This window comes from Streptomyces sp. NBC_01304, from assembly GCF_035975855.1.
Classification (GTDB): Bacteria; Actinomycetota; Actinomycetes; order Streptomycetales; family Streptomycetaceae; genus Streptomyces.
Genome location: NZ_CP109055.1, coordinates 6,242,986 through 6,357,226, shown reverse-complemented (window position 1 = coordinate 6,357,226; position 114,241 = coordinate 6,242,986). Strand labels below are relative to the sequence as shown.

The window sequence follows — 114,241 nt, the reverse complement described above, 5'->3', positions numbered from 1 at the left end:
TGATGGTGGTCGCTCCGCCGTGGATCGCCACGTCGCGGTCGCCGGCCGCCTCGCGGGCCCGGCGCAGGGCGGATGTGATGCCGTCGGTGACGAAGTGGAACGTGGTGCCGCCGGCCATCGGCTGTGGGTCGCGCGGGTGATGGGTGAGGACGAAGACCGGTGCGTGGTAGGGCGGGTTGTCGCCCCACCAGCCGTTCCACTGCCGGTCCCACGTACCGCGTACGGGGCCGAACATGTTGCGCCCCATGATGAAGGCGCCGAACGCCGTCAGCCGGTCGAGCTCGGTCTTTCGCTGTTCCGGGGTTTCGAACATCCAGCCGTGCAGCCTGTCGCCCCAGCCGTCGCCCGCGTCGTCCCCGAACGGGCGCTGCTCGGTCTGGTTGAGCCCTGCCGAGTAGCCGTCGGCGGAGATGGACAGGTCGCACCTCACCCTGCCCAAGGGCTTCGAGGGCTTCGAGGGCTTCGAGGGCTCCAAAGGTTCCAAGTGTCCCGATTTTCCCGTGTGTTCGGTCATTGTGACGTCCTCCCGAGGGAATGCGTGCCGTACGGGGTGGACCGAGCCCAGGCCGCGAACTCATCGCGAGTGTCGCTTCGGTCACCAAGCGGCGATGACCGGCGCCTCCGGTTCGCGCCGGCGCCAGGCCACATTGAGGCGCCCGAGCCGGTCCGCGGCCGCGATGCCGCGCAGGGACGCGACCTTGCCGTCGCTGATCTCGAAGGCCACGGCGCCCACCACCCGGCCGTCGACCACGGCGACGACGGCCGGGGAGCCGTTGAGCAGCGCGATGTGCATCGCGGGCGAGCCGCCGGCCATCCGCCGCTTGGCCGGTGTGGGCTTGAAGCCGGCCCGCACGTAGGCGGCGACCCGCTCGCGCGTGTCGTACCGCAACAGCCGTTTGGCCAGTCCGGCGCCGTCCGAGAACGCCGTCACGTCGTCGGTCAGCAGCGCCACAAGGCGTTCGGTGCGCCCCGACGTGGCGGCGGCCAGGAACTCCTCGACCACCCGGCGCGCGGACACCGGGTCGGCCTCGCGGCCGCGGCGGCGCTCGGCGGTGACGCGGATCCGGGCCCGGTGGGCGTGCTGCTGGCTCGCGGACTCGGAGATGCCGAGGATTCCGGCGATCTCGGCATGGCCGTACGAGAAGGCCTCCCGCAGGACGTAGACGGCCCGCTCGACCGGCGAGAGGCGCTCCAAGAGGGTCAGTACGGCCAGGGACACCGATTCGCGCTGCTCGAAGGTGTCGGCCGGGCCGAGCATCGGATCGCCCTCCAGGAGCGGCTCCGGCAACCAGGCACCGGCCGCCCGCTCATGGCGTACCCGCGCCGAACGCAGCCGGTCGAGGCAGAGGTTGGTGACGACCTTGGTCAGCCACGCCTCCGGCACCTCGACCTGTTCGCGGTCCGCGGCCTGCCAGCGCAGGAACGTGTCCTGCACCGCGTCCTCGGCGTCGGCCGCCGAGCCGAGCAGTCGGTACGCCAACGAGGCCAGCCGGCCCCGGCCGGCCTCGAAGCGGTCAACTGCTGCCATGTCCATGCGGACCAGCCTATGCGGCGACCCGCACCCCGGCTCGCTCCGGTGCAGCGGCCAGGCGGCGCCTGCGCTTCGGCATGCCGAACGTCGGGTGGGCGATGCTCAGGGCGGAACCCTTGAGGATGACCGCCTTGAAGCGCGTGGCGGCCCAGCCGCCCAGGTACCAGGACTTCGACCGGGCCTCGTCGTCCACCGCCTGGAAGATCGCGTCCCGTCGGCCGAGGCTGATGTGGTTGCCGACGTACTTCATCCCGACGGTCGGGACCTCACCGCCCGTGAGGCGCGCGATGATCGCGCCGAACGCCTGCATGTTGGTGTTGCCGGCCGAGGCGCACGACATCGGCAGCTGCCGGCCGTTGTCGCCGATCGCGTGGACGGCGTCACCGGCGGCGTAGACGTCCGGGTGCGAGACCGAGCGCATGGTGCGGTCCACGACGATCTGGCCGGTCCCGGTGACCTCCAGACCGCTGGAGGCCGCGATGGGGTGCACCGCGAACCCGGCAGTCCACACGGTCACTTCGGCCGGTATGGACGTACCGTCTGCGGCGATCGCCCGGGTCGGCTCGACGGCTTCGATGCCGGTGTGCTCGTGGACGGTGATGCCGAGCCGGTCGAAGGCCCGGCGCAGATGGCGGCGGGCCTTCGGGGAGAGCCAGGCGCCCAACTCGCCGCGCGCGGCGAGCGCGACTGAGAGGTCGGGCCGCGTCTCGGCGAACTCGGCGGCGGTCTCGATGCCGGTCAGCCCCTCGCCGACGACAAGCACGGTCGCGCCCGCGCCCAGACCGGCCAGGCGCTCGCGCAGCCGCAGCGCCGAGGGCCGGCCGGTCACGTCGAAGGCGTGCTCGGCCGCACCGGGGACACCGTGGTCGGCCGCCGAGCTGCCGAGCGCGTAGAGAAGCGTGTCGTACGCGATCTCGCCGTCGCCGTCCTCGCCGGTCACGGCGACGGCCTTGCGCTCGGGGTCGATGCCGGTGACGCGCGCCAGGCGCAGCCGCACCCCGGTGCCCGCGAAGACGTCGGCGAGCCCCCGGAACGGGATGTCCTGGCCGCTCGCGAGCTGGTGCAGCCGCATCCGCTCGACGAAGTCGGGCACGGCGTTCACGACGGTGATCTCGGTGTCGGCCGGGGAGAGCCGACGGGCCAGGTTCCCGGCGGCGAAGGCCCCGGCGTATCCGGCACCGAGGACGACGATGCGGTGCTTCATGGCGTTGCTCCTGTCTCGTTCGCGTGCCCCTTGAACGGGACGGCGGGCGGATTGCTGACAGGAGTCGCGTGTGACGAGGGTCACCCGCGTACACCGTCACAAGGACCGGGCCACGGACGCCTTGTGGGCAACAAGCGACGAGATACCGCCGCGGGGGACGAGCTACCGCGGCCAGAAGGAGCACACCATGAACACCGCCCTGTGGATCGTCACCGGACTCCTGGCCACCGTCTTCCTGGTCGCCGGCGCCAACAAGCTGTTCCTCTCGCACGAGAAGCTGGCCAAGGCGCCCGGCGGGGGCTGGGTCCTGGATTTCAGTGCCGACTTCCTCAAGGGGCTCGGAGCAGTGGAGGTCCTGGGCGCCGTCGGCCTGGTCCTGCCCGCTCTGGTCGACGTGGCGCCGGTGCTTGTGCCGGTGGCGGCCGTCGGCCTCGCACTGATCATGGCGGGCGCGGCGGTCACGACCCTGCGCCGTCACGAGCCCCTGCACGCCCTGTTGAACCTGGTCTATCTCGCCCTCGCCGTCTTCGTGGCGTGGGGGCGCTTCGGCCCCGAGTCGTTCACCGGCTGATCGACGCCCGAAGATCGACGCCCGAAGATCGGCACCCGAAGATCGACACCGGCTGTTTGACCTTGCCCCTGGGGCAGACCCCATCGTCCGGAGCTCAGGGAGGATGAACGCGTGGATACGGGACTGCTCAGCATCGGTACGTTCGCCGCTCGCGCCCGCCTTTCGGCCAAGGCGCTGCGGCTGTACGACCGGCTCGGGCTGCTCGCTCCGGCGTACGTCGACGAGGTCAGCGGATATCGCTTCTACCGGGGCGACCAGGTGGAGCGGGCCCGGCTCGTGGCGCTGCTGCGGCAGCTCGACATGCCGCTCGCGCAGATCAGCGAGGTGCTGGCGCTGCCCGGTGACTCGGCCGCCGATGCGGTGGTCGCGTACTGGGCGGGCGTCGAGGAGCGCGTGGCCGGGCAGCGGACGCTCGTGGACTACCTCCGTGGACGACTGAGTGGGAGGAAATCCGACATGAGCCAGAAGTTCGAGATCAAGACCGTGGACGTGCCCGAGCAGTATGTGATCACCGAGTCCAGGCACACCCTGGTCGACGAGTTGCCGGCCTTCATCGGCGCCTCGCTCGGGCGCCTCGAGCAGGCTGCCGGGAGTTGCGGGGGCATCGCCGGGGCGCCGTTCGTCGCGTACTACTCGGAGATCAGCCAGGAGAGCGACGGGCCCGCGGAGTCGTGTGTGCCGGTCGTCGACCGGGCGGCGGCCGAGGCGTGGGCGGCGGCAGCGCGGCCGGGTGGCACGGTGAAGGCCCGGCTGGAGCCCGCCGCCCGGCTCGCGTACACCCGGGTCACCAAGGCTCAGGTCGCGTATCCGCAGATCAACGCGGCGTACGAGGCCGTGGAGAGGTGGATCGAGGGGCAGGGGCTGACCATCGCGGGCCCGTGCCGGGAGATCTACTTCGCCGACTGGGACGCGGCGAAGCCCGAGGACGACGTGTGCGACATCGCGTTCCCCGTCGAGACGGCCGAGTAGCCGAGTAGCCGAGTAGCGGTCAGCAGCGGCCGGGGCGGGCGTACACCGTGACGCGTGCCCCGGTCACTTCCTTGGCGCTGCACTGCTCGAAGTGGTCTTCCAGGGTGGTGCGCTTGGCCCTCTCCTGCGCGGTCTCGTCCAGCGGCTTGCCGTCCGGGTCGCCGAGGACGACGAGGCGGTCGGCCGCCAGCATCCGCGCGCGTATCCGGTCCGGGGATATCTCCTCGCCGTACAGCGACTGCGAGGCGTCGACCTTCTGCGCGAGCGCCAAGTCCGGGTAGGCGCGGAACTGTTCGGGGTCGGCCAGCGTCCACACCCGGCGCCGGGCCGGTGTGAAGACGAGACCGTCGCCCGGCCTGGCCGCCTCCCGCACCGCCTCCGTCACCGCCGTCGCGTCGTCGACCCGGCTGTCCGGGCTGCGCAGATGCACCGCCACCGGGAGCAGCGTGCCGAGCACCGCCATGGCCGAGAACAGCCACACCCACTTGCGCCGCTGGATCTCCGCGACCTTCCGGAACGCGCGGTCCAGGGCCGCGCCCGCGAGCAGCGCGAACCCTATGACGTAGTAGAGGACATAGCGGTCCACGTACATCGGCTTGAGGTTGGAGACGAGGAGCAGCACGGCCGTCGGCAGGATCAGGAGCGGTACGGCGAGGGTGCGCAGCGGGATCGGGCCCTTGGAGCGCATCGGGATGCGGGCGCAGCGCAGGCCGATGGCCGCGAGGATCACGAAGCTCACCAGCTGGATGGGGTCGGGCCACATGATCCAGCGGACTTGGTCGGACTGCCCCATGCTGAACACGGCGAGCGGCGCGAGCCCGGCGACCACGCAAGAGGCCGAGATCGCCCAGGACTTCCGCACCGTACGGGGCACGTCGGCGGCAAGCACCACCGTCGCCCCGTGGGCCGTCAGCATCAGGACGGCGAACTCGTGCAGGAGACAGGCCAGCAGGGCCACCAGCGTGTACGCGACCCAGCGGCGCCTGCTGGACTCGCTCGCGGCCCGCACCAGCAGATACGTGGCCCAGGTGACCATCGCGCAGACGACCGCGTACGACCGTCCCTCCTGCGCGTACTGCTGCACCGCCGGCACCATCGGGAAGACAAGACCGGCGAGCAGCCCCGCGCGCGGCCCCGCGAACCGGTAGCCGAGCAGCCCTATCCCGGCGGCCGCGGCGGCCATCGCGAGCACCGACGGCAGCCGCAGCGTGGTCACATCGCCGCCGAACACGGCGAACAGGCCGTGCATGAGGAAGTAGTAGAGCCCGTGCACCATGTCGTTGTTCTGCAGGGTCTCCCACAACTCGGGCAGGGTGCGGTGCGCCATGTCGTACGTCACCACCTCGTCCCGCCAGAGGCTGCCCCCTCGGCGGATGCCCCACAGGCCGAGCGCGAGCGTCAGCGTGAGCGGCAGGAGAGCGGCGGCGGTCCGCGAGGACAGCACCCGGCGGCCGGCACCCGCCGTGGGAGCGGCGGCGTTCACTGCTGTGATGCTGATGAGGACTCCCGGGACGGCAGGGACTGTTGAGGTAGTTGGGCCTGGTGGGACTCGCGGGTCGAGCGGCGGTCAAGCGTATGGGATCGGCCGGAAAGTGTCCCCGGCCGATCCCCCGGCTGTTCCGCGGTCGTGACAAAGGGCGCGCCCACCGAAGTAGACGCGCCCCGCTGCCTGCGGCTATGCCGGTCGGCCGATAGGTCTCGGCATCAGCCGATACGCGTCAGCTTGTCGCCGAAGCCCGGTTCGACCATGTCTTGCTGCAGCGCGACCGGGACCTGCACCGCGCCCACCGCGCCCGACTTGCCGTCTCCGACACTCAGTACGCCGACGGTGGTGCCCGCCTTCGCGGAGTGCGGGATCGTCTTGCCCTTGGCCGCGTCGAGCTTGAGCTGCACCGTCAGGCCGGGCCAGCCGACCGCCTTGACGTCCTTGGTGGCCACGACCGGCGTCGTACCGCCGAGTCCGTCGTCCACGTGGCCGACGACATCGCCCTTCTTGACTATCGTCTTCGAGGTCAGAGCGGCCTCGGCGGCCTCCATCAGCTTGCGGCTGTTGGCCGTGACCTCGTCGATGTTCGCCTGCGTGTGCTTCGCGAACTGCGCGAGCGCCGCGCCGATCACGATCTGCTCCTGGCCGTCGACCGTCTTCTTCGAGGCGAAGAGGAGGTTGCCGCCGGCCGCCGTGGTGGTGCCGGTCTTGATGCCGACGGCGACGGTCGGGACGAGGCTGTTGAAGTTGCACCACTTGCTGCCGCCCTGGCAGTTCGGGTCGCCGCGCCCGTTGCTGGGCGTGTAGTAGGGCTGCCCGACGATCTCCTTGAACACCGGGATCTCCATCGCGGCCCGGCCCAGCTTCACCAGGTCCTCGGCCGTCGAGACGGTGGTCTTGTCCAGGCCGGAGGCATCGGTGTACGTGGTGTTCTTCATGCCGAGCTTCTTGGCGGCGTCGTTCATCTTCTGCACGAACGCCTTCTCGTCGCCGTCGGAGTCCCAGCGCGCGAGCAGCTTTGCGACGTTGTTCGCCGACGGCAACATGAGCGCCTGGATCGCCTCGTACTCGGAGAGCTTCTCGCCCTCCTTGACGTCAACGACGGACTCGTTGTCCTTCTTGCCGGAGACGTAATGCTCCTCGGCCTGCTTGTCGACGGGGATCGTCGCGCCCTTGCGGTCCTCACCCTTGAGCGGGTGCCCCTTCAGGATCACGTATGCCGTCATGACCTTGGCGATCGACGCGATCGGCACCGGCTTCTGCTCACCGTACGTACCGAAGGAGCCGATGCCCTCGACGTCGAGCGCGGCCTGGCCCTGGTCCGGCCAGGGGATCTGCGGCTTGCCGCCCTCGAACGAGACCTTCTCCTGTGCGGTGAGGCTCAGGGTCGGGGTCGGCAGCGGGCGTACGACCTGCGCGATCGCAAACGCGACCAGGAGGAGCAGGACCAGCGGGGTCCAGATCTTGACCCGCCGCACCGTGGTGCGGATGGCGGTCTCCGCCGGCGGAGGCGTGTTCGTCAGCTCGGCCAGGAGGTCGAGCGGCGGCTTGGGCGGCAGCGGCTGCTGCCGGGTCCGCTCGGGGCCGACGTGGTCGGGCCCGGCCTTCGGCTGCTCGGCCGGCTTCGCTTCCTCGGCCGGCGTGGGGGCCGGCGGCTTCGGGGCCCTGGGGGCGGCCGGCTCGTCGAGCGGCTTGAGCGCGACGAACTTGCTGGTGCGCTCCGCGGGGGACTCGCTCTTGGGCTCGGCCTCGCTCTTGCTCTCGGCCTTGTTCCCGGCCTTGCCCTCGGCCTTCTCGTCCGCCTTTTCCGCGTCGGGCTTCGGCAGCTTGAGCATGGCCGTGGGCTGGTCGACGGTCGGCTTCGCGGCCGCGGGCGGCTCTGCGGGCGACTCTGCGGGCGACTTGGGGGCGAGGGTCTTGAAGACGGCGGTGGCCTGGTCGACGGGTTTGTCGGTGGGCTCGTCCGCGGGCTCGTCGGTGGACTTGCCTGCGGCAGGCTCTTCCGCGCCCTTGGGAAGGGTCTTGAAGACGGCGGTGGCCCGGTCTATGGGCTTGCCCTCGGCGGGCTTGCCCTCGCCCCTGGCGTCGTCACCTTCATCCTCGGACTTGCCCTCGGGCGCCCCAGAGGCCGAACCGGCAGGCGCCGATTCGGTGTTGGAATCGTCCGCATCGTTCGCTTCGGGCTTCGCAACTGCATCGTCCGACGCTGCGGCCTCCGCCTCGCCGGGCTCGTCGGCCTCGGCCGGGGACTCGGTGTCCGCCGCCGGCTCGCCCTCGTCCTCGCCGGAGGACTCCGCCTCGCCGGAGCTGTCGGGCTCCTCTGTGGCCTCGGGCTCACTGCTCTCGTCGGCCTCGTCGGCCTCGTCGCTCGCGTCGGACTCACTGGACTCGCCGGGCTCACCGGACTCGTCCGAAGCCGGAGCCGGAGCCGGAGCCGCAGCCTCCGAGTCCTCGCCCTCCGGGCCCTCCCCCGCGACCCAAGCCGCAACCGCGGCCCGCAGCCGTGCGTCCTTGCCCGCGTCGGCCTCGGCGGGTTCCGCGGGCGCGGCGGGCTCCACGGCGTCCGCCGAACCCTCCGCCGCGGCCGGCTCGGCCGCGTCCTCGTCGTCCGCCCCGGACGACGCAGCCGAGGCCGAAGCCTCCTCGCCCCGCCCCTGCGCGGCACCCGCCACGCTGAACACGGCCGTCGGCTGATCAACCCGGACCGGCCGGTCCTTGGCCACCGCAAGCCGCGGATCGGCCGCCGTCTCCGCCGCCGCCTCCCCAGGGGACCGCTGCTCCGACCTGTCGGGGGTCTCGCCCGCCACCAATGCCTCCTCGATGCTGCCTTTACGCCGTACTGCCCCGTACGTCCCACGCCCGCAGGCCCGTCCCCACCGTCCGGGTCCGCCCGGACCCGGTGTCCGAACCATGTACCAGTGTCCTGTGTGGGGGCTTAACCCCCGTGGTAGACGAGAACGACATACCTACTGGTTCCCGTACATAGCGGTCACGCACTCTCGACAGATGAATGTGAGAGGGGTCACCCTGTCATTCATCCACGCGGGGAGGCATGGATGGGCAAGAGCCGCAGAACGATTCCGGAGGAGCTTCTGCTTCTCGCTTTGGACCCGGCCACGGGTACCACAGCGCAGCCGCAGTCGCTCGACCTCGGTCTGGCCGGAGCACAGCTAGTGGAGCTGGCACTGGCCGGACGGATAGCCCCTGACGGGGATCGTATCGCCGTGGTAGTACCACGGCCGACCGGAGATCCGACTCTGGACTGTGCACTGGAGCTGTTGCGCCGCCGCGGCGCACCGGTCCGGGCAGTCCACTGGATCGGCGGGCCCCGACTGGGGCTCCGCCAGACGTATCTCTCGCATCTCGAACGGTGCGGCATGGTCCATGCCGTGGCGGGACAGATGTGCGGGGTGCTGCCGACGACTCGCTACCAAGCGACGGACACGGACATCAGCCGGGAGATCCGAGCCCGGCTGGACAGCGCGATCCGCACCGGCGTACCGCCGGACCCGCGGACCGCGGCGCTCGCCGCACTGGCCCACGCGGTCGGACTCGGCAAGCACCTCTATCCCGGGAACGAGGGGCGTTCATCGCGCTCCAGGCTCCGGGATCTGATCAGGCACGACCCCATGGGCGGCCTCGTGGCACACGCCGTGATGGACGTTCAGAACGGTGTGGCGGCACAGCCACGTCGTTCGCCGGCCCCGGGCGGCCGTCCGCCGGCCAGGGCCACCGCGGACGCCGTTCCCATGCAGCCGCACCGCGGCTCCATGGCGCGGGCCGTGGCGCACTGAGTCAACCGGCATTCCCGTACCAGCAGTCCAGCACGCGCAGTTCAGCAAGTCCCAGCACCACCGCACCACCCGCACCACGCGTCAAGCCGCACCGCAGTCCCCAAGACCCGGTTCGGGAGCCGCTGGACCGCGCGGGGCGGTGACCGGACGTCCTGGACGCCGCGATGTCGCAAGGCATCGCCGTCGTCGAAGACATCGCCGGTCACCGCCCCGCGCGTCCGCATGTGGAGCCCCGTGCGCATCGAGCGCCCTCAACCGGCCCCGGAACGCATGGCATCCGCTGTTTCCCAGCGGTATAAGGCCTCTTGGTGGCAATCTGCTGAACAGCAGATACGCAAAGTAGAGGCACGTAGCCGGAGGTGCACGTCCCGTGGCGTCCAGTGTCAATCCCACCGTCAGGCGACGCCGATTGGGCCAGGAGCTCCGTCGGCTCCGCGAGCTCAAAGGCATGACGGCCGAGGAGGTGGCGGACAAGCTCCTGGTCTCCCAGTCGAAGATCAGCCGCCTCGAGAACGGCCGGCGCAGCATCAGCCAGCGCGATGTCCGCGACCTGTGCGGCGTCTACGAGGTCGAGGACCAGCGCGTCATCGACGGGCTGATGCAGATGGCCAAGGACAGCCGCCAGCAAGGTTGGTGGCACGCCTTCGGCGACATTCCGTACAGCGTCTACATCGGACTCGAGACCGACGCCGCCTCGCTGCGGGTGTACGAGCCGCAGGTCGTGCCCGGCCTGCTGCAGACCCGCGCCTACGCCGAGGCAATGATCACCGGAGCGCTTCCGGAGACGGCGCAGAGCGACATCGACAAGCGCGTCCAGGTGCGGATGCGCCGCCAGGAGCGCATCAATTCCAGCGAAGCGCCGCTGCGTCTGTGGGCCGTTCTCGACGAGGCGGCGCTGAAACGCGTGGTGGGCGGCCGACAATTGATGATCGAGCAGCTCGAGTACCTCGTGGAAATGTCGCAACTGCCGCATGTCACGGTGCAGGTGATGCCGTTCAGCATGGGCGCGCATCCCGGGGTGAACGGCCAGTACGCGGTTCTCGAGTTCCCCGACGCCGCCGATTCGAGCGTGGTCTACATCGAGGGTGTGACCAGCGACCTGTATCTGGAAAAAGCGAATGACGTCCAGAAATACAGCGTTATGTACGAACACCTGCGGGCCCAGGCCCTGAATGTGGATCAGACGCGGCAGTTCATTTCGGACATCGCAAAAGAGTACGCCCGCTGACCGGGCCCACGGCATAAATCGGGCCCTCACGGGAAGGCGCCGCACGGTACACCTTCGCCGCGTCGGCGCGGAAGACCCATCCGGTATATGCCATCCGGTCGAGTGAATGACCTCTTCGCGCACCGATGTTGGCGAGTAGCGTCGATCACGCCAACACCTCAGTTGGCACGGCAACTCACCGACAACTGCCAAGCGGAGCGAACATGGCAATTCAGCAGGGCGTGACAAGCACGTGGACCAAGTCCTCCTACTCCACCGGAAACGGCGCCTGTGTAGAGGTCAAGTCCCCCGAGATGCACGAGATCGCCGTACGTGACTCAAAGGTCCCCACGGGCCCGTCCCTCGCGTTCGAGAGCAACTCCTGGAACGCATTCGTCGGCCAGGTCAGCCGTGGGGCTTTCGACCTCGGCTGATTACGGTGATACCGGCGAGACCGGTGATACCTGAGATACCGGACAATTCAATAAGCACCACCGATAGAGCCCTCTCGACTGGCCCGCCGTCCCGGCCGAGGGGGCTCGGCTCTGCCCGCAGCCCGGAGGCTCTGCCCGCAGCCCGCCGAACCCCCTGCCGCCCCGCTACCTGAGCTGGTCGACGTACGTGTCCGTGCCCGGCACCGTCGGAATGAAGGGCGCCACCAACTCGACGCGCCCAAGCCCCGACTCGGCCACTTCCTCCACCCGCGAGCCGAACTGCCCCTCCCAGCGCTCCCGGGGGTCGACCCCCAGGAACCACAGCAGGGTGAGCCGGGTGTCGACGCCCTCGACCTGCTTCACATACGTCATCCGGTCCCCCGGCAGCGGCGTCGGCTTGAAGATCACCACCATCGCGCCCGGCGACCCGGCGAGCTTGCCCGGCAGATGCCGGGACCGCAGCCACTCCAGCAACTCCTCGCGCTGCTCGGGCCCTTCGGCATCGATGACCTCGACGATCAGCCCCTGATAGGGGTGGTCGAGCGCGTGGAAGTCGCGCGGCCCCGCCGCCCCGTCCCGGTAGACGGTGGCCGCGTGGTCCTGGAAGGAGGTGAAGACGTGCGTACGGTCCTGGTAGACGCGGCCGTCGCGGTTGAGCCTCTTGTTGATGCCGACGGTCCACTTCATGTGGTCGTCGTAACGCCCCTCGGTCACCCAGTACGTCGAGATGTAGCAGCCCGCGGTAACCGGCTGGGCGACCGCCGACTTCTCGGGATAGCGCAGGAGTTGGAGCTCGCGCGTGGCGACCCAGCGGCGCCCGGCGTACATCCAGGGCATGGCCATCGCACCGGCGTAGTAGTGGTCGTCCTCGTACCAGCGGTTGTACGCGTGCTCGTGCCCGGCGTGCGGCTCGACCATCGTGATCAGCGCATGCCCGGGATGCACACCGTACGGACCGACGCTCGCCAGTTCGGCGTACACCTCGCTGCGGGTCTCTTCACCCATGACGCTCCCCTTCCTTCCTCCGCTGGACGGACCTACTCTGACGCCCCGTCAGCAAATTCACCAGACTGCTCACAGCCCGCGGCGACAGCCGCTCGATGTCACTCCGGAGGGGCCCGTGCTGCTCGAGGGAAAGACCGTGATCGTCTCCGGGGTCGGCGCCGGACTCGGCCATGAGGTGGCCGCGGCCGTGGTGCGCGACGGGGGCAACGCCGTGCTCGGGGCGCGTACGGAGGCGAACCTCGCCAAGTCCGCCGCCGAGATCGACCCCGACGGCAAGCACACCGCGTACCGGTCGACCGACATCACCGACGAGCGGCAGTGCGAGGCGCTCGCCGCGCTCGCCCTGGAGAAGTTCGGGCGGATCGACGCGGTGGTCCATGTCGCCGCCTGGGACAGCTACTTCGGCGGGCTCGCGGACGCGGACTTCGACACCTGGAAGGGCGTCGTCGACGTCAATCTGCTCGGCACGCTGCGGATGACCCGGGCCTGCCTGCCGGCCCTGAAGGAGCGCGGCGGTTCGGTCGTCATCGTCGGTACGCAGTCGTCGGTGGCCGCGCCGAGCGAGGTGCACCAGGCGGCGTACGCGGCCTCCAAGGGGGCGCTCACCTCGGCCATGTACTCCCTCGCCCGGGAGCTCGGCCGGGACCGGATCCGGGTCAACACCGTGCTGCCGGGCTGGATGTGGGGTCCGCCGGTCGAGGCCTTCGTCCAGTTCACCGCGCACACCGAGGGCGTACCGGAGGAGGAGGTCCTGGCCCGGCTGACCAACCGGATGGCGCTGCCCGAGCTGGCGACGGACGGGGACGTGGCGGACGCGTGCGCCTTCCTGTCCTCGGACCGGGCGCGGGCCATCACGGGGCAGTCGCTCCTGGTGAACGCGGGCGAGCTGATGCGCTAGCGAACCTCGGGAGCTCACAGACTCCGAAATACGTGAACGGCCGTACGGGACCTGTCCCGTACGGCCGTTTTTGTGCGCCTCAGTGAGTCACGTACATGAACAGAGGTCATCAAGTAGAACGATTTTACTGTCCCTTGACCTCACTAGCGGTTGTCGTCCCTGTGTGACCGAACCCACCATGAGCGGGCGTTCACAAGGCGGACCACGTACCCCTGGAGGGGGACATGAACAGTCTCGACTGGGCCGTGCTCATCGGCTACTTCGGCGTGATGGTCGCGATCGGTGTGTGGTCCCACAAGCGCGTGGACAACGTCAGCGACTTCTTCACGGCCGGCGGCAAGATGCCGTGGTGGCTGTCCGGGATCTCGCACCACATGTCCGGCTACAGCGCGGTGATGTTCACCGGGTACGCGGGCATCGCGTACACCTACGGGGTCACGTCCTTCGTCACCTGGTCCTTCCCCATCGCACTCGGCATCGCGATCGGCGCCAAGCTGTTCGCGCCGCGCATCAACCGGCTGCGCTCCCGCCTCCATGTGGCCTCGCCGCTCGAGTACTTGAAGAACCGCTACAACCTCAAGACGCAGCAGGCGCTGGCCTGGTCCGGGATGCTCCTGAAGATCGTCGACGTGGGCGCCAAGTGGGCCGCGATCGCCACGCTGCTCTCCGTCTTCACCGGGATCTCGCTCAACCAGGGCATCCTCATCACCGGCGTCATCACCGGCATCTACTGCACGATCGGCGGCCTGTGGGCCGACGCGCTCACCGAGCTCGGCCAGTTCGTGATCCAACTGCTCGCCGGTGTGGCCATGTTCATCGCCGTGGTCGCCAAGCTCGGCGACTACGGCGGCTTCTTCGGGGTCTGGGACGAGCCGGCCCTGCAGGGACACGGAAAGCCCCTGGTCGGCCCGTACGGAACGGTCTTCCTGCTCGCCTTCCTCTTCATCAAGCTCTTCGAGTACAACGGCGGCATGCTCAACCAGGCCCAGCGCTACATGGCGACGGCCAACGCCAAGGAGGCCACCCGCTCGGCCCGCCTCTCCGCGATCCTCTGGCTGGTCTGGCCGGTGGTCCTGTTCTTCCCGATGTGGATGTCGCCGCTGCTCGTCGACGCGCAGAAGCCGGACGGTTCGGACTCGTACGCCCTGATGACGGAACAGCTGCTGCCGCACGGCCTGTTGGGCCTGGTCATCGTGGGCTTCTTCTCTCACACCATGGCAATGTGCTCCTCCGACGCCAACGCCATCGCCGCCGTCTTCACCCGCGATGTGGCCCCGGTGATCTCCAAGGCGGCCCGCGGCTGGAACGACCGGGCCGGGCTGCTCGCGGCACGCCTGACGACGGTGGCGTTCCTCGGCCTGTCCATGGCGGTGGCCACGCAGGTCAACTCCCCCACCTTCAAGGACATCATCACGGTCGTCATCAAGTGGGTGGCGGGCCTGATGGGCCCGATCGCGATCCCGATGATGCTGGGGCTCCTGAAGACGTTCCGCCGCTCGGGCCCGACCGCGGCGCTCACCAGCTGGGCCATGGGGCTGCTCGCCTTCTGGCTGGTCAACTTCCCGATCAGCTGGAACGTCGAGGGCGGCGTACCGCTGCAGTACCAGGTGTCGATCCCGCTCGCGGTGTCGCTGGTCCTCTACATCGTCATCGGCTTCGTGAAGCCCGAGGACACCCCCGAGCGCGATGCGCTCCTCGCGAAGATCAACGGCGATGACGAGGGGCCGGACGCGGCGGCCGCGGCGGTGCCCGCGCCCGCTCAGTCGCAGGACGCGAAGGTGGTGGGGCGGGAGGGCTGAGCCCTCCCTGACTGTCCACGCACGTCGAAGGGCCCGTCTCCGTGGAGGAGACGGGCCCTTCGGTCGTGCGTCTTGCGTCGTACGTTGCCGGGGTCGGTCAGCCGCCGAAGAGGGAGGTCTCGACGTCGGCGTTCTGCGCGACCAGGCCGGACGCGTCGGCCGGGGCGCCCATCTCGCCGGGCGGGCAGTGGCCCGGGGCGTTGCGGAGCGAGGGGTACGCGGTCCAGGCGGCCTCTTCCGACTCCTGGTGCGCCTGGGCGCGGGCGAAGAAGTCCTCGTGGAAGGCGTCGCCCTGGAAGGGGGCGCCGAAGGGGACGGCCGAGCCCGAGGGGGCGCCGGGGAACGGGTCCGCGGTGGCGAGCGGGGCGGTGGCGCCGAGGAGGGCGAGGGCGAGGAGGGGGGCGGCGATGAGCTTGTTCATGGGGTCGACCCTGGCGGGCGGGGCGTTGGCGAGCGAGGGGACACGGCGGGGCGGGGCCGGATGGCGGGTAGTTTTGCCCCTCCCCGCCCCTTCCCTGAAGTCTTCGACGACTGGGGCTTCGCCCCTGGCCCCCAGATCGGCCTTCGGCCTCTGTCCTCAAACGCCGGACGGGCTGACTTTGTCAGGCCCGCGGATACCGAGCCAGCCACCCCGGGCTGGACCCCCCGGGCCCGTGGAGCGCCGGCCCCTGGGTCATCTCCATCGCGAAGTCGTCTGCGAGCTCCAGCACCGAGGCTCGGCCCTCCAACTCGGCCACCCACCCTGGCGGAAGTGCCGTTTCGCCGTGCAGGGCGCCGAGGATCGCGCCCGTGAGCGCGCCCACCGCCGGGGACGGGCCGCCGTGGTTGACCGCGAGGCGCAGGCCGTGGCGGATGTCCTCGCAGACCGTGGCGCAGTACACGGCCGCGCCGAGCGTCGCCTCCGCCGTGCCCTCCTCGGCGAGGAGTTCGACCCGGGCGGGGGTCGGCATGCCCTGCCGTACCGCGCCGAGCGCCTCCTTGAGCGCCTGGGTCACCGGCTGGTGGCCAGGCCGCTCGCCCAGCAGGGCCAGGGTGCGCTGGACGGCGCCGTCCAGTGATTCGCCGCGGGCGAGGCCGTGCACGATGAGCGCGACGGCGCCCGCCGACAGCGAGGCCGCCGGGTGGCCGTGCGTCTGCACGGCGCACTCCACCGCCAGCTGCAGCACCAACTGGGGCTCCCAGCCGACCAGAAGCCCGAACGGCGCCGACCGCGTGGCCGCCGCCGACCCGCGCTCGCCGGTGTTCTTCGGCGCTTCCAGCGTGCCCATCTGCTCGTCCCCGAGCCCCACCAGGCAGGCCCGGGCGGGGTCGCGGCGGGCGTACAGCCACTCCTCGCGGGCCAGCCAGCCGTCGTCCTTGCGGCGCTCGTCGGGGCCCCACTCGTGCTGGGTCACCGCCCAGCGCAGATGGGCCCGGTGGACATCGGTGGGCGGGTGCCAGGCGCCGGTGTCGCGGCGCACCTGGGCGCGGATGAGGCCGTCGACCGTGAACAGGACGAGCTGGGTCGCCGCCGTGACCGCGCCCCGTCTGCCGTACGCCGGAGCGAGGTCTTCCAGCCCCTCGACCCCGTGTGCCGCGCGTATCTCGGCCAGCGTGAGCCCCGTCAGGGGCGCACCGAGTGCGTCGCCGACAGCGGACCCGAGCAGGGTGCCCCGCACCCGGCTGCGGAAGTCCTGCTGCTCGGCCCGGCCCCACACGGCCGTCACTCCTGCGCTCACCGCGCCCCCTCCCATCGGAAGTTCTCGGAGGCGCTCAAAAAGCACGTCCGGCGCAGCACTGTAATCGACCGGGAACGATCAGTTGTGGGCCCGAGCGCTATGTGAACAGTCGCCCTTCAGGCCACTTTTGACCGCCGTTCACCCGCGGTTTCCCGCCACCCCGAACGATCCCAGCCATGAAGAAGCTCTCGTACGCCGCCTCCGCAGCCGCGGCCGCCCTCCTGCTCGGCCTGTCCGTCGCCCCTGCCGCCTCGGCCCATCCCCAGCACGGCCACGCGCGCGCCATCCCGTTCACCCATGCCGAGGTGACCGCCGCCGACGACGGTTCGTACGAGATCACCTGGAACGCCCCCGGCACCCGCCACGTGCAGATCCGCGCGAACGGCAAGGTCGTTGCGGAGGGTGCCGGCCAGGGCAAGGCCACCGTGCGCGGTCTGCCCACCGCCGACCGGCAGTGGTTCGACCTGGTGCCGAGCCGCGGCGGCTCCCTCCGCCTCGCCGACCGCCTGGTCAAGCTGTCCGGCACGGTCAACTTCCGTGACGCGGGCGGCTATCGCACCACGTCCGGCCAGTGGGTGAGGATGGGCGAGATCTACCGCTCCGACGCCCTGGACAAGCTGACCGCCGACGACCTGGCCGAGCTGCGCCGCCTCGGCATCCGCACGGTCTTCGACCTGCGCATGGAGAAGGAGCGCACGGACGCCCCGGACCGGGTGCCGGCGGGCGCGCAGCACGTCGTCGCCGATGTCTTCGCGGGCTCCCCCGCCTTCACCACCCTGCCGAAGACCGCGGCGGAGGCCGAACAGGCCATGATCGACGCGGAGCAGGTGATGGTGTCGGGCACCGGCGCCAAGTCCGCGTACAGCAAGGTCTTCCAGGGCTTCGGCGACAACGGCCGCGGCTCCGCCGTCCTCTTCCACTGCACCGCAGGCAAGGACCGCACGGGCTGGTCGAACGCGGCCCTGCTCACCGCGCTCGGCGTACCCCGCGAGACGGTCATGGCGGACTACCTGGCCAGCAACGACTACCGCAAGGCGGCCAACGAGGCGACCCTCGCCCACCTCCCGGCCGACCAGGCCAAGGTGTACAAGCCGCTGCTCGACGTGCGGGCCGAGTACCTCAACTCGGGCTTCGAGGAAGTCCGGGACAGTTATGGATCATTCCGTACGTATCTGAACAAGGGCATAGGTGTCGACGGGCGGGAGCTGCGGGAGCTGAAGCGGGAGTTGCTCGTCGGCTGAGAACCGGCCTCGGCGGTCGGCGGCCGAGAACCGACCCTGCGGTCGGCGTGGCGCAACCATCCGGCAACCTCACGTGTCCCCCTGGGTGCAGCAACGTTCACCTTTACCTGCCCCACACCGGAGGACTCGTGCGCCGCCCCTTGCTCATCGCGCTCTCGCTGACGACCGCGCTCACCGCCTCGCTCGCCGTCGCCGGCCCGTCCTCGGCCGCGGCGGCGGAGCGGCCCGTGATCGACTTCAACGGGGACGGCTTCGCCGACCTCGCCGTGTCCGCCCCCGGCGGCACCGTGGCCGGGACGGCGGAAGCCGGATACATCTCCGTGTCCTACGGAGGCTCCGGCGGAGTCGGGGCGGGCGGCCGGGTGCTGCTCACCCAGGACTCCCCGGGCGTACCCGGAGACGTCACCGAGAACGGCTCATTCGGGTTCGACACCACGGTGGCCGACTTCGACGGTGACGGGTACACCGACCTGGCCGCGGCCGGTCAGCTCGGCAGCGTGATCCTGTGGGGTTCCGCGGACGGCCTGGGGGCCGGCGTCGCCCTGGCGGGCAGCCCCGACACCCTCGAAAGCGGGGACTTCAACGGCGACGGCCACGCCGACCTCGTCACCGACGTGTTCCCGGAGAACGAGGAGGGCACGATCGGCATGACCATCCAGTACGGGCCGCTCAGCCGTGCGGGCGTCCCCAGCCGCAGCGACGTGATCGCGACCTCGGACGCCGACGGCTCCGGGACGTACGACTTCGTGGTCGGCGACATCAACGGGGACGGCGCCGACGAGATCATCACCAGCCACGGCTTCGAGGAGATGGCGCACAACGGCAAGCTCTGGACGGGCGGCGCGAACGGCACGAGCCACACCTCGAAGAAGGTGACCTCGTTCCAGAACGGCGTGATCGGGGACGTGAACGGCGACGGCTTCGGCGACTTCGTCTTCCGCGACACCGGCGACGTGTGGGAGGGCGACGACTACGGTGCCGGCAACGTCACCGTCACCTACGGCTCGGCAGCAGGCCTTTCCACCCGTACGAAGGTGATCACCCAGGACAGCCCCGGGGTGCCCGGAGTGGGCGAGTCCGAGGACGGCTCCACGAACTTCGGCGGCGACCAGTTCGGCTACGACCTCGCCGCCGGCGACATGACCGGCGACGGCATCGACGACATCGCCGTGGGCGTGCCCGGCGAGGACATCGGCTCGGGTTCCGCCGCGAAGAAGGACGCCGGAAGCGTCGTCCTGCTCAAGGGCGCCGCGTCCGGTCTGAGCGGCACGGGCGCTACGGCCTTCAACCAGTCCACGGCCGACGTGCCGGGGGCCTCCGAGACGGAGGACTACTTCGGGGCCCGGGTGCTGCTGCTCGACGTGAACAACAACAACCGCGCGGACCTGGCGGTAGCGGCCATCAATGAGGACGGGGCGCAGCAGGACTCGGGCGCGTTCTGGCTCTTCCGGGGCAGCAAGAACGGCCCGGTGACGACCAACATCGCCTCGTTCGGACCCGCCGCCCTCGGCGCCACGGAGTCCAAGTACGGCCGGCTCGGGTACGAGCTCGGCGGCCGCTAGGGTCTGTCCCGGCGGAGACCGCTAGGACCTGTCCGGCGGAGGCCGCCAGGTCCTCCGGCGGATCACGACCGGCCGTCAGGTCAGCCACAGCTCCCGGCCCGGGGGCTGCCGGATCCGCTCCGGCAGCCCCCGGGCCGCTGTGTCAGCCGTGCCAGCCGTGCCAGCCGTGCCAGCCGTGTCAGTCCAACACCGGCAGCAGTTCCGGCAGATGGCCGTCCGAAGCGACAGCGGCCTGCTGCCGCTCCTCGGGCACCTCCCCGTACAAGGTCGTACGCGGCTTCGCCGGGCGCCCCGCCGCCTCCGCGATGGCGACCAGGTCCTTGACCGACCGATAGGACCCGTAACTGGAGCCCGCCATCCGGGAGATGGTCTCCTCCATCAGGGTGCCGCCCAGGTCGTTCGCCCCCGAGCGCAGCATCTCCGCCGCCCCCTCCGTGCCCAGCTTCACCCAGCTGGTCTGGATGTTGGGGATGTGCGGGTGCAGCAGCAGCCGGGCCATCGCCATCACCGCGCGGTTGTCGCGGTCCGTCGGCCCCGGCCGAGCGATGCCCGCCAGATACACCGGCGCGTTGGTGTGGATGAACGGCAGCGTCACGAACTCCGTGAAACCACCGGTCTCCTGCTGAATGCCGGCCAGCGTCCGGAAGTGGCCGAGCCAGTGCCGCGGCTGGTCGACATGCCCGTACATCATCGTGGAGCTCGACCTGAGCCCCACCTCGTGCGCGGTCTTGATGACCTCGATCCAGGTCGCGGTCGGCAGCTTGCCCTTCGTCAGGACCCAGCGCACCTCGTCGTCGAGGATCTCGGCGGCCGTCCCCGGGATCGAGTCGAGGCCCGCCTCCTTGGCCTGCTGCAGCCACTCGCGGATCGAAAGCCCGGTCCGGGTCGCGCCGTTGACGACCTCCATCGGCGAGAAGGCGTGCACATGCATGCCGGGGACGCGTTCCTTCACGGCCTTCGCGATGTCGAAGTAGGCCGTGCCGGGCAGGTCGGGATGAATGCCGCCCTGCATGCAGACTTCAACTGCCCCTACTGCCCAGGCCTGTTGGGCCCGGTCGGCCACCTGGTCCAGCGACAGGGTGTACGCATCCGCATCCGTCCTCCGCTGCGCGAAGGCGCAGAAGCGGCAGCCGGTGTAGCAGACGTTGGTGAAGTTGATGTTCCGCGTGACGATGTACGTCACGTCGTCACCGACCACCGACTTCCTTACGTCGTCGGCGACTTGGCAGAGCGCGTCGAGCGCCGGGCCGTCCGCGTGCAGCAGGGCGAGCGCCTCGTCGTCGGTGAGCTTCGTCGGGTCGTCGGCCGCCGTGGCGAGGGCGGCGCGTACGTCGCCGTCGATGCGGGACGGCACCATGCCGGGCGCGGCCGCCTCGCGCAGCGCCTCCCAGTCGCCGTAGACCTCGTCGAAGTCGTCGCGGCGGTCGGAGGTGCGGCCGGTGGTGTCGATGGTGCGGTGCAGGTCGGTGCGGCCGGAGGAGGCGGTGAATCCTTCGTCGGGCTCCTGCCAGGGGTGGCCCTCGACCACCGCGTCGGGGATCGCGAGACCCGTCTCCGGGTCGGCGAGGGCACGTACGTGCGGAAGGAGGCGGGGGTCGAGCCAGGGCTCGCCGCGCGTCACGAACTCCGGGTAGACGCAGAGCCGTTCGCGCAGCTCGAACCCGGCCGCCGAGGACTGCTCCGCAAGGACCTCAAGCCCCGGCCAGGGCTTCTCCGGGTTCACGTGGTCGATCGTCACCGGGGACACGCCGCCCCAGTCGTCGATGCCCGCACCGATGAGACGGGCGTACTCGCCGTCGACGAGGTTGGGCGGCGCCTGCAGATTGCCGGCCGGGCCCATGATGTGCCGGGCGACGGCAACGGTGGCGACGAGGTCGTCGAGCTCCGCGTCCGGCATGCCGCGCATCGCGGTGTCCGGCTTGGCGCGGAAGTTCTGGATGATGAGCTCTTGGATGCCGTGGTAGGAGCGGGCGACGCGGCGTAGCGCGAACAGCGACTCGGCGCGCTCCTCGTAGTTCTCCCCGATCCCGATGAGCAGCCCACTGGTGAAGGGCACGGACGAACGCCCAGCGTCCTCCAACACCCGCAGCCGTACGGCCGGTTCCTTGTCGGGCGACCCGTAGTGCGGCATGCCCGGCTCCGACCACAGCCGCTCGGCCGTCGTCTCCAGCATCATGCCCATGCTGGGCGCGACGGGCTTGAGGCGCTGGAAGTCGGTCCAGCTCATGACGCCCGGGTTGAGGTGCGGGAGCAGTCCCGTCTCCTCCAGGATCCTGATCGAGATGGCGCGTACGTACGCGATCGTGTCGTCGTACCCGGCCGCGTCCAGCCACTCCCTGGCCTCGGGCCACCGGTCCTCCGGCTTGTCCCCGAGGGTGATCAGGGCTTCCTTGCAACCGAGTTCGGCCCCTCGACGGGCGATCTCAAGCACCTCGTCCGGGGACATGAACATCCCGTGCCCCGCCCGGCGCAGCTTGCCGGGGACGGTCGCGAAAGTGCAGTAGTGGCACTTGTCGCGGCACAGCTTGGTGAGCGGGATGAACACGCTCTTGCTGTACGTGATGACGCCGGGCCGCCCCGCGGCCTCGAGCCCGGCGTCGCGCACGCGCGCGGCGGAGGCGGTCAGGTCGTCGAGGTCAGCCCCTCTGGCCTGCAGCAGCACGGCCGCCTCGGAGACGTCGAGCGCGACGCCGTCGCGGGCCCGTTTCAGGGCGCGGCGCATGGAGTTGGCGGTGGGCCCGGCCGGGGTGCTGGGGGTGCTCGGGGGCTGCTGATCCGTCATGGGTCGAGCATACGAGCGGGTCAAGTGGAGGGATCCGGGCTGGTGGTATGGGGAGGAGCACAGGGGTGGCGGGAATTTATGGGGGGAACACTTCGCCGTGGTCCTCGTCCGGGTAGTCCCGCGTCAGCAGGGCGGTGAGCTCCGGGTCCGCGAGGATCCGGGCCGTCGCGCGCCATTCCACGATGATGCCGTGCAGGTCGGTCTGCGGGTCCGACGACTCCGTGGCCCCGCAGCGCGGTGGCGACGTCATGGGCGAACGACTGCAACTCGTCGTCCGACAAATGCCTGACCCACGGGAACACTGAGGCCAGGGTGCTCGGCAGCGGCTGCCCACCGTCAGGCCCGGCGAACGCCGCGAGGAGCCGGGCCTCAGGCTGCGTCATGGCGGTGCGCAGTGAAGGTGACCTCGGTGTTGTCGTCGTCAAGCGCGATGTTCAGCGACGCGTCGAGCGCGCTGGCCAGCTTCGCGAGCAGGGGCAGCGTCGGCACGGTGTCGGACCCCTCGATCCGCGACACCTTCGCCTGGGTCAGGCCCGCCCGCTCGGCAACCTGGGTCTGGGTGAGCCCGAGCTCGGTCCGCCGGTCGTACACCGCCTTGGCCAGCGCCATGGACAGCCGGATCTCGTGCCGCGCCTCGGCAACGTCGGCCGGCTCCTTGAACCCCTCGGCGAGCTTCCGCTCGCGCAGGGTCTTCCATCGGCTGTGGCTCATGGTCAGACTTCCCCTTCCTCGACGACCCGCAGGAACTCCTCATGGGCAAGGCCATGCCCGGCCGGCACCCGGCTGCGTCACCCGCGACGTAAGTACGTACAGCACAACAACGACGTACGTGGTCCTCCAGGTGCGCCCGCACACCGGCATCGGGCCATCGTGGTGCTCGGGCCAAGCTCACCTTCGTACACCCCATGTGATCAGCGGCACATAGCCGCCGACCGCATACCGGCCCGCCCGCCCCAGCTCCGGGGCCTGTTCCACCCCCACACCCCGGGCCCCCGCGCAGCCCCGCCCCACCACTCTGCTCCAATGGACACATGGAGCCCCGAACCCGCACAGCCCTGGTCGAAGATCTGATGGAGCGCTTCCCGCACGTCCCGCGGGAAGCCGTGATCAAGGAAGACCTGCTGCGTGGCGGCATGGCCTTCGACGAGTCCGCGCTCAGTGGCGGGGCCGACGGGACCGGCGGTGACGTCAAGCCGAAGTCGTACTTCATCTTCTCCTTCGACCACCGCACCCTCCCCGAGCTGGGCCAGGCCGCCCTGAACCGGCCCCCGGAGGAGATCGTCCTCACCGGCGGCCAGTACGACCTGCGCCGCACGGTCGTCTCCGTACGCGTGAATCCGGATTCGCCGTACATCGTGAAGGGCGGCGAGGACGGGTCCCTCGGGCTGTACCTCGACGGGGTGCGGATCTCCGACGTCGGGCTGCCCCCGATGCCCGAGTACTACAAGCACAAGCTCTCCAACGGGAAGTCCGTGATGGAGGTGGCGCCCACGATCCAGTGGGGCTACCTGATCTACCTCACCGTCTTCCGCGTGTGCCAGTACTTCGGCGCCAAGGAGGAGTGCCAGTACTGCGACATCAACCACAACTGGCGCCAGCACAAGGCGGCGGGACGGCCGTACACGGGAGTGAAGCCGTCCGACGAGATCCTCGAAGCGCTCCAGATCATCGACCAGTACGACACCGCGAAGGCGTCCACCGCCTACACCCTCACCGGCGGCTCCATCACCTCGAAGGTCGGCGGCAAGGACGAGGCCGACTTCTACGGCAGCTACGCCAAGGCCATCGAGGAGATGTTCCCGAACCGCTGGATCGGCAAGGTCGTAGCCCAGGCGCTGCCCAAGGACGACGTCCAGCGCTTCCACGACTACGGGATCAAGATCTACCACCCGAACTTCGAGGTCTGGGACAAGAACCTCTTCGAGCTGTACTGCCCCGGCAAGGAGCGCTACGTCGGCCGCGAGGAGTGGCACAAGCGGATTCTGGACTCCACCGAGGTGTTCGGCGCCCGCAATGTCATCCCGAACTTCGTCGCGGGCGTCGAGATGGCCGCGCCGCACGGCTTCACCACGGTCGACCAGGCCATCGCCTCCACCGAGGAGGGCCTCAACTTCTTCATGTCGCACGGGGTCGTCCCCCGGTTCACCACCTGGTGCCCCGAGCCGACGACCCCGCTCGGCAAGGCCAACCCGCAGGGCGCCCCGCTGGAGTACCACATCCGCCTGCTTGAGACGTACGCCGCGACGCTCGAGAAGCACGGCCTGACCTCCCCGCCCGGCTACGGCCCGGCGGGCCCCGGCAACGCGGTCTTCTCGGTCAGCTCCTTCATGGACAGCCTCCCGGCCGCCGAGGCCACACCCGTCGAGTAGCCCGTTTCCGCCCCGGTCTCAGCGGACCGGGGCGGCCGGCACCAGCTTGGTGACCAGCTGGGCGACGGCGTCGAGGTGCACGATGTCCTGCACCGCCGTCCCGGTGATCTGGTCCGCCGCCTTGCGGCCGTCCGCGCTGAGCGGCTTCGCCTTGGCGCTCTCCTCGACGAAGACCTTCGCCAGCTTCTCCACGTCGCCGCCGCTGAGCTTCAGCGCCTGCCACTGCGTGGCGAACTGCCGGGCCCGCCCCAGGATGTCCTGCAGATCGGGCCGGGCCACGAGCGCCGCCACCGACTTGTCCGCGGCCTTGACGATCTCCTTGCGCTGCGCCTCGGAGAGCTCGGGCGCGTACACCGCGAGGAAGGCACGCACCGCCTCGCGGGTGTCGTTGTCGGCCGGGGCGCTCATGGCGGGCGCCGGCTCGGCGGCGAACGCGGGCACGGCGGCGCCGGCCGCGACGGCCGAGGTCAGGGCGGTGACGAGGGCGAGCTGAGCCAGCCGGGAAACGCGGTACATGGGACTTCCTCACTGTGCTGCGACGGTCCCCGAGACCCCCTCACCCTCGCCCAGGCCTCCGAGGGACGCCTGTTCGACGCCGCCATTCGAATGGCCCGCCCTCCCCTCTCCATCACAGATGGCGAGCGAATTCGTCCAGTACGCCGATGACCTCGGCCTCACCGCGCGGCGGCAGCTGCAGCAGCACCTCGTCCACGCCCAACTCCCGGTAGTGGTCCAGCTTTCCGGGCGTGGGCTCGACCGCGGACAGGACGACGTACAGGCCCTCCGGGTCCCGGCCCGCCTCCTCCCAGGCGGCGCGCAGCGCGGGCAGCGTCTCGCGCAGACCGGACCCGCCGATGGGCATCCAGCCGTCCGCGTACTCGGCGATCGCCCCGAACAGCTTCGGCCCGGTCGCCCCGCCGATCACCGTGCGCGGCCCGTACAGCGGACCCTCCTTGCGCGGGCGCGGCTCCCGCAGCGGCTTCGGATGCGCCTCACTCGCCCGTACGCTCCCGAACTCGCCCTCGAACGCGGTGGGTTGCTCCGACCACAGCGCCCGCATCACCGCCATCCGGTCCCGGACGATCGCACGCCGCTTCGGCCAGTCCACGCCGTGGTCGGCCGCCTCCTCGCGGTTCCAGCCGTAGCCGAGGCCGAGCGTGAAGCGACCGCCCGAGAGGTGGTCCAGGGTCGCGATCTGCTTGGCCAGGTCGACCGGGTCGTGCTGCGCGACGAGCGTGATGTTGGTGCCGAGACCGAGGCGTTCGGTGACCGCTGCCGCCTGGGCCAGTGCCACGAACGGGTTGAGCATGCGGCCGGTCTCGGGCGGGAGTTGGCCGCCCGGGTAGGGCGATTCACGGCTGACGGGGATGTGAGTGTGCTCCGGGAGGTAGAGCCCGGCGAAGCCGCGTTCCTCCAGCGCCCGGGCCAGGCGGACGGGCGTGATCGTCTCGTCGGTGGCGAAAATAGTGGTCGATATGCGCATGCGACTGCCTCCGGGCCGGGATGCTGGGGGTCAATTCCTAGCCGCGCGGCCTCTGTTAGTCCATAACGTCATGCGCGATGATGCCCGCCATGCGACTTCGCTTCGTGACCGTACCGCTGCTCCTCGGGGCCCTGTTCGGAGGCGCCGTGCCCGCCACGGCGGCCGCGGCCACCTCCGCGTCCCCGGTGGCGTACTCCGCGTCCCACCACCCCGGCTCGACGGCCGGGAAGACGCCGGAGAGGACCACCCACTCCGCCGTGGACTCCGCCGTCGAGAAGATCAAGAAGCCGAAGAAGAAGAAAAAGAAGAAGGGCGGCTCCTTCGGCGTGATCGGGCTGATCCTGATCATCGTCCTGGTGGGACTCGTCGCCCTCTACTTCATCCGGCGGCGGCGATCGTAGTCGGCAGACGCGAGCTGCTCGTGACGGGAGCGGCGGCCGCGCTTACGCTCGACGCCGTGACCTTCGCGAGCGCCGACGAGCACGGGCCCGGTAGCGGATCGCACACCGAGGTGGTGCGCGGCACGCTGCCCACCGGGTCGCCGGACTTCGTGTACCTGCCGGTCGAAGTGCCGTCCGGGGTACGCGAGATCCACGTCTCGTACACGTACGAGAAGCCACCGGTGCCACCCGGCACGGCGGGCAACGCGCTCGACATCGGCATCTTCGACGAGCGCGGCACGGCGCCCGGCGGCAAGGGCTTCCGCGGCTGGTCCGGCGGCGCACGTTCGGAGTTCTTCCTCCGCTCCGACGACGCGACACCCGGCTACCTCCCCGGCCGGATCCGCCCCGGCACCTGGCACCTCGCGCTCGGCCCCTACACGGTGGCGCCCGAGGGACTGCCGTACGAGGTCACCATCACGCTCACGTACGGGAAGCCCGCGCCCGCGGTGCGGCCGAAGTACCCGCCCGAGCGCGCCAAGGGCCGGGGCAGGGCCTGGTACCGCGGCGACTGCCACCTGCACTCCTGGTTCTCGGACGGCCGCCGCACCCCTGCCGAGATCGGCGCGCTCGCCCGGGCCGCGGGCCTGGACTTCATCAACACCTCCGAGCACAACACCCATGCCGCACACGCCCATTGGGCCGATGTGGCCGGTGACGACCTGCTCGTCCTCCTCGGCGAGGAGGTCACGACCCGCAACGGCCACGTCGTCGCCCTCGGCACCGACCCCGGCACCTTCGTCGACTTCCGCTACCGGGCCCGCGACAACCGCTTCGGCCACTACGCGAAGGCCATCCGGCGCGCCGGCGGCCTGGTCGTCCCGGCCCATCCGCACGCCACCTGCATCGGCTGCAACTGGAAGTTCGGCTTCGGCGAGGCCGACGCGGTCGAGGTGTGGAACGGCCCCTACACCCCCGACGACGAGGTCTCCCTCGCCGACTGGGACGGCACCCTCCAGGCCTCGCCCCGTGACCGCTGGATCCCGGCCATGGGCAACAGCGACGCCCACCGCGACCCCGACCGGATCGGCGGCCCCCAGACGGTCGTCCTCGCCGACGACCTGACCCGCGAGGCGATCCTGGCCGGCATCCGCGCCGGCCGCTCGTACGTCGCCGAGTCGTCGGCGGTCGAGCTGTCCTTCTCGGCAACGGGCGGCAAGGGCCTGCACGCGGGCATCGGTGAACGCCTCCCGGTCTCCCCCGAGGACGAGGTCACGGTCCGCCTGGACGTGAAGGGCGCCCCCGGCTGCTCGATCCGCTTCGTCACGGACCAGGGCACGCTGTTCACCGGGCCCCCGCTGCCGGAGTCGGGGGCGGGCGGTGCGGAGTGGCGGACGACGGCGGCGTACGCCTCCTACGTACGGGCGGAGGTCCGCCGCGCAGCGGTGATCCCGCTGCTGCCGGGACCACTGGCGGCGTTCACGAATCCGGTCTTCCTCGGCCGCTGAAGGCCGCGCCGTCAGCTGTCGGCCGTCAGCTGTCGGCTGTCAGTCGGCGACGACCAGCGCGGGCGTCTCCTTGGTGAGCACCTCGCCCCGGAAGAAGGCCGGACTGCGCCGCTCGGTGACGAACATGATGACCAGGCCGAGCGCGAGCAGCCCCACCCCGATCACGAAGACCGAGCCCACACCGAGGACCGCCGAGCCGCTGCCGTACGCCGGATCCCACATGTCGTACAGCGTCTTGAAGAAGACGGCCGCGAGCAGGACGCCGCCGAGCAGCGGGAACAGGCCCTTGAAGACGAAGTCCCGTACGGATGCGGTGAGTTCGCGGCGGAAGTACCAGGCGCAGGCGAAGGCCGTCAGGGAGTAGTAGAAGCAGATCATGAGGCCGAGCGCGTAGATCGTGTCGACCAGGACGTGCTCGCTGACCAGGGTCATGACCGTGTAGAAGACGCCGGTCGCGACGCCCGCCATGACCGTGGCGCGGCCGGGCGTCTTGAACCGCGGGTGGACCTTCGCGTACGACGGTGGCAGGGCCTCGTACGCGGACATCGCGAGGACCGTGCGGGCCACCGGGATGAAGGTCGTCTGCAGGCTGGCGGCGGCCGAGGCGAGGACGGCGACGAACAGGACGATGCCGAGGGTCGGGCCCATGACGGGTCCGGCGAGGGCGGCGAAGACGTTGTCGGAGGTGTCGCCGTTGGCGAGGCCGAGGCCCTTGCCGCCCGCACCCACGGCCATCTGTGCCGCCACACCCGTGGCGAGGTAGGAGCCGACCAGGACGACCATGGCGATGAGGGCGGCGCGGCCGGGGGTCTTCTCGCTGCCGGTGGTCTCCTCGTTGGCGGTGAGACAGGCGTCCCACCCCCAGTACATGAAGATCGACAACGACAGGCCGGCGGTGAAGGCGGCGAACGACTGCACCGCGAACGGGTTCAGCCAGGACCACGAGAAGTCGATGCTCGTCGCGAAGGTGTCGGCCTTCTGGAAGGCCATCACGACGAACAGGACGAGCACCAGGAGCTGCAGTCCGACGAGCGCGTACTGAACGCCCTTGGTCGCGGTCATCCCGCGATAGCTGATGGCCGTGGCGGCCGCGATCAGAAGCAGGCAGGTCAGGATGTGGACGGCCTTGTTGCCGTCGAGGGCGGCCATCCGTTCGCTGCCGGTGATCTCCCCGGCGAGCAGCCAGAAGTAGGAGGTCGCGACGCCCGCGAGGTTGGAGAGCACGATGATCGTGGCGATCACGAGCCCCCACCCGCACATCCACCCCACCCGCGGCCCGAAGGCCTTCACCGTCCAGGTGAAGGAGGTGCCGCAGTCCGGCATGACCTTGTTGAGCTCGCGGTACGCGAACGCCACGAGGAGCATCGGCAGGAAGCCGGCCAGGAACACCGCGGGCATCTGCACGCCGACCTCGCCGGCGGTGGAGCCGAGGGTCGAGGTCAGGCAGTAGACGGGGGCGACCGTCGAGATGCCGATGACGGCACTGCCCACGAGGCCGACCGAGTTGCCGCCGAGGCCCTTGCCCCGCACGCCACCCTCGCCGGGGTGCACGCCCCGTACCGTGTCTCCGGCCTGGGGCCGGGCATCCAGCTGCGTCATGAACAGGACGTTAAGCGGTGCGGTTTCCACATCCGGAGGATGAGACTCCGGCGTCTCGGGCTTGGATGGTTGGGGTTAGCGACGAATCCTGCCATGGATTCCTAGGTGAACAACCGAGACCTCCACCTCATCAGTAGGATTGGAGCGCCATTTCCGCCATGCGGGAATCGCAACGGTGTCCCTTTTGTACCGTTTCTAAATTTTCCCGTACGCCCTCGGAAAGGACGCCCGGCATGACCGCCGCCCCCGCCCCCTCGGGGCCGCAGTCCGTCGACCGCGCCCTGGAGATCCTGGACGCCGTGGCCGGGGCCGCGCATCCCTTGACCGCCAAGGCGCTGGCCCGGCATCTGGGGTGTGCGCTGTCCACCGTCTACCACCTCCTCGGCCCGCTCACCGCCCGCGGCCACCTCGCCCGGACCGCCGACGGCTACACCCTGGGCCCGCGCGTGCCCGCCCTCCATCAGGCCTTCCGGCGGCAGCTGCGGATCGGGCCGGGGATCGGCGAACTGCTCCTGCGGGTGCGCCGGGCGACGGGCGCGGAGGCCTACTTCACGACGTACCGGGACGGCGTCATCACGGTGGTCGACAGCACCGCCCCGCCGCACACCGCCGAGCCCTGGACGCCCGGCCTCGAACTGCGCGCACACGCGACGGCGCACGGCAAGGCGCTGCTCGCCGCGCTCCCCCGGGCCGCACGCCGCCGCTACCTGGACGCCCACGGCATGGCCCGGCTGACCGAGCGGACCATCACCGACGCCGAGCGGTTCGAGGCCGAGCTCGACCGGGTGCGGGCGGACGGGGTCGCCGTGTCGGTGGGCGAGGCGGACCCGGCGTACACCTGCCTCGCCGCGACCCTCGCGGGCGGCGGCGAGGACGGTGCGGGCGGTGCGGCGCGGGCCGTGTCGGCGCAGGCCGTTTCAGCGCGGGCCGTTTCAGCGCAGGCCGTATCGGTGCGGGCCGTATCGGTGTCGGTGCCCACGGCCGAGTTCCGGCGCCGGCACGGCGAGCTGCGGGCGGCCCTTGCGCGGGCGGCGGACGGGCGACTCTGACAGGGCTCAGGCGGGCCGTCGCGGCGACAGCTCCGCCATCCGCCCCCAACCCTCGCCCGGCACCTCGACGTTGATGATCTCCGGGGTGGCGGCGATCGCGTCGGCCATCGCCTCCATGCCCGCCTTGAAGTGGCCGGACCCCACGTGGGCGGCGCCCGCGTCGGCGTCGGCGAAGGCCTCGATGAGGACGAACTGGTGCGGGTTCTCGGCGCTGCGGGACCACTCGTAGAAGAGGTTGCCCGGCTCCGCGCGGGTGGCGCGGGTGAAGTCGTCGACGAGGTCGAACCAGGTGTCGCTGTACTCGGGGTGCACGGTGAACTTGACGGCGATGAAGATCATGGCGACGCTCCGGCTTCTCGTGGCTCTCGGCTTGGCTTGGCTTCCACCGTGCGCGCCGGGGGCCGGTCCGGCCAGCGCGGGCGCGGCCGATTCCGCCTGTGCCGGAAAGGCGGCGAGCGGGGCGCGAAGATGGAGGCCAGGAGTAAGTGGGGGAAAGGGGGCCACTGGCGGCCCCATATGTCCGGTTCGCCCGCCCCATTTCCCCCACGTAGCCTCCGCAGAGCCCCTGTCTGCCCCGTACTGACCGTCATCGGGGAAAGTCAGCCCACGAGCCGCCGCAGACGGCGGCGAGAGGGGCGGAGGCCACCTGCACCACCCACCCGCACCAGCCACGCAATCCCCCCGCTCCTACCCCCACCCCGACAGGGCGCCGCCTCGGGGCCGACCCTGCGGCAGGTGTCGGCCCCGGCTCGACGTCAGGTCGTCCAGACCACCGACTGGACCTCGCTGTACGCCGCGAGCGCGTACGAGCCGCAGTCGCGGCCCACTCCGCTCTGCTTGAAGCCGCCGAAGGGGGCCTCCATGTTGCGGCCGATGGTGTTGATCCCGACGCCTCCCGAGCGCAGTCGGCGGCCCACCCGGAAGGCGCGGGCGACGTCCCCCGACCAGACGTACGACAGCAGGCCGTAGTCGCTGTCGTTGGCGAGGCGGATCGCCTCTTCCTCGTCGTCGAAGGGGACGACCACGACCACGGGTCCGAAGATCTCCTCGCGGACGATCCGCATGTCGTTGGTGCAGTCGGCGAAGAGGGTCGGGGCGACGTAGAAGCCCCGGTCCATGGCCGGCCGTTCGCCGCCCGCGACCAGGCGGGCGCCTTCCTTCTTGCCCAGCTCGATGTACGACTCGACGCGGTCGCGGTGGGCGGCCGAGATGACCGGCCCCATGACCGTGCCCTGCACCGTCGGGTCGCCGACCTTCATGAAGCCGATGTACTGCGTCAGCTTCTCCAACAGCTGCTCGTAGATGCCGCGTTGGGCCAGTACCCGGGTCGGCGCGGTGCAGATCTGGCCGCTGTAGAAGGCGTACGTCGTCCCGATGCCCATCATCGCGGCGTCGAGGTCCGCGTCGTCGAAGACGAGGGCCGCACCCTTCCCGCCGAGCTCCATGAGCTGGCGCTTCATCGAGCGTCCACAGACCTCGCCGATGGCCTGCCCGACCCCCGTGGACCCCGTGAAGCTCACCATGTCGACGTCCGGGGAGTCGACGGCGGCCTGTCCTACCTCGACCGACCGGCCGGAGACCACGTTCACGACGCCCGCGGGTACGCCCGCCGCCTCCAGCGCCTCCGCCATCCGGAACACCGACAGCGGGTCCTGCGGCGCGGGCTTCACGACGACGGTGTTGCCCATCGCGAGCGCGGGCGCGACCTTGCCGGCCGGGTTGGCCCAGGGGTTGTTGTAGGAGGTGATGCAGGTGACGACGCCGACCGGCTGGCGTACCTCCAGAGCCCCGAAGGCGCCCGCCTTGCCCATCGGCCCGGCCTCGTTGATCTGCGGCGGCAGCGCGTGCTCGACGGGCTCCAAGGCCCCCCTCGCGTACCGCTTGAACCGGGCGGTCCCGACCGCGACCTGCATGCCGCGGGCCGTTCCGGTGGTCGCGCCGGTCTCGGCCTGGGCGAGCGTCGCGTACTCGGCGGCGTTTGCCTGGATGATCCCGGCGGCCTTGTCGAGGATCGCCGCACGCTCCTCCACCGGCGTACGCGACCACGTCTCGAAGGCCGAGGCGGCCACCGCAGCGGCCTTCTCGACCTGCGCCCGCGAGGCCTCGGGAGCAAGACCCACGACCTCCTCGGTCGCGGGGTTGATCACTTCGTAGTGGCCGCCGTCGGGCTCGACCCACTCGCCACCGATGAACAGCCGCTGCCCAGAAGAAAGTTCTGCGCTCACTTGGTGCTCACCGTCCTGGTGTCCTGTCCCGAGCGAAGCACCTTGCCGGGAACGGCGCCGCTCACGACGTCGTCGCGAATGGCCTCGACTCCGTTGACCCATACGGCATTGATGCCGATGGCCTTCGAGTCGAGGCGCGGGCTGTCCCCCGGCAGGTCGTGCACGAGCGTGGCCTTGCCCGCCTCGATCGTCTCCGGGTCGAAGAGGACGAGGTCCGCGTGGAAGCCCTCCTCGATCCGGCCCCGGTCGATGAGCCCGAACAGCTGGGCCGGGTCGTCCGTGAGCATCTTGATCGCCTGTTCCAGCGTGGCCAGCTTGCGGCCGCGCAGGCAGTCCCCGATGAAGCGCGTGGTGTACGGGGCGCCGCACATGCGGTCCAGGTGGGCCCCGGCATCCGACCCGCCGAGCATGATGTCCTCGTGCTGCCAGGCCTGCTTGCGCAGCTCCCAGGAGGCCGGGTCGTTGTCGGTGGGCATGGGCCAAAGGACCGTACGGAGCTCGTCGTTGGCGCAGATCTCGACCAGGCACTGGAAGGCGTCCTGGCCGCGCTCGGCGGCGATGTCGTTGACGATGCGCCCGGTCAGGCCCTCGTTCTCCTTGCTGTACGTGTCACCGATGACGTACCGCCCGAAGTCGCCGAGCCGCCGGAAGACGCCCGCCTCCTTGGAGTCGGCGCGCTTGAGCATCTCGGTGCGTACGTCCGGGTCACGGAGCTTGGCGATCCGCTCGGGCACGGGGAGGCCGAGGATGTCGCCCCAGCCGGGGATGAGGTTCAGGGCGCAGAAGGTGCCGAGCGACATGTTCATCGGGGTCAGGATCGGCATCGTGAGGGCGACGATGCGGCCACCCGCCTTGCGGGCGCGCTCACTTGGGATCAGCTGGCGCGGTACGCGCTCGGGCACGGCCGAGTCGATGGTCAGCACGTTCCAGTTGAGGGGACGCCCGGCGGCGGCCGTCATGTCGACGAACAGGTCGATCTCGTCGTCGGAGAACTGGTCCAGGCAGCCCGCGACGATCGCTTCGAGCTGGGTCCCCTCGTGCTCGGAGACGGCCTTCGACAGGGCGAGCAGCTCCTCGGGCCCCGCGTGCCGGGAGGCGACGGGCTGGCCGTTCCCGTCCGAATGCGTGGAGGACTGGGTGGTGGAGAGCCCCCAGGCGCCCTCGTCCATGGCCTGGTGGAAGAGGTCGAGCATCTGCTGCAGCTGCTCGGGCGTCGGCTGACCGCCGACCGCGTCCTCACCCATGACGTGCCGGCGCAGGGCGCAATGCCCCACCATGAACCCGGCGTTGACGGCAATCCGTCCGTCGAGCTGGTTCAGGTACTCGCCGAAGGTCGACCAGTTCCAAGGCGCGCCCTCTTCCAGGGCGACCAGGGACATGCCCTCGACCTTGGACATCATGCGGCGCGTGTAGTCGGCGTCGTCGGGCCGGGCGGGGTTCAGGGGCGCGAGGGTGAACCCGCAGTTGCCGCCGGCGACGGTGGTCACGCCGTGGTTGAGGGACGGGGTGGCGTAGGGGTCCCAGAAGAGCTGGGCGTCGTAGTGCGTGTGCGGGTCCACGAAGCCGGGGGCGAGGATCTTGCCGGTGGCGTCCTCGGAGGACGCTGCCGCTTCCTGGACCGTGCCGGGTTCGGCCATGACGGCTATGCGGCCGTCACGGATGCCGACGTCTGCGACGCGGGCGGGGGCTCCGGTGCCGTCCACGACGGTGGCGCCCTTGATGAGGTGGTCGAGCATGACGAAGTCGTCCCCTTCTGGTGCGGTCTGCTGCGCGTGCGTACGTGGTTGTGTCCCGGCCGGGGGCCGCCGCGAGGGCCTCCGGCCGGGACATGGACGGGGTCGGCAGTCCGGGATGAGCGCCGATCCCGCGTTTTGATTTCCCCACCCCGCCCCTTCCCGTAAGGCTGCGCCGCCTTCCGCCCTGCGGGCGGTGTCCTCAAACGCCGGACGGGCTGATTCATGCCGGCGGCAGCCTTACGGGAAGGGGCGGGGTGGGGGAAAGTCCGCCGAAGGCGGCTTACGAACCCGCGCTCTGCCGGAATCGCGTCGTCCGGTGCACCGGATCCGTGTCGATCTTCGGTATGACGTGCTCGCCCACGAGCTTGATCGTGTTGAGGACGTCCTCGGACGGCACCCCGATCGGTATGCCGAACGAAAGCTGATCCGCCCCCGCCTGCTCCCACCGCTTGCACTGCTTCAGCACCTCATCAGGATCGCCGCAGATCAGCAGCTCCTCCTCGATGAGCAGCTCGACGATCTCCTCGTTGAACTCGGGCAGCATCTCCGGCCAGACCGGCAGCCCTTCGGGCTTGGGGAAGGTGTCGTGGTAGTAGAAGACGAGCGACTGCAGCCGGTTCAGCCCCGCGTTGATCGCGAGCTGCACGGCCTTCTCGTGGGTCTCGGCGCAGATCGCCGTCGACGTCACCATCACGTTGTCGTTGACGAAGTCGCCGACCGGGTCCGGGTCCTGGATCGCCGTCTTGTACTGCTCTAGCACCCACTCCATGTCCGAGACCTTCTGGACGCTGAAGCCGAGGACCCCGAGCCCCTTCTTCGCGGCCATCGCGTACGAGGACGGCGAGCCGGCGGCGTACCACATGGCCGGGTGCGACTTCCCGTACGGCTTGGGGAAGATCTTCCGCGGGGGCAGCGACCAGTGCTTGCCCTGGAACCCCTCGTACTCCTCCTGGAGGAACATCTTGGGGAACTCGGCGATGGTCTCTTCCCAGATCTCCTTGGTGGCGTTCATGTCCGTGATGCCGGGCAGGAAGCCGAGGATCTCGTGCGAGCCGGCACCGCGTCCGGTGCCGAACTCGAAGCGCCCCTTGGAGAGATGGTCGAGCATGGCCACCTTCTCGGCGACCTTCACCGGGTGGTTGACCTGGGCGAGGGGGTTGAAGATGCCGGAGCCGAGGTGGATGCGCTCGGTGGCGTGGGCGAGGTAGCCGAGGAACACCTCGTTCGCCGAGAGGTGCGAGTACTGCTCGAGGAAGTGGTGCTCGGAGGCCCAGGCGTACTTGAAGCCGGATTTGTCCGCCTGGATGATGTACTCGGTCTCCTCGATCAGAGCGTGGTGCTCCGCCTCGGGGTCCACAGCCCGGCGCGTATCGGGCACGTATCCCTGTACAAAGACGCCGAATTCCACGGAGGTTCACCATCCTCTTGAGTTTCTGACGTACCGTCAGATCCTGATGTGGTCGACTGTTCCACCGTCGGCTGGAGCCGTCAATACTGACGACCCGTCAGATACCTGCCGGAGCCCGGTGCGGATGCCGCCTCAGATGACGCTGACCCCCGCCAGCCACCCGCCGTCGATGACGAACGGCTGCCCGGTGATGTACGAGGAGTCCTCGCTCGACAGGAACAGCGCCAGATCGGCGACCTCCTTGGGCTTCCCGACCCGCCCCAGCGGCACCAGCTTCCGGTAGAGCTCGTCAAGCGCGGCCGACATCTCCGCGGGGTCCGCGTCGGGGTCGAGCTGCGAGGGGTTGGACATCGGAGTGTCGATCGCACCGGGGCACACGGCATTGACCCGGATCTTGTTCGCCGCGAGCTCCATGGCCGCCACCCGCGTGAGCCCGAGGATCGCGTGCTTGGTCGCGGCGTACGTCCCCACGCCGGCCATGCCCGTCATCGCGGTGTACGACGCCGTGTTCACGATGGTGCCGCCGCCCGCCTCGCCGATCGCGGGCGCGACGGCGCGGATGCCGAGGAAGCAGCCGACCTGGTTGACCTGCACGACCTGCATGAACTCGTCGAGCGGGGTGTCGAGCAGGGCGTTGAAGCGCAGGATGCCCGCGTTGTTGACCAGGCCGTCGACCTTCCCGAAGGCCTCCTTCGCCGCGGCCACGACCGCCGCCCACTGGTCCTCCTGGCTCACGTCCAGGTGTACGTAGCGGGCCCGGTCCTCCCCTATGTCCTTGGCGACGGCCTCGCCCTGCTCGTCGAGCACGTCGGCGAGCACCACCTTGGCGCCCTCGGACGCGAAGAGCCGCGCCTCCTGCTCGCCCTGCCCGCGCGCGGCACCGGTGATGATGACGACGCGGTCGTCCAGCTTGCCCATGGGTCCTCCGTACGTTGATTGAGCCCTGTAGGTCGAACTAGTCGTTGAGATGCGGCGCGACTCAGTCGTTGAGGTGCGGCGCGACTCAGTCGTTGAGGTGCGGCGCGGCTCAGTCGTTGAGATGCGGCGCGACCTCCGCGCCGAACGCGGCCATCTGGTCGGTGAGTTCGTCGACACTCCGCGAACGGAAGCGGATCTGGATCTGATGGACGCCCATCGCCTTGAACTCGCGCAGCGAGGCGGCGATCGCCTCCGGCTTGCCGGACAGGGTCCAGCGGCCGACCTCCCAGTCGGGCTCACCGAGGTAGAGGGGCTCGACGATGGTGCCGATGGTGATCGGCGCCTCGATACCGGCCTCGGCCCGCAGCTCCTTGAGCTTGGCGATCTTCGCGGGGAGCTTGGTACGCGGATCCCCCTGCGGCAGCCACCCGTCGGCCCGCGTCGCGGCCCGGCGCACGGCGGCCGGCGAGGACCCGCCGACCCAGATCGGCACGCGCTCCTGGGCGGGGCGCGGCCGCTGCCCGAGCCCGCTGAACTGGTAGCGCTCACCGTGGTGTTCGGGGTATTCGTCCTGCCCGAGCGCTGCCTTCAGGGCGTCGATGGACTCATTGAGTACGCCGCCACGCCCGGCGAAGTCCGCACCGAGGGCGTCGAACTCCTCCTCCACGTGCCCGGCCCCGACCCCGAGGATGAGCCGGCCGCCCGAGAGGTGGTCGAGGGTCGCGTACTGCTTGGCGGTGACGAGCGGATGCCGCAGGCCCACGATGGCGACATGGCTCAGCAGCCGCACCCGCTCGGTCACGCCCGCGAGGAAGGAGAGCGTGGCTACGGGGTCGTACCAGGTGGTGCCCATCGCCCTGGCGAGCCGTCGCGGGATGGCGACGTGGTCGCAGGAGGCGATGTACGCGAAGCCGGAGCGGTCCGCCGTACGCGCGATCTCGGCCAGCTCCCGCGCTCCGGCGTCCGCCTCCCACGACTCGGCGAAGAGACTGCTCTGCGACTGGACCGGCAGCTGCATGCCGTAGACCAACCGCCCCTGTCCCAGGACTTGCACCATGCCCGGCTCCCCTTACCTGACGGAGTATCCGACGACGTACCTGACGACGTACGACGTATCCGACGACGTATCCGGCGACGTTTCCGACGACTCATCTGACGGATCGTCAACTCTGGGTACGGGCACATCGTGGTACCTGACGGACTGTCAGGCAAGGGGTGGGGCAACGTTCAAGGGGTCCAAAGGCGCCACCCTGCGGCACACGCGTCCTTGATCAGGAACCCGACACCCCGGACGCCCGGCCATGGTTCAATGCCGATTGGGATAGCCCCCGTATCCAAACTGATATCCGGCAGATTCGAGTAGCCCATGACGGACCCTCTGCGCCCCGGTGACCCTCAGCGCATCGGCCCGTACCCACTGGAAGGCCGACTGGGCGCGGGCGGCATGGGGCAGGTCTACCTCGGTACGTCACCGGCCGGCCGCAAGGTCGCCGTGAAGGTCATCCGGCCGGAGTTCGCGGACACCCCGCAGTTCCGGGAGCGCTTCGCCCGCGAGGTCGACGCGGCACGACGCGTCGGCGGCTTCCACACCGCCCAGGTCGTCGACGCCGACCCGCACGCCGAATCCCCTTGGCTGGCAACGGAGTTCATACCGGGCCCCACGCTCCAGCAGGTCGTCACGGAACACGGCCGCAGGCCCGAGGACGCCGTCCTGCGGCTCGGCGCCGGGCTCGCCGAAGGCCTTGCCGCCATCCACAACTGCGGCCTCGTGCACCGGGACTTGAAGCCCGGCAACGTCATCCTCGCCGCCGACGGGCCCCGCATCATCGACTTCGGCATCGCGCACGCCCCCGAGGCCGGACCGATGACGCGTACGGGCGCGATCATCGGGACGTACGCGTACATGTCCCCGGAGCAGGTGCGCTCCGCCCCGGTGTCCCCCGCCAGTGACGTCTTCTCGCTCGGCTCGGTCCTGGCCTTCGCCGCGACCGGCCAGGGCCCGTTCGACGCGTCGACCGTCCCCGCGATCATCCACCGCGTCGTCAGCGAGCCGCCCCGCCTGGAGGGCCTTGCCGAGGGTGGCCCGCTGCACGACCTGATCGGCGTCTGCCTGGCCAAGGACCCCGCCCAGCGCCCCTCCGCCGCCGAGATCCTGCACCGCCTGTCGGTCACCGGACCGGCCACAACTCCGGTCGCTGCCGGACCCCTTGGGCGGCGCTCCGTCCTCGTGGGCGGCATCGCGGCCGCCGCCACGGCCGCGGTCGCCGTACCGGCGTTCCTGCTCTGGCCGGACTCCGATCCGAAGGGCAAGCCGAAGGCGGGTCCCGGCAAGTCCCCGACCCCCGCCCGGGACCCCGCCAAACCGGTCGCCCGGCTGAGCGGCAACACCGACAACATCGACTGCCTGGCCTTCAGCCCGGACGGCAGGACCCTCGCGGGCGGCGGCCTGGAGGGCGAGGTGCGGCTGTGGCACCTCGCGTCCAAGCGCCTGACCGCCACGCTCAAGGGACACACCGGGAGCATCCTGAGCCTGGTCTACAGCCCGGACGGGCGGACGCTGTACAGCGGCGGCATCGACCAGACCCTGCGGCACTGGGACGTGGACACCCGCGCGCCGAAGGGTGTCCTCGCCAAGTACTCCGGCGAGTTCGAGAGCGTGAACAACCTGTCCTTCAGCCCGGACGGCAAGACGCTCGCCGCGGGCGTCAACAGCGGCGGACTCAAGCTCGTGGACGTCTCGACCGGCCGCTCCACCGCCCCGTTCAAGAAGCACACCGGACTTCCCAACGACATCGCATTCAGCCCGGACGGCAAGACCTTGGCCACTGTGGGCGAGCGGGACAACAGGGACCCGGTGGAGCTCTGGTCCGTCGAGACCGGCCGCCTCATCAGGACGTTCGTCGACGACCGGGAGAAGAGATACACCTCGGTGATGTTCAGCCCGGACGGCAAGAGCCTCGCCGCGACGGGCGACGACGTGAAGGTGTGGGACCTGGACACCGGTCGCGTCACCGCAACGTTCACCAACCGCGACGGCGACGGCGCCGGCGCCGCGTACCGCCCCGGGAAGCCGGGGACGATGGTGGTCGCGGGCAGCGGCGCCGTTTCCCGCGAACCCACGGACCCCACCGGCAAGGACGTCTGCCTCTGGGACGTCTCCGCCGAGCGGGTCGTCACGACCCTGACCGGCACCACGTCGAAGTCCCACCCCCTCATCGGGACCAGGGCGCTGACGTTCAGCCCGGACGGCAAGACCCTGGCCGCCGTACTCGTCCGGACCACCAAGAACGAAGGGCCGTACTACGACATCCAGCTGTGGAAGCTGCCCTAGCGCCCCGGTACTTGGGCCCTCACCCCTGGGCCCTCGCCCCTGGGCCCTCATCCCTCTCTCCCTCAATTCACCCTCCACCGGACGGTACGCATGGACGCGCTGAAGCCCGACGACCCGCAGTGGGTCGGCCCCTACCGCCTCGACGGCCGCCTGGGCGCGGGTGGCATGGGGCAGGTCTTTCTCGGTACGTCACCGGGTGGCCGCAAGGTCGCGGTCAAGGTCATCCAGCCGGAGCTCGCGGCCACCCCGCAGTTCCGGTCACGGTTCGCCCGCGAGGTCGAGGCGGCACGGCGCGTCGGCGGCTTCCACACCGCCCAGGTCGTCGACGCCGACCCGCTCGCCGAATCTCCTTGGCTGGTAACGGCGTTCATCCCCGGCCCCACCCTGCATGCGGCGATCCACACGGACGGGCCGCTCGCGCCCGACGCGGTCCTGCGGCTCGGCGCGGGCCTCGCCGAAGGCCTCGCCGCCATCCACAACTGCGGCCTGGTCCACCGCGACCTGAAGCCCGGCAACGTCATCCTCGCCGAGGACGGCCCCCGCATCATCGACTTCGGCATCGCCCGTGCCGTGGACGCCAGCTCGCTCACCGCGACCGGCACGATCGTCGGGACCTACGCGTACATGGCGCCGGAGCAGATCCGCGCGGACCGGGCCGGTCCGGCGGGCGACGTGTTCTCCCTCGGCTCGGTCCTGGCCTTCGCCGCCACAGGCCGGGGCCCGTTCGACGCGCCGTCCCTGGTGGAGGTCGTCCAGCGCATCCTGGACGAGCCGCCCGCGCTCGACGGGCTCGACGGCGATCTGCACGCCCTGCTGACCGCATGCCTGACCAAGGATCCCGCCGCACGGCCGTCCGTCGCCGAACTCCCGGCCAGGTTCGCGGGGTTGCCGGCCGCGCCCACCGGTCCGGCCGGTCCGCAGCAAGCGCAGCCGCTCGCCGCCGCTGACACGCCGACCCTGGCCGTGGGCGGCCCAGCGCGGGAGCCCGAGCCCGACCAGGCAGGGTCCCCGGGCGGCCCGTCCGCCCCACCCGCCCCGTCCGGCCCGGAGCAGACGCTGCTCCGGGGTGGCCCGGCAGCATCCCGGCCCGCGTCGCCGACCACCCCCTATCCACCCGCGTACGCCCCCGCCCACCCGCCTGCGGGGCCGACCCCGGCCACGCCCGGCACCCCGCCCGGCACCCTCGGCGCGCCCAGCCGTGGGATGTCCCGGCGCACGCTCGTGTTCGGCGGGCTCGCGGCCGCCGCGACCGCGGCCACGGCTGTCGGGGTTCCGCTTCTCCTGCGAGAGAAGGACAAGGGCTCCGGCAATCCCTCCTCCGGCTCCGGCTCCGGCTCTTCGGCGGGAACGGGCTCTTCAGGAAGCTCCCAGTCGGACGGCATCGCGCTCAAAGGGCCCAAGGGCCTGCGCCACATCAGCTTCGGGAAGGACAACAAGACGCTGCTCGGTGCCGGCTACGACTCCATCTGGCGCTGGGACATCCCCTCCAAACGCGGCACCAGCACGCGCATCAGCGGGGAGAAGTACCTCCAAGCCAACCTCTTCAGCCCGGACTTCAAGCTTCTGATCAGGGCGGAGGAGCACAAGGTCGTGCTGTGGGACGTGGTCTCCGGCCGTGTGGCGAAGACCCTGGACGGCCCTCCGAAGGGCAAGCTCCAGGACAACTTCGTGCAGGCCCTCGCCGTGAGCCCGGACGGCAAGACCCTGGCCGGGGCCCTGCCCGAAGACCTGTACCTGTGGGACATCCCGTCCGGCCGACGACTCGACATGCGCAAGGGCGGGCACTCCGGGCCGTTGGCCTTCACCCCGGACGGCAAGCAGCTGGTCACCGCACGCCCCTTGGCGCTGTGGGAGCTTCCGTCCCTGCGCCGCGTGGTGACCATCGACGAAGAGCAGACCAACCGGGAGACCGCGACGTTCAGCCCGGACGGCCAGCTTCTGGCCATCTCGGAGATGGACGGGTCCATCAAGCTCTGGAACGCGTCCAGCCAGCGGCTGGTCACCATGCTCAAGGGTCACAAGCAAGAGGTCAGCACCCTGGCCTTCCACCCGAGCGCCGGCCTTCTGGCCAGCGGCAGCGGAGACGAGACCGTCCGGCTGTGGGACACCGCCACCGGAAAGACCACCGCCACCTTCACCTGCCCCGACGCCGTGGAATCGGTGGCATTCAGCCCGGACGGCAAGACGGTGGCCGCAGGCTTCAGCGCCTATTCCTCCTCCGACGAGACCGCCCTCCTCTGGCCGGTCCCCTGAGCCCCGAACTCCGATCCCGGAACTCTGAACCCTGCCCCGGGCTCACCGAAGCGGAACCCAAAAGTCTGCGGAGCCCGAGTTCGACGACATCGAACTCAGGCTCCGCAAAAGCGCTTTCAGGCGCGCGGCGCCGACGGGCCCCAGAGTCCGTCGTTCGTCAGGCCCAGGAGGTCGATCGCGTTTCGGCGCACGATGCGGTCGACCACGTCGGCGTCCAGGTGCCCCATCTGGGACTCCCCGACCTCCTTCGACTTGGGCCAAGTCGAGTCGGAGTGCGGGTAGTCGGTCTCGTACAGGACATTCCCCACCCCGATGTCGTCGAGGTTCTTCAGCCCGAAGGCGTCGTCGAAGAAGCAGCCGTAGACGTGCTCGGCGAACAGCTCGGACGGCGGCCGGTGCACCTTGTCCGCCACGCCGCCCCAGGCCCGGTTCTCCTCCCAGACCACGTCGGCGCGTTCGAGGATGTACGGGATCCAGCCGATCTGGCCCTCGGCGTACATGATCTTGAGGTTCGGGAAGCGCTCGAACTTGCCGCTCATCAGCCAGTCGACCATCGAGAAGCAGCAGTTGGCGAAGGTGATGGTCGAACCGACCGCCGGCGGCGCATCGGCCGAGGTGGACGGCATCTTGCTGCTGGACCCGATGTGCATGGCGATGACCGTGCCGGTCTCGTTGCACGCCTCCAGGAACGGGTCCCACTCATCGGTGTGGATGGAGGGAAGCCCGAGATGCGGCGGTATCTCCGAGAAGGCGACCGCACGCACCCCGCGGGCCGCGTTCCTGCGCACCTCCTCGGCAGCGAGCCGCGCGTCCCAGAGCGGAATGAGGGTGAGCGGGATCAACCGCCCCTGGGCATCCGGCCCGCACCAGTCCTCCACCATCCAGTCGTTGTACGCGCGTACGCCGAGCAGCCCGAGTTCATGATCCTTCGCCTCGGTGAAGGTCTGCCCGCAAAAGCGCGGGAAGGTCGGGAAGCAGACGGCCGACTGGACATGGTTGACGTCCATGTCGGCGAGCCGCTCGGGCACGCTGAACGACCCCGGGCGCATCTGCTCGTACGTGATGACCTCGAGCTTGATCTCGTCACGGTCGTAGCCGACCGCCGTGTCGAGCCTGGTCAGGGGGCGGTGCAGGTCCTCGTACACCCACCAGTCGCCTATCGGCCCGTCGTCGCCCTGCTGCCCCATGACCGGGGCGAACTTGCCGCCCATGAAGGTCATTTCCTTCAGGGGCGCGCGGACGATCCGCGGGCCGATGTCGTGGTACTTCGACGGGAGCCGGTCCCGCCAGACGTTGGGGGGCTCAACCGTGTGGTCGTCCACCGAGATGATCTTCGGGAAGCTGTCCGTCGTCTCCATGGTCCTCACGGTAGCTCGCATCTGACGATCCGTCAGCTAGTCGGTCGGGAGCTCCTGCGGCGAATGGTCGCCCGAGGCGACCGAGGGCGCCCTTCAGCCACCACCGACGGCTTGCCCTTGGGTGGACCCTGTGAGAGGTATCTCCCGGAGCTGACGCATCCGGCACGGACAAGGCAAACTGGCGGGGGCAATTCCGTGCGCGCACGGCACGAAGGCAGAGCGTGACGTGCATTTACGGGCAATTGCCGTCAGTTCAACCCGTACACGTACTTCATCACGTACGTCGCCAGGGGGACAGCGATGAACGGTGTACCGCGAGTACCCGAGCAGCGACGCCCGGAAGGGCCTCCGCTGCGCTTCAGCGTGCTCGGACCGGTACGCGCCTGGCGCGGCGGCGAGCCGCTGAGCACCGGCTCGCCGCAGCAACGCGCCCTGCTCGCCGCGCTGCTCCTGCGCGACGGCCGCACCGCGACCGCGTCCGAGCTGATCGACGCGATCTGGGGCGAGGAGTCGCCGTCACAGGCGCTGGCCGCGGTGCGGACGTACGCGTCCCGGCTCCGCAAGGCCCTGGACCCGGGCGTACTCGCCAGCGAGTCCGGCGGGTACGCGATCAAGCTGCCACCCGACGCCCTCGACCTGGCGGTCGCGGAAGAACTCTGGTCCGACGCCGAGAAGGCGCGCGGCGCGGGCGACCTGTGCCAGGCCCGCTCCCTGCTCAAGAAGGCCCTCGGCCTGTGGGACGGCGAGCCGCTCGCCAACGTCCCCGGCCCGTACGCCGACAACCAGCGCACACGCCTGGAGGAGTGGCGCCTCCAACTCACCGAAGCCCGCCTGGACATGGACCTGGAGCAGGGCTGCCACGCGGAGGCGGTCTCGGAGCTGACCGCTCTGACCGCGGCCCACCCCCTGCGCGAGCGGCTCAGGGAATTGTTGATGCTGGCCCTGTACCGCAGCGGCCGCCAGGCCGAAGCCCTCGCCGTGTACGCGGACACCCGCCGCCTGCTCGCCGACGAGCTGGGGGTCGACCCCCGCCCGGGCCTGGCGGAACTCCAGCAGCGCATCCTCCAGGCGGACCCGGCCCTCGCGGAGCCGTCCGCGGCGGTGGCGGAGCCCGCCTCCACTCCCGTACGCCCTGCCCAACTCCCCGCCACAGTCCCCGACTTCACGGGCCGTGCCTCCTTCGTGGCCGAGCTGAGCGAGGTCCTGGCCGTCGCCGAGGGCAAGGTCATGGCGGTGTCGGCGCTGGCCGGGATCGGCGGCGTGGGCAAGACGACGCTGGCGGTGCACGTGGCGCATGCCGCCCGGGTGCACTTCCCGGACGGGCAGTTGTACGTGGACCTGCAGGGCGCGGGCCCTCGCCCCTCGGAGCCGGAAACGGTCCTGGGCGCGTTCCTGCGCGCACTGGGCACCGCGGACTCCTCGATCCCGGACTCCCTTGCCGAGCGCTCGGCGCTGTACCGATCGGTCCTTGACGGCCGCCGGGTGCTCGTACTCCTGGACAACGCGCGGGATGCGGCGCAGGTGAGGCATCTGCTGCCGGGCACGGAAGGGTGCGCGGCCCTGGTCACCTCCCGGGTACGGATGGTGGACCTGGTCGGCGCCCATCTCGTGGACCTGGACGTGATGTCGCCGGAGGAGGCGTTGCAGCTCTTCACCAGGATCGTGGGTGAGGAGCGGGTGGCCTCGGAGCGCGAGGCGGCGCTGGACGTGGTCGCTGCCTGCGGCTTCCTCCCGCTGGCGATCCGCATCGCGGCGTCCCGTCTCGCGGCCCGCCGCACCTGGACGGTCTCGGTCCTCGCCGCCAAGCTCGCGGACGAGCGCCGCCGGCTGGACGAGCTGCAGGCGGGCGACCTCGCGGTCAAGGCCACCTTCGAGCTGGGCTACGGGCAGTTGGAGCCGGCACAGGCTCGCGCCTTCCGCCTGCTGGGGCTGGCCGACGGCCCGGACATCTCCCTGGCTGCGGCTGCCGCTGTCCTCGACCTCTCGCTCTCGGAGACCGAGGACCTCCTGGAGGCGCTGGTCGACACCTCGCTCGTCGAATCGGCCGCGCCGGGACGTTACCGCTACCACGATCTCGTACGGCTCTACGCGCGTGCGTGCGCCGAGCGCGACGAGCAGCCACCGGCCGAGCGCGACGCCGCGCTGTCGCGTTTGCTGGACTTCTACTTGGCCTCGGCGGCCCGCGTCTACGCGATGGAACGCCCCGGCGACCGGCTGGTCGACCACCTCGCGTTGACCGCATACGCGGGCCTCGATTTCGCGAACGGCGGGGAGGCGCTGGACTGGCTGTACCGGGAGGCGGACTGCCTGCTGGCATGCGTACGCCAGTCCGCGGACGTGGGTGCCGATCCGGATCGGCTGCGGCGGGCGGTGGATCTGCTGTGGGCGGCGAAGGACCTGGCGGAGTCCGGGGCCAACTCCCACCGGTACGAGACGACTGCGGTCGCGGTGCGGGATGCTGCTCGGGCTGCGGGGGATGCTTGGGCTGAGGGGCGGGCTCGGACCACTCTGACGAATGTGCTGTTGGTGTCGGGGTGGATCGAGGCTGCGGAGGAAGAGGCCAGCCAGGCGATGCGACTCGCGGAGTTGGTGGGCGACACTGCGGCCATCTGTTGGGTGGCCAACGATCGCGGGATCATCTCGCTGCATCAGAGTCGCTACTCGGACGGGGAGCTGTTCTTCAAGAAGTCGTTGGAGAGCTCACGCTCTGCGGGCAACCGATCCAGCGAGGCGACCGCGCTGTGCAACCTGTCGCGAGCCCACCTGAGCCTTGACCGCACCGCGACCGCAGTGGAGACGGCACAGCAGGGCATCACGATCTACGACGAGATCGGCTCGGCCCTGCGCTCTGCGAACGGTCGCTACGCGCTGGGGTTGGCCCTGATTCGGGCCAACCGGCTGAATGAGGCACTGGCCCAACTTACGGACGCTCTCACCATATTTGCCACGCACCGTCAGCGCCTCTGGGAGGGGACCACTCACTTCCGGATCGCCCAGGTGCACCTCGCTGCCCGTCGGCACCCACAGGCTGCTCAGCACGCCGAACAGGCTCTGGCCCTGCGCTGCATCGGCGGGGACCGGATGCGCGGGAACGTACTGGTTCTGCTGGGTCGTTCACTGTTGGGGATCGGCCAGGTGGACCGGGCGAAGGCCTGCTGGCAGGACGCACTAGGGCTGTTCGAGCAGTGCGGCGTGCAGGAAGCCGAAGAAGTACGCGGCCTGCTGTCACCTGCGGCTGCGGCCTAGAACCCGTCCCGCCTTGGACACCTCCGCACATCTGTAAGGCAATCGACGGGAACCACCCACGGGATGGCTCCGTCTCTCTGCGCGGACGTTCATCGTTCGTTTATCGCCGACCGGCAAGCTCTTCCTTGTCGAACCGTCGCGTCGGGGGGCAGACGGTCTGGCGAGGAGCCCAACCGCTAGGGTGTACGGCTCCTGAACGCCCGTCCGGCAGCCCACGGGGGAGCTGCTGGACGGGCGTTCCGATCCATCGTCACCGACACAGGTCATACAACAGGGGAGCTCAAGCCATGACCGAGCAGAAGAAGCCCAAGGCCGAAGACATCACCACGCAGGACAACCACATGCCCAGCGAGCCGGCCGACAAGACGGTTTACAAGCCGCAGGACAACCACATGCCCAGCGAGCCCAAGGCCGCGGACATCACCACGATGGACAACCACATGCCGGCCCCGCCGGCCAAGTAGACCTTCCTGTACGGGGATCGGCCGCGGCGGCGCGGAGGGGGAGCCGCCGCGGCCGATGCATGTCCGGTCGAGTTCGTGTCAACCGATGTCGGGTATCACTCAAAGAGTTCGAACATTCGCACCCACTTGCCGCTAGCGTCGCTCGGCGTTGGACGTCTGCCCCGCACTAGGAGTTGGAATGACCCGCGCCAAGAAGATCCTCGTCACCTGTGCCGTTGTTGCCGCCGCTGCGGCTGGGGCTGCGACCCCGGCGTCCGCCGACAACCACCTGCCGATGCCCCCGCTCGACAACAGCTCGCCGCTGTCGCCGCTGGACAACCACCTGCCGGTCAGCCCGAACGACCAGCACGCCGGCTGATCACGACCTCGACGCGGCGGTCCGATGTCAGGACCAGGCCCACCGTCTTGCCCGTCACCGTGCGGCCTCAGCCCCTGTCCGCCCCGACGCCTGCCGCCAGGTCGGCCTCGGCGCCCGGGCCGCGCTCCAACAGCCGAGCCCACGAACTCGCGGCGCCCGCTCCCGCCCAATCGCCTGCGCGACGTACGCGCCGAAGCCTGCGCCCGACCTCCGGCCGCACTCCCGGCGTGCCCCGCCGAGGTAGGGGCAACTGATCAACTGCCTGATTGCGTGGCTGGTGGGGGTGGGTGGTTGCGCGGACCTCCGTCTGTTTCGTCGCGGAGTGCGGGTGCTCGGTGGCTGGCTTTCCCCAATTGCTGTCAGTACGGGGCCCAGGGGGAGAAGTCCCGGCAACGGAAGAGGCGGGCGAAGAGCAAAGACAAAGACCGCAGCGAGGGGAGGGGACGGAGGGGGAGGCGCGGGCTCGGGGCGGGGAAGTGCGGGCCCGGCGGGGGAAGGTGCGGGCTCGGGACGGGGAAGTGCGGGCCCGGCGGGGGAAGGTGCGGGCTCGGGACGGGGAAGTGCGGGCCCGGCGGGGGAAGGTGCGGGCTCGGGACGGGGAAGTGCGGGCCCGGCGGGGGAAGCGCTGGCCCGGGGCTGGGAGTGCGAGCCCGGGAGGGGGAGACGCGAGCCCGGTGGGGGGATGCGGGCTCGGGACGGGGAAGTGCGGGCCCGGGGCTGGGAGTGCGAGCTCAAGAGGGGGATGCGGGCCCGGGACGGGGAAGTGCAGGCCCGACGGGGGAAGCGCGGGCCCGGGGCTGGGAGTGTGAGCTCGGGAGGGGGAGACGCGAGCCCGGGACCGGGAGGCTGGGGCTGGCCGTGCGGAAGGTGGCGTCGGGGTGCCCGGTTTGCCCGTTAGGTGAGCCTCTTTCCCGCTACGAGGCGGCGGAGGGCGGGGTCTGGAGGCTTAGTGGGGGGAATGGGGCCCGAGAGTGCCCCTTTTGTGGTGGTTCTGTTGCCCGTTTTCCCCCACTAGGCCCCCCGCTCGCCCTCCGAGCCCCCGCTCGCCCTCCGAACCCCCGCCCACCCCCAAGCCCTCGCCCGCCCCCAAGCCCAACCTTCGCCCGCTCCCTCCGAGCCCTCGCCCACCCCCTTCCCTCGCCCGCCCTCCGAGCCTTCGCCCACCCCCTCCATCCCCTTCTCTCGCTGCGGTCTTTGTCTTTCGTCTTTGCCCTGCCCCCACCTCTTCCGTTGCCGGGACTTCTCCCCCTGGGCCCCGTACTGACATCAGTTGGGGAAAGCCAGCCACCGAACACCCGCAGCCGACAACGAAAGAGACGGAGGTCCGCGCAACCACCCACCCACCCCAGCCACGCAATCAGGCAGTTGAGCAGTTACCTCAAGGCCTCAAAGCCCAGAAGCCGCCCCGCCACCGCCCAGCTGAAACCACACCGCCTTCCCCGACCCCGCCCCATGCCGGCACACCCCCCACTCCGTGGCGCAGGCCCCGATGAGATGGAGGCCTCGCCCGCCCTCCTCGTCCGGCGGGGCCGCCCTCTGGACCGGGAACCCCGGGGCGGCGTCCCGTACGAGGACGTGGAGGCTGCCCGGCGCGGCCCACTGGGCGTGCAGCGCGACCGGGGCGTCGCAGCGACCGCCCTGGCAGGCGATCACCGCGTTCGTGACGACCTCTGAGGTCAACAGGGCGGCGGTGTCGTCCAGTTCGCCTATCCCCGAGTGGTGCGCCGCCGCCCGTACCGCCTCCCTCGCGACGCGGACCCAGGCAGGGTCGGGCGGGAAGACGAGCGAGAACTCGCTGCTGCGGTAGGACACGGTGGGCCTCCTTGCGTCACCGGGTGCCCGGCCGGGCGGTTCGGGGGTGGCTTTGTCGAGCCTGGGCAGGCCTCGGTGCGCTTCCGTCCCGGGTTGCCGGTTGGGCGGTACGTCTTCGACGCTAGGGATAGAGGGTTTAGCAAAGCAACCGGTTCGACGACATTGCCCTCGATCGAGTGGACCAACTCCCCCATCAACAGGCAGACTTCGCGTGTCCTGGAGGGAGTCACACATGGGCCTTCGCACCAACCCAACGCAGCGGCAACGCCGTTTGGGGCAAGAGCTACGCAAACTCCGCGATGCGAGTGGGCTGTCGGCAGGGGAAGCGGGCGCCGCAGTCGGACTGGGCGGCCCACATCTTGGCCACATCGAGCGAGCTCGAACAGCCATCCCAGAGGGAAAGTTGCGAACCCTCGCCGCGAAATATGGTTGCCAAGACAAGCCCTATATCGAGGCCTTGGTCGCCATGGGCAACGCATCAGGGCGGGGCTGGTGGCACGAGTACCGGAAGGTGATGGACTCGCGCGCCCTGGATCTGGCCGAGCTGGAGGACTCCGCCCTGGCTCACCGCACCTTCCAGTGGCTGTACATCCCAGGGCTCTTGCAGACCGAGGAATACACGCGGGCGCTCTTTCAGGCGCCGACCGCCGAATCAGACCTGAAGGCCTTCGAGCGTCAGGTCGAGTTCCGCCTTCGGCGCCAGCGAGTGCTGACGAGCAGCAACCCACCCATGCTGCACGCCGTGATTCACGAGGCCGCCCTGCACATGGGGTTCGTGGAAGCTGCGATCATGCGCCGCCAACTTGAGCATCTACTCGTCGCGGCCGAACTGCCCAACGTACGAATCCAGTTCCTGCCGTTCAAAGCCAAGGCCAATCCCGAGGTGAGGGGCGTGCCGTTCAGCATTTTCGAGGCTTCGGTCCCCCAGCTGAACACGGTCTACGTGGAGCATCCGGTGTCGTCCCTCTGCCTGGGGGACACAGCGCACCTGGCCGAGTACGCGCGGACCTTCGAGAACCTCAGCTCCGCCGCGCTGCCTCCACTTGACCCCGAGCCCGCACACGTGTCCTATACAGAGGCGGACTCGCTCAGGCTCGTCCAGCACATGCTCTATGTCCTGTGATGGGGGTATCGATGACAGCACTCGTCTGGCAGAAGTCGAGCTTCAGCAGCGGAGACGTGAACTCCGACTGCGTGGAACTGGCCACCGCCCAGGACGGCCACATCCTCTGCCGAGAGAGCGACACCCCCCAAGCCGTACTGCGCACAGCGCCCACCGCCTGGGCCGCCCTGATCCAAGCCCTACAACAGTGACAGCGACAACGGACACCTGGTCCCCCCAAACCCCCGGCGTCCTACGCCTCCCCTCCGGCAGGCTGATCCGAGGCAGAGGCCTGCGCCATCCCCTGCCCGAGGGACCCGAGGCGCAGGCCCCGACCCACGCCCTCTACCTCCTGGGCAAGCAACCCCCGCTCACCCCTTGGCCCCAAACCTGGCTCCCCTGGCCCGACTTCCGCCTCCCCCGCGACCGCGACCAGGCGAGGGCCCTGCTCACCGAGATGTGGGAGCGGGCCCCCGGCGAACGCGTCGAGGTGGCCTGCGCGGGCGGGCGGGGGCGGACCGGGACCGCGCTCGCGTGCATCGCCGTGCTCGACGGGGTGCCGGCCGAAGAGGCCGTGGCGTACGTACGGGAGAACTACGACCCGCGCGCCGTCGAGACGCCCTGGCAGCGGCGGTACGTGCAGCGCTTCCCGGGATAACGGGACAACGGATAACGGATAACGGATAAGGGCCTCAGGCCAAGGGGTCGGGGTCAAGCTCGATGACCTCCGCGGGTCCCGCCCGGAACGCCGGGCTTGCCGCGTCGGCCTCGATCATGTGCGGGGTCGCGTCGTGCGCGGCGAGCGCGGCTCGCGACGACCAGCGCTCGATGAGGACGAAGCGGTCGGGATCGCCCGCGACCTGGTGCAGGTCGTATTGGAGGCAGCCGTCCTCGGCCCGTACGAGAGGGGCCAGGCGCTTGTACGCAGCGATCTGGTCGCCTCCGCGCCCCGGCAGAGCGGTTATCTGGATGACGAGTTGCACGGGCTGCTGTGAAAGCTGTGACATGCGCTGGAGGCTATCCAGCGCATCCCGTACACAGCATCGCAATTACTGCTGCGGCGGCCGCTGCCAAGCAGGAGGCTGAGCCTCCGCCGAGGGAGAGGCAGGCGGCGACGGCATCCCGTCCAGCGTGGGCGGGCCGTCGTACGCAGGAGGAGGCGGCGCGACATCAGGCTCCGGCGGCTGATACTGCTCCGGCTCCGGCGCCTGATACTGCTCCGGCTCGCCAGAGGCCTGCGCACGCACCCGCTTGCGGCGCCCCGCCATCAACAGGGCCGCGAGCAGCAGGACCGCCCCGCCCACGAAGGCGTTCGCGGCGCCCACGTCCACGCCGCGGCCGTCGCCGTCGACCGTCAGGGAGCCCTGCGCCTGTCCGAGCCGCACCATCCACAGGATGGTGAAGCCCAGTACGACGACGCCCGCCAGGGCGATCAGCAGGCGCGAGCGCAGCAGGATCCCCGCCAGCGTGACCACCGCCGCGAAGAGGAACGGCAGGAAGAGGGAGGCGAAGAGCTGAGCCTTGGCGTCCGTGACTCCGGCGCGGGAGAAGAGTTCGTCCAAGCGGTAATCACGCCCGTGACGGCCGTCGTACCAGGCACGGAAGGGGCTCCAGACGGCGGCCGTCGCTCCGGCGAGAGCGAGGAGCGACCCGATGACGTTGCGGACCTTGCTGACTCCGTCGCGCATCATTCGCGGTGACCTCCTTGGGACCGGCAACGTTCAGCGCCGGACCTCGTCGAGCTCTCGATCACGACGCTACGCCGGGTCCGGGAGCCTCGCCATGCGGCAGGCGCTGCGCCCCGGCCACACTGGGCCCATGCAGATCGAGCGGCTACGCGCCTGGTGGGCGCACCGGCAGGGCCTGGACGGCACCCTCCAGGGCGCCGACTGCGCCGACGTACTCGCCCGTACCGGCTGGGCCCGCTCCGTCGGCGGGTCCGCGCCCTATCTCGGGCTGCGCGCCCGCTGCGGGGCCGGCCGGGAGGAGGTCGACGCGGCCGTCGCGGCGCTCGTGATTCATGAGCTGCCCAGTGCCCGCGGGTGTACGTACGTGCTGCCGGCCCAGGACTTCGCCCTCGGGCTCACGGTCGGGGCGGGCGTCCCCGAGGCCGAGCTGCGCAGCGCCGAGAAGCACCTCGGCGTGACCCGGGACGAAGTCGACGAGCTCTGCGCGGCGGTCACCGGCGCGCTCGGCGACAGCGACGTACCGCTCGATCCGCGGAAGATCAAGGCAACGACGGGAGACGCCGTACGCAGCCTGGGCGAGGCGGGCAAGAAGCGGGGCCTGAGCAGCACCCTGCCGCTCGCGCTGGGACTGCTCCAGGCCCGCGGGGCCATCCGCCGCGTACCGGTGGACGGGCGGCTCGATCAGCAGCGGTACGGGTATGTCCGGTGGGGCCTCGACAGCGAAGACACCAGCAAGATCGAAGACACCGGCAAGCTCACGCCGGAGAGCGCGCGGGCCGAGCTCGCGCGGCGGTACTTCGCCTGGGCGGGGCCCGCCTCGATGGCGCACTTCCGGTGGTTCTCCGGGGTCACGGCGGCCGCGGCCAAGGCGGCGACGGCCGGGCTCGACCTCGTCGACGTAGGAGACGGGCTGTTGCTCCCGGCGGCGCTGCAGGACGACTTCGCCGCGTACCGGACGCCGAAGAAGCCGTCGTACGCGCTGGTCGCCGGGATCGACGGGATGCATCTGCTGCACCGGGACTTCGCGAGCAGGCTCCTCGACCCCGCCGATGCGGCCCGTATCGCCCCCGACACAAAGGGCCGCAAGACGCTCGGCCAACTCGCCGACTCCCCCTCGCACATGATCGTGGACCGGGGCCGGCTCGTCGGACTGTGGGAGTACGACGTGGACGCGGGGGAGATTGTGTGGGAGGCCTGGGTGACGCCGGACGCGGCCCTCAGGAAGGCCGTCACGACGACCGAGGCGTTCGTACGCGACGAGTTGGGCGACGCACGCAGCTTCAGCCTCGATTCGCCGAGTAGCAGGTCGCCGCGCATCGCCGAGCTGCGGGCGCGGGCCCAGTAGCGAGAACCCGCGAGATCCCTTGGGATCCCTTTAATCTCCGGTTATTTCCGGGCCCCGCCCCGCTGCTAAGGTGACGCGCGCCTGACACTTCAGGCCCTTCAACAACACCTAGAACCCACACCACAAGCCAGCAACATCGGGGGTCTCACATGAAGATGCGCCATGTCCGGTACATAGCCGTGGTCGCCACGGTCGTCGTCGCCCTGACCGGCGCCCGCCGTGGCCACGGCGGCGGCTGCGACGACGACAACGGCTCCAGCTCCAGCTCGTCCAGCGGTGGCTTCACCTCCGGCGGCAGCAGCAGCTCCAGCGGCGGCAGCGACGACGACTACGAGGTCTCGACCGGCGGCTACAGCTCGGGCACCTCGGGCAGCAGCGCCGACGGCACGAAGACCGAGGGCGAGTCGGACGTCAAGATCACCGCCTGTGAGGTCAGCAGCACCAGTGAGACCTTCGGCGAGGTCAAGTTCAAGTACGAGATCACCAACGGCAACTCGGTCAAGGAAGCCGACTACTCCGGCACCTTCGAGTTCAAGGAGACCGCCGGCACGGCGACCAGCATGGGCCTGTTCACGCAGAGCGACGTGGCGGCCGGCGCGAAGGTCACCGGCGAGGTCACCGGCATGGTCTCCGACGACAACATGTCCGCGCTGTCGGGCCAGTGCACGGTCAAGTCGGTCAGCAAGCTGGACTTCTGAGCCGCGGGCTCACCAACCAGCAGTCATCAACCGTGAACCAGTCATAAATCGTGAACCTACGGGGGTTCTGCACGTGAAGCTTCGCCATGTCCGCTCCATCGCCGTCGCGGCCGCGGTCGTCGTCGTCCTGACCGGTGCCCGCCGTGGCGGCGACGGCGGCGGCTGCGACGACGACCACGACAGTTCGGGCAGCTCCAGCTCGTCGAGCGGCGGCTTCGGAGTCGGCGGCAGCAGCGGGAGCAGCGGCGGCCACGACGACGACGTCACCTCCGGGTCCACGTCCTCCGGCACCTCGACCTCGGGCAACACCGCCGCCCCCACTGCTGGGGCGATCTCCGAGGGCAAGGAGGACTTCTGGCTGGACCGCTGCCAGATCAGGCGGGACTCCGCGACCCAGGGCGACGTCAAGTTCACGTACCGCATCACCAACAACAACAAGACGCAGTCCGCCAGTTACGCGGGCAGCCTCGACTTCATCCGCAAGTGGGACAAGAAGGTCCTGGGCACCACCACGTACTCGGTACCTGACGTGGGGCCGGGTGAGGTCAAGGAGGGCGTCCTGCACGCGACGGTCCGGAGCGTGGACGGCGACATGGAGACGCTCGTCGGCAAGTGCACCATCCCGTCCGTCTACAAGACGAACAGCTGACGGCAGCCGATGACGACCGTCAGCTGACAGTTGTCTTCGACGGCCGTCAGGTCACCGCACCCGGTAACCGCCACCCCGCCCGCCGAACAGCCCCGCCTGCTGCTCCGGCGGCAGATTGCCGAGCGTGATGAGATGCGGCGCGTGCGCCAGTGCCTGCGCGCGCGCCGCCTCTTTCGTCGCCCACAGGGCCCGTACGGTGCCCTGCACGGCCTCGGCCGGATAACCGGCGATGGTCCGGGCACAGGCGAGCGCGGCCTCCAACTCCTGCCCGCTGTCAGCGAGTTCGCTCACCAACCCCGTCTCGTACGCGCGCCGCGCCGAGATCCGCTCGGCGGTCCCCATCAGCGACATCCGCGCGACTTCGCCGAACGGCATGCGCTGCGCCATGTAGATCGCCTCGTACGCGCTGACCATCCCGTACGTCGTGTGCGGATCGAAGAACTCGGCGTGCTCGGCGGCGACGATGAACTCCGCCTCGCCCAGGAGATAGAAGGCCCCGCCGCACGCCATGCCGTTGACGGCGGCGATCACCGGTTTCCAGAGGTCGTTCGCCTTGGGGCCGATCGCGATGAGCGGGTCGTCGATCGAGTACGGGCCGGACGGCTGCGGTACGTCGACGGAGCGGTCGATGCCCGTGCAGAAGGCCTTGTCGCCCGCCCCCGTGACGACGATGGCCCGCACGGAGTCGTCGAAGCGGAACTGCCGCCAGGTGGCGGTGAGTTCGGCGGCCGTGTCCAGGTCGATGGCGTTGTACTTCGCCGGACGGTCGAGGGTGACGACGGCGACGCCGGTCTCCTTGTCCGTCTCCACACGCAGGCCGCTCGCGGAGGACATGCGCCTCACCTGTCCAGGATCCAGCGCGGCACGGCGATCCCGTCGACCTCGGTGAAGGCCACCTGGACGCGGGCGCCGATGCGCAGGCGGTCCTTCGGCAGGGAGTTGAGCGGGGCGTCCGGCTCGGTGACGAGGTTGCCGACCAGGCGGATGCGGGGCGCGTCGGCGAGTTCGACGACGATCGCGTTGTAGCCGGGCTGGTCGGCGTAGGCGGGCAGCAGGGGCGGGTGCGGGATGACGTACGACCAGACGCGTCCCTTGCCGCTCATCCGGCGCCACTCGCTGTCGAAGGACTGGCAGTGCGGGCAGCAGGGGCGGGGCGGGAAGCGCAGCTCGGCGCAGGCCTCGTTGGCGCAGGCCTGGATGCGGAGCTCGCCCTGGGCGGCGTACTCCCAGAAGGGGGCGCCGTCCTCGTCGGCGACGGGCGAAAGAAGCTCATTCGTCATCGGATCTCTCAACTCCTCAGCAGGAAGGCCGAAGTGGGGACACCTTCACCGGCGGTGACCAGGCAGGTGGCGGCATCGGGAACCTGTGCCGTGCTGGTGCCGCGCAGCTGCTTCACGCCCTCGTTGATGAGGTTGAAGCCATGGACGTACGCCTCCGAGAGACCCCCGCCGCCGGTGTTGATCGGCAGCGTCCCGCCGATCTCCAGCGCCCCGCCCTCGGTGAAGGCGCCGCCCTCGCCGCGGCCGCAGAAGCCGTAGCCCTCCAGGGAGAGGGGGATCAGCGGGGTGAAGGCGTCGTAGATCTGGGCGACGTCGACGTCCTGGGGGCCGAAGTCGGCCTGCTTCCACAGGTGTCGGGCCGCCGTCCAGGCGGGGCCGGTGAGCGGGTCGTCGTTCCAGTAGTTGACCATGCCGTGGTGCTGGGCGGGCAGGCCCTGGGCGACGGAGTGGACGTACACGGGCTTCTGCCGGCAGTCGCGTGCGCGCTCGGCGGAGACGATGACGCACGCCAACGCGCCATCGGTCTCGAGGCAGTTGTCGAAGAGGCACAGCGGCTCGCTGATCATGCGCGCGGTCATGTACATCTCGCGCGTGAGTGGGCGTTCGTACATCATCGCGGCCGGGTTCTGGTTGGCCCGGTTGCGGCAGGCGAGGGCGACGTTGAAGAGATGGTCGCGGGTAGCGCCGTACTCGTGCATGTAGCGGCGCGCGAGCATCGCGATCTCGTCGGCGGGGCGGAGCAGGCCGTAGGGCCTGGTCCACTGCGCGGGGGTGGGGAGTTGGACCGTGGTGTTCTTCCAGGGGCGGGGCCCGCTGCCCCGCTTGCGCGACCGCCAGGCGATACCGACGTTCGCCTGCCCGGTGGCGATGGCGGAGGCGAGATGGCCGACGGTGGCGCAGGAGCCGCCGCCGCCGTACCCGATCTTGCTGAAGAAGGTGACGTCGCCGGCCCCGATGGCCTTCGCCACCTCCACCTCGTCGGTCTCCTCCATCGTGTAGGACGCGAAGGCGTCCACCTCGGAGGGAGCGATTCCGGCGTCCTCCAGCGCGGCGAGGATGGCCCGGCAGGCCAAGGTCTTCTCGCCCTCCGGAAGTTGTTTGGCGAAGGGGGTCTGACCTATCCCGACTATCGCTGTAGCGTCCTTGAGAGTCGCCGCCGCCATCGCCACCTCCGCGATCAACTTGCCCTGCCTCACTACTGACAGCGGGGAACGCTACAGCTAATCTGACGGATAGTCAGCTACTGCGGTGGAAGGGCTTGCGATGCGCACAGACGTGGAGTGGGGCAGCATTCCCCAGCTGGTGCGGACCGCCGGTGAGCGGTTCGGTGACCGGGAGGCCGTCGTCGACGGCCGGACCCGGATCTCCTACACCGAGCTGGCGGAGCGCGTGGAGCGGGCGGCGGCCGCCTGTATGGCGAGCGGCGTGGAGAGCGGCGACCGCGTCGCCGTCTGGGCGCCGAACACCCTCGACTGGATCGTCTCGGCCCTCGGCGCGGTCTCGGCCGGCGCCGTGCTCGTCCCGCTCAACACCCGTTTCAAGGGCTCGGAGGCGGCGTACGTCCTGTCCCGCTCCCGCGCCAAGCTCCTGTTCATCACGGGCACGTTCCTCGGCACGTCGTACGTCGCCTCCTTGCGCCGCGCGACGGCGGAGGGCTCCGGCACGGGCCCGCTGCCCGCCCTTCCCCACCTGGAGCAGGTGGTGGTCCTCGCGGACGACGCCCCTGAGAACTTCCGTACCTGGAAGGACTTCCTGGCGGGCGGCGAGGGCGTGAGCGGCGAGACGGTCCGCGAGCGCTCGGCGGCGATCGAGCCGTCCTCGCCCTCGGACATCGTCTTCACGTCGGGCACGACGGGGCGGCCCAAGGGCGCGGTCATCACGCATGAACAGACGCTGCGCGGCTATGCCATCTGGAGCGATCTGGCGGGCCTGCGCGAGGGCGACCGCTACCTGATCGTGAACCCGTTCTTCCACACCTTCGGCTACAAGGCGGGCATCATCGCCTGCCTGATGCGCGGGGCCACGATGGTCCCGCAGCCCGTCTTCAACGTGGACACGGCCCTGGCGAACATCGCCGCCGAACGCATCTCGGTACTCCCCGGCCCGCCCACCCTGCACCAGTCGCTCCTCGACCATCCGGCCCGCGACAAGCACGACTTGTCGGCGCTGCGGCTCGTGGTGACGGGCGCGGCGGTCGTCCCGCTCCAGTTGGTCGAGCGGCTCCGCTCCGAGCTCGGCATCGCCACCGTCCTTACGGCGTACGGGCTTTCGGAGGCGAGCGGCATCGTCACGATGTGCCGGCGGGGCGACGAGGCATCGGTCATCGCGTCCACGTCCGGCCGCGCGATCCCGGACACGGAGGTGCGGATCGTCGCGTCGACCGGGGCCGTGCAGGCGCCCGGGGCCCCCGGTGAGGTTCTGGTGCGCGGGTTCAACGTCATGCAGGGGTACTTCGAGGATCCCCAGGAGACGAAGAAGGCGATCACGCCTGACGGGTGGTTGCGGACGGGGGACGTCGGCGTTCTGGACGCCGCCGGGAACCTCCGGATCACGGACCGCATCAAGGACATGTTCATCGTGGGTGGCTTCAACGCGTACCCGGCAGAGATAGAGCAACTCCTGGGCCTGCACCCGGATGTGGCCGATGTCGCGGTGATCGGGGTCCCGGACTCCCGGCTCGGCGAGGTGGGCAAGGCGTACGCCGTCCGGCGTCCCGGTTCGACGCTCACGTCGGACGACCTGATCGCGTGGTCCCGCCGGGAGATGGCCAATTACAAGGTGCCGCGTGAGGTGGAGTTCTTGGCGGAGTTGCCGCGGAACGCGAGCGGGAAGGTGCTGAAGACCGCGCTGCGGGTTCGGGGCTGATTTTTTCCCCTCCCCGCCCCTTCCCGAAAGTCCTGCGGGCGGCCTCAAAGATGTCCTCAAACGCCGGACGGGCTGACTTCATCAGCCCGTCCATGACTAGCGAGCCGTACCCGTCCCCTTCACCGCGTCCAGCGCATACACGCACCGGTCCTTGCTGCAGGCGTACACCACACCCGCCTGCGCCACCGGTGAGCCGGTGATCTCGCCACCCGTGGCCAGCTTCCAGCGGAGCTGACCCCCGTCCGCGTCCAGCGTGTACAGGCAGTGGTCCGCCGACCCGAAGTGGATCCGGCCCTCGGCCGCGACCGGCGACCCGATCACCTCGCCACCCGCCTGGAACCGCCACTTCGGCGTACCGGTGACCGCGTCCAGCGTGTAGAGACCATTGCCGCTGCCCACGTGGACATGGCCACCCGTGACAAGGACGGGCTCGATCGAGGCGCGCGACTCCGTCGCGATGCGCCAGCGGTCACGCCCGTCCGTCGCGTCGAGGGCGTACACCGTGCCGAGGTAGTCGGCGAGATAGACCCCGCCACCCGTCACCGCCGCACCCGGCGCGAAGGTCGGCGGGGAGAGGAAGACCGCGGGGGCCTCGAAGTGCCAGCGCACATGCCCGCCCGCGACATCGATCGCCAACACCCTTGTCCCGGCGGCGACATAGACGTATCCGTCATCGGCCTGGGACAGCCGCACCGGCACTCCCCCGCAGGACGCCGCGTCGCCGATCGGGTACGACCAGCGCTCGACGCCCGTACGCGCCTCAAGGGCTCGGAGCCGCGCGTCCTGCCAGACGTAGACCGTGCCGTCCTGGATGACGGGGCCGGCCTCGGGGGTCTCGAAGTCGGTCTGGGCGCCGGTGACTTCCCACAGCTTCTCGCCGTTGGCCGCTTCCCAGCCCTGTACGCCGCCGCCGCGGGTGCCCGTGACGATCGTGCCGCGGTCCGCCTTGAGCGAGTACACCCAGGCGTCCGTGTTCAGGCGCCACAGGTCGGAGCCGTCCTTGGCGTCGAGGGCGTACAGCGTGGGCCCGTCGGAGGCGTGGATGCGGCCGTCGGCGACCGCCATCGACCAGGCGACGTCCCGCGTCTTGAACTGGCGGCGCCCGGTGGCCACATCGAGGGCGTGCACCTCGAAGGACGTGACGTAGACCTGCTCGCCGGCGACGTGCGGGGTGCCCCAGACGTCGTTGGACATGCGGAACCGCCAGGGCCGCCAGGGCGCGTCCGCCGACGGGGACGGTGGCGGCTGGGCCGGTGCCGGTACGGAGGGCGCCGCGCCGTTCACCGCGGCAGCTGGCCCCGGTCGGCCGCGGGAGTAGGACGCCGCGAGCCCGCCGTCGGGCACGGCCGCCTTCTCCGCCGCCGCACGGGCGTCCGCGACGCGCGGGCCTGGGCCGATCGGGACGGCGGAGCCCGGCAGGTGCACGGGGCTGGAGCCGGGCGGCGAGGCAGGCGGGGCCGGAGCGGTGACCGGGCCGCCGCGGCGCCAGGCCGCGTCCCAGTCGTCGTTGCCGAGGGCGGGGCCGGGCGAGACCCGTGACGCGTGATCGGAGGCTGGCTGGGGCGGCAGCTGCGGCGGGAGTGCCTGCGGGGGCGGCCCGCCCCGGCCTCCGGCGCTGCCCCGCCCGGAACCGCTGGGCTTGATCGCCGGCCGGCCGCCGCGCCGGCCCTCGATCAGGGCGGTGGCCCGCTCGGGCAGCCAGGCCGAGGCGGTGCCGCTGTCGTCGGAGCCGGAGAAGAGGTGGGGGGCGAGCTGCGACTGGAGGTCGGCGGGGCTGGGCCGCATCGCCGCTTCCATGTGCATGCACATCTCGATGAGCGGCCGCAGCTCGTCCGGCAGGCCCTCCAGGTCCGGACCCTCGCGCAGCAGCATGAAGACCGTCTCGACGGGGTTGGCGCCGTGGAACGGGGCGTGCCCGGTCGCCGCGTAGACGAGGGTGGAGCCGAGCGAGAAGACATCGCTGGCGCCGGTGACGCTGCGGGAGTCCTTGGCCTGCTCGGGGGACATGTAGGCGGGCGTACCGACGGCGACGTTCGTCATCGTCAGCCGCGTATTGGAGACACCGGAGGCGATGCCGAAGTCGATGACCCGGGGGCCGTCCTCGACCACCAGCACGTTCGACGGCTTCAGGTCCCGGTGTACGAGACCCGCGCCGTGGATCGACTGCAGGGCCTCGGCGATACCGGCGGCGAGCCAGCGCACCGCCTGGGCCGGGAGCGGCCCGCACTCGTTGATTATTTCCTCGAGCGAGGGTGCGGGCACATAGGCGGTGGCCAGCCACGGCACGGCGGCGCGCGGGTCGGCGTCCACGACGGCGGCCGTGTAGAAGCCGGAGACCGCGCGGGCGGCCTCCACCTCGCGGGTGAAGCGGACGCGGAACAGCTGGTCCTCGGCGAGCTCGGTCCTGACCGTCTTGATCGCCACGCGTCGGCCCGAGGCCGAGCGCGCGAGATAGACCAGGCCCATACCGCCGGCACCAAGTCGTCCAAGCACCTCGAACGGCCCGATCCGCCTCGGATCGTGCTGCGTCAGCTGCTCCACCACTTGCCTGCCACCTCCCCGTACGAGACGTCACTGGTCAGCGTCTCACCACCGAGCCGCAATGGCGGCACGCACCCTGATTCTTCCTGTCTCGGCCAGCGGTTGCGAACCCGGGGCCGGATCGGGATGTCTGGGTCGAGGAGTATCAAGTCGGGGCAAACCAGCCCGTCGGATTCCGGGCCGAGCCCCCGCCGGACCGCACCGTCCGCAGTCCGGCGGGGGCAGATCGGTGCCGTTCAGCGCCGGGGTCGGTGTCGCTCAGTCCTGCAGGACGGCGAAGACCGCTCCCTGGTTGTCGATGAGAACGGCCATCCGCCCGCCCGTCACCCGACCACCGCCCCTCATCGAGGCGCTGCGCGCCGCCACTTTTGATTCATACGGAATGTCGAAGGGCTCCGCCTGTACGCGCCCGCCGAGCCGCTTCGCCGTGGCCGCGGTGGCGTCACAGTCCGTGACGTTGAAGTAGATGAGGAAATGGGCCGGCATCTCGGCGGGGAAGGTCCCGGAGACCAGCGACCGCCCGCCGATCGCGGTGTCCGGCCCGGCCTCCGCGCCCGCCGGCGACCACGTGCGGAAGTCGAGCCCCTCCGCGTCTCCCCCAGCGTCTTGCACCGGGTCGCCCAGGTCCGCGCCGCCGAACCCGAAGACGCCCTCGTAGAAGGGGTCGACCAGGGCCTTGTCCCGCGAGTAGACCTCGGTCCAGCAGAAGGAGCCGGGCTCGCCCTTCTTCTCGAAGCCGGCCAGCGAGCCGGCCTGCCAGAGCCCGAAGACGGCGCCCTCGGGGTCGGCTGCCTGGGCCATCGTGCCGAAGGCGCCGATCGGCATGGGCTCGATGACCAGCTGCCCGCCCGCCTTCTTGATCCGGCGGGCGAGGGCGTAGGCGTCGGGGGTGGCGAAGTACACGTTCCAGACCGTGGGCATCCGCCCGTCCTGCTTGGGGGCCAGCGCGGCGACCAGCTCACCGTCGCGGAAGGCCTCGTACTCCGGCCCGGCACCCTCGCGGAAGGTCCAGCCGAAGAGCTCTCCGTAGAAGCGCTTGCCCGCCTCGACGTCGGGGAGCAGCGCATCGATCCAGCAGGGGACGCCTTCGGCGAATGCGACCTCGCCCATCTCATCCATGGACCCGTCCATGGACCCAAAGTAACGGCCCCTCACCCTGCGCGCAGGAGAATGAATCGAACAACTGGTCAATTCTGGGGAGCGGGGGCGCGCGCCGGGGTCTCGCGATGCCGGCCCCTCACTTCCGGTGCCTCCGCCCGGCGAGCCCCATTTGCAGTCGGCCGAATCGCGCCCCGATCACCCCTCGGTAAGCTGACGGCATGACAGGACAAGTACGTACCGTCGATGGCCGCGTGGCCGGACGCCGCGGCCAGGCGACGCGAATGAAGCTGCTCGACTGCCTCAGCGAGATGCTCAGTTCGTCGCCCTACCGCGATGTGAAGGTCATCGACGTGGCCCGGAAGGCCGGGACCTCGCCCGCGACCTTCTATCAGTACTTCCCGGATGTGGAGGGCGCGGTCCTCGAGATCGCCGAGCAAATGGCCACGGAGGGCGCCGGGTTGACCGATGTGCTCGCCGAGCGTTCCTGGGTGGGCAAGGCGGGGTGGCAGACCTCGCAGGAACTCGTGGACGGTTTCCTCGACTTCTGGCGCAAGAACGAGGCGATCCTCCGGGTGGTCGACCTCGGGGCGGCGGAGGGGGACAAGCGGTTCTACAAGATCCGCATGAAGATCCTGAACTCCGTCACCAACTCCCTTACGGACACGGTCAAGGACCTACAGGCGAAGGGGAAGGTCGACAAGGACGTCAACGCCGCGGCGATGGCGGGATCCCTGGTGGCCATGCTGGCCGCGGTGGCCTCGCACCAGAAGGGCTTCCAGACCTGGGGGGTCAAGCAGGCCGAACTCAAGCCCAACTTGGCGTTGTTGGTGCATTTGGGCATTACGGGGAAGAAGCCGACGAAGTAAGGCTGACTGGGGTCCTGTCATACATTTTCCCCACCCTGCCCCTGGGTCCTCAAACGCCGGACGGGCTGACATAGTCAGCCCGTCCGGCGTTTGAGGACACCGCCCGGAGGGCGGAAAGCTCCGCAGGATTTAGGGAAGGGGCGGGGTGGGGGATCCCTCTCTGCGCTCCAGGCGGAACAACCGGATCTCCCGATCGATCCGCGCCTGGTAAGTCGCGTACGGCGGCCAGAACTTGAGGACCGCCTCCCACGCCGCAGCCCGCTCCTCCCCCGCCAGGAGTCGAGCCGTGACCGGAATGTCGGACCCCTTCCAGGACACCTCCGCATCCGGATTCGCCTTCAGATTCACCGTCCACACCGGATGCCCGGGCCGCCCGAAGTTGGACCCGATCAGGATCCAGGTCCTGGAATCCGGCTCCGGCATGCACGCCAACGGGGTGCGGCGAGGCACCCCGCTCTTGGCCCCACGGACAGTGAGGATGACCCCCGGCAGCATCTGCGCACTCAGCATCACCTTGCCCCGCGTGAGCCGATGCACCGCCCGGTCCATCGCGGGAATGAAGTGCGGCGCGATCTTCGCGAAGGTCTTCGTCGAGGAGACCTTCTGCATCATGCGCACCCCGACCGGCATCAGACCGCCACCTCCGCGGAAGCGGAAGCGGAAGCGGACGCGGGATCGGAAGCGGGATCGGAGACCGGGACCGAGACCGGCTCGGCGGCAGCCGGAACGAACAACCCCGCCCGATCCGCCGCATGCGCCCGCAGCCGATGCACGGGCCCGAACAGCAGCTCGTCCCCCGCCGCCCGCTTGAAGTACAGATGGGCCTCGTGCTCCCAGGTGAAGCCGATCCCGCCGTGCAGCTGCACGGCCTCGGACGACGCGGTACGCAGCGCCTCCAGGGCCTGCGCGAGGGCAAGCCCGCCCACCCGCTCACCGGCACCAGCACCGGCACCGGCACCGGCACCGGCACCAGACGGACCCGACCCCGCCGCCCACGCCGCGTAGTACGCCGCGGACCGAGCCGCCTGCACGGCCACGTACACGTCCGCGAGCCGGTGCTTCACCGCCTGGAACGACCCGATCGGCCGGCCGAACTGCTCCCGCTCCTTGGCGTATTCGACGGTCCGCTCCAGGGCCCGGTCCGCCGCGCCCACCGCCTCCGCGGCGAGCACCGCGGCGAGGGTGTCGCCCGTCGCCGCGAGGGCGTTCGCGACCTCGGCGGCATCATCCGGCCCCAGCAACTCGGCGGCCGCGTCCCGCAGTTCGATGCGGGCCTGCGGTCGCGTCTCGTCCAGCGAGGTCTGCCGCGCCGTGGCGACTCCGGCCGCGTCGGCGCGTACGAGGAAGAGGAGTGTGCGGGAGCGGGCGAAGCCCCCGGTGTGCGCGGCCACCACGAGCAGCCCCGCACTGTGCCCGTCGAGGACCTGCTCGGCCTGCCCGTACAGCCGCCAGCCGTCCTCATCCACCTTCGCCTGTACGCCGCCCGCGCGGCCCCCGCCCGCCCAGTCCCCGGCGTTGTCACCGGCAAGCCCGAGCGCCGTGGCCAGCGAGGCGCCCGGCACCGCGAGGGTCGCGGTGAGCGCCCCCGAGGCCAGCTGCGGCAGCAGCTCGCGGCGCTGCCCGTCCGTGCCCAGGCGGGCGATCAGCGGGGCCGCGAGCGCGGCGGTCGCGAGCAGCGGGCTGGGCACCAGGGCGCGGCCCGTCTCCTCGCAGGCGAGGGCGAGTTCGGTGACGGAGCAGCCGACCCCGCCGTACTCCTCGGGCAGCGCGAGCCCCGGCAGGCCCAGCTGCTGGGAGAGGGTCTGCCACAGCTGTGGGTCGTGGCCCGCGGCGGTTCGGACCGCGGCCTTGACCTCGTCCGGGCCACAACGCTTGGCTACGAGTTCGCGCAGGGTGCGCCGGATCTCGTCCTGCTCCGCGGTGAAGGCGGCGTCCATCGGCGGGTTCCTCCCCTGGGGCCAGTTCGCCCTCGGAGGCGAACGCCTCCGATCTGACGGGCCGTCATATTAGGCCGGGAAGCGGCAGATGCACAGGGGCTGAACGCATCTGCCCGGCACCCCGCCCCACTTCCCCCCGACCCTCCCGATCACCTGTCGGCGGCCCTGGAATCTGATGTACCGTCAGATTCATGTCAGCCTCAACCGCCCACCCCCGTCGCAAGGTCGCGGTCGCCGGTATAGCCCTCTCCGACTGCGGCCGGGTCGACGACGCCACCCCCTACGCCCTGCACGCCCAGGCCGCCCGCCGCGCGCTCGCCGACTCGGGGCTCGACAAGAGCGTCATCGACGGCTTCGCCTCGGCCGGGCTCGGCATCCTCGCGCCGGTCGAGGTCGCCGAGTACCTGGGCCTCAAACCGACCTGGGTCGACTCGACCTCGGTGGGCGGCTCCACCTGGGAGGTGATGGCCGCGCACGCCGCGGACGCGATCGCCGCGGGGCACGCCAACGCCGTCCTCCTGGTGTACGGCTCCACCGCACGGGCCGACATCAAAGCGAAGCGGCGTACGTCCAATCTGTCGTTCGGCGCCCGCGGACCGCTGCAGTTCGAGGTGCCGTACGGTCACTCGCTCATCGCCAAGTACGCGATGGCCGCCCGCCGTCACATGCACGAATACGGCACCACGCTGGAGCAGTTGGCCGAGGTCGCCGTGCAGGCGCGGGCCAATGCGGCGCTCAATCCGGACGCGATGTTCCGCGACCCGATCACGGTCGACGAGGTGCTGAGCGGCCCGATGATCGCGGACCCGTTCACCAAGCTGCACTGCTGCATCCGCAGCGACGGGGGCGCGGCCGTGCTCCTGGTCGCCGAGGAGTACGTCGCCGACTGCGCCAAGGATCCGGTGTGGGTGCTCGGCGCCGGGGAGCACGTCTCGCACACCACGATGTCGGAGTGGGACGACTTCACGGTCTCCCCCGCGGCGGTCAGCGGGCGGCTCGCCTTCGAGCGGGCCGGGGTGCGTCCGCAGGACATCGACATCGCGGAGATCTACGACGCCTTCACGTACATGACCCTGGTGACCCTTGAGGACCTGGGCTTCTGCGCGAAGGGCGAGGGCGGCGCCTTCGTCGAGAAGGGCCGTCTCACGTTGACCGGGGACCTGCCCGTGAACACGGACGGCGGCGGCCTCTCGGCCCAACACCCGGGCATGCGCGGCCTGTTCCTCATGGTCGAGGCGGTACGGCAGCTGCGCGGCGAGGCCGGCCCGAACCAGGTGCGCAAGGCGGGCGGACGACTGCCGGAGCTCGCGGTGGCCTCGGGGACGGGCGGGTGGTTCTGCTCTTCGGGAACGGTCGTGCTCGGGCGGGACTGAGCTCCGCAGGACCGAACCTGGTCCGGTGGGTGGCGGGGCGGAGGTCCCCGCCGCCCACCGGACCGGGAATCACAGCTTGAAGATGTCGCCGAAGCTCGGCAGCGCCGGCAGCTTGTCGCCACCCGGCAGCTTGTTGAGGTCGAGGGCACCCAGGTCGAGCGACTTGAGGTCGAGCGGCTTGAGCAGGGCGCCGACCGCGAGGCCGAGGTTGCCGACGCTCAGGACGTTCTGGATCGCCAGCGTCACACCGACCAGCGCGGCCGGCAGCTGCCCGACCCCACCGGGGCCGGCGCCGACCACCTTGACCAGGGCGTCCGTCTGGACCTTCAGCGCGGACAGCGCCGACTTCAGCAGCTCGTCCTCCGGCCCCGCGACAGCCAGCGCGTCCGCGAAGGCCGCACGGTAGGCGGCCTCGTCGACCGGGCCCTGCTTCGCGTCGGCGAGCAGGTCGTCGGCGGTGATGGCCACGTCCTGCAGGGCCTGCTTGTACACCTCCTGCTGGGAGGCGGAGAGCGCCGCGCCCGCGGCCGGCAGCACGGTGGGGGCGGCGGCAGCGGTGCCGGAGACGCCGACGACGAGGGCACCGGCGAGCGCCGCGGCCACGAGGGCGGCGGCTGACTTGTGCAGGTTCATTTACAGGGTCCTTTTCCAGGGTGGGGGATGGAGCGGGTCGACCCTGTTTCACACCCTGTGATCAGTCGTGACGGTACGCAACGCGGCGGTGGCCAATGGGGGGTCGCCCCTGCCCGTCCGAGGATCCATACGGTCGCCATGGACGAACGTGTAAGACATCCGTACAGCCGTGGACGTCGGCAGGACGACATCCAGAAGGCGGCCGACACGATCAGGATCAAGGAGTACGCGGTGGCGTGAGGGAACACGCGTGGCACGGCCGAAGTTGTACAGAGGAGTGACTCACGACGACGTGCGACTACGGAGGAGATCCCTGTGGCCCTGACCGTTGCAGAGCGCGAAGCGTTCCTCGCCGAGCCCCACATCGCCGCCCTCGCGGTGGACGCGGGCGAGGGGCGGGCCCCACTCACCGTCCCCATCTGGTACCAGTACGCACCCGGCGGCGACCTCCAGGTCATGACCGCCATCGACTCCCGCAAGGGACAGCTGATCACCGCCGCGGGCCGCTTCTCGCTCATGGTGGACCGCATCGAACCGACCATTCGTTACGTGTCCGTGGAGGGCCCCGTCGTCGAGACGCGGAAGGCCACCATCGAGGAGCTCCGAGAGCTCTCGGCACGGTATCTGCCGGCCGAAAAGGTGGACGGGTACGTCGAGTTCGCCTGGAAGGAGCACGGCGATCACACGATCTTCGTGCTGCGCCCGGAACGCTGGCTGTCCACCGACCTCGGATCGGTCTGAGCCACAATCGCGGGATGAGCCACGAACACTTCACCGAGCTGCTGAGGTCCCGGCGGGTCTGGGACATCGAGCTGCCCGCGTTCGACCCGGCGACCGCGCCCGCTGAACCCGTGGAGCTGTTCCACGCGTGGTTCGCCGAGGCGGTCGCCGCCGGACAGCCCGAGCCGCACACCATGGGCCTGGCCACCGCGGACGGGTCCGGCCGGCCCGACGTACGCACGGTGATGCTGCACGACGCGGACGCGCACGGCTGGCACTTCGCCTCGCACGCGACCAGCCGCAAGGGCCGCCAGCTCGCGGCCCGCCCCGAGGCCGCGCTGCACTTCTACTGGCCGGCGCAGGGCCGCCAGATCCGCATCCGGGGCCGGGTGCGGACCGCACCGCCCGCCGAGGCCCAGGCGGACCTGCACGCCCGCTCGACGGGCGCCCTCGCGGCCGCGCTGGTCGGGCGGCAGAGCGAAGTGCTCGGATCACAGGGGGAGTTGGCGACCTCGTCCGCCGCCGCGTGGGAGCGGGCGCAGGCGGAGCCGGACGCGGAATCGCCGACGTGGACCCTGTACGTGCTGGAGCCGGACGAGGTCGAGTACTTCCAGGGGGACGCACAGCGTCGGCACGTGCGGGTCCGGTACCGGCGGGAGGCCCCGGACAGTGACTGGACCCGGGAACTGCTCTGGCCCTAGGGCCTGCCTTCAAACTCCCGCCTGCCCCGCGACGCCGCAGTGACATCAGCTGCTGCCGCAGCGGGCGCACGCTCGCCGCACCGGGCGAAAGCCCAAGTACGTCCAGTACGAGGGCTTCCACCCGGCACGCCGAGCGCACGCACCAGACGCCGCGGGGCCGCCCTTCGGGCGACGACGGGAGTTTGAAGACAGGCCCTAGGCCTTGTCTGCCGGGGTCGTCGACGTTGCCGGGGTCGCCGGGCGATCCGTGGCGAGGCGGGCGTGCATGTGGGCGTTCGAGAAGGTGCCGTCGGCGTTGAGGTGTGAGCCGCGCAGGATGCCCTCGCCGACGAATCCGCACCGTTCGGCGACCCGGCAGGAGGCCTCGTTGGCCACGACGTGGTCGAGGGCGAGGCGGTGCACGCCGAGCCCGAACGCCCAGTCGGCGAGCAGCCCGAGCGAGCGGGTGGCGACGCGCTTGCCGCGGGCGTCGGGCAGCACCCAGTAGCCGATGGTGCCGTTGCGGTTGGGCCAGTACACCGAGATGAGCGAGATGCTGCCGAGGATGCGGCCCGTCACCTCATCGGTCACGCAGTACGAACCCGCGACGCCCTCGTCCCACTGCCGGGCCCGGTTCCGCAGCGCCTCGCGCGCACCGGCCAGGTCCTCGATCGGCTTGGCCGGGTTGTTCCAGAGCTTGAACTCCGGGTCGGTGACCCCGGTGAGCATCGCCTCGGCATCCGCGTCGGACGCCGGGTCCCAGGGGCGCAGCAGCAGCCCGTCGCCGCGCAGTTCGGTGCACACCAGCCGGCGGGTCACGGGCCCAGTCCCCTTCGTCATGGGCCCATTCAACCCCGAAGACCCCGTCGGTCAGGTCCGTGGCCGGAACACCGCGACGGCCACGGCCCGTTCACTCTCGCCGCCCTCGCCGCCCCCGCCCTCCTCGCGGAACGTCACCGCCAGCTCCATCCCGATCGCCAGGTCCGCCTCCGCGCACTCCACCACCTCGGTCATCATGCGCGGCCCCTCGGCCAGATCGACCACGGCCGCGACATAGGGCGTACGCGTCCCGAAGGGCGGCAGGTCGTTGCGGTGCACGACGGACCAGGTGTAGAGCGTGGCCCGGCCACTCGCGGCCTCCCACTCGACGTCCTCGCTCCAGCAGTGCGGGCAGAACTCGCGCGGATAGTGATGCGCCCGCGCACAGGCCCGGCACCGGCGGAGCAGCAACTGCCCCTCGGCGGCGGCGTCCCAGTAGGGCTGGGTGAAGGCGTCGATGTCCGGGAGGTCGAACCGGGGCCGGGGGGTCGTCGGCGTACTCACTCAGAACAGTCCCATCGCGTTGTCGAGCGACCAGCTCTGCCAGGACATCCCCACCAGGGCGATGAACGAGATCAGCGCCATCATCGCGTTCTGCCCCTGCTCGGCCCAGTCGTGGATCATCAGCACGAGGTAGAGCAGATTGAGCAGCAGCCCGCCGACCAGCGCGATCGGGGTGAGGAAGCCGACGATCAGGCCGAGCCCCAGGGCGAGTTCGGCATAGACGACGACGTACGCCATCGTCTTGGGCCGAGGCGCCACGATCGTGTCGAAGCCGTTCTTCACGGCCCCCCACTTGTGCTTCCCGGCCACGTCGGCGGCCCAGGCGATGCCGGTCCCGCGCTCGAACCAGCCCTTCTTGTCCTTGTGCCGCCAGCTCTCCAGCCACCACAGCCCGAGGCCGATGCGCAGCACGGCGAGCCATTCGGCACCGCTCAGCCAGATCGTCTCCATGCCCATCCCCTCGTCGGGTCCACTCGCCCCGTCACGCCCCGGTACGTTTCTGACGGTACGTCAGTTCAGCGGATGGGACGCCTCTTGCGCAAGGGGCGGGCCTGGGGCATCGCCGGGACATGAGGCATGGGCATGGGGCATTCGGGAGCATCCCGCCGGGGCGTGATCAATTCGCAACCGGATTGACCATGGACCGCACCCCATCCATTGACAGGGTCATTACGCTCCCGCTCATGGCCGACACCTCGCACACCGACCTGGACCGCACCCAGGACCGCCCCGTCTATGTCATAGGCGGCGGCCCCGGCGGTCTCGCGGCGGCGGCATCGCTGCGCGCGCAGGGGCTCCGAGCCGTCGTACTGGAGAAGTCCGAGTCCGTCGGGGCCTCCTGGCGACGCCACTACGACCGCCTGCACCTGCACACCACGCGCCGGCTCTCGGCCCTGCCGGGCCTCGGGATGCCGCGCTCCTTCGGACGCTGGGTGTCGCGTGACAACGTGATCCGCTATCTGGAGAAGTACGCCGAGTACCACGAGCTGGAGATCATCACCGGCGTCGAGGTCAACCGGATCGACCGGGCCGAGGACGGCTCGGGCTGGCTGCTGCACGCCACCGGCGGGCGGGAGTTGACGGGTTCGGCGGTGGTCGTCGCCACGGGGTACAACCACACGCCCCGGCTGCCGGACTGGCCCGGCGCCTCCTCCTTCACGGGCGAGCTGCTGCACGCGGGCGAGTACCGCAATGCCGCGCCGTACGCGGGCAAGGACGTCCTCGTGGTCGGTGTCGGCAACACCGGCGCGGAGATCGCGGTCGACCTGGTGGAGGGCGGCGCCTCCCGCGTCCGTCTGGCAGTCCGCACCGCCCCGCACATCGTGCGCCGCTCCACCGCGGGCTGGCCGGCCCAGCTCACCGGCATCCTCTGCCGCCGCCTGCCGGTCTCGTGGGTCGACAAGCTGGCCGGGCCCATGGCGAAGCTGAGCATCCCCGACCTTTCCGCGCAGGGCCTGCCGCGGCCCTCGGCGGGACTGTACTCGCGGGTCCGCGAGGGCTCGATTCCCGTGCAGGACGTGGGGTTGATCGCGGCGGTCCAGAAGGGTTCCGTCGAGCCGGTCGCGGCGGTGTCCTCCTTCGAATCCGGCAAGGTCGTCCTGGCGGACGGGTCCCGGATCGAGCCCGATGTGGTGATCGCGGCGACGGGGTATTCACGGGCGCTGGAGGGGCTGGTGGGGCATCTGGGCGTGCTCGACCCACAGGGGCGGCCTCTGACGACCGGAGCTCGGTCTCCTGAGCAGGCCCCGGACCTCTTCTTCCAGGGCTACACCAACCCGATCTCCGGGATGTTCAGGGAGATCGCGATCGACGCAGGGCGCATCGCGAAGGTACTGGCTCGCTGACGGCCTTTTGTTTCCCCACCCCGCCCCTTCCCGTAAGACTGCCGTCGGCGTCAAAGATGTCCTCAAACGCCGGACGGGCTGATTTATCAGCCCGTCCGGCGTTTGAGGACACCGCCCGAAGGGCGGAAGGCTTCGCAGAATTTAGGGAAGGGGCGGGTAGGGGACCCAGCCCGCCGCAGGCGCACACAACCCGCACGCTGCACCCGAGTTCCACCAACCCATGGAGGACGCACGTGGCACGCGAAAGACAGATCACCCGCCGAGCCCTGCTGGGCACCGCCGCCGCAGGCGCAGGCACCCTGATCGGAACCACCGCAAGCCCCGCCGCAGCAGCGACCCGCGAAGTGGACGTAGCCATAATCGGCGCAGGCCTCGCAGGCCTGACCACCGCGAGGGACCTCGCAAAGGCGGGCAAGAGCGTGCTCGTCCTGGAGGCGAGAGACCGCGTCGGAGGACGCGTCCTCAACCTCAAGCTCCCGAACGGCGACGCCACCGAGGGCGGCGGCGAGTTCATCGGCCCCACCCAGGACCGCATCAAGGCCCTCGCCGACGAGGTGGGCGTGGCCACCTTCGCCACGTACAACGCGGGCAAGAACCTGCTCTACAAGGACGGCAAGCGCACCCCGTACGCCACCGACGGCCTCCTGGGCGCCGTCCCGCCCATCGACGCCGCGGGCCTCGCGAACGCCGCCGTCGTACAGGCGCTCCTCAACGACCTGGCCAAGAAGGTCCCGGTGAACGCTCCCTGGACCGCCGAGAAGGCCCAGGAATGGGACCAGCAGACCTTCGAGACCTGGCTGAAGCACAACGCCGTGATCCCGTCGGCCAAGTTCCTCTTCGACGTGGCCTGCACCTCGGTCTTCTCCGCCGAGCCCCGCGAACTCTCGCTCCTCTTCGTGCTGTTCTACATCGCGGCCGCCGGCAACGAGTCGACCCCCGGCACCTTCGAGCGCCTCACCGAGACCGCGAACGGCGCCCAGGCGACCCGCTTCGTCGGCGGCTCGCAGCAGGTCCCGATCAAGCTGGCGGCGACGCTGGGCGACAAGGTGCTGCTCGACGCGCCCGTGCGCACCATCACCAAGTCCGGTGACCGGCTGACCGTGGCCGCGGACGGGGGCGTGAGCGTGTCCGCGCGTCGCGTCGTCGTCGCGATCCCGCCGTCGCTCGCGGCCCGGATCGAGTACGACCCGCTGCTCCCGGCCGCCCGCGACCAGCTGAGCCAGCGCCTTCCGATGGGCTCGGTGGGCAAGGCGGTCGCCGTGTACGACAAGCCCTTCTGGCGCGAGCAAGGCCTCAACGGCCAGGCCCTCAGCGACACCGGCGCGATCCGCTCGACCTTCGACAACTCGCCGCAGGACGGGTCGTACGGCGCACTCATGGGCTTCATCGAGTCCGACGAGATGCGCAGGCTCAACGGCGCGAGCGAGGCCGAGGTGAAGGCCGTCGTGCTCGCGAACTACGCCGCGTTCTTCGGCGACAAGGCCAAGACCCCGACCGCCTTCCTGCTCCAGCGCTGGGACAACGAGGGCTACACGCGCGGCGGTCCGGTAGCCTATGCGCCACCCGGTGTGCTGACCCAGTACGGGCCCGAGCTGCGCAGGCCGGTGGGCGGCATCCACTGGGCGGGGACCGAGACGTCCACGTACTGGAACGGATACATGGACGGCGCGGTGCGCTCCGGCGAGCGCGTGGCCAAGGAGGTCCTCGCGGTGCTCTGAGTCATCGGGCACGGCACTCCGGATCACGGCGAGCGGCGCTCTGATCACGGGTCAAGAAGGCTTGCGGCGGGTAGGGAACAGGTCAAATTCCCCGCCCGCCGCCGCTTTTTGGGCTCATCCGGTTGCTTCTTTGCACGCAAGCCTGTTCCTGACGGGCCGTCAGTTCAGTAATCTGACTATGCGTCAGTTGCATGGATCGGACGTTGGACCGGACGCAGACCGGACGTAGACCGTTACAGGAGCACCCAGGAGGCGGGCGTCAGCGATGCTTGGATCGACTCACGGCACCCTCAGCACCGACTCCCGCCCGGCCCATGTGGTGGCCTGCGGAGAGCAGCGCCCGCACGCGGCCGTGCACAGCAGCACGGGCCCGGAGGGCGCCGGCACCGATGTGGACGTCAGCGGCCGGCCGCTGCACGCCGAAGTCCCTGACCTGGACCGCTTCTTCCGCCCCGAGTCCGTCGCCGTGATCGGCGCCTCGGACGCCGAGGGCCGCCCCAACACGGGCATCACGCGCCAGCTGATGGCCTGGGCAGAGCGGGTCGGCGCCCGTCTGTACCCGGTGCACCCGACCCGCGAGTCGGTCTTCGGCCTCGACTGCTTCCCGTCGGTCGCGGACCTGCCCGAGCAGGTCGACCTGGCCGTGCTCCTCGTCGGCGATCCGCTGCCTGTGATCGAGGAACTGGCCGAGTCCAAGGTGAAGTTCGCCGTCGCGTTCGCCTCCGGTTTCGCCGAGACGGGCGCGGAGGGCGCGGCCGCGCAGGCCCGCCTCGCGGCCGCGGTCGAGCGCTCGGGCATCCGCCTGCTCGGCCCGAACACGAACCTCAACGCCTTCGAGAAGTTCCGCGACGACCTCGAAGGACCGGCGATCGCCCTGATCACCCAGTCGGGACACCAGGGCAGGCCCGTCTTCACCATGCAGGAACTGGGCGTACGCCTCTCGCACTGGGCCCCCACCGGCAACGAGGCCGACCTGGAGACCTCCGACTTCATCTCCTACTTCGCCGAGCAGCCCGAGGTCGGCGCCATCGCCTGTTACGTCGAGGGCCTCAAGGACGGCCGCTCCTTCCTGCTCGCCGCCGACCGCGCGGCCCGCGCCGGCGTCCCGGTCGTCGCGGTCAAGGTCGGCCGCACCGAGACCGGCGCCCGGATGGCCGCGTCCCACACCGGCAAGCTGACCGGCGCGGACAAGGTGGTGGACGCGGCGATGCGCCAGTTCGGCGTGATCCGCGTCGACGGCCTGGACGAACTCCAGGACACCGCAGCCACGTTGGCCCGGGCCCGCAAGCCGCAGGCCGACGGCGTGGTCGTCTACTCCATATCCGGCGGCACGGGCGCCCACTTCTCCGACCTGGCGACCGAGGCGGGCCTCGACCTGCCCACCCTCTGTGCCGCCAAGCAGGACGAGCTGCACCAGTGGATCCCCGAGTACCTGAACGTCGCCAACCCCGTCGACAACGGCGGCCACCCGGTGGGCGACTGGCGCGGCCGCAAGATCATCGACGCGATCCTGGCGGATCCCTCGGTGGGGGTGCTGATCTGTCCGATCACCGGTCCCTTCCCGCCCATGAGCGACAAGCTCGCGCAGGACCTGGTGGACGCGGCCGAGCAGACGGACAAGCTGGTGTGCGTGGTGTGGGGTTCGCCGCTCGGCACGGAGGCGGCGTACCGCGAGACGCTCCTCGGCTCCTCCCGGGTCGCGACCTTCCGCACCTTCTCCAACTGCATCACGGCGGTACGCGCCCACCTGCAGCACTCCCGCTTCACCGCCTCGTACACCTCGCCCTTCGACGAGGCCCCCCGCACCCACTCCCCCTCCTTCCGCAAGGCCCAGGCCCTGATGCGCCCCGGCCAGCAGCTCAGCGAGCACGCGGCGAAGCAGCTGCTGCGCGCGTACGGGATACGCGTCCCGCGCGAGCAACTGGTGACGAGCGCGGCGGCGGCCGTGCGGGCGGCGGGCCTGGTCGGCTACCCGGTGGTGATGAAGGCGTCCGGCGCCCGCCTGGCCCACAAGACCGAACTCGGCCTGGTGAAGGTCGGGTTGACCTCGGCGAGCCAGGTCCGGGACGCCTACCGCGAGCTCACTGACATCGCGCGCTACGAGGGCATCGACCTCGACGGCGTACTGGTCTGCCAGATGGTCGAGCGGGGCGTCGAGATGGTCGTCGGCGTCACCCAGGACTCGCTCTTCGGCCCGACGGTGACGGTCGGGCTCGGCGGCGTCCTGGTCGAGGTCCTGCAGGACGCGGCGGTACGGGTGCCGCCGTTCGGCGAGGACCAGGCTCGGGCGATGCTTTCGGAGCTGCGTGGGCGGGCGCTGCTCGAGGGGGTGCGGGGTGGGCCTCCGGTGGACGTGGACGCTTTGATCGAGGTCGTCCTCCGCGTGCAGCGCATGGCGCTCGAACTCGGCGATGAGCTCTCGGAGTTGGACATCAATCCGCTGATGGTGCTGCCCAGGGGGCAGGGGGCGGTTGCGCTGGACGCGTTGGCTGTCTGCCGGTGAGAGATTTTCCCCCACCCCGCCCCTTCCCGTAATTCTGCGAAGCCTTCCGCCCTTCGGGCGGTGTCCTCAAACGCCGGACGGGCTGGTTCTACCAGCCCCCGCCCAGAATGCCGGCGGCAGCCTTTCGGGAAGGGGCGGGGTGGGGGAAATGCCCGCCGCAGGCGCAACGAACCCGCACCCGACAAACCTCCAGGAGCCCCAATGACAGACACCACCGCCGACGAAGTCCTGCACACCGTCACCAGCAACGTCAGCTGGATCACGCTCAACCGGCCGGCAGCCATGAACGCCGTCACCTGGGACCAGCGTGAGCGCATCATCACCCTGCTCGCGGAAGCCTCCGCAGACCCCGACATCCGATCCGTGGTCATCACCGCGACAGGCAAGGGCTTCTGCGCAGGAGCCGACATCCGAGGCGGCCCCGCACCCGCGGAGCGCATCCCAGGAGACGTGGCCCGCACCATCCAACGCGGAGCCCAACGCTTCATCGCCGCCATCATGGATTGCGAAAAGCCGGTGATAGCCGCGGTGAACGGCACGGCCGCCGGCATCGGCGCGCACCTCGCCTTCGCCTGCGACCTGGTCATCGCGGCGGAGAACGCCAAGTTCATCGAGGTGTTCGTACGCCGCGGCCTCGTCCCCGACGGCGGCGGCGCCTACCTCCTGCCCCGCCTGATCGGCCCGCAGCGCGCGAAGGAGCTCATGTTCTTCGGCGACTCCGTGCCGGCTGCGGAGGCCGAACGCCTCGGGCTCGTCAACCGGGTCGTCCCGGCCGAGGACCTGGAGAAGACTGCCCGCGAGTGGGCCGAACGCCTCGCCCAGGGTCCGACCCGCGCCCTCGCCATGACGAAGCAGCTCGTTAACGCCTCCCTGGAGTCGGACCGCAGGGCCGCCTTCGCCGCCGAGGCCACCGCCCAGGAGATCAACATGACGACGCGGGACGCCAACGAGGGCGTGGCGAGCTTCGTGGAGCGCCGCTCGCCCGAATACAGGGGTCGTTGAGGGGTTACCAACCCCCGCTCACCCCTTCCAATCTGACACCCCGTCAGCTTCAATGGGTGACGTGATGGGACACGCAGGGATGGCGGCCACCGCCGTCCGATACCTCAGGTCGGTCGGCGCCTCCACGGTCGCCGAGCCAGTCGAAGCACTGCCCCGCCCAGATCTGCGCGCGGTCGGCGAAGACGAGCGGCTGCCGCTCGACGGGGCCGAATTCCGGCGCGTGCTGGGACACTTCGCCTCCGGCGTCACCGTGATCACGGCGCTGGACGACGAGGGCCCGGCCGGCTTCGCCTGCCAGTCCTTCGCCTCGCTGTCCCTCGACCCGCCACTGATCGCGTTCATGGTCGCGCGTACGTCGACGACCTGGCCGCGCATCGCCCAGGCGGGCACCTTCTGCGTCAACATCCTGGGCGCCGAACAGGGCACGCTCTGCCGGGGCTTCGCCGTCAGCGGCGGCGACAAGTTCGCCGGCGTCACCTATGACGCGGCCCCGTCCTCCGGCGCACCCCGCCTCGACGGCGTACCCGCGTGGCTCGACTGCACGATCCACGCGGTGCACACGGGCGGGGACCACCTGATCGTGGTGGGCCGGGTCGATGCGCTCGGGGCGACCGAGGCGGGCGAACCGCTGCTCTTCCACCAGGGCAAGTTCGGCCAGTTCCAGGCCTGAGGAAGCCCACTCCGGCGACGTGACAACGTACGAACTACGCGGCAGTGACCGCCAGTTCCTCCGCACGCCTGCCCTTACGGATGACGACGGCCATCAGCGCGGCCGCGGCGCACAGCGCGCCCGACGTGTACCAGACCACGTCGTACGACCCGAAGTTGTCCCGCGCCACCCCGCCGAGGAAGGCGACGATCGCCGCGCCCACCTGGTGCGAGGCGAGGACCCAGCCGAAGACGATCGCCGAGTCCTCGCCGTAGTGCTCACGGCAGAGGGCGAGCGTGGGCGGGACCGTGGCCACCCAGTCGAGGCCGTAGAAGACGATGAAGAAGATCATCGGCGGCCGGACGTCCCCGGCGCCCTGCACGAGCAGCATCGGCAGGAACAGCAGCGAGATGCCGCGCAGCGAGTAGTACGCGGCGAGCAGGCGCCGCGAGTCGAAGCGGTCGGTGAGCCAGCCCGAGAAGATCGTGCCGGCGACGTCGGCGACCCCGATCACCGCGAGCAGCGAGGCCGCGGCCTGCATCGGCATGCCGTGGTCGTGGGCGGCGGGCACGAAGTGGGTCTGGATCAGGCCGTTGGTCGAGGCGCCACAGATCGCGAAGGTGCCTGCGAGGAGCCAGAAGGGGCCGGTCCTGGCGGCCGAGAAGAGAACCTTGACGGTACGCCGCGCGGCGCCCACGGCCGGCGGAGGCTTGGGCACGAACTCCTCGGCCCCGTAAGGCGCTAGCCCCACGTCCGCCGGGTGGTCGCGAAGCAGCAGCCACACGAAGGGCACGACGGCGAGTGCGGTCAGCGCGACCGTGATCGCGGCCGGGTGCCAGCCGTGCTCGGTGACCATCCAGGAGAGCAGCGGTAGGAAGACCAGCTGCCCGGAGGCGCCGGCGGCGGTGAGGATGCCGGTGACCAGGCCGCGCTTCTCGGTGAACCACCGGTTGGTGACGGTCGCCGCGAAGGCCAGTGCCATCGAGCCGGAGCCGAGGCCGACGAGGACGCCCCAGTACAGGATGAGCTGCCAGGCGGCCGTCATCCACAGGGTGAGCCCGGTGCCGATCGCGATGACGGTGAGGGCGAGCGCGACGACGCGACGTATGCCGAAGCGGTCCATCAGCGCGGCGGCGAACGGTGCGGTGAGTCCGTACAGCGCGAGATTGACGGAGACGGCGAAGCCGATCGTGCCGCGCGACCAGTGGAACTCCTGGTGCAGCGGGTCGATGAGAAGGCCGGGAAGGGCACGGAAGGCGGCGGCGCCGAGGATCGTCACGAAGGTCACGGCGGCCACGTACCAGGCGCGGTGGATACGCCCCTCGGTCCGGCCCGCGACCTGCGGTTCCTGCGCGTCTGCGGGTACTTCCGCGGCTACGTCCCGGGCTGCGTCCTGGGCTTCGGTTGTCTGCGTCACGTCAACCATCCTGATGGCCGGAATCACCCCGCACGACTGGCCCGAAGGACACACTTCGCTAGGATCGAGCCATGGCCACCGCGTCCACTCCCCCCGCCCTCCCGGAGCCCGCCCTCCCGAAGCGCCACCGTGTCGTCGTCCTCGCCCTCGACGGCCTGCTCCCCTTCGAACTCGGCATCCCGCACCGCATCTTCGGCCGGGCGAAAGACGCGAACGGGCACAAGCTGTACGAAATCATCACGTGCTCCGTCCGCCCGCCCGGCCCCGTCCGCACCGACTCGGACTTCTCGATCGTGGTCGAGAACGGGCCGGAGGCACTGGCCACCGCGGACACGGTCGTCGTCCCGGCCTCGTACGAGCTGGGTCCGGTCTTCGAGGAGGGCCGCCTCACCGACGAACTCGCCGCCGCACTGGCCCACATCAGGCCGGGCACCCGGCTCGTCTCGATCTGCACGGGCGGATACGTACTCGCCGCGGCCGGATACCTCGACGGCCGGCGCGCGACCACGCACTGGCACCACGCGGAGCACTTCCAGGAGCTCTTCCCGAAGATCGAGGTCGACGCGGACGTCCTGTTCATCGACGACGGCGACGTACTGACCTCGGCCGGCGTCGCCGCGGGCGTCGACCTCTGTCTGCACCTGGTGCGCCGCGACCACGGCACGGCGGTCGCCAACTACGTGGCCCGCTACACGGTCGTGCCCCCGCACCGCGACGGCGGCCAGGCCCAGTACGTCGAACGCCCGGTCCCCGAGCCCCAGTTGGCCACCACGACGGCCGCCAGGGCCTGGGCGCTCGGCCGCCTCCACGAGCCGATCCAGCTGCGCGACATGGCCGAGCAGGAGTCGATGTCGGTACGCACCTTCACCCGCCGCTTCCGCGAGGAGGTCGGCATCAGCCCGGGCCAGTGGCTCACCCAGCAGCGCGTGGAGCGGGCCCGCCACTTGCTTGAGTCGAGCGACCTGTCGATGGACCAGGTGGCCCGGGACGCGGGCTTCGGAACGGCGCAGTCGATGCGGCAGCACGTGCAGGGGGCGCTGGGGGTGACGCCGACGGCGTACCGGCGAACCTTCAAGTCCAGCCCGTCCGGGGTGTGATCATTCAGCCCGTCCGGCGTTTGAGGACGAGGCCGAAGGCCGTGATCCGGGCAGGGGTCCGGGGGCGGCAGCCCCCGAGGTGCCGTCAGGCTTTCGGGAAGGGGCGGGGAGGGGAATCTCTTTGCCCCGCCCGCCCCGAGTGGCCCGCTCCCCCACCGCACCGACAACCGTCAGCACAACAGTCAGCCCCACCCCCGCCAGAATCGCCAGGGACGGCGAAGTCACCTTCAGCAGCGCCCCGGACAGGGTCCCCGCGGCGGCATACCCCGCACCCACAGCCGCGTACATCACGGAGTACGCCGCAGCGAGCGCGCTCGACGGCAGCACGGCCCGCAACGTGAGCTGCCGCGTCATCATCGATCCGGCCTGCAGCACCCCGGCGATGCCGAGCATGATCCCGATGAGCACTCCCGAGGGCAGCACGGCCACCAGCACCACACACCCCGACACGGAACACATCAGCACCAGCGACTGCACGGGCAGGCTCCCCGGCCACGACCCGCGCAGCCCGTACAGGAACGCCCCGACCCCCGACCCGACGGCGAACCCGGCCAGCAACGGCCCCGCCCAGCCGACACCGATGCCGCGCTGCTCAAGGAGGGCGGGGAGGATCAGTTCGGCGAGGCCGAGCAGGGAGAGCGAGGCGGCGCCGGTGACGAACACCGGCCAGGCCCGCGCCACGGTCCGCACCATCGACTCGCCGCCCGGTTCGGCGGCCTCCTTCTCCCAGCCGACGGGCAGGCGCCACATCCCCGCGCACCCGGCGGCCATGAGCACGGCGCCGAGCAGCAGCGGCAGACGGGGATCCAGGGAGAGGGCGAGCCCGGCGACGGCGGCCGGGGAGATCGCCCAGATCGCGAAGGTCAGGGTCGTCTCGTAACTCAGCGCCTGCGTCACGACCCGCTCGGGCACCAACGAGGTGAGCAGGGCCCGCAGTCCACCGGGCGCGGCGGCCGGCCCGGCCCCGGCTATGAACGCGAAGGCGGCGAGCAGGACGGGATGCGCGCCGGGGAACACCCCGAGCGCCCCGAACCCCGCGGCCCCCACCGCCAGTCCCCCGGCGAGCGCGGGCCGGGCCCGCTCGGCCTTGAGCCGCATGCCGAGCAGCGGGGCGCCGACGATCTCGCCGAGCACGTACACGGCGGCGAGCAGCGCGCCCAGCGTGTATCCCCCGGGCCGCTCCCGCACGAGAAACACCACGGCGAGCGGCGCCATGGCCACCGGCATCCGCGCCCCCACGGCCACGCCGCTCCAGGTCAGGACGGGTCGGGTAAGTACGTCTCGGTACGCGCGCAGGGACATGGGCGGACGATATCCTCCCCGCCCCGCCCTTCCCGAATGTCCTCAAACGCCGGACGGGCTGACTTTGTCAGCCCGTCCGGCGTTTGAGGACAAAGGGGGCTAGGGGCAAAGCCCCAGTCGTCGAAGACTTTCGGGAAGGGGCGGGCTGGGGAATCTAAAACGTCAGAACCCCACGCGCCACCTTCCCCCCATGCAAATCCTCCGCAGCCTTCGCGAACTCCTCGACCGGATAGGTCTGAGTGACCAACTCATCGAGCAGCAACCGCCCCTGCCGATACAGCTCCGCATACATCGGAATGTCCCGCTGAGGCCGCGAAGACCCATACCGGCATCCCAGGATGGACTTGTCCAAGAACATCCCCGCCGGCAGGAACGACGCCTCGACGGTCGGCGCGGTCATCCCGAGCAGCACCGCCTGCCCGTGCCGATCAAGCAGCTCGACGGCCTGTCGAATCAGCTTCGGATTCCCCACGCACTCAAAGACATGATCGGCCCCGGTCGGCAGGACCTCCTTGACCGCAGCCGACGTATCGGCCACAGCGGACGCATCCACGAAGTGCGTCGCCCCGAACTGCCGAGCCGCCCCCTCCTTCGCCGGATTCGCATCCACCGCCACGATCACCGTGGCCCCCGCGATCCGTGCGCCTTGCAGCACATTGAGCCCGATCCCGCCGGCCCCGATGACGACCACCGTGTCCCCGCGATCGACCTTGGCGCGATTGAGCACGGCCCCGACCCCGGTCAGCACCCCGCACCCGATGAGGGCAGCAGAAGTCAGCGGAATGTCCGACGGAATCTTCACGGCCTGGACGGCCTTCACCAGCGTCCGCTCGGCGAAGGCCGAGTTCGAAGCGAACTGGAACAGCTTCTCCCCACCCCGTGAGAACGGCCGCCCCGGCATCCCGATCGCCTTGCGGCACATGGTCGGCCGCCCCCGGTCACAGTCGGCGCAGGCCCCACAACTCGCCAGCGTGGAAAGGGCCACATGGTCCCCGGCCGCCACGTGCCCGACCCCGGCCCCGACCGCCTCGACGACGCCCGCACCCTCGTGCCCGAGCACCACCGGCACCGGAAACGGAATGGTCCCGTCGATCACGGACAGATCGCTGTGGCACAGCCCGGCGGCCGCGATCGAGACGAGCACTTCCCCCGGCCCCGGGTCACGTATCTCCAGGTCGTCGACCACCTCGGGCTGCTTGCCGTCAAAGATGACGCCCCTCATCGAACCCCTCCGTCACACTCTCAGGACCCCTTGGGCTCCTTGGGCAGACCGAGCACGCGCTCGGCAATGATGTTGCGCTGAATCTCGTCCGAGCCGCCGTAGATGGTGTCGGCCCGGGTGAACAGGAACAGCCGCTGCATGGCATCGAGTTCGTACGGCGTCTGCGCGGACCAGTCCCCCGGCCCGATCGCGGCCGCGACACCGCGCACCTGCATGGCGAGCTCCCCGAGCCGCCGATGCCAGCTCCCCCAGAGCAGCTTGGCCACACTCGGCGCCCCGGCATCTGGCTCCGAACTCCCGAGCGTACGAAGGGCGTTGAACCGCATTGCCCGCAGCTCGGCCCACTGCCGCACGAGCCTCTCCCGCACCACTGGATCGGCCACGGCCCCCGCCTCCAGGGCGTCCTGCACGACCAGGGCAAGCTCCTCCGCGAACCCGATCTGCTGCACCAGAGTGGACACGCCCCGCTCGAAGCCGAGCAGCCCCATGGCGACGCCCCACCCGTTGCCCGCGCCGCCGACGACGTGGGCGGCGTCGGCCACGGCCCCGTCGAAGAACACTTCATTGAACTCACTCGTGCCCGTGAGCTGCCGGATCGGCCGCACTTCGATCCGTCCCGGCTGATCCATCGGCACCAGCAGGAAGCTGAGCCCGTGGTGCCGGCTCGACCCCTCCTCGGTCCTGGCCAGGACGAAACACCAGTCCGCGTCGTGCGCGAGGCTCGTCCAGATCTTCTGCCCCGTGATGCGGTACGTGTCCCCGTCACGGACCGCCGAGGTCCGCAGCCCCGCCAGATCCGACCCGGCGTCGGGTTCGCTGTAGCCCTGGCACCAAAGTTCCTCGCCGCGGGCGATGGGAGGCAGAAAGCGCGCCTTCTGCTCCTCACTGCCGTACGCGAGGAGGGTGGGGGCGAGCAGGTTCTCCCCGATGTGGCCGTACCGGCCCGGGGCCTTGGCGCGGGCGTACTCCTCGGCCCAGACGACTTGCTGCGTCAGGCCGGCGACCCTGTTCCCGAACTCGGCGTTCCACCCGAGCCCGATCCACCCGCCCTTCCCCAACTCCCGCTCCCAGGCCCTACGGGCCTCGCCCCCCTCATGCTCGCTACCGGGCCCGCCCCTTCCTCTGGCGGCGGCGAAGTCCCCGGCGAGATGCTCATCGAGCCAGGCCCGCGCCTCTTGGCGAAACGCCTCATCCTCAGGCCCGAACCTGAAGTCCACGGTGCCTCCTAGGAGTTACGGACATCTCTCCCGCCCCGCCCCTTCCCGTAAGGCTGCCGCCGGCACAAATCAGCCCGTCCGGCGTTTGAGGACGAAGGGGGCCAGGGGCGAAGCCCCAGTCGTCGAAGACTTTCGGGAAGGGGCGGGGCGGGGAGAAAATCAAGCGTTGGGCCGATCCTTCTTGGCCGCAGCCTCAGCCATCGCCTTCAGCTGCGCCAGCATCGGCATCGGATCAACCCCGACCGTCCCCGGCAGGAAGTCCGCGATCTTCTCCGGCGTCCAGGCCCCATCCGCGTACCCGGCCCGCAATTCACGAGGCTGCGCCCAGACCGCGATCTTCGGCCCCGCAATCGTGTACACCTGCCCAGTGATCTCCTCGGCCCGAGCCCGCTCGGAGAGCAGATACACCACCAGGGCAGCCACATCCTCCGGCTCCCCGATCTCCTTCAACTCCATCGGAACATTCGCCGACATCCGAGTACGAGCGACAGGCGCCACCGCATTGGCGGTGACCCCGTACTTGTTCAAGCCCAGCGCAGCGCTACGCACCAGCGAGATGATCCCGCCCTTGGCAGCCGAGTAGTTGGCCTGCGCCACCGACCCTTGGTGATTGCCGCTCGTGAACCCGATCAAGGTCCCCGAGCCCTGCTTGCGCATGACGGCGGCGGCAGCCCGGAAGACGGTGAAGGTGCCCTTCAGGTGAGTGGCGACCACCGGGTCCCACTCCTCCTCGGACATGTTGAAGAGCATCCGCTCCCGCAGGATCCCGGCAACGCACACCACCCCGTCGATGCGCCCGAACTCCGCGAGCGCGGTATCCACGATCCGCTGCCCACCGGCCATGGTCGAAATGTCATCGGCGACCGCGACGGCCGAACCTCCCGCCGCGACGATCTCTTTGACCACCGACTCGGCGACCTCACTCGTCGGCTCGCCACCCTCGATGGACACGCCGTAGTCATTGACGATGACCTTCGCGCCCTCGGCGGCAGCCGCGAGCGCCACGGCCCGGCCGATGCCTCGACCGGCCCCGGTGACGGCGACGACCTTGCCTGCCAAGAAGTTCCCCACGTCCGGCCCCTTCCCGCGGTTTCTGACGGACCGTTAGATTCTATGGGTCATCAGATACGCGAGCACAAGCCCCCACAGCCAACGGACTTGAAGCAGCACACGTGAAACAGCGCACGTGAAGCAGCGCACGCAAGGCAGCGCACGTGAAGCAACGGACTTGAGGAGAACGCCATGGGACTGCCGCCCGAGTTCCACGACATCGCCAAGCGCATCAACAACTGGGGCCGCTGGGGCGCCGACGACGAGATCGGCACGCTGAACCTGATCACCGATGACGTCGTACGCGCGGCCGCAGCCGAGATCAGGACCGGCCGCCGCATCCCGCTCGCGCTCCCCCTCCAGGAGGACGGCGTACAGACGGGCCTGATCGAGGGCCGGGTGAACGCGGAGCACACCCAGTTCCAGATCAACCAGGAGATATTCGGCGAAGGCACGGTGGCCTGCAGCGACGACGCCGTGACGATGGGCCTGCAGGCGGGCACCCACTGGGACGCCCTGACCCATGTCTCCCACTCGGGCAAGATCTACAACGGCCGCCCCGCGAGCTCCATCACCCCTGACGGCGGGGCCGAGTTCAGCGGCATCGACAAGGCACGGCACATCGTCTCGCGGGGCGTACTGCTCGACGTGGCGGCGGCGAAGGGCCTCGACCGGCTGCCGGGAGACCATGCCGTCACCCCCGAAGACCTGGAAGAGGCCGAGGAGTTCGGGGGCGTACAGGTGCGCGCCGGCGACATCGTCCTCGTACGCACCGGGCAGATCCAGCAGTACCGGGCCGGCGACAAGCACGCGTACAGCTTCCCGTCCCCCGGTCTGTCGATCCGCACGCCCGAGTGGTTCCACGCGCGCGACGTGGCCGCGGTCGCCAATGACACCCTGACCTTCGAGATCTTCCCGCCGGAGATCGAGGACCTGTGGCTGCCGGTGCACGCCCTGGATCTGGTCGAGATGGGGATGCTGCAGGGTCAGAACTGGGATCTCGAAGAGTTGTCCACAGCCTGTGCACAGGAGTCTCACTACTCGTTCCTGCTGTCGGCCATGCCCGAGCCGTTCGTCGGCGCCACGGGAACGCCGGTCGCGCCGATCGCCGTCCTCTAGACCTTCGGGCCGACGCCCGTCCCGTACTTCAAGGTGACAAACCACCGGTCCGGGTGTTGACGATTCGTGTCCGTTTGATCACGCTTGTGGACATGGATTCGCCGCGAGGGGACGCCGAGGAAGCCAGTGACGGGCTGGCCCCTCGACGAGTGCGGATCGCGTTCGGCGGTCGGCTCCGCCAGGGCCTGGAGCGGACCCGGACGCGCAGTGGACGGTGGTGCGCTCTGCCGCGCTCGGGGTGGCAGAGCGCACCACCGCCCGACCCACGAGGTCGGGGCCGGAGTTACGCGGGGAAGGCGATGACGCCGACGGGCTCCGAGCGGTGGACGCTCGCAGACTCCCGGTCCACCTCGCACCAGATGCTCTTGCCGGCACCCTCGGGCTGCCAGCCCCAGCGGTCGGCGAGACCGTCGACGAGTTCGAGGCCCCGGCCGTTCGTCTCGTCGCCCTCCGCGTGCCGCGGCCGGGGCGGCCGGGCGCTGGAGTCGGCGACCTCGACGCGCACCGTGTCCGGGGAGGACTCCTCGGCCACATCGCCATTGCCGAGCAGCAGCATCCGCAGAACGGCCGGACAGCCCGTGTGCACCACGGCGTTGGTGACAAGTTCAGAGATGAGCAGGACCAGCGTCTCCGCCAGTGGCTCATCGGCCTCTATACCGGAACCAGCGAGCCGCGACCTGGCCCACCTCCGGGCACGCCCCACCTCTGCGGGATCGGCCCCGACCTCCAGCTGAACCTGAAGCACCTGCACCGCTCACACCATCCGAACCGGCGGACACATCGCCTCGTGTCTCCTCGGGGTCACGGAACGTGATCCCCGTGCAAGACAGCATGGTTGACGTACAGTCACCCCAACAAGCGCTTCGGGCATATTCCAGCGCGAAGGAGTACGCGTGCGGCATACTGTGCGACGCGCGCCGCGGGGAGTCGAACGCAGGGGCGGCAAAGGCCTCCACGCCGTACGAGCGGCACGCATTGCCGGTTCCGGAGTGGCCGCAGAGGCCCCTCCGGTATGGCTCAGCATCAGAACCACTCGCATCTCACGGAGCGTACCGGAGCGGAAGCCCGACTCCGTGATGTGACGAGTCACGCGTAGGACACGACCTGATATCGACGCTGAGTAGTCGTATCCCACAAAAAGTTGTCGATCAGTGGCTCACAGCGCCGCCGCAAGCTCCTCCTCCGCCTGCGCCGCCGACCCGCCGAACTCGGCCCGCACCCACGCGCGCTTCAGATGCAGATGTACGTCGGCCTCCCAGGTGAACCCCATCCCGCCGTGCACCTGCAGACAGTCCCGCGCATTGCGCACGGCGGCATCGTCGGCGAGCAACTTGGCCCCCGCGATCTCAAGGCGGTCCCCGGTGACAGCGGCCGCGTACACCGCACTGCGGGCCACCTCGGCCCGCACGAGCATCTGCGCACAGAGATGCTTCACGGCTTGGAACGCCCCGATGGGCTGCCCGAATTGCTGACGCTCACCGGCGTACTGGACGGCCATCTCGGTGGTACGAGCAGCACTGCCGAGCTGCTCGGCGGCGGTGAGCAGGGCGGCCACAGCGCCATCCGGTACCCCTACCGCTGTGGGCACCTTATGGAGCGGCGTGAGCGGGTCTACCGAGCTCGTCGGCACGGCACCGGACGCGTCACCACGTACGACATCGGCGAACTCCAACCAGGGAACCAGCCCGGACTCGTCCACGTCAGTGACCACCACGGTCCCGGAGGCAGCGCCTTCGACAGAGCCCGCCGCGAGGTGAGTCGCCACCAACGGCCCGGGCAACAGCACCCGCCCCGCCTCCTCGAAGGCCAACACCGCCTCGGGAAGCCCGAGCCCCACCCCGCCCTCCGCCTCCGGCAACCGGAGCGCGAAGAACCCGGCCTCGCCGAGCTCCCGCCACAGCTCCCGGTCCAGGGACGGCGAATCCACCGCGGCCCGCAGGGCATCCCGCCCGAAGCGACCTTCGAGCAGCTCCCGCACTCCGGCCTTCAACGCCCGCTGATCGTCCGACAGTTGAAAGTCCACGCTCAGCGCCCCTTCGGCAGACCGAGGATCCGCTCGGCCACGATGTTCTGCTGGATCTGCGACGTACCGGCCGCGATCGTGTACGACAGCGACGACAGCCGGTCGAGGTTCCACTCGCGCGCCAGGTCGAGCGAGTCGGGCCCGAGGACCTCCGCCGCCGTGTCGTACAGCTCCTGCCGCGCGTGCGAGTAGCGCAGCTTGAAGACGGAGCCGCCGATCCCGGGCACGCCGCCGGAGGCCTGCGCCTCGCTGACGTTCCACTGGGTGAGCCGCCACAGCGCGCTGAGTTCGGCGTTCAGGCGGCCCAGCTTTCGCCTGATGACCGGGTCGTCCCAACGCCCGTTCTTCCTTGCCTCGGCGGCGAGTTGACCAAGCGTCCGCCGACAGGCCACCACCTCCCCCACGAAGGCGGTGCCCCGCTCGAACGACAAGGTCACCATGGTCACGCGCCAGCCGTCGTTCTCGTCCCCGACCCGGTTGCCGACCGGCACCCGCACCTCGTCGAGGAACATCTCGGCGAACTCCGTGGAGCCCGCGAGCGTACGCAGCGGCCGGATGGTCACCCCTGGCGCGTCCATCGGCATCGCGAGCCACGAGATCCCGCGGTGCTTGGGCACCTCGGCACTGATGGGCTCGGTGCGCACCAACAGCTCGCACCAGTCGGCGACTTCGGCGTGCGAGGTCCAGATCTTCGACCCGGTGACGACGTACTCGTCCCCGTCGCGCACGGCCTTCGTACGCAGCGACGCGAGGTCCGATCCGGCGTCCGGTTCGCTGAACCCCTGGCACCACATCTCGTCCCCGCACAGCACGGGCGGCAGCCAGCGCGCCCGCTGCTCGGCCGTGCCCTCGGCGGCGATGGTGGGGCCCGCGTGCAGCAGCCCCACGAAGTTCGCCCCGACGTAGGGCGCCCCGGCCCGCTCCGTCTCCTCCAGGTAGATCAGGTGCTGGGTGGGGGTCGCCCCGCGCCCGCCCGCGTCGACCGGCCAGTGCAGTCCCGCGTACCCGGCGTCGTACAACATCCGCTGCCAGCCCGCGTCATGGCGCCGGCGCGCGGGCCAGTCGGCGGGGTCGGGCTTGGGCGGCAGCCCGGGAAGGACCTTCCCGAGCCACTCCCGCAGCCGCGCCCGGAACTCTTCCTCTTCCTCGGTGTAGGTGAGGTCCATGGGGCCGGCACCTGCCTACTTGTCGAAGTCGAGGCCGAGCATGCGGATCGCGTTGCCCCGCATCAGCTTGTAGATCGTCTCGTCGTCGAGGCCCTTCACATGGTCGAGGGCGACTTCCTTGGTGTGCGGGAAGGTCGAGTCGACGTGCGGGTAGTCGGTCTCGAACGTGGCGTTGTCACGGCCGACGACGTCCAGCGAGGCGATCCCGTGCTTGTCGCGGAAGAAGCAGCAGAACATCTGCCGGTAGTAGTACGTCGACGGCGGCTCGGGGATCAGGTCCCGTACCCCGCCCCACGCCCGGTGCTCCTCCCACACGTCATCGGCGCGCTCGAGGGCGTACGGAATCCATCCCATCTGCCCTTCGCTGTACGCGAGTTTGAGCGTAGGGAACTTCACCAGGACCCCGCTGAAGAGGAAGTCCATCATCGAGGCCATGGCGTTGTTGAAGCTGAGGCTGGCCTGCACGGCGGGCGGCGCGTCCGGGGACGCGGCCGGCATCTGGCTGCTGCTCCCGATGTGCATGTTGACGACCGTGCCGGTCTCCTGGCAGATCGCGAAGAAGGGGTCCCAGTACCCGGAGTGGATGGACGGCAGTCCGAGGTACGTCGGAATCTCGGAGAAGGTGACCGCCCGAACCCCCCGCGCGGCATTCCGCTTGATCTCGGCGACGGCGAGGTCGATGTCCCAGAGCGGGATGATGCAGAGCGGGATGAGGCGGCCCCCGGAGCCCCCGCACCACTCCTCCACCATCCAGTCGTTGTACGCGCGGACGCAGGCGAGCGCGACTTCCTTGTCGTGCGCCTCGGCGAAGGTCTGGCCGCAGAAGCGGGGGAAGGTCGGGAAGCAGAGGCTCGCCTCGACATGGTTGAGGTCCATGTCCTTCAGGCGCTCCTTCGGGTCCCAGCAACCCCTGCGCATCTCCTCTCGGGTGATGCCTTCGAGGGTCATGTCGTCCCGGTCGAAGCCGACGGCCGCGATGTTCCGCTTGTACGGGAACTTGAGGTCCTCGTAGATCCACCAGTCGGTGGGCGGGCCGTCCGGGTCCATGGTGATGACGTACTTGCCGCCGGTGTACTCGAGTTCACCGATGCCCGCGGTGAGGGGCTTGGGCCCCCGGTCCTGGTATTTCTTCGGCAGCCAGGTCTCGAAGAGGTGCGCCGGCTCGATCACATGGTCGTCGACGCTGATGATCCGAGGCAGTTCCATGGGGTCCCCTCACCTGACTGACGTTTCCGGCTGTCGTTCGCGACTCACGTTTCTGATGGGTCGTCAGATAGAGGCTAGCCCCCGCACCTCTGGACCGACAAGGCGCTGAGTCCTACGCTCTGCCTGAATCTGACAACCCGTCAGCTCTTTCTGTCGTGGAGGGTTGGGAATGACCATCTGGGAACGAGCCCGCGAGCACGCCGATCTCGACTCCTCGCCCACCTTCTGGGAACTGATCTGCCGCCGCGCGGCCCGCACCCCGGACGCGCGGGTCCTCATCCAGGCCGCGGACGACCCGGCCGACGACCGCACCCTGACCTTCGCCGAGCTGCGCTCACGTGCGGAACGGGTGGCGGCGGGGCTGTACGACATGGGCGTACGCCCCGGAACGGTCGTCGCCTGGCAGCTGCCGACCCGCATCGAGACGGCCCTGCTCTCCTTCGCCCTGGCCCGCCTGGGCGCCGTACAGACGCCGATCATTCCCTTCTACCGCGACAAGGAAGTCGGCTTCGCGCTGCGCGAGTCGAAGGCGGAGTTCTTCGCGGTGCCGGGGGTGTGGCGGGGCTTCGACCACACGGAAATGGCCGGGCGCCTCGGCGCGCGGGGCATCTTCGAGGCGTACTCCGACGACCAACTCCCGGACGGCGACCCGTCCGTACTGCCTCCCGCCCCCACCGACGGCACGGCGGTCCGCTGGATCTACTGGACGTCCGGCACGACCTCCGACCCCAAGGGCGTACTGCACACGGACCGTTCACTGATCGCGGGCGGCGCCTGCCTCGCGCACGCCCTGCATCTGTCGGCGTCCGACGTGGGCTCGATGGCGTTCCCCTTCGCACACATCGCGGGCCCGGACTACACGGTGATGCTGCTCCTGTACGGGTTCCCCGCGGTGATGTTCGAGAAGTTCGCGATGCCGGACGCGCTGGACGGCTACCGGCGCCACGGCGTGACGGTGGCGGGCGGCTCGACGGCGTTCTACTCGATGTTCCTGACGGAACAACGCAAGGACCCGTCGTCGAAGCTGATTCCTTCCCTGCGCCTGCTGGCCGGCGGCGGGGCCCCCAAGCCGCCCGAGATCTACCACGCGGTGGTCCGCGAGATGGACTGCCAACTGACCCACGGGTACGGCATGACCGAGGTCCCCATGATCACGATGGGCGCCCCCGACGACACGGTCGAGAACCTGGCGACGACGGAGGGCCGCCCCCCGGCCGGCATGGAGATCCGCATCATGGACCCCGACGGCAAGGAGCTGCCGCCCGACGTCGACGGCGAGGTGCGACTGCGCGGCGAGGCGGTCTGCCAGGGTTATCTGGACCCCGTCCAGTCGGCCTCGGTCTTCGACTCCGACGGCTTCCTGATCACGGGCGACGTGGGCCACCTCCGCCCGACCGGCCACCTGGTCCTCACGGGCCGCCTGAAGGACATCATCATCCGCAAGGGCGAGAACATCTCGGCGAAGGAGATCGAGGACCTGCTCCACCAGCACCCGTCGGTCGACGAGGCGGCGGTCGTCGGGCTGCCGGACCCGGAGCGGGGCGAGCGGGTGTGCGCAGTCGTCCAACAGCGCGCGGGCGCGGCGGAGTTGAGCCTGCCGCTGCTGACCGCATACCTCCAGGAACAGGGCCTCGCCCGCCACAAGCTGCCGGAGCAGCTGGAGGTGGTGGAGGCCCTGCCTCGGAACGAGACGCTGCGGAAGGTACTGAAGTACAAGCTGCGGGAGCAGTTCGCGTAGGGCGGGCGGGGCTGAGCGGGAGGGGACGGGGCTGGGCGGGGCTGAGCGGGACGGGGCTGGGCGGGGCTGAGCGGGACGGGGCTGGGCGGGGCTGAGCGGGACGGGGCTGGGCGGGGCTGAGCGGGACGGGGCGGGGCGAGGCTGGGTGAGGTGGGGCGAATAGGGCATCCTGGCGCCCGATATGCACCAGTTCTGGTGCCCCATTTCCCTCACGTGCCGCTGCGGCTTCGCGCCTGCGCGCCTTCGGGCCGCTGCGCCTTCGCGCCGTCGCGGCTGCGCGCCTCCGCCGCTGCAGGCCTCCGCCGCTGCGGGCGCCGGGGCCGCCCCGCCCCGTCCCGCCCCCAGCCCTCCGGCCCCCAGCCCGCCCCGACCCCAGCCCGCCAGGCCCCGGCCCCAGCCCGCCCCGCCCGTCAGGCGTCAGGAGCCGGAGTCGTGAAGTACCCCGCGAAGGCCGCCAGGATCTCGGCCTCGGCGATCCGGCCGTCCCCGTCCGCGTCCAGCGCGGCGGCGGCGATCCCCGCCAGCTCGGCCCCGACCCCGAGCACCCGGAGGACTCGCTCGGCGGACGCCACGGTCGGGCCCTGCCCGTCCTCGTCGGCAACGGCGATCACGGCCCGCAGGAAGGGCCGCGCGATCTCGGCGAACCGCTGCGGACTGTCCCGCAGCCGCTTGACGGCCCCGGTGACGAACTCCTCGCGGGTCACCCGCTGGTCCCCGTCCACATCGGCGATCCCCGCCATGCCCTGCCAGAACGCCTCGGCCCCGGCATAGAGCGCCTGCCCCTTGTCACACCGCGCCGTCGTCCCGAACTCCGCGAGCACGGCCTTCGCCGCTCCACTGAAGTCCTCGCGATCGATATAGCCGTTGTGGTCCTGGTCGAAGCTCGCGAACCGTGCGGCAATCTTGCGCTCGTACTCTGCGCTGTCCATCTCGGCCTCACTGGGTGAAGTGTGGGGTGGGATGCGGTGTCCCTGCGTTCACGACGGAGCGTACGTCGGGTGCGGCGGCCGGGACCCGGAAAAGCAGAGCTTGCGTCAAGAACGCAGGGATTCCGGTACGAGCGCGTGACACGGGCGGGGCGTGAGCTCCGCTTTCAGGCCGGCCTGGCCGGAGCGGACCGATGGGCCCTGGCGTTCGCACACCTGATCAGTTACGGTGCGATTTCGCTTGCGCAAACTATCTACGGGGGTGGAAGACGTGAGCGCATCTCCGCATGCCCGCGGACGGGGCGGCCAACTGGCCGCGAGGTTGGCCGAGTTGACCGACCTCGGCCCGGACGGCCAACTGAATCCGCATGCGCTGCTGGGTGAGTTCCGCCGTACAGAGGTGCTTCTCCCCGTCGTGGACGGCAGCTTGCTGTCGGCACCCTCAGGCGGCATTCGCTGGATCTTCACATTCACAAGTGTGGAAACACTGGAACACTTTGCGAAGCAGCGGCCCGAGACGATCGACGAGTGGGTCCCGGTCCACGGCGCGCAGATCCTCGACCGGATGATTCCGGCCATCGAGGGCCCCACCGGAGTCGCGCTGGACGCGGGGAGCCCTGCGAGCTGGATGCTGCCGCCGGTGGTGGGGATCGTGCCGGACGCGGTGGCGGTGGACGCGGCGGGCGTGGGCCCGGCAGGTGCGGAAGCGGGTGGCCCCCGATGAGCGACGGCTACCGCTTCGACCAGGAAGCCCTGAACCAGATAACGAAGGGCATCAACCTGGCCATGGCCGAGTTGAAGGAGCTCGGCTTCGACATCGAGGCGAATCTGGGGCGGGGCTTCGACGAGCTGGAGCTGACCGGCCTGGAGGTGGGCGACGACAGCCTGACCTCGACGTTCGCGGACTTCTGCGACCGGTGGGGCTGGGGAGTGCGGTCGATGATGCAGGACGCCAACGAGTTCACCAAGCGGCTCGGGCTGTCGGCGGGGATGTACCACGAGCAGGAGCAGTACGTCTCCGACAGCTTGAAGAACGTGTTCGCGGCGGCTCAGGGCGATCCCCACAAGACCAAGGAACAAGTCGATGGGGAGTCCTGGAACAAGGTCTTGAAGGACAACATGGTCACTCAGGTCCAGAACCCGGACTACAGCCACGAGTCGGCGCAGGCCGCCCAGGACACGGCCAACAAGGCCTGGGGACAGACCTGGCAGGACCTCGGAACCTCCACCGTGACCCCCGACGCGTTCTTCGACGACGACACCGACTGGCAGTGGGACGGCCCACCCGAGTCCGAGGCCGAACCCGGTCCCACAGCCGAACTCCGCGAGGACGATCCCGACAGTAGAGCCGAACTCCGCGAGGGCGGGGGTGAGCGCTGATGGGGCTCGGAGACATCGTCGAGGGCGGGCTCAACGAACTCGGCGACGCGGCCGAGGGCGTCATCGACTCGGGGAAGAAGGGCCTTGGCGAGGCCACCAACTTCGTCACCGACAAGACGGCCGACGGGCTGGCCTGGGCAGGCGCCGACGGCGCTGCGGAGGGCGTACGCGACTTCGGCGAGGGCGTGAACAACCGCCTCGGCGGCACGGTCGACGAACGCGGACTCGGCGAGACCGACGACCCCAAGGAACTGATCCACGGCAGCGCCCCCAAGATCGAGGAAAACGCCAAGCACCTCCTCGACTTCGCCAAGGCCTTCGAAACGGTCGGCGACGGCATGCGCAACCTGGCCGGCGAAGGCTGGCAGGGCAAGGCGGCGGACGCCTTCCGCGACAAGTTCGAGATGCACCCCAAGCAATGGCTGAAGGCAGCCGACGCCTGCGAGGACGCGGGCAAGGCACTACAGGCGTACGCGACGACGGTGACCTGGGCGCAGGGGCAGGCGGGCGTCGCGATCGACACGTACAAGAACGCGCAGCGCGCCACGGAGAAGGCCGCTTCGGCACACAACGCCAAAGTGGAGGCGTACAACAAGGCCGCAGACGAGTACTTCACCGCATCCGCTTGGGGCAAGGACCCGGGCCCGAAGCCGACCGAGCCCGGCGACTTCCAGGACCCGGGCGTCGCGGGCCGCCAGGAGGCCCAGGAGATCCTCGACGACGCCCGCCGCCAACGGACGGACGCGGCGCGGGACGCGCAGCAGAAGGTACGGGCGGGGCTGGAAATGGCCCCGGAGAAGCCGGACTTCACGGACCGGGTGGGCGCCGACTTCAAGGACGGCTTCGTCGGCTTCAACCTGAACGCCATGCACTTCGCCGGCGGCGTGGTCAGCGGCGGCACTGACCTGCTCCGGATGGCGCGCACGGTCAACCCGCTGGACCCGTACAACATCACCCATCCCGGCCAGTACTCGGCCGGAGTCCAGACGCTGGCGGCGGGCCTCATCAGCACGGCCGCACATCCCGAGCGGCTGCCCAAGGCGATCGTCGGGGCCGGGTGGGGCAACGACCCCGGTCAAGCATTGGGCGTGCTGGTCTCGAACTTGATCGGGGGGAAGGGCGCGGGGGGTCTGGGACGGGCCGGGGCGAAGGCTGCGGCCAAGAGCACGGCGAAGAGCACAGCACGCAGGAGTCTCGTCGACAGGCTCAAGGACCTCGGACGCAAGTCCGAAGACCGGCCCTGCGAGGGTGACCCCGTGGACGTGGCCACGGGCCGAATGATTCTTCCGCAGACGGACGTGTCACTGCCCGCCGTACTGCCCCTGGACTTCTCTCGCACCTTCGAGTCGTCCTACCGAGCGGGGCACTGGTTTGGCCCCACGTGGGCCTCGACCGCGGATCAACGCCTGGAGGTCGATGCCGAGGGCGTCGTCTTCGTCCGTTCGGATGGCTCGATGCTCGCCTATCCACATCCGGCCCCCGGCGTGCCAGTCATGCCGCAGGCCGGCGACCGGCACCAGCTGGCCATCGACGCGTACGGCGACTACACCGTCATCGACCTGGCAGCAGGGCGGGCCTGGTACTTCGCTGGACCCGGCGGCGACGGGGACGGGATCGCGCTCTTGGAGCAGGTAGCCGATCGCTCGGGCCAATGGCTGGCCTTCTCGTACGACCCCGACGGCGTGCCCGTCCGCATCGATCACAGTGCGGGATACGGCTTGCTGATCACCACTGAAGGCGACCGTGTCACCGCCCTGCATCTGGCGGACGCCGACGGAGACATCGAGCTCATCCGCTATGCCTACGACGGGCGCGGCCACCTGTCAGCGGTGACCAAGTCCTCCGGTCTCCCCACTCGGTTCGCCAATGACGAGCTGGGCCGCATCGTCTCCTGGACCGACACCAACGACTCCTCGTACACCTACGTCTACGACGAACGCGACCGCAGCACCCACCAGTCCGGCCAAGCCGGCCACCTGCGTGGCACCTTCACCTTCGACGAAACCGATCCGGAAACTGGCTACCAGGTCACCACTTACACCAACTCACTTGGTGCCAGCACTCGTTACCTCATCAACAGCGAAATTCAGGTCGTGGCCCACATCGCCCCGGACGGAGCGACGACGCGCACTACGTACGACGAGCGCAGTCGCCCCCAGACGGTCACGGACCCGCTGGGCCGCACGGTGAGCTACGCCTACGACGCGGTGGGCCGCCCCCTGATAATCGTCCGCCCGGACGGCCGTTACACCAGCATCGGCTACAACGAGCTGGGCTTGCCGGTGTCGATTGTGGGCGCGGACGGCGCCCGGACTTCCCAGCAGTTCGACGAGTGGGGCAACCGAACGTCGGTGACGGTTAGGACGGGGGCCACGACTCTCTTCACTTACGACGATCGGGGGCATCTGGCCTCAGTTACAGACGCGTTGGGGGCAACGACCTCGATTCGCTGCGATGCGGCGGGCCTACCCCTCCGCATCACGGACCCGCTGGGCGCGGTGACGTCGTACGAGCGGGACGCCTTCGGTCGGCCGGTCATGGTTACCGATCCGCTCGGCGCCACGACCCACCTGGAGTGGACGGTGGAGGGCAAACTGTCTCGCCGCACTGCCCCGGACGGGGCAGTGGAGTCCTGGACGTACGACGGCGAAGGCAACTGCACCTCCCATACTGACGCGATGGGCGCGGTCTCGCGCTTCGAGTACACCCACTTCGACCTGCTGACGGCGCGTACAGGCCCTGACGGGGTTCGCTACGAATTCGAGCACGACACGGAACTCCAACTCCGTAAGGTATCCAACCCCCAGGGTCTGACCTGGAGTTACGAGTACGACCCAGGTGGCCGCCTGATATCGGAAACGGACTTCGATGGCCGCAGGCTGTCCTACAGTCACGACGCAGCAGGCCAGTTGTCGTCCCGCATCACTCCCTCCGGCGCGGAGATCCAATTCCAGCGGGATGTTCTCGGCCGCACGGTGGCGAAGGATGTGGCGGGCGCACTCACTGCGTACGCATACGACGTAGCAGGTGGGCTCTCCCAGGCAAGCAACGCAGACGCCGAACTTACCTTGGAAAGAGACGAATTCGGCCGAGTGCTCTCGGAAACGGTCAACGGCCGGACCCTGAGCTACGGGTACGACGCACTGGGCCGCCGCACATCCCGCACCACCCCGACAGGCGCCCAGAGCTCATGGGCTCACGACGCGGCAGGCAATCGCACCGAACTCACCACGTCCGGCCGAACCCTGTCCTTCGCGCACGACGCGACGGGTCGCGAACTGACCCGTCAGATCGGCGACGCACTAACGATCTCCAACACATACGACGTAGTGGGCCGCCTGACGAAGCAGAGCCTCCTTGGCCCGTCTTCATCCGAGGCCCCGATCCAACACCGTTCCTACGCATACCGCGCAGACGGCAACCTGATTGCCCTGGACGACCAGTTGGCCGGTTCCAAGCACTTCGACCTGGACATGGCCGGCCGGGTCACGGCGGTGCACGCGGCGGGTTGGACGGAGTCGTACGCATACGACGAGGCGGGCAACCAGACCTATGCGAGCTGGCCGGCGCCGATGCCAGGGCAGGAGGCAGTGGGCCCGCGTGCGTACGCAGGAACCCGAATACGCGCGGCAGGCGGAGTCCGCTACGAGCACGACTCGGCCGGCCGTGTGACGGTACGGCAGAAGCCTCGGCTCTCTCGCAAGCCGGACACATGGCGGTACACGTGGGACGCAGAGGACCGGCTTGTCTCAGTGCTCACGCCGGATGGGGTGACCTGGCGCTATCTGTACGACCCTCTGGGCCGGCGAATCGCAAAGCAGCGCCTTGGGGTGGCGGCTGAAGGGTCCGAAGCGATCATGGAACAGGTCGACTTCACATGGGACGGAACGACACTCTGCGAACAGACAACCCGGGCACCCGGCACATCACAGGGCAGGCTAACCCTCACCTGGGACCACGACGGTCTGCGCCCTCTTGCCCAAACCGAGCACAAGACAGCATCTTCTGCGCCTCAAGCAGAAATCGACTCGCGCTTCTACTCGATTGTCACGGACCTCGTCGGTACCCCCACTGAACTTGTCGACGAACAAGGCGACATTGCCTGGCGAACGCTAAGCACGCTCTGGGGAACGACAGCCTGGAGCCGCATAGCGGCGGCGTACACGCCGCTGCGGTTCCCTGGCCAGTATTTCGATCCCGAAACGGGACTCCACTACAACTACTTCCGCACCTACGACCCCGAAACCAGCAGGTACCTCACCCCTGATCCTCTAGGTCTCGCGCCCGCTCCGAACCCTTCCACATACGTGGTCAATCCCCACACGTGGACGGATCCCCTCGGTCTCGCACCAGAAGAGTGCACCGAAGGCGCTAAGAGCAGAGGGAGAATGGCGCAAGAGAGGGGGGAAGAGTATGAAAGATCACTGCAGCAGCAACTCGGCGGAGGAGGCGGATTCTCCGAGAATGGTCGTCAATTTGATGGCGCATTCGTGGACAACGCTACCGGTCGAGGAACTTGGTATGAAGCAAAGTCCGGCGAATTCTGGGATAGGCTGCTATCCGATGAAAAACGGGCGGGCAAATTCTTCTCCACTGAAGGGCAGAAGCAACAAATTGCAGCAAGTAAGGGCATCGACTACGCCGTAATTTCCGAAAGGGCCATCCCCGAGAGAGTAACAAAGTGGCTGGACAAGAAGGGGATACCTTGGCACGTAATCCCCATGGAGTAGACTCGCGGCACTGAAACTGGCAGATAGGAAACAGCGTGAGCAGAACTGCAGATATTGACTTCTCTTTCCATGACCCCGTAGCGATTTCTAACGTGCTGCACGCACTGGTCGAGAATGGCGTTTCATTCCAGCACCAGGGGGAAGTGTCATACGTACTGGACCTCAATGGAATGTTCGAGTGGATCCAAGTTCCCGAAAATGAGTTGAGTCGAGTCACCGCTGAGGCGGATGGTGCGCACGCCAGGTCGTCAATCTTCGCAATCTCGGCTTACTTCACAGAACAAAATACCGGCGGCGAATTCATGTTCCACAAAGACAGAAAGGAAGTTTCCTTCATGGCGACGATTAACCGACGCCACGTCTTTGAGTCGTCAAAGTTTTGCGACTTTGGGTGGTATCTAGATCGGCTAGTACCAGCCTTGGAACCTCTGGGGTTGAGTGAACTAGTTGCACGTGACTACAAGTAGCTGACCGGGCGGCCAGTATCACCCCATCAATGCGACCAGCTCGTAGATCTGTGATCGCCCTGTCTGTTCAAACCCATTGAGGAGGAGCGAGCACGCCCCGAAGCCCGACGGGTGGCGTCTGCCAGGATTTCTGGGTGAGCACGGATCCACCTTTCATGTCATGGCAGATCCCGCTTTGACGGCCCCAAGCAGTGCCTGCAGGGCTGTCCGGGTCGTTGTGAGCGCCGTCGCCGGACTGTCACTTTCGCGAAGCCATATCGCGCGGCCACCCTGCGCTGCGGCCAGCTCGACGCAGTCCTCCCCCGAACCCCCGCCCGAGAACGTCGACTTCTGCCACTGGAGCGGTGCGGACTCGCTGTCGTCTCTCACAGTTCCTCGATGATCCGGCTGATGAGGCTCCGGGACGCGGCCGGAGCCAGGGCAATGGCTTCGATTCTCTCGTAGCGGCCCCGGTACTGCTTCAGGCGGGGTTCGGCATCCAGGAAGACACCGTCGTGGGCCGTGTCGATCTGCACGGTGTCGAGCTGCGGGACAGGCCCGCTCACGTAGAGCAGGGAATGGCCGGCTCCGGCGAAGTCCTCGCTGTCGAAGGGGACCACGCGGACCGTGACATGCCCCAGGTCCGACAGGTACAAGATGCGGTCCAGTTGAGCGCGAGCCGTCTTCCTTCCTCCCACCCGGATGCGTAGGGCCGCTTCGTGGATGATCGCCGCGTACGGCGTCTCACGCTCGCCCGTGATGATCTGCTGCCGTTGGACGCGGAAGGCGACGTGGGCGTCTTGGTCCTTGCGTGGCCAGTCCGGCGACACGTACCGGAAAGCCGCTCGCATGTGCTCCTCCGTCTGGAACAGCCCTGGAATATGGGCCATTTGGAAGGTCCGGATGCCTACGGCGTGATGCTCCAGCTCGGCCAAGTTGAGGCCGGGGGGAGCAACGATTCCGCGGTACTCCTCCCACCATCCCTTGCCGCGCGTTGCCGCCATGTCCACCAAGACATCGATGTACGCGACGTCGTCGCAGGCGTAGTACGCAGCCAGGCGGCGGATGCGCTCTTCGCTGATCCCGCTGCGCCCCGATTCGACGTGGCTCATCTGAATGGGATTCGAGCCCAGCAGGTCCGCTGCGCTACGAGCGGTCACGCCTGCGCGCTCGCGCATCTTGCGCAGCTCCGCACCCAGGCGCTCTTGCCGGGCAGAGGGGGCACTCCTCGGCGGCATACGTTCCTCTCCCCTGGCGGATCACTGGACAGGTACGCAGCGTAAGCCTGTTGGCGCGCTTCCTGACAGTCACCAACCATCACCATAGGGTTGCGCCACCATAATGTTATGTCCTACCTTCAGTAGCGCATCAACCACGGTCGGTTGCATCGGTACATCTATGCCTCAACTCAGCTGTGCCCTCTGCCAGTTCGGAAGCGCACCCACGAAACCTCGATACGTGGGCAATGCCACCGGCGCAGCGGCACATGCGGCAGGCCCCTTCAGCTCACCCCTCAACGGAGTTGATCCGTCATGCCCAAAACCATAAGCACCACAGACGTCCCTCACACGTACACCCTGTACTGCCCAGCCCTCTCCACCTCCCCCCGCATAGCTCGCACCTTCATCGCCACCGTCCTCCGCTCCCAAGCCCTCGACCACCTCAACGAGGCAGCCACCCTCTGCACCTCCGAACTCGTCACCAACGCCGTCGTGCACGCAAGAGGCCCCGGTGCGACGTTGGAGCTCGCCATCGAGGCGACGTACGTACGAGTCGAAGTCCGCGACAGCGACGACCGGCCGCCCGTCTTACGAGAGGGGTACGACGCCGAATCCGGGCGTGGGCTCTGGCTCGTCGACGCGCTCAGTGAAGGGCGGTGGGGTGTCGAGCCCGGCGAAACCGGCGGCGGCAAGGCCGTGTGGTTCGAGCTCCGGACGTGCGGCGGCATGGAGGCGGCCCTCAAGCGCGGTGAGGCCCAGGGATAGCCTGCTCGTCGGCCACGTCACGACAGGGGGAGCCAGCCAGATGTCATACCCGCCGCAGCCGCCGCCTCAAGGGCCCACGCCCACGCCCTATGGGCAGCCCGGGCAGCCTGGGCCTTACGGGCAGCAGGCCGGTCCGGCGCCCTACAGTCAGCCTCCCGGTGGTCCGCTCCCCTACGGGCAGCCGCCGGTGTACGGCCAGCCCCAGTGGCAGCAGCCGAGCCGGGATGTGTTCGTCCCCACCGGGCAGGTCCGGCGGCCGTGGCTGCGGCCGGTCGTGGCTTTCGGTGCTCTGGTCGTTTTCGGGGGCGGGTTCTGGGCGATGGGCGCCCTTGCCGACGACGGAAAGCCGCCGGCGGAGATCGCCAGCAAGGCCTACGTCGGGGATTGCGTGGAGAACCGCGCGTCGAAATCGGATCCTGTGGTGTTCACCATCCCCTGCGACGACGCCGGAGCCGAGTACAAGGTCATGGCTCATGAGTACGGGCGTTACACATGCCCCGCGGGAACCGTCACCTATTACGAGACCGGTGGCCGCAAGGCGACTCTCACGCTGTGCCTGCAGCCCGTGCGTCACTAGTCCCCTCCTCCTCAATCCCCTTCGTACAGCCGTCGGTGCCACCACGCGAGCCCACCCCGTACCGGGACCAAGCTCGGCAGCGTACGGCGGCGGAACTCCAAGTCCAGGGCAGTGAGGAGGAGTTGGAACTCCGTGCGCGGTCGTAGCGGCAGGGACAGCAAGGTCGACTGCGACGCGTCCCGTACCACCGCGATGTCGTCGTACTGGCAGCCGGGGCAAGCCGGGCAGGACGACGCCACCAGGCGGAGTCGGCCTCCAGAGGTGTGGAGGAAGCGGCGGTAAGTGGCAAGGAAGCGGGCCGTGTTGCCGGGTGATACGTGGTGGTCGACTCCCCCGGTGTGCTCCGCCAGGCGGATCGCCGCGCTGGTCGGGAGGGAGAGGCGGTCGATGCGGCCGCCCTCGTGCGTCCACAGGGGTACGCGGGGCGCGGTGGCGCGCAAGGCGCCGGGGCGGTTACGCGGCATCTGCCTTTCGGCAGGAGCGGGAGGGCTGCGTGGCGGTCTGCATGGTCGACATCATGGCATCCCTGCCCCGTGCCGTGGTCAACTTGCCCCCGTGCCAGCCGAAGCCATCGCCAGTGTCATCGCCGTCCTCGGAACGCTGTTGGGTGTGGGGGTCACGCATGCCTTTCAGCGCAGGGCCCTCGCGCGGAGTGAGGCGTTCGCGAGGGATGAGCGGTTGCGGCAGGAACGGATGGACGCCTACAGCTCATACGCGGGGACGCTGATCAACTATCGGCGGAGCCTCATCGAGCGGCGGATGCTGGACGACGGGCACGACTTCGAGGATGACGCGACCGCGATGCGGGCCCGGTCCTACGACCTGCGGACCCAGGCCTACGAGGCTCTGTTCCGCGTACAGATGGTGACGGACATGCCAGCTCTCGCGGCGCAGGCGCAGGAGGCCCTCGACGTGGTGGCGCTGATCCACAAGGCAGACGACGAGGGTGAGTTCGTGGCTCGGCGCGATGCCGCAAAGCAGCGGATATACGCCTTCGTCGCCGCGGCCAAGGTTCACGTGAGCTGACCCCCGTCCGGGATCGTTGCGGTCGCTAATCTACGGTGGCTCGCAGTAGATCGCATCGGACCGGACCGGACGGCCAACGGGGGAACACGACCATGTCCATACCCACGCCACCCCAAGGTGGATACCAGCAGCAGCCTCAGCCTCAGCCCTATGGACAGCAGGGGCCGTACGGTCCGCCGCCGCCGCAGCAGGGTCCGTACGCACCCTCTCCGCAGGGCCCGTACGGGCCGCCGCAAGGCCCACCGCCCGGTGCGCCCGGTCCGTTCCCGTACCCGCAACAGCAGCAGCCGTTCCCGCCCTTCCAGCCGCGCCCGCCGAAGCGGAAGATGCACCCGGCCCTGATCGCGGTGCTGGTCCTGGTCGGGTTGGGGATCCTCGGCACCGTGGTGCGGGCCGCGACGACGGCGAGCAACAGGGGGGCGGGGCCGGAGAGTTCCTACCCCCCGGCCGAGCACAAGCTCGACCTGCCGAAGAGCCTGCTGGACGGCGATTACGACCTGGGCCAGGACCTGTCCAGCGCGGCCCCGCAGGACGACGGCACCTTCAGCCGGGACGACATGAAGGACTTCACCGGCGTCGCCGCGCAGTACACCGGCAAGAACCCTGGGGACATGCTCGTGTTCTCCGGGGCCTACGGCCGGATCCGCAATCAGGAGAACATGCGCGAGAGCGTCCTGGGCGGCGCGGCGAAGGGGGACAACGCCACCCTGGCAGTACCACCGAAGGACATCGTCCCCGCGGGGTCCGGCCTGACGGTGAGCTGCCAGGTCCTCAGCATCGACAACGGCACGGCCAAGGCCAGCACTCCCATGTGCGCCTGGGCCGACGGGAACACGGGCGGAGTGGTGGCCGAGAGCACCGCGGAGTTCGCGAAGCAGGCTCCCGAGGACGTCGACCTCGGGAAGGTCGCCGAGCGCACCCTCCAAGTCCGCGAGGAAATGCGCAAGCCGATCAGCTAGTCCGGCCCGGCAGCCGGCCCTCAAGCCGAAAGCGGCGCCGCCCCCTCGTCCAACGCAGCGTCCACGTCCGGGTACACCTCGAAGAGGCGGCGTACGCCGAGGGCCGCGAGGACGCGGTTCACGTGGGAGCCGTCCTCCGCGCCCTGCGCCGGCAGGATCAGGCGGAGGCGGCCCTGGCAGGAGCGCATCAGGCGGCGGGTGGCGATGAGGACGCCGACGCCGCTGGAGTCGCAGAAGAGGACCTGGGAGAGGTCGAGGACCAGGCTGTGGCGGCCGTCCGCCACCGCGTCGTGGACGCGCTGACGCAGTGCCGGTGAGCTCACCAGGTCCATCTCGCCGCAGACATGGATGACGGCCCAGCCGCCCTGTTCGCCCTCGGTCACCTTGAGCGTCACGCCATGCCTCTCGCTCGCCTCGATCCAGAACCTCGGTCCAGAAGGGATATCCAGAGGGGTTATCCGGAAGCTGTTCCTACGCTTGCTTCATTCCCGGCTGCCCCACCAGTTCCCCGCGAAACACGGTTCCCCGGCTCCCCACTGTTCCGCTCGGTCCCCCACTGTTCCGCACGGTCCCCGCGAAACACAGTTCCCCGCGCAGGCACAGTTCTCCCGCGCCACCCAGAATCGCAGACCAAGAGTGTTTGGGTGCATTCGGGCCGGGTCGATGTGGTCCGGACCACTACGGCCCTACCATCCGGCACGCCCCCGGCGGTGCACATTGCCGCAAAGGGGCGCCCCTTGTCAGTGCCTCCCGTTACATTCGAAGGGAGGCGAGGAGAGCCGGGCGGGCAGACGGAGCGGACTGAGCGGACAGGGGGCCTCATGGCGAAGGACACACCACCTCGCTGGGACCGGAAGATGCAGCAGCGCCTCGCCCGCGGGGAGGCCGCCGCGCTCGGCGAGCTGTACGACCGCTTTGCCTCGCTCGTGCACAGCCTGGCCCATCGCGTCCTCGGGGACGACGAGGCGGCCGACCGTCTCACCCGGGACGTCTTCGCGCACGTCTGGGAGAACCCCGAGTCGTACGAACCCAAGCAGGGCTCGATGCGTTCCTGGGTCGCCGGAGTCACCCATCGCCTGGCCGTGCAGCGCCTGCGCCAGGCCGAGACCGAGGCGCTCGCCGAGAGCGGGGAGGGGACGACCGAGGACATGGAGCGCAGGGTGCGCCGCGCCTCCGCCGCCGCCCGCGCGGACTACATCGTGACGTCGATGCCCGCACCCCTGCGTGCCGCCCTCGAACTCGCGTACTTCCAGCGCCGGGACTACCGCCAGACCGCCGCCGACCTCGGCGTCACGGAGGACGAGGCGCGGCGCCGGCTCCGCCTCGGACTGCAGCTCCTGTCCACGGCCAACGACCAGCGCCCGGCCACCGCACCGCCGTCGGGCTACGGGAGAGCTCGGTGAACAGCGACCCCAGCGAGCAGTTCGAGCCGCAGGAAGACGAGGGCGAGCGGCCGGATCCCGCGCAGCAATCGCGCGGACCGCAGGACGCGCACGGGCAGGACGGCCGTACGCAGGACGAGCACGCGCCGGACAGTCGTACGCGGGACGACCTGCCGGAGCGCGACGACAGCCACGCCCCGCAGCCGCGGTCTCAGTCACAGCCGCAGTCCCAGTCCCAGCCTCTGCACAACCCGCCGAGCTCCCTGAACCCGCTCAACCCCCGTATACCGCCCATGCGTTCCTCGATAGAGGACACCGGCAGGCCCCTGCCCGAGCTCAACCTGCCCGCCACCCCGCCTCCCGCGCTCGAGCACAAGGTGCTCAAGTCCCTGCTCGGCGCCTGGGCCCTGTCCGCCTGCTCCGCCGACGAGGCCGCCGCCGTCGAGCTGCACCTCGGCGGCTGTGGCCCCTGCGCGGACGAGGCCCTGCGGCTGCGGGACGCGGTCGGTCTGCTGCACCAGGAGGAGAGCCTCGACCTCGACCCGGGCCTGCGCTCCCGCGTCCTCGCCGGCTGCCTCGACAAGCGCGCCCCGCGCATACCCGTGCCGGACTGGGCGGCTCCGTACGACGCCGAGACCGCCCGCCTTGACGCCCTCCTGAAGGACTTCGGGGACGGCGAGTGGCACGCCCCGGTGCGGCTGAAGTGGTACGAGGACGACGTCCCGGTCGACCGGCGCACCACCGTGGCCGGAGTGATCGCGCACCTCCTGACCGTCGACGGCCTGGTCGCGCTCGCCCTCGGCCTGGACGACCCGCTCGGCAAACTGCCCCTCACCGAGCGGGACCCGCAGGTGCGCACCGAGACGTACTGGCGCGCCTCCCGCTTCCCGCCCACCCGCGCCGTCCGGATCCCCTGGCGCGAGCAGAGCCACACGCTCGTGCGGACCGTGTCCTTCGCGGGCGGCGGGTCGGCCCAACTGACGGTCCCGTACGGCGAGTTCGAGCTGCCTTTGCGCGACTCGCTGCTCGACCGCGCCTTCGAGTGCTGGGTCCACGCGGGCGACATCGCGGACGCGGTGGACTACCCGTACCAGCCACCCGCGCCCCGCCACCTGAACAAGATGATCGACCTCGCCGCGCGGATGCTCCCCTCGGCCCTCGCCGAACGCCGCCGCTCGGGCCTCGCGACCCCGCCCCGCCGCCTGGTCGCGGCCGGCGCGCCGGGGCGGACGCTCCGCCTGGAAGTCGAGGGTCTGGGCGGCGGCGAGTGGCTGATCGCGCTCGACTCACCGGGCGCGGCGACCTCCTCGGAACACGAAGTCGCCCATGTCGCCCTGGACGGCGTCGAGTTCTGCAAGCTGGCCGCGGGCCACGTCCCGCCGCTGGACGCGGCGGCCGGGCAGGACGGCGACCGGGAGGCAATCCGGGACGTGCTTTCGGCTGCGGCTTCGCTTAGCCGGATGTAGGCGGGGGGGCGGGGAGTCGGGGCGGGACGAGGCGGGGAGTCGGAGCGGGACGGGGGACGGGGAGTCGGAGCGGGGACCCGGAGAGCCGGGGGCCTCAGCCGGAGGGTCGGAGCCGGGCCGGGAGCCGGAGGGCGGGCCGGGAGCCGGAGGGCGGGCCGGGAGCCGCAACCGGAGGCCGGAGCGAGGACCGGAGGCCGGGCCGGGAGCCGCAGGGCCCCGACCGGGAGCCGCAACCGGAGGACCGGAGCCACCTCCACCACCCCAGAGCCCCGCACCCACCACCAAGTGAGGCGAAAGGGGCATCGGAATCGGGTCAAATCGGGCGCGAATGTGCCCCTTTCGCCTCACTTGGCACCTCTCGGCCCCGCCCAGCCCCTCTCGCCCCGCCGAACGCCACCGCCCGGCCCCGCTAGCCCGGCCCCGCCCGCTCGCCCTACCTCGCCCAGCCCCGCTAGCCCGGCCCCGCCCGCTCGCCCTACCTCGCCCAGCCCCGCACCAGCGCCAGCACCAGCACCAGCACCAGCCCTACGCGAACACGACCGTCCGACGCCCGTTCAGGAGCACGCGGTGCTCGCTGTGCCACTTCACCGCTCGGGCCAGCGCCTGGCACTCCACGTCGCGGCCGATCGCGACCAGCTGCTCCGGCGTCACCTCGTGGCCGACGCGCTCGACCTCCTGCTCGATGATCGGGCCCTCGTCGAGGTCGGCCGTCACGTAGTGGGCCGTCGCGCCGATCAGCTTCACTCCGCGGGCGTGCGCCTGGTGGTAGGGCTTGGCGCCCTTGAAGGAGGGGAGGAAGGAGTGGTGGATGTTGATGATCCGGCCCGACAGCTGCTTGCACAGGTCGTCCGAGAGGACCTGCATGTAGCGGGCCAGGACGACCAGCTCGACGTCGGACGCCCGTACAAGATCGAGCAGCTCCGCCTCGGCCTGTGACTTGTTCTCCCTCGTCACCGGGATGTGGTGGAAGGGGATGTCGTACGAGCCGACGAGCTCGGCGAAGTCCGTGTGGTTGGACACGACGGCCGCGATCTCGACCGGCAGCGCCCCCGTCCGGGCGCGGAAGAGCAGGTCGTTCAGGCAGTGCCCGAACTTCGACACCATCAGCACGATCCGCATCCGCTCCGTGGGGCGGTGGATCTGCCAGTCCATCTGGAAGGAGTCGCCGACCGCGGCGAAGCTGGCGCGCAGCTTCTCCACGGTCACCGGGCTCTCCGCGGAGAAGTGGACGCGCATGAAGAACAGGCCCGTGTCGTGGTCGCCGAACTGCTGGCTGTCCTCGATGTTGCAGCCCGTCATGAAGAGGTACGACGAGACGGCGTGCACGATCCCCTGCTTGTCGGGGCAGGAGAGGGTGAGGACGTACTGCTCGGCAGCGGAGACTGGGGCGGCGTTCATGCCTTGCAGGATCCCATACGTCACCGGGGCCACCGCGAACCGTTCCGCGGAGCGGAAGGCCTCAGGCCGCCCGCGTGAGGATCCGCAGCACCTCGAGGGTCTTCGGCTCCGCGTCCGGGTCGTCACCGTCGCTCACCGCGAGCCGCACATGCGCGTCCCGGGCCGCACGAACGGCCTCCAGCCAGGCGTGATGCTCCATGTACGCGGAGACGGGAGCGTCCGGGCCCACCTGGTGCATGATCCGCAGGACGCGCAGGACGGCGGTGTCGACCAGCGCAGCTTCCTGCGAGTCGCGGAAGATCGTGCCGACGTATTTCTCGGCCGACCAGTTGTCCAGCCAGGTGTCCTCGACGAGGCGGTAGACCGCGTCGGTGACGTCCCCGTACCCGTCCGCACCTGCCAGCCAGACGTCCCGCTGGAAGTCGGGGTCGGAGAGCATGTGCAGCGCCGAGCGCACGTTGCTGCGCCAGCGCCACCAAGGCATGTCGTTCAGAGGCATGCCGCCCATGGTGGAGGAGCGACGGCCGCGACGGGAAGACTTCTCCGAGCTTTGCACGGTTATCGATCGTACGTTCCCGGAACGAGTGGTCCTCACGGCCCCCGTGGCGCACGGCCCGCACGACCCCCGTAATTCACCTTCAGGTCACCCGCTGTTGAGGAGGGATCACTCAAAGGTTGGGGAAGGGGCGCAATCGTGCATGTCCATGACTGCCCGGCGACGCACCTTGCCTCCCCGCCCGCGAAGGAATCAGAAGAAGACAGCCGCGTACGCAGCGGCCACCCTCGCGGTGTGTACGTCCCTGACAGTCGGCTGCGGCGTGCTCCCTGGTGCCACGGGGGGTTCCAGGGAACCCGTCGTGGTCATGACCTGGGCCCCGGAGAAGACCCGCGCCACCAATGTGCCGGGCGTGCCCGCCATGGCGCAGGCCTACGCCCGCTGGGTCAACGCCAACGGCGGCATCAACGGCCGCGAGCTCAAGGTCCTCACCTGCAACGACCACAACGACACCGTGGGCGCCGCGGAGTGCGCACGCCGCGCGGTCGACGAGGGCGTCGTCGCCGTCGTCGGCTCGTACAGCCAGCACTCCCGCGCCTTCCTCACCCCGCTCGAGGCAGCAGGCATCCCCTACATCGGCGGCTACGGCGTCACCGACAAGGAGTTCGCCAGCTCGCTCTCGTACCCCGTCAACGGCGGCCAGCCCGCGCTCATGGCCGGCAACGGCCGGCAGCTCGCCGCCCACTGCAAGCGCGTCGCCCTGATCCGCCCCGACTCGATCGCCGGCGACACCCTGCCCGAGCTCCTCAACACCAGCCTCGCCGCGTCCCGTCGGCCGCCGGCCGCCGACATCCTGGCCGCCGAGGAGGCCACCGACTTCACCTCGCAGGCCGAACAGGCCCTCACGAAGGTGGGCGCCGACAAGTCCCTGGCCACCACGCTCGGCCGGGCGGGAGCCGCGCAGCGGGCGCGGGAGGGCTGCGTCACGGCCGCGCTCGGGGATCGTACGGACACGTTCTTCGACTCCTTCCGGCGCACCCAGGAGGACTACCAGAAGGTCCGGATCTCCTCGGTGCTCGGCAGCGTCGACCAGTCGCTGATCGACCGCACGGGCGGCAAATCCGGTCCGTACGAAGGGGCTTGGGTCACCGGCTGGTATCCGGTGATCAGCGACCACCGCTGGGACCCGCTGCGCAAGGTCATCAAGGAGCACGCCTTCGGCGACACCCGGATCGAGATCACCAACGCGGGCGTGCAGACGACGTGGATCGCGTACACCGTCCTGAAGAAGACCGTCGAGTCGCTCGGCGACGGCGAGGTCACGGGCAGCACGCTCGCCCGCGCGCTCGACGACGGCCTGCGGGTGGAGACGGGCGGCCTCACCCCGCCGCTGAGTTGGCGGTACGAGGACACCATCGCGGCCCGCGACCTGCCGCGCCTGGTCAACGCCCACGTCACCTTCCAGGTGGTGCGCGACGGGCGCCTCGTCGCGGCGGACGCGGGCCAGGATTCGGTGGATGTGTCGCCGATCCTGGAGCAGGCCAACTGACTCCGGCGGTTGGCCTTACGCCCTCAGAGCTCGGTCTGCACGCGCGTCTTGAGCCCGTGCGCCCGCGCGATGTCGTTCCACAGCGGCACCGCCTGCTGCTTGAACTTGCTGGCGTCGCCGCTCGCGCGGTTGCCCGCGCCGGTCTGCGGCGTGGTGCGGGCAGTGCCCTTGTGGCAGCCCTTCTTGCCGGCGACCTGGTCGGCCCACGCCGCGTAGTGGTTGTCGGCCGAAGCGGACGCCTTCCAGGCCTTGTTGAGGGCCTGGGTCAGCTCCGCGTGCCGGGGGAGCTTGTCGACGGAGAGCTCGCCGAGGCGGGTGACCAGGTCGCCCCGCTGGTCGGCCGCGGCGCGCAGATCGGTGGCCGCCTGGGGGAGGTTGGCGCACTTCTTGATGTTCTCGACGGAGCTGATGACCGAGGCACGGCTGTTGTTGCTGTCCGCGAGCAGCTTGTCCAGCGCGACGGCCTGCTCCTTCACCGGGTCGGCGGACGGGGACGGCTTGGCACCGCCGTCCTGGGTGGCCGAGGCGGGCTGCGGGTCGTCGCCCTTGTCGTCGCCGCCACCACCGAGGCCGAGCAGGGCGCCCGCGCCCACGCCGATCACCACGATGCCGACGCCGAGCGCGGCGAGCAGCGGGACCTTCGAGCCGCTGCGCCGCCGGCCGCCGCGGTCGTCTCCGTCGTCGTACGGCGCCGGGTCCCGGTGGGTCACGTACGGCTGCTGCGGGGGCGCGTCCTGGAAGCGGGGCATCTGCTGCGTGGAGTCCGGGGCGCTCGCTGCGGGCTCGCTGCGGAAGAGGCTGTCGAACTCGGCGGGCGGCTGCCGGTCGCCGGGCGCACCGGGCCGGATCCCGAAGGGGGCCCCGGCCGGCTGGGACGGCACCGGCGCGATGTACTGCGTGGCCTCGACATCGGGGTCGACGCGCGGCTGCGCCTGCTGCTGCGGCGGCTGCGGCTGCACCCGGCCGAGGAACTGGGTGGAGTCGGCCGGTGCCTCCGGGGGCAGGGCGCCCGGCAGTTGGGCACCTTGCGCGGATTGCCCGTAAGGCGCTGCATGACCGGAATCACCTGCATACGGCGAATTTCCGGGATGCGATGCATTCCCGGGATGCGCCGGATGCCCGACCGGCGGTATGAGCTGGGTCGCCTCCGCGTCGGCCCCGGCCGGCGGGAGCGGCGCGACGGGCTGCTGGACGGGCGGGAGCGGCGCGGGCGCCTGGAGGGGCGGCAACGATCCGGCGACCGGCTGCTGGGGCGGCAGCGCGTACCCCTGCGGCGCCGGCTGCTCGGGCGCGTACCCCTGCTGTACCGGCTGCTCGGGCGCGTACCCCTGAACCGGCGACTGACCGGGCGGCTGCTGGACCGGCGACTGTGCGGGCGGCTGCGGCGCCTGGCCCCAGCCCTGTCCCGGCTGCTGCCCCCAGCCCTGCGGCTGTGAGGGCGCCTGGGCCTGCGCCTGCGCCTGTCCGTGAGCCTGGGCCTGGGCCGACTCGGGTCCCCACGGCTGGCCCCAGGGCGAACCCTCGGCGGGCACGCCGGCCGGGTCGGCGTACGTGCCGGGCAGCACCGGGCCGCTGCCGTCAGCGGGCAGCACGACACCTTCGTGCGCGGGCCGCGCCGCCGGAAGCTGCGGCTCGTCGCCCTGTCCGCTCTGCGTCACCGGGACTCCTACCAATGGGGGACCTAGGAAATCGTCGGTTCACGCTACCGGGTCTCCCGAGCACGTTGCCACGCAGCTCCGGCCCCCTGCCCCTCATGTAACAAGAGCGGTCGCACATACGCTGCTTACTGCCGGGTTATGACGCTTCTCACGCCACGTCCGCACCCCGGACACAGCTGTGTGCGGGGCACTCACACCCCGCACACACCCCCTCACGCGGCCCGCATCCCTCAGGCCGCCTGCATCTCCATCCGGGCCCCGAACTCCCTTACCACCGGCTCGTCCCGGTACGGCTCGAGCCGCTGCTGGAAGTCCTCCAGGTACTCCGCGCCCCGGTTCGACCGCAACGTCCCGAGCAGCTCCACGGCGCGGGTCCCGGTGTTGCAGGCCTGCTCCACCTCGCGCTGCTGCACCTGCGCCGTGGCGAGCAGCACCAGGCCGATCGCCCGCCGCCTGGCCCGCGTCTCGGGGTGCCCGTCGAGGGACTCTTGCGCGGTACGTGCCGCCGCCTCCGCGTTGCCCAGGTCGCGGTGGCAGTGCGCCAACTCGTCGGCCAGATAGGCGTGGTCGAAGTGCTTGATCCACACCGGGTCGTCCCCGGACTCGGCGGTCGAGCCCGCCCGGTCCATCGCGGCGTGCGCCCGCCCGGCCACGGTCTGGGTCGCCCTGGCGTCCCCCATCAGCGCGTGTCCGCGCGCTTCGGCGGCGTAGAACATCGCCTCGGCCCGCGGCGTGACCCGCCCGCGCGCCCCCTCCTGCGCGGCCCGCGCCAGCTGCGCGATCTCGCGCGGGTTGCCGAGCTGCGCCGCCAAGTGGCTCATGGACGCGGCCAGTACGTACCCGCCGTAGCCCCGGTCTCCCGCGGCCTGCGCGAGCCGCAGCGCCTGGATGTAGTAGCGCTGGGCGAGCCCGGGCTGCCCGGTGTCCACGGCCATGTAGCCCGCGAGTTCCGTCAACCGTGCGACGGCGGCGAAGAGTTCCCGCCCGACCGCCTCCCGGTAGGAGCCCGCGAGCAGCCCGGACACGACGGAGTTGAGGTAGTGCACGACGACCGGGCGCACGTGCCCGCTGCCGAATTGGTGGTCGAGCTGCGTCAGCGCTTCCGTCATCGCCCGCACGGCCTGCACGTCCGCCGTGCCGACCCGGGGCCCGGCCGCCCGCGCCACCTGCGAGTCCATCGCCGAGATCAGCCAGTCCCGGCTCGGCTCGACGAGGGCGGACGCGGCCACCGAGGAACCGGAGAGGAAGTCCCGGCGCCCCACGTCGCTGCGCCACAACTCGCAGACCTGCTCGATCGCGCCGAGCACGGTGGGCGAGAACTGCAGGCCCACGCCCGAGGCGAGGTTCTTGCCGTTCGCCATGCCGATCTCGTCGATCGTCACGGTCCGGCCCAGCTTGCGGCCGAGCGCCTCCGCGATGATCGCCGGGGCCCGTCCCCGCGGCTGCTGTCCGCGCAGCCAGCGGGCCACGGAGGTCTTGTCGTAGCGCAGG

General features: G+C 70.1%; 101 protein-coding genes (2 of these 101 running past the window's edge). 48 read left to right on the top strand and 53 right to left on the bottom strand.

Annotated features, from left to right (window positions below; all coding sequences use genetic code 11):
• The 3 genes from OG430_RS28375 to OG430_RS28365 all read right to left on the bottom strand — a co-directional run.
• On the bottom strand, positions 1–439 hold the 5' portion of the coding sequence (locus tag OG430_RS28375) for a dihydrofolate reductase family protein (RefSeq protein WP_327355448.1). The gene continues 170 nt to the left of window position 1, outside the view; 439 of the gene's 609 nt are visible here — the first part of the coding sequence; it begins with the start codon at positions 437–439; the stop codon falls past the left edge of the window.
• Between the two features lie 156 nt (positions 440–595).
• A complete protein-coding gene (locus OG430_RS28370; RefSeq protein WP_327355447.1) occupies positions 596–1,534 on the bottom strand; it encodes a sigma-70 family RNA polymerase sigma factor in 939 nt (312 codons plus the stop codon).
• 10 nt (positions 1,535–1,544) lie between these two features.
• On the bottom strand, positions 1,545–2,735 hold the full coding sequence (locus tag OG430_RS28365; protein WP_327355446.1) for an NAD(P)/FAD-dependent oxidoreductase: 1,191 nt from the start codon (positions 2,733–2,735) through the stop codon (positions 1,545–1,547).
• A 70-nt stretch (positions 2,736–2,805) separates the two neighbouring features.
• On the opposite strand from OG430_RS28365, the gene OG430_RS28360 reads away from it, so the two are divergent.
• Both OG430_RS28360 and OG430_RS28355 read left to right on the top strand, forming a co-directional pair.
• Positions 2,806–3,306 carry a DoxX family protein gene (locus tag OG430_RS28360; protein ID WP_327355445.1) on the top strand — a complete coding sequence of 167 codons (501 nt, stop codon included), beginning with the start codon at positions 2,806–2,808 and terminating at the stop codon, positions 3,304–3,306.
• 111 nt (positions 3,307–3,417) lie between these two features.
• Entirely contained in the window at positions 3,418–4,275 is an 858-nt protein-coding gene (locus OG430_RS28355) for a MerR family transcriptional regulator (protein ID WP_327355444.1), read from the top strand.
• A gap of 19 nt (positions 4,276–4,294) precedes the next feature.
• Here OG430_RS28355 and OG430_RS28350 read toward each other — a convergent pair whose 3' ends face one another.
• The gene (locus OG430_RS28350; protein WP_327355443.1) at positions 4,295–5,758 is read right to left on the bottom strand and encodes a glycosyltransferase family 39 protein; all 1,464 of its coding nucleotides are present in this window, start codon (positions 5,756–5,758) and stop codon (positions 4,295–4,297) included.
• Between the two features lie 221 nt (positions 5,759–5,979).
• On the bottom strand, positions 5,980–8,568 hold the full coding sequence (locus tag OG430_RS28345; RefSeq protein ID WP_327355442.1) for a D-alanyl-D-alanine carboxypeptidase: 2,589 nt from the start codon (positions 8,566–8,568) through the stop codon (positions 5,980–5,982).
• A gap of 249 nt (positions 8,569–8,817) precedes the next feature.
• On the opposite strand from OG430_RS28345, the gene OG430_RS28340 reads away from it, so the two are divergent.
• From OG430_RS28340 to OG430_RS28330, 3 genes are all read left to right on the top strand, one after another.
• Complete coding sequence (locus OG430_RS28340; RefSeq protein ID WP_327355441.1) at positions 8,818–9,555, top strand: GOLPH3/VPS74 family protein; 738 nt, start codon at positions 8,818–8,820, stop codon at positions 9,553–9,555.
• A 370-nt stretch (positions 9,556–9,925) separates the two neighbouring features.
• Positions 9,926–10,783, top strand: coding sequence for a helix-turn-helix domain-containing protein (locus tag OG430_RS28335; protein ID WP_327355440.1), 858 nt, complete (start codon positions 9,926–9,928; stop codon positions 10,781–10,783).
• Between the two features lie 203 nt (positions 10,784–10,986).
• Positions 10,987–11,196: a DUF397 domain-containing protein gene (locus tag OG430_RS28330; RefSeq protein WP_327355439.1), complete on the top strand. Its 210-nt coding sequence runs from the start codon at positions 10,987–10,989 to the stop codon at positions 11,194–11,196.
• Positions 11,197–11,361: 165 nt separating this feature from the next.
• Here OG430_RS28330 and OG430_RS28325 read toward each other — a convergent pair whose 3' ends face one another.
• Positions 11,362–12,201, bottom strand: a complete 840-nt coding sequence (locus OG430_RS28325; RefSeq protein ID WP_327355438.1) for a hypothetical protein — start codon at positions 12,199–12,201, stop codon at positions 11,362–11,364.
• Between the two features lie 115 nt (positions 12,202–12,316).
• Between OG430_RS28325 and OG430_RS28320 the strand changes: the two genes are divergently transcribed.
• Positions 12,317–13,099, top strand: coding sequence for an SDR family oxidoreductase (locus tag OG430_RS28320; protein ID WP_327355437.1), 783 nt, complete (start codon positions 12,317–12,319; stop codon positions 13,097–13,099).
• A 224-nt stretch (positions 13,100–13,323) separates the two neighbouring features.
• Positions 13,324–14,898 (top strand): sodium:solute symporter family protein, encoded by a 1,575-nt coding sequence (locus OG430_RS28315; RefSeq protein WP_327355436.1) that lies wholly within the window; start codon positions 13,324–13,326, stop codon positions 14,896–14,898.
• A gap of 97 nt (positions 14,899–14,995) precedes the next feature.
• Here OG430_RS28315 and OG430_RS28310 read toward each other — a convergent pair whose 3' ends face one another.
• Both OG430_RS28310 and OG430_RS28305 read right to left on the bottom strand, forming a co-directional pair.
• The gene (locus tag OG430_RS28310; protein ID WP_327355435.1) at positions 14,996–15,319 is read right to left on the bottom strand and encodes a hypothetical protein; all 324 of its coding nucleotides are present in this window, start codon (positions 15,317–15,319) and stop codon (positions 14,996–14,998) included.
• A gap of 181 nt (positions 15,320–15,500) precedes the next feature.
• Complete coding sequence (locus tag OG430_RS28305) at positions 15,501–16,616, bottom strand: ADP-ribosylglycohydrolase family protein (RefSeq protein ID WP_327355434.1); 1,116 nt, start codon at positions 16,614–16,616, stop codon at positions 15,501–15,503.
• 176 nt (positions 16,617–16,792) lie between these two features.
• Here OG430_RS28305 and OG430_RS28300 point away from each other — a divergent pair, with 176 nt between their 5' ends.
• Both OG430_RS28300 and OG430_RS28295 read left to right on the top strand, forming a co-directional pair.
• A complete protein-coding gene (locus tag OG430_RS28300; RefSeq protein ID WP_327355433.1) occupies positions 16,793–17,857 on the top strand; it encodes a tyrosine-protein phosphatase in 1,065 nt (354 codons plus the stop codon).
• A gap of 128 nt (positions 17,858–17,985) precedes the next feature.
• A complete protein-coding gene (locus OG430_RS28295; protein ID WP_327355432.1) occupies positions 17,986–19,419 on the top strand; it encodes an FG-GAP and VCBS repeat-containing protein in 1,434 nt (477 codons plus the stop codon).
• A 178-nt stretch (positions 19,420–19,597) separates the two neighbouring features.
• On the opposite strand, the gene OG430_RS28290 is transcribed toward OG430_RS28295, so the two are convergent.
• The 3 genes from OG430_RS28290 to OG430_RS28280 form a co-directional block, all read right to left on the bottom strand.
• The gene (locus tag OG430_RS28290) at positions 19,598–22,201 is read right to left on the bottom strand and encodes a bifunctional FO biosynthesis protein CofGH (protein WP_327355431.1); all 2,604 of its coding nucleotides are present in this window, start codon (positions 22,199–22,201) and stop codon (positions 19,598–19,600) included.
• Between the two features lie 76 nt (positions 22,202–22,277).
• Entirely contained in the window at positions 22,278–22,451 is a 174-nt protein-coding gene (locus tag OG430_RS28285; protein ID WP_327355430.1) for a hypothetical protein, read from the bottom strand.
• Between the two features lie 119 nt (positions 22,452–22,570).
• The gene (locus OG430_RS28280) at positions 22,571–22,912 is read right to left on the bottom strand and encodes a helix-turn-helix domain-containing protein (RefSeq protein ID WP_327355429.1); all 342 of its coding nucleotides are present in this window, start codon (positions 22,910–22,912) and stop codon (positions 22,571–22,573) included.
• Positions 22,913–23,232: 320 nt separating this feature from the next.
• On the opposite strand from OG430_RS28280, the gene OG430_RS28275 reads away from it, so the two are divergent.
• Positions 23,233–24,570: a radical SAM protein gene (locus OG430_RS28275; RefSeq protein WP_327355428.1), complete on the top strand. Its 1,338-nt coding sequence runs from the start codon at positions 23,233–23,235 to the stop codon at positions 24,568–24,570.
• Positions 24,571–24,588: 18 nt separating this feature from the next.
• Here the strand turns inward: OG430_RS28275 and OG430_RS28270 are convergent, their stop codons facing one another.
• Positions 24,589–25,086 carry a hypothetical protein gene (locus tag OG430_RS28270; protein WP_327355427.1) on the bottom strand — a complete coding sequence of 166 codons (498 nt, stop codon included), beginning with the start codon at positions 25,084–25,086 and terminating at the stop codon, positions 24,589–24,591.
• 112 nt (positions 25,087–25,198) lie between these two features.
• Positions 25,199–26,053 (bottom strand): LLM class F420-dependent oxidoreductase, encoded by an 855-nt coding sequence (locus OG430_RS28265; RefSeq protein WP_327355426.1) that lies wholly within the window; start codon positions 26,051–26,053, stop codon positions 25,199–25,201.
• Positions 26,054–26,142: 89 nt separating this feature from the next.
• Here OG430_RS28265 and OG430_RS28260 point away from each other — a divergent pair, with 89 nt between their 5' ends.
• Positions 26,143–26,454 carry a hypothetical protein gene (locus tag OG430_RS28260; RefSeq protein ID WP_327359500.1) on the top strand — a complete coding sequence of 104 codons (312 nt, stop codon included), beginning with the start codon at positions 26,143–26,145 and terminating at the stop codon, positions 26,452–26,454.
• Positions 26,448–27,941: a CehA/McbA family metallohydrolase gene (locus OG430_RS28255; RefSeq protein ID WP_327359251.1), complete on the top strand. Its 1,494-nt coding sequence runs from the start codon at positions 26,448–26,450 to the stop codon at positions 27,939–27,941. The genes OG430_RS28260 and OG430_RS28255 overlap by 7 nt, the downstream gene beginning before the upstream one ends.
• Positions 27,942–27,980: 39 nt before the next feature.
• On the opposite strand, the gene OG430_RS28250 is transcribed toward OG430_RS28255, so the two are convergent.
• Positions 27,981–29,540, bottom strand: a complete 1,560-nt coding sequence (locus OG430_RS28250; protein ID WP_327355425.1) for an APC family permease — start codon at positions 29,538–29,540, stop codon at positions 27,981–27,983.
• A gap of 233 nt (positions 29,541–29,773) precedes the next feature.
• Between OG430_RS28250 and OG430_RS28245 the strand changes: the two genes are divergently transcribed.
• Positions 29,774–30,589 carry an IclR family transcriptional regulator gene (locus OG430_RS28245; RefSeq protein WP_327355424.1) on the top strand — a complete coding sequence of 272 codons (816 nt, stop codon included), beginning with the start codon at positions 29,774–29,776 and terminating at the stop codon, positions 30,587–30,589.
• A 6-nt stretch (positions 30,590–30,595) separates the two neighbouring features.
• Here OG430_RS28245 and OG430_RS28240 read toward each other — a convergent pair whose 3' ends face one another.
• The 6 genes from OG430_RS28240 to OG430_RS28215 form a co-directional block, all read right to left on the bottom strand.
• Positions 30,596–30,928, bottom strand: a complete 333-nt coding sequence (locus OG430_RS28240) for a putative quinol monooxygenase (RefSeq protein WP_327355423.1) — start codon at positions 30,926–30,928, stop codon at positions 30,596–30,598.
• A gap of 416 nt (positions 30,929–31,344) precedes the next feature.
• On the bottom strand, positions 31,345–32,814 hold the full coding sequence (locus tag OG430_RS28235; RefSeq protein WP_327355422.1) for an aldehyde dehydrogenase family protein: 1,470 nt from the start codon (positions 32,812–32,814) through the stop codon (positions 31,345–31,347).
• Complete coding sequence (locus tag OG430_RS28230) at positions 32,811–34,550, bottom strand: N-acyl-D-amino-acid deacylase family protein (RefSeq protein WP_327355421.1); 1,740 nt, start codon at positions 34,548–34,550, stop codon at positions 32,811–32,813. Before OG430_RS28230 ends, OG430_RS28235 begins: the two co-directional genes overlap by 4 nt.
• A 280-nt stretch (positions 34,551–34,830) precedes the next feature.
• Positions 34,831–35,958 (bottom strand): LLM class flavin-dependent oxidoreductase, encoded by a 1,128-nt coding sequence (locus OG430_RS28225; protein ID WP_327355420.1) that lies wholly within the window; start codon positions 35,956–35,958, stop codon positions 34,831–34,833.
• A 132-nt stretch (positions 35,959–36,090) separates the two neighbouring features.
• A complete protein-coding gene (locus OG430_RS28220; protein WP_327355419.1) occupies positions 36,091–36,876 on the bottom strand; it encodes an SDR family NAD(P)-dependent oxidoreductase in 786 nt (261 codons plus the stop codon).
• Between the two features lie 109 nt (positions 36,877–36,985).
• Complete coding sequence (locus OG430_RS28215; RefSeq protein ID WP_327355418.1) at positions 36,986–37,933, bottom strand: TIGR03619 family F420-dependent LLM class oxidoreductase; 948 nt, start codon at positions 37,931–37,933, stop codon at positions 36,986–36,988.
• Between the two features lie 309 nt (positions 37,934–38,242).
• Between OG430_RS28215 and OG430_RS28210 the strand changes: the two genes are divergently transcribed.
• Both OG430_RS28210 and OG430_RS28205 read left to right on the top strand, forming a co-directional pair.
• A complete protein-coding gene (locus OG430_RS28210; protein ID WP_327355417.1) occupies positions 38,243–40,207 on the top strand; it encodes a WD40 repeat domain-containing serine/threonine protein kinase in 1,965 nt (654 codons plus the stop codon).
• A 90-nt stretch (positions 40,208–40,297) separates the two neighbouring features.
• Complete coding sequence (locus OG430_RS28205; RefSeq protein WP_327355416.1) at positions 40,298–42,460, top strand: WD40 repeat domain-containing serine/threonine protein kinase; 2,163 nt, start codon at positions 40,298–40,300, stop codon at positions 42,458–42,460.
• Positions 42,461–42,576: 116 nt separating this feature from the next.
• Here the strand turns inward: OG430_RS28205 and OG430_RS28200 are convergent, their stop codons facing one another.
• A complete protein-coding gene (locus OG430_RS28200; protein WP_327355415.1) occupies positions 42,577–43,818 on the bottom strand; it encodes an amidohydrolase family protein in 1,242 nt (413 codons plus the stop codon).
• 300 nt (positions 43,819–44,118) lie between these two features.
• Between OG430_RS28200 and OG430_RS28195 the strand changes: the two genes are divergently transcribed.
• The 3 genes from OG430_RS28195 to OG430_RS28185 all read left to right on the top strand — a co-directional run bounded on the left by OG430_RS28195 (position 44,119) and on the right by OG430_RS28185 (position 47,886).
• On the top strand, positions 44,119–47,064 hold the full coding sequence (locus OG430_RS28195; RefSeq protein WP_327355414.1) for an AfsR/SARP family transcriptional regulator: 2,946 nt from the start codon (positions 44,119–44,121) through the stop codon (positions 47,062–47,064).
• 287 nt (positions 47,065–47,351) lie between these two features.
• The gene (locus OG430_RS28190) at positions 47,352–47,528 is read left to right on the top strand and encodes a hypothetical protein (protein WP_327355413.1); all 177 of its coding nucleotides are present in this window, start codon (positions 47,352–47,354) and stop codon (positions 47,526–47,528) included.
• Between the two features lie 178 nt (positions 47,529–47,706).
• Positions 47,707–47,886 carry a hypothetical protein gene (locus tag OG430_RS28185; RefSeq protein WP_327355412.1) on the top strand — a complete coding sequence of 60 codons (180 nt, stop codon included), beginning with the start codon at positions 47,707–47,709 and terminating at the stop codon, positions 47,884–47,886.
• Between the two features lie 1,386 nt (positions 47,887–49,272).
• Here the strand turns inward: OG430_RS28185 and OG430_RS28180 are convergent.
• Positions 49,273–49,698, bottom strand: a complete 426-nt coding sequence (locus OG430_RS28180) for an ATP-binding protein (RefSeq protein WP_327355411.1) — start codon at positions 49,696–49,698, stop codon at positions 49,273–49,275.
• A 232-nt stretch (positions 49,699–49,930) separates the two neighbouring features.
• Between OG430_RS28180 and OG430_RS28175 the strand changes: the two genes are divergently transcribed.
• The 3 genes from OG430_RS28175 to OG430_RS28165 are packed head-to-tail and all read left to right on the top strand — an operon-like array spanning position 49,931 to position 51,458.
• Positions 49,931–50,821 (top strand): helix-turn-helix domain-containing protein, encoded by an 891-nt coding sequence (locus OG430_RS28175; protein WP_327355410.1) that lies wholly within the window; start codon positions 49,931–49,933, stop codon positions 50,819–50,821.
• An 11-nt stretch (positions 50,822–50,832) separates the two neighbouring features.
• Positions 50,833–51,012 carry a DUF397 domain-containing protein gene (locus tag OG430_RS28170; protein ID WP_327355409.1) on the top strand — a complete coding sequence of 60 codons (180 nt, stop codon included), beginning with the start codon at positions 50,833–50,835 and terminating at the stop codon, positions 51,010–51,012.
• Positions 51,009–51,458, top strand: coding sequence for a protein-tyrosine phosphatase family protein (locus tag OG430_RS28165; protein ID WP_327355408.1), 450 nt, complete (start codon positions 51,009–51,011; stop codon positions 51,456–51,458). Before OG430_RS28170 ends, OG430_RS28165 begins: the two co-directional genes overlap by 4 nt.
• 34 nt (positions 51,459–51,492) lie before the next feature.
• Here OG430_RS28165 and OG430_RS28160 read toward each other — a convergent pair whose 3' ends face one another.
• A complete protein-coding gene (locus tag OG430_RS28160; protein WP_327355407.1) occupies positions 51,493–51,807 on the bottom strand; it encodes a putative quinol monooxygenase in 315 nt (104 codons plus the stop codon).
• 42 nt (positions 51,808–51,849) lie between these two features.
• Positions 51,850–52,491: a hypothetical protein gene (locus OG430_RS28155; RefSeq protein WP_327355406.1), complete on the bottom strand. Its 642-nt coding sequence runs from the start codon at positions 52,489–52,491 to the stop codon at positions 51,850–51,852.
• A gap of 127 nt (positions 52,492–52,618) precedes the next feature.
• Between OG430_RS28155 and OG430_RS28150 the strand changes: the two genes are divergently transcribed.
• The 3 genes from OG430_RS28150 to OG430_RS28140 all read left to right on the top strand — a co-directional run bounded on the left by OG430_RS28150 (position 52,619) and on the right by OG430_RS28140 (position 55,180).
• Positions 52,619–53,833 carry a DNA glycosylase AlkZ-like family protein gene (locus OG430_RS28150; protein WP_327355405.1) on the top strand — a complete coding sequence of 405 codons (1,215 nt, stop codon included), beginning with the start codon at positions 52,619–52,621 and terminating at the stop codon, positions 53,831–53,833.
• A gap of 149 nt (positions 53,834–53,982) precedes the next feature.
• Positions 53,983–54,531: a hypothetical protein gene (locus OG430_RS28145; RefSeq protein WP_327355404.1), complete on the top strand. Its 549-nt coding sequence runs from the start codon at positions 53,983–53,985 to the stop codon at positions 54,529–54,531.
• Between the two features lie 73 nt (positions 54,532–54,604).
• Positions 54,605–55,180, top strand: coding sequence for a hypothetical protein (locus OG430_RS28140; RefSeq protein WP_327355402.1), 576 nt, complete (start codon positions 54,605–54,607; stop codon positions 55,178–55,180).
• A gap of 51 nt (positions 55,181–55,231) precedes the next feature.
• Here the strand turns inward: OG430_RS28140 and OG430_RS28135 are convergent, their stop codons facing one another.
• Genes OG430_RS28135 through OG430_RS28125 form a run of 3 tightly spaced genes read right to left on the bottom strand, consistent with a single transcriptional unit; the run spans position 55,232 to position 57,623 of the window.
• Complete coding sequence (locus tag OG430_RS28135; RefSeq protein WP_327355401.1) at positions 55,232–56,014, bottom strand: enoyl-CoA hydratase/isomerase family protein; 783 nt, start codon at positions 56,012–56,014, stop codon at positions 55,232–55,234.
• A gap of 5 nt (positions 56,015–56,019) precedes the next feature.
• On the bottom strand, positions 56,020–56,460 hold the full coding sequence (locus OG430_RS28130; protein ID WP_327355400.1) for a Zn-ribbon domain-containing OB-fold protein: 441 nt from the start codon (positions 56,458–56,460) through the stop codon (positions 56,020–56,022).
• 8 nt (positions 56,461–56,468) lie between these two features.
• The gene (locus OG430_RS28125) at positions 56,469–57,623 is read right to left on the bottom strand and encodes a lipid-transfer protein (protein ID WP_327359250.1); all 1,155 of its coding nucleotides are present in this window, start codon (positions 57,621–57,623) and stop codon (positions 56,469–56,471) included.
• A gap of 100 nt (positions 57,624–57,723) precedes the next feature.
• Between OG430_RS28125 and OG430_RS28120 the strand changes: the two genes are divergently transcribed.
• A complete protein-coding gene (locus OG430_RS28120; RefSeq protein WP_327355399.1) occupies positions 57,724–59,325 on the top strand; it encodes a FadD3 family acyl-CoA ligase in 1,602 nt (533 codons plus the stop codon).
• A gap of 96 nt (positions 59,326–59,421) precedes the next feature.
• Here the strand turns inward: OG430_RS28120 and OG430_RS28115 are convergent, their stop codons facing one another.
• Together OG430_RS28115 and OG430_RS28110 are read right to left on the bottom strand one after the other, a co-directional pair.
• Entirely contained in the window at positions 59,422–61,869 is a 2,448-nt protein-coding gene (locus OG430_RS28115; protein WP_327355398.1) for an outer membrane protein assembly factor BamB family protein, read from the bottom strand.
• A 255-nt stretch (positions 61,870–62,124) separates the two neighbouring features.
• Positions 62,125–62,997, bottom strand: a complete 873-nt coding sequence (locus tag OG430_RS28110) for a VOC family protein (protein WP_327355397.1) — start codon at positions 62,995–62,997, stop codon at positions 62,125–62,127.
• 188 nt (positions 62,998–63,185) lie between these two features.
• Here OG430_RS28110 and OG430_RS28105 point away from each other — a divergent pair, with 188 nt between their 5' ends.
• Positions 63,186–63,833: a TetR family transcriptional regulator gene (locus OG430_RS28105; RefSeq protein WP_327355396.1), complete on the top strand. Its 648-nt coding sequence runs from the start codon at positions 63,186–63,188 to the stop codon at positions 63,831–63,833.
• A 129-nt stretch (positions 63,834–63,962) separates the two neighbouring features.
• On the opposite strand, the gene OG430_RS28100 is transcribed toward OG430_RS28105, so the two are convergent.
• Positions 63,963–64,463, bottom strand: coding sequence for a nitroreductase family deazaflavin-dependent oxidoreductase (locus OG430_RS28100; RefSeq protein ID WP_327355395.1), 501 nt, complete (start codon positions 64,461–64,463; stop codon positions 63,963–63,965).
• The gene (locus tag OG430_RS28095) at positions 64,463–65,770 is read right to left on the bottom strand and encodes an acyl-CoA dehydrogenase family protein (protein ID WP_327355394.1); all 1,308 of its coding nucleotides are present in this window, start codon (positions 65,768–65,770) and stop codon (positions 64,463–64,465) included. The genes OG430_RS28100 and OG430_RS28095 overlap by 1 nt, the downstream gene beginning before the upstream one ends.
• Positions 65,771–65,961: 191 nt before the next feature.
• Between OG430_RS28095 and OG430_RS28090 the strand changes: the two genes are divergently transcribed.
• Positions 65,962–67,143 carry a thiolase C-terminal domain-containing protein gene (locus tag OG430_RS28090; protein ID WP_327355393.1) on the top strand — a complete coding sequence of 394 codons (1,182 nt, stop codon included), beginning with the start codon at positions 65,962–65,964 and terminating at the stop codon, positions 67,141–67,143.
• A gap of 69 nt (positions 67,144–67,212) precedes the next feature.
• On the opposite strand, the gene OG430_RS28085 is transcribed toward OG430_RS28090, so the two are convergent.
• Entirely contained in the window at positions 67,213–67,776 is a 564-nt protein-coding gene (locus tag OG430_RS28085) for a hypothetical protein (RefSeq protein WP_327355392.1), read from the bottom strand.
• Between the two features lie 315 nt (positions 67,777–68,091).
• On the opposite strand from OG430_RS28085, the gene OG430_RS28080 reads away from it, so the two are divergent.
• Both OG430_RS28080 and OG430_RS28075 read left to right on the top strand, forming a co-directional pair.
• Complete coding sequence (locus OG430_RS28080; RefSeq protein WP_327355391.1) at positions 68,092–68,517, top strand: pyridoxamine 5'-phosphate oxidase family protein; 426 nt, start codon at positions 68,092–68,094, stop codon at positions 68,515–68,517.
• 14 nt (positions 68,518–68,531) lie between these two features.
• Positions 68,532–69,197 (top strand): pyridoxine/pyridoxamine 5'-phosphate oxidase, encoded by a 666-nt coding sequence (locus tag OG430_RS28075; protein WP_327355390.1) that lies wholly within the window; start codon positions 68,532–68,534, stop codon positions 69,195–69,197.
• A 195-nt stretch (positions 69,198–69,392) separates the two neighbouring features.
• Here OG430_RS28075 and OG430_RS28070 read toward each other — a convergent pair whose 3' ends face one another.
• The 3 genes from OG430_RS28070 to OG430_RS28060 are packed head-to-tail and all read right to left on the bottom strand — an operon-like array spanning position 69,393 to position 70,949.
• On the bottom strand, positions 69,393–70,016 hold the full coding sequence (locus OG430_RS28070) for a GNAT family N-acetyltransferase (protein ID WP_327355389.1): 624 nt from the start codon (positions 70,014–70,016) through the stop codon (positions 69,393–69,395).
• A gap of 30 nt (positions 70,017–70,046) precedes the next feature.
• Positions 70,047–70,499, bottom strand: coding sequence for a Zn-ribbon domain-containing OB-fold protein (locus tag OG430_RS28065; protein ID WP_327355388.1), 453 nt, complete (start codon positions 70,497–70,499; stop codon positions 70,047–70,049).
• A complete protein-coding gene (locus OG430_RS28060; RefSeq protein WP_327355387.1) occupies positions 70,500–70,949 on the bottom strand; it encodes a DoxX family membrane protein in 450 nt (149 codons plus the stop codon).
• Positions 70,950–71,182: 233 nt separating this feature from the next.
• On the opposite strand from OG430_RS28060, the gene OG430_RS28055 reads away from it, so the two are divergent.
• The 5 genes from OG430_RS28055 (at position 71,183) to OG430_RS28035 (ending at position 78,236) form a co-directional block, all read left to right on the top strand.
• A complete protein-coding gene (locus OG430_RS28055) occupies positions 71,183–72,343 on the top strand; it encodes a flavin-containing monooxygenase (RefSeq protein ID WP_327355386.1) in 1,161 nt (386 codons plus the stop codon).
• 233 nt (positions 72,344–72,576) lie between these two features.
• Entirely contained in the window at positions 72,577–74,061 is a 1,485-nt protein-coding gene (locus tag OG430_RS28050; RefSeq protein WP_327355385.1) for a flavin monoamine oxidase family protein, read from the top strand.
• Between the two features lie 265 nt (positions 74,062–74,326).
• A complete protein-coding gene (locus tag OG430_RS28045) occupies positions 74,327–76,564 on the top strand; it encodes an acetate--CoA ligase family protein (RefSeq protein ID WP_327355384.1) in 2,238 nt (745 codons plus the stop codon).
• 201 nt (positions 76,565–76,765) lie between these two features.
• Positions 76,766–77,566, top strand: coding sequence for an enoyl-CoA hydratase/isomerase family protein (locus OG430_RS28040; protein ID WP_327355383.1), 801 nt, complete (start codon positions 76,766–76,768; stop codon positions 77,564–77,566).
• Between the two features lie 79 nt (positions 77,567–77,645).
• Positions 77,646–78,236 carry a flavin reductase family protein gene (locus OG430_RS28035; RefSeq protein ID WP_327359249.1) on the top strand — a complete coding sequence of 197 codons (591 nt, stop codon included), beginning with the start codon at positions 77,646–77,648 and terminating at the stop codon, positions 78,234–78,236.
• A 34-nt stretch (positions 78,237–78,270) separates the two neighbouring features.
• On the opposite strand, the gene OG430_RS28030 is transcribed toward OG430_RS28035, so the two are convergent.
• On the bottom strand, positions 78,271–79,641 hold the full coding sequence (locus tag OG430_RS28030; RefSeq protein WP_327355382.1) for an MFS transporter: 1,371 nt from the start codon (positions 79,639–79,641) through the stop codon (positions 78,271–78,273).
• A 62-nt stretch (positions 79,642–79,703) separates the two neighbouring features.
• On the opposite strand from OG430_RS28030, the gene OG430_RS28025 reads away from it, so the two are divergent.
• The gene (locus OG430_RS28025) at positions 79,704–80,729 is read left to right on the top strand and encodes a GlxA family transcriptional regulator (RefSeq protein ID WP_327355381.1); all 1,026 of its coding nucleotides are present in this window, start codon (positions 79,704–79,706) and stop codon (positions 80,727–80,729) included.
• Here the strand turns inward: OG430_RS28025 and OG430_RS28020 are convergent, their stop codons facing one another.
• The 4 genes from OG430_RS28020 to OG430_RS28005 all read right to left on the bottom strand — a co-directional run bounded on the left by OG430_RS28020 (position 80,730) and on the right by OG430_RS28005 (position 85,541).
• The gene (locus OG430_RS28020) at positions 80,730–82,031 is read right to left on the bottom strand and encodes an MFS transporter (protein WP_327355379.1); all 1,302 of its coding nucleotides are present in this window, start codon (positions 82,029–82,031) and stop codon (positions 80,730–80,732) included. It lies immediately after the preceding gene.
• A gap of 154 nt (positions 82,032–82,185) precedes the next feature.
• Positions 82,186–83,253: a Zn-dependent alcohol dehydrogenase gene (locus tag OG430_RS28015; RefSeq protein WP_327355378.1), complete on the bottom strand. Its 1,068-nt coding sequence runs from the start codon at positions 83,251–83,253 to the stop codon at positions 82,186–82,188.
• A gap of 20 nt (positions 83,254–83,273) precedes the next feature.
• Complete coding sequence (locus OG430_RS28010) at positions 83,274–84,470, bottom strand: acyl-CoA dehydrogenase family protein (protein ID WP_327355377.1); 1,197 nt, start codon at positions 84,468–84,470, stop codon at positions 83,274–83,276.
• A 159-nt stretch (positions 84,471–84,629) separates the two neighbouring features.
• Positions 84,630–85,541 carry an SDR family NAD(P)-dependent oxidoreductase gene (locus OG430_RS28005; RefSeq protein ID WP_327355376.1) on the bottom strand — a complete coding sequence of 304 codons (912 nt, stop codon included), beginning with the start codon at positions 85,539–85,541 and terminating at the stop codon, positions 84,630–84,632.
• A gap of 171 nt (positions 85,542–85,712) precedes the next feature.
• Between OG430_RS28005 and OG430_RS28000 the strand changes: the two genes are divergently transcribed.
• A complete protein-coding gene (locus OG430_RS28000; protein WP_327355375.1) occupies positions 85,713–86,639 on the top strand; it encodes a cyclase family protein in 927 nt (308 codons plus the stop codon).
• A 283-nt stretch (positions 86,640–86,922) separates the two neighbouring features.
• Here the strand turns inward: OG430_RS28000 and OG430_RS27995 are convergent, their stop codons facing one another.
• The 4 genes from OG430_RS27995 to OG430_RS27980 form a co-directional block, all read right to left on the bottom strand.
• Complete coding sequence (locus OG430_RS27995) at positions 86,923–87,390, bottom strand: ATP-binding protein (protein ID WP_327355374.1); 468 nt, start codon at positions 87,388–87,390, stop codon at positions 86,923–86,925.
• A 405-nt stretch (positions 87,391–87,795) separates the two neighbouring features.
• A complete protein-coding gene (locus OG430_RS27990) occupies positions 87,796–88,662 on the bottom strand; it encodes an acyl-CoA dehydrogenase family protein (protein WP_327355373.1) in 867 nt (288 codons plus the stop codon).
• A gap of 2 nt (positions 88,663–88,664) precedes the next feature.
• Positions 88,665–89,828, bottom strand: coding sequence for an acyl-CoA dehydrogenase (locus OG430_RS27985; protein ID WP_327355372.1), 1,164 nt, complete (start codon positions 89,826–89,828; stop codon positions 88,665–88,667).
• A gap of 15 nt (positions 89,829–89,843) precedes the next feature.
• Entirely contained in the window at positions 89,844–91,034 is a 1,191-nt protein-coding gene (locus OG430_RS27980; protein WP_327355371.1) for an amidohydrolase family protein, read from the bottom strand.
• Between the two features lie 169 nt (positions 91,035–91,203).
• Between OG430_RS27980 and OG430_RS27975 the strand changes: the two genes are divergently transcribed.
• The gene (locus OG430_RS27975) at positions 91,204–92,772 is read left to right on the top strand and encodes a class I adenylate-forming enzyme family protein (RefSeq protein ID WP_327355370.1); all 1,569 of its coding nucleotides are present in this window, start codon (positions 91,204–91,206) and stop codon (positions 92,770–92,772) included.
• Between the two features lie 410 nt (positions 92,773–93,182).
• Here OG430_RS27975 and OG430_RS27970 read toward each other — a convergent pair whose 3' ends face one another.
• Positions 93,183–93,701, bottom strand: coding sequence for an EF-hand domain-containing protein (locus OG430_RS27970; protein WP_327355369.1), 519 nt, complete (start codon positions 93,699–93,701; stop codon positions 93,183–93,185).
• A gap of 328 nt (positions 93,702–94,029) precedes the next feature.
• Between OG430_RS27970 and OG430_RS27965 the strand changes: the two genes are divergently transcribed.
• The 4 genes from OG430_RS27965 to OG430_RS27950 are packed head-to-tail and all read left to right on the top strand — an operon-like array spanning position 94,030 to position 100,275.
• Positions 94,030–94,422: an SseB family protein gene (locus OG430_RS27965; RefSeq protein WP_327355368.1), complete on the top strand. Its 393-nt coding sequence runs from the start codon at positions 94,030–94,032 to the stop codon at positions 94,420–94,422.
• On the top strand, positions 94,419–95,078 hold the full coding sequence (locus OG430_RS27960; protein ID WP_327355366.1) for a hypothetical protein: 660 nt from the start codon (positions 94,419–94,421) through the stop codon (positions 95,076–95,078). Before OG430_RS27965 ends, OG430_RS27960 begins: the two co-directional genes overlap by 4 nt.
• Positions 95,078–99,808: a putative T7SS-secreted protein gene (locus OG430_RS27955; RefSeq protein WP_327355365.1), complete on the top strand. Its 4,731-nt coding sequence runs from the start codon at positions 95,078–95,080 to the stop codon at positions 99,806–99,808. Before OG430_RS27960 ends, OG430_RS27955 begins: the two co-directional genes overlap by 1 nt.
• A 35-nt stretch (positions 99,809–99,843) precedes the next feature.
• Positions 99,844–100,275: a hypothetical protein gene (locus tag OG430_RS27950; protein ID WP_327355364.1), complete on the top strand. Its 432-nt coding sequence runs from the start codon at positions 99,844–99,846 to the stop codon at positions 100,273–100,275.
• A gap of 153 nt (positions 100,276–100,428) precedes the next feature.
• Here the strand turns inward: OG430_RS27950 and OG430_RS27945 are convergent, their stop codons facing one another.
• The gene (locus tag OG430_RS27945) at positions 100,429–100,644 is read right to left on the bottom strand and encodes a DUF397 domain-containing protein (protein WP_327355363.1); all 216 of its coding nucleotides are present in this window, start codon (positions 100,642–100,644) and stop codon (positions 100,429–100,431) included.
• A complete protein-coding gene (locus tag OG430_RS27940) occupies positions 100,641–101,432 on the bottom strand; it encodes a helix-turn-helix domain-containing protein (RefSeq protein ID WP_442816564.1) in 792 nt (263 codons plus the stop codon). The genes OG430_RS27945 and OG430_RS27940 overlap by 4 nt, the downstream gene beginning before the upstream one ends.
• A gap of 354 nt (positions 101,433–101,786) precedes the next feature.
• Here OG430_RS27940 and OG430_RS27935 point away from each other — a divergent pair, with 354 nt between their 5' ends.
• The gene (locus OG430_RS27935; RefSeq protein ID WP_327355361.1) at positions 101,787–102,239 is read left to right on the top strand and encodes an ATP-binding protein; all 453 of its coding nucleotides are present in this window, start codon (positions 101,787–101,789) and stop codon (positions 102,237–102,239) included.
• A 187-nt stretch (positions 102,240–102,426) separates the two neighbouring features.
• A complete protein-coding gene (locus OG430_RS27930; RefSeq protein ID WP_327355360.1) occupies positions 102,427–102,816 on the top strand; it encodes an LppU/SCO3897 family protein in 390 nt (129 codons plus the stop codon).
• A gap of 11 nt (positions 102,817–102,827) precedes the next feature.
• On the opposite strand, the gene OG430_RS27925 is transcribed toward OG430_RS27930, so the two are convergent.
• Complete coding sequence (locus tag OG430_RS27925; protein ID WP_327355359.1) at positions 102,828–103,280, bottom strand: hypothetical protein; 453 nt, start codon at positions 103,278–103,280, stop codon at positions 102,828–102,830.
• Positions 103,281–103,371: 91 nt separating this feature from the next.
• Here OG430_RS27925 and OG430_RS27920 point away from each other — a divergent pair, with 91 nt between their 5' ends.
• Together OG430_RS27920 and OG430_RS27915 are read left to right on the top strand one after the other, a co-directional pair.
• Positions 103,372–103,842 (top strand): hypothetical protein, encoded by a 471-nt coding sequence (locus OG430_RS27920; protein WP_327355358.1) that lies wholly within the window; start codon positions 103,372–103,374, stop codon positions 103,840–103,842.
• A 92-nt stretch (positions 103,843–103,934) separates the two neighbouring features.
• On the top strand, positions 103,935–104,801 hold the full coding sequence (locus tag OG430_RS27915; protein ID WP_327355357.1) for a hypothetical protein: 867 nt from the start codon (positions 103,935–103,937) through the stop codon (positions 104,799–104,801).
• A 20-nt stretch (positions 104,802–104,821) separates the two neighbouring features.
• Here OG430_RS27915 and OG430_RS27910 read toward each other — a convergent pair whose 3' ends face one another.
• Positions 104,822–105,196: an STAS domain-containing protein gene (locus OG430_RS27910; protein WP_327355356.1), complete on the bottom strand. Its 375-nt coding sequence runs from the start codon at positions 105,194–105,196 to the stop codon at positions 104,822–104,824.
• Between the two features lie 426 nt (positions 105,197–105,622).
• Between OG430_RS27910 and OG430_RS27905 the strand changes: the two genes are divergently transcribed.
• Both OG430_RS27905 and OG430_RS27900 read left to right on the top strand, forming a co-directional pair.
• Positions 105,623–106,204, top strand: coding sequence for an RNA polymerase sigma factor (locus tag OG430_RS27905; protein ID WP_327355355.1), 582 nt, complete (start codon positions 105,623–105,625; stop codon positions 106,202–106,204).
• Positions 106,205–106,425: 221 nt separating this feature from the next.
• Positions 106,426–107,649 carry a zf-HC2 domain-containing protein gene (locus OG430_RS27900; protein ID WP_327359248.1) on the top strand — a complete coding sequence of 408 codons (1,224 nt, stop codon included), beginning with the start codon at positions 106,426–106,428 and terminating at the stop codon, positions 107,647–107,649.
• 525 nt (positions 107,650–108,174) lie between these two features.
• On the opposite strand, the gene purU is transcribed toward OG430_RS27900, so the two are convergent.
• Complete coding sequence (purU, locus tag OG430_RS27895) at positions 108,175–109,047, bottom strand: formyltetrahydrofolate deformylase (RefSeq protein WP_327355354.1); 873 nt, start codon at positions 109,045–109,047, stop codon at positions 108,175–108,177.
• Between the two features lie 61 nt (positions 109,048–109,108).
• Entirely contained in the window at positions 109,109–109,609 is a 501-nt protein-coding gene (locus tag OG430_RS27890; RefSeq protein WP_327359247.1) for an SCO4402 family protein, read from the bottom strand.
• A 142-nt stretch (positions 109,610–109,751) separates the two neighbouring features.
• Here OG430_RS27890 and OG430_RS27885 point away from each other — a divergent pair, with 142 nt between their 5' ends.
• On the top strand, positions 109,752–111,092 hold the full coding sequence (locus OG430_RS27885) for an ABC transporter substrate-binding protein (RefSeq protein ID WP_327359246.1): 1,341 nt from the start codon (positions 109,752–109,754) through the stop codon (positions 111,090–111,092).
• 23 nt (positions 111,093–111,115) lie between these two features.
• Here OG430_RS27885 and OG430_RS27880 read toward each other — a convergent pair whose 3' ends face one another.
• The gene (locus tag OG430_RS27880; RefSeq protein WP_327355353.1) at positions 111,116–112,750 is read right to left on the bottom strand and encodes a hypothetical protein; all 1,635 of its coding nucleotides are present in this window, start codon (positions 112,748–112,750) and stop codon (positions 111,116–111,118) included.
• A gap of 230 nt (positions 112,751–112,980) precedes the next feature.
• Positions 112,981–114,241 carry the 3' portion of a transcriptional regulator gene (locus OG430_RS27875; RefSeq protein ID WP_327355352.1) on the bottom strand. 128 nt of this gene lie beyond the right edge of the window, so only the last 1,261 of its 1,389 coding nucleotides appear in the window; the start codon falls outside the window, past its right edge — the gene reads right to left on this strand; its stop codon occupies positions 112,981–112,983.

What these genes read in the sequence shown, in the direction of transcription:
- OG430_RS28370 (WP_327355447.1), bottom strand. Translation starts at nt 1,534, where the DNA reads ATGGACATGGCAGCAGTTGACCGCTTCGAGGCCGGCCGGGGCCGGCTG.
- OG430_RS28365 (WP_327355446.1), bottom strand. Translation starts at nt 2,735, where the DNA reads ATGAAGCACCGCATCGTCGTCCTCGGTGCCGGATACGCCGGGGCCTTC.
- OG430_RS28340 (WP_327355441.1), top strand. Translation starts at nt 8,818, where the DNA reads ATGGGCAAGAGCCGCAGAACGATTCCGGAGGAGCTTCTGCTTCTCGCT.
- OG430_RS28330 (WP_327355439.1), top strand. Translation starts at nt 10,987, where the DNA reads ATGGCAATTCAGCAGGGCGTGACAAGCACGTGGACCAAGTCCTCCTAC.
- OG430_RS28325 (WP_327355438.1), bottom strand. Translation starts at nt 12,201, where the DNA reads ATGGGTGAAGAGACCCGCAGCGAGGTGTACGCCGAACTGGCGAGCGTC.
- OG430_RS28315 (WP_327355436.1), top strand. Translation starts at nt 13,324, where the DNA reads ATGAACAGTCTCGACTGGGCCGTGCTCATCGGCTACTTCGGCGTGATG.
- OG430_RS28310 (WP_327355435.1), bottom strand. Translation starts at nt 15,319, where the DNA reads ATGAACAAGCTCATCGCCGCCCCCCTCCTCGCCCTCGCCCTCCTCGGC.
- OG430_RS28300 (WP_327355433.1), top strand. Translation starts at nt 16,793, where the DNA reads ATGAAGAAGCTCTCGTACGCCGCCTCCGCAGCCGCGGCCGCCCTCCTG.
- OG430_RS28290 (WP_327355431.1), bottom strand. Translation starts at nt 22,201, where the DNA reads ATGACGGATCAGCAGCCCCCGAGCACCCCCAGCACCCCGGCCGGGCCC.
- OG430_RS28285 (WP_327355430.1), bottom strand. Translation starts at nt 22,451, where the DNA reads ATGACGTCGCCACCGCGCTGCGGGGCCACGGAGTCGTCGGACCCGCAG.
- OG430_RS28280 (WP_327355429.1), bottom strand. Translation starts at nt 22,912, where the DNA reads ATGAGCCACAGCCGATGGAAGACCCTGCGCGAGCGGAAGCTCGCCGAG.
- OG430_RS28275 (WP_327355428.1), top strand. Translation starts at nt 23,233, where the DNA reads ATGGAGCCCCGAACCCGCACAGCCCTGGTCGAAGATCTGATGGAGCGC.
- OG430_RS28270 (WP_327355427.1), bottom strand. Translation starts at nt 25,086, where the DNA reads ATGTACCGCGTTTCCCGGCTGGCTCAGCTCGCCCTCGTCACCGCCCTG.
- OG430_RS28265 (WP_327355426.1), bottom strand. Translation starts at nt 26,053, where the DNA reads ATGCGCATATCGACCACTATTTTCGCCACCGACGAGACGATCACGCCC.
- OG430_RS28260 (WP_327359500.1), top strand. Translation starts at nt 26,143, where the DNA reads ATGCGACTTCGCTTCGTGACCGTACCGCTGCTCCTCGGGGCCCTGTTC.
- OG430_RS28250 (WP_327355425.1), bottom strand. Translation starts at nt 29,540, where the DNA reads ATGACGCAGCTGGATGCCCGGCCCCAGGCCGGAGACACGGTACGGGGC.
- OG430_RS28245 (WP_327355424.1), top strand. Translation starts at nt 29,774, where the DNA reads ATGACCGCCGCCCCCGCCCCCTCGGGGCCGCAGTCCGTCGACCGCGCC.
- OG430_RS28240 (WP_327355423.1), bottom strand. Translation starts at nt 30,928, where the DNA reads ATGATCTTCATCGCCGTCAAGTTCACCGTGCACCCCGAGTACAGCGAC.
- OG430_RS28230 (WP_327355421.1), bottom strand. Translation starts at nt 34,550, where the DNA reads ATGCTCGACCACCTCATCAAGGGCGCCACCGTCGTGGACGGCACCGGA.
- OG430_RS28220 (WP_327355419.1), bottom strand. Translation starts at nt 36,876, where the DNA reads ATGGGCAAGCTGGACGACCGCGTCGTCATCATCACCGGTGCCGCGCGC.
- OG430_RS28215 (WP_327355418.1), bottom strand. Translation starts at nt 37,933, where the DNA reads ATGGTGCAAGTCCTGGGACAGGGGCGGTTGGTCTACGGCATGCAGCTG.
- OG430_RS28210 (WP_327355417.1), top strand. Translation starts at nt 38,243, where the DNA reads ATGACGGACCCTCTGCGCCCCGGTGACCCTCAGCGCATCGGCCCGTAC.
- OG430_RS28205 (WP_327355416.1), top strand. Translation starts at nt 40,298, where the DNA reads ATGGACGCGCTGAAGCCCGACGACCCGCAGTGGGTCGGCCCCTACCGC.
- OG430_RS28200 (WP_327355415.1), bottom strand. Translation starts at nt 43,818, where the DNA reads ATGGAGACGACGGACAGCTTCCCGAAGATCATCTCGGTGGACGACCAC.
- OG430_RS28195 (WP_327355414.1), top strand. Translation starts at nt 44,119, where the DNA reads ATGAACGGTGTACCGCGAGTACCCGAGCAGCGACGCCCGGAAGGGCCT.
- OG430_RS28190 (WP_327355413.1), top strand. Translation starts at nt 47,352, where the DNA reads ATGACCGAGCAGAAGAAGCCCAAGGCCGAAGACATCACCACGCAGGAC.
- OG430_RS28185 (WP_327355412.1), top strand. Translation starts at nt 47,707, where the DNA reads ATGACCCGCGCCAAGAAGATCCTCGTCACCTGTGCCGTTGTTGCCGCC.
- OG430_RS28175 (WP_327355410.1), top strand. Translation starts at nt 49,931, where the DNA reads ATGGGCCTTCGCACCAACCCAACGCAGCGGCAACGCCGTTTGGGGCAA.
- OG430_RS28170 (WP_327355409.1), top strand. Translation starts at nt 50,833, where the DNA reads ATGACAGCACTCGTCTGGCAGAAGTCGAGCTTCAGCAGCGGAGACGTG.
- OG430_RS28160 (WP_327355407.1), bottom strand. Translation starts at nt 51,807, where the DNA reads ATGTCACAGCTTTCACAGCAGCCCGTGCAACTCGTCATCCAGATAACC.
- OG430_RS28155 (WP_327355406.1), bottom strand. Translation starts at nt 52,491, where the DNA reads ATGATGCGCGACGGAGTCAGCAAGGTCCGCAACGTCATCGGGTCGCTC.
- OG430_RS28150 (WP_327355405.1), top strand. Translation starts at nt 52,619, where the DNA reads ATGCAGATCGAGCGGCTACGCGCCTGGTGGGCGCACCGGCAGGGCCTG.
- OG430_RS28145 (WP_327355404.1), top strand. Translation starts at nt 53,983, where the DNA reads ATGAAGATGCGCCATGTCCGGTACATAGCCGTGGTCGCCACGGTCGTC.
- OG430_RS28135 (WP_327355401.1), bottom strand. Translation starts at nt 56,014, where the DNA reads ATGTCCTCCGCGAGCGGCCTGCGTGTGGAGACGGACAAGGAGACCGGC.
- OG430_RS28130 (WP_327355400.1), bottom strand. Translation starts at nt 56,460, where the DNA reads ATGACGAATGAGCTTCTTTCGCCCGTCGCCGACGAGGACGGCGCCCCC.
- OG430_RS28125 (WP_327359250.1), bottom strand. Translation starts at nt 57,623, where the DNA reads ATGGCGGCGGCGACTCTCAAGGACGCTACAGCGATAGTCGGGATAGGT.
- OG430_RS28120 (WP_327355399.1), top strand. Translation starts at nt 57,724, where the DNA reads ATGCGCACAGACGTGGAGTGGGGCAGCATTCCCCAGCTGGTGCGGACC.
- OG430_RS28110 (WP_327355397.1), bottom strand. Translation starts at nt 62,997, where the DNA reads ATGGACGGGTCCATGGATGAGATGGGCGAGGTCGCATTCGCCGAAGGC.
- OG430_RS28105 (WP_327355396.1), top strand. Translation starts at nt 63,186, where the DNA reads ATGACAGGACAAGTACGTACCGTCGATGGCCGCGTGGCCGGACGCCGC.
- OG430_RS28100 (WP_327355395.1), bottom strand. Translation starts at nt 64,463, where the DNA reads ATGCCGGTCGGGGTGCGCATGATGCAGAAGGTCTCCTCGACGAAGACC.
- OG430_RS28095 (WP_327355394.1), bottom strand. Translation starts at nt 65,770, where the DNA reads ATGGACGCCGCCTTCACCGCGGAGCAGGACGAGATCCGGCGCACCCTG.
- OG430_RS28090 (WP_327355393.1), top strand. Translation starts at nt 65,962, where the DNA reads ATGTCAGCCTCAACCGCCCACCCCCGTCGCAAGGTCGCGGTCGCCGGT.
- OG430_RS28085 (WP_327355392.1), bottom strand. Translation starts at nt 67,776, where the DNA reads ATGAACCTGCACAAGTCAGCCGCCGCCCTCGTGGCCGCGGCGCTCGCC.
- OG430_RS28075 (WP_327355390.1), top strand. Translation starts at nt 68,532, where the DNA reads ATGAGCCACGAACACTTCACCGAGCTGCTGAGGTCCCGGCGGGTCTGG.
- OG430_RS28070 (WP_327355389.1), bottom strand. Translation starts at nt 70,016, where the DNA reads ATGACGAAGGGGACTGGGCCCGTGACCCGCCGGCTGGTGTGCACCGAA.
- OG430_RS28060 (WP_327355387.1), bottom strand. Translation starts at nt 70,949, where the DNA reads ATGGAGACGATCTGGCTGAGCGGTGCCGAATGGCTCGCCGTGCTGCGC.
- OG430_RS28055 (WP_327355386.1), top strand. Translation starts at nt 71,183, where the DNA reads ATGGCCGACACCTCGCACACCGACCTGGACCGCACCCAGGACCGCCCC.
- OG430_RS28045 (WP_327355384.1), top strand. Translation starts at nt 74,327, where the DNA reads ATGCTTGGATCGACTCACGGCACCCTCAGCACCGACTCCCGCCCGGCC.
- OG430_RS28040 (WP_327355383.1), top strand. Translation starts at nt 76,766, where the DNA reads ATGACAGACACCACCGCCGACGAAGTCCTGCACACCGTCACCAGCAAC.
- OG430_RS28035 (WP_327359249.1), top strand. Translation starts at nt 77,646, where the DNA reads ATGGCGGCCACCGCCGTCCGATACCTCAGGTCGGTCGGCGCCTCCACG.
- OG430_RS28030 (WP_327355382.1), bottom strand. Translation starts at nt 79,641, where the DNA reads ATGGTTGACGTGACGCAGACAACCGAAGCCCAGGACGCAGCCCGGGAC.
- OG430_RS28025 (WP_327355381.1), top strand. Translation starts at nt 79,704, where the DNA reads ATGGCCACCGCGTCCACTCCCCCCGCCCTCCCGGAGCCCGCCCTCCCG.
- OG430_RS28020 (WP_327355379.1), bottom strand. Translation starts at nt 82,031, where the DNA reads ATGTCCCTGCGCGCGTACCGAGACGTACTTACCCGACCCGTCCTGACC.
- OG430_RS28015 (WP_327355378.1), bottom strand. Translation starts at nt 83,253, where the DNA reads ATGAGGGGCGTCATCTTTGACGGCAAGCAGCCCGAGGTGGTCGACGAC.
- OG430_RS28000 (WP_327355375.1), top strand. Translation starts at nt 85,713, where the DNA reads ATGGGACTGCCGCCCGAGTTCCACGACATCGCCAAGCGCATCAACAAC.
- OG430_RS27985 (WP_327355372.1), bottom strand. Translation starts at nt 89,828, where the DNA reads ATGGACCTCACCTACACCGAGGAAGAGGAAGAGTTCCGGGCGCGGCTG.
- OG430_RS27980 (WP_327355371.1), bottom strand. Translation starts at nt 91,034, where the DNA reads ATGGAACTGCCTCGGATCATCAGCGTCGACGACCATGTGATCGAGCCG.
- OG430_RS27975 (WP_327355370.1), top strand. Translation starts at nt 91,204, where the DNA reads ATGACCATCTGGGAACGAGCCCGCGAGCACGCCGATCTCGACTCCTCG.
- OG430_RS27970 (WP_327355369.1), bottom strand. Translation starts at nt 93,701, where the DNA reads ATGGACAGCGCAGAGTACGAGCGCAAGATTGCCGCACGGTTCGCGAGC.
- OG430_RS27960 (WP_327355366.1), top strand. Translation starts at nt 94,419, where the DNA reads ATGAGCGACGGCTACCGCTTCGACCAGGAAGCCCTGAACCAGATAACG.
- OG430_RS27955 (WP_327355365.1), top strand. Translation starts at nt 95,078, where the DNA reads ATGGGGCTCGGAGACATCGTCGAGGGCGGGCTCAACGAACTCGGCGAC.
- OG430_RS27940 (WP_442816564.1), bottom strand. Translation starts at nt 101,432, where the DNA reads ATGCGCGAGCGCGCAGGCGTGACCGCTCGTAGCGCAGCGGACCTGCTG.
- OG430_RS27935 (WP_327355361.1), top strand. Translation starts at nt 101,787, where the DNA reads ATGCCCAAAACCATAAGCACCACAGACGTCCCTCACACGTACACCCTG.
- OG430_RS27925 (WP_327355359.1), bottom strand. Translation starts at nt 103,280, where the DNA reads ATGCCGCGTAACCGCCCCGGCGCCTTGCGCGCCACCGCGCCCCGCGTA.
- OG430_RS27915 (WP_327355357.1), top strand. Translation starts at nt 103,935, where the DNA reads ATGTCCATACCCACGCCACCCCAAGGTGGATACCAGCAGCAGCCTCAG.
- OG430_RS27905 (WP_327355355.1), top strand. Translation starts at nt 105,623, where the DNA reads ATGGCGAAGGACACACCACCTCGCTGGGACCGGAAGATGCAGCAGCGC.
- purU (WP_327355354.1), bottom strand. Translation starts at nt 109,047, where the DNA reads ATGAACGCCGCCCCAGTCTCCGCTGCCGAGCAGTACGTCCTCACCCTC.
- OG430_RS27885 (WP_327359246.1), top strand. Translation starts at nt 109,752, where the DNA reads ATGACTGCCCGGCGACGCACCTTGCCTCCCCGCCCGCGAAGGAATCAG.